Origin of the sequence: Haloferax prahovense (assembly GCF_000723845.1) — an archaeon.
Taxonomy (GTDB): Archaea; Halobacteriota; Halobacteria; order Halobacteriales; family Haloferacaceae; genus Haloferax; species Haloferax prahovense.
In genome coordinates this window covers 1-111,711 of the sequence record NZ_LK053000.1, presented here as the reverse complement: position 1 = coordinate 111,711, position 111,711 = coordinate 1, and the positions used below count along the sequence as shown (strand labels likewise).

Annotated in this window: 108 protein-coding genes, 4 tRNA genes, 3 rRNA genes and 1 other RNA gene (1 of these 116 only partly in view); 61 read left to right on the top strand and 55 right to left on the bottom strand. The window is 66.0% G+C overall.

The window, feature by feature from the left end; translation table 11 throughout:
- From BN984_RS00550 to BN984_RS00505, 10 genes are all read left to right on the top strand, one after another.
- On the top strand, positions 1-666 hold the 3' portion of the coding sequence (locus tag BN984_RS00550; RefSeq protein WP_008096559.1) for a lysylphosphatidylglycerol synthase transmembrane domain-containing protein. Its footprint begins 363 nt before the window's first position; 666 of the gene's 1,029 nt are visible here — the last part of the coding sequence; its start codon lies beyond the left edge, outside the window; its stop codon occupies positions 664-666.
- A gap of 115 nt (positions 667-781) precedes the next feature.
- The gene (locus BN984_RS00545; protein ID WP_004976418.1) at positions 782-1,237 is read left to right on the top strand and encodes a 30S ribosomal protein S19e; all 456 of its coding nucleotides are present in this window, start codon (positions 782-784) and stop codon (positions 1,235-1,237) included.
- A gap of 105 nt (positions 1,238-1,342) precedes the next feature.
- Positions 1,343-1,708: a DNA-binding protein gene (locus BN984_RS00540; RefSeq protein WP_004976420.1), complete on the top strand. Its 366-nt coding sequence runs from the start codon at positions 1,343-1,345 to the stop codon at positions 1,706-1,708.
- 3 nt (positions 1,709-1,711) lie between these two features.
- The gene (locus BN984_RS00535) at positions 1,712-2,302 is read left to right on the top strand and encodes a DUF7411 family protein (RefSeq protein ID WP_008096562.1); all 591 of its coding nucleotides are present in this window, start codon (positions 1,712-1,714) and stop codon (positions 2,300-2,302) included.
- Positions 2,303-2,377: 75 nt separating this feature from the next.
- Positions 2,378-3,283, top strand: coding sequence for an EamA family transporter (locus tag BN984_RS00530; RefSeq protein WP_008096564.1), 906 nt, complete (start codon positions 2,378-2,380; stop codon positions 3,281-3,283).
- 121 nt (positions 3,284-3,404) lie between these two features.
- Complete coding sequence (gene hisS, locus BN984_RS00525) at positions 3,405-4,700, top strand: histidine--tRNA ligase (RefSeq protein ID WP_008096565.1); 1,296 nt, start codon at positions 3,405-3,407, stop codon at positions 4,698-4,700.
- A gap of 117 nt (positions 4,701-4,817) precedes the next feature.
- Positions 4,818-5,264, top strand: coding sequence for a universal stress protein (locus BN984_RS00520; RefSeq protein WP_008096566.1), 447 nt, complete (start codon positions 4,818-4,820; stop codon positions 5,262-5,264).
- A 98-nt stretch (positions 5,265-5,362) separates the two neighbouring features.
- A complete protein-coding gene (gene truA, locus BN984_RS00515; RefSeq protein WP_049967400.1) occupies positions 5,363-6,256 on the top strand; it encodes a tRNA pseudouridine(38-40) synthase TruA in 894 nt (297 codons plus the stop codon).
- A gap of 64 nt (positions 6,257-6,320) precedes the next feature.
- Positions 6,321-6,968, top strand: a complete 648-nt coding sequence (locus BN984_RS00510; protein ID WP_008096568.1) for an HAD family hydrolase — start codon at positions 6,321-6,323, stop codon at positions 6,966-6,968.
- A gap of 81 nt (positions 6,969-7,049) precedes the next feature.
- A complete protein-coding gene (locus BN984_RS00505; RefSeq protein WP_049967399.1) occupies positions 7,050-7,373 on the top strand; it encodes a hypothetical protein in 324 nt (107 codons plus the stop codon).
- A gap of 9 nt (positions 7,374-7,382) precedes the next feature.
- Here BN984_RS00505 and BN984_RS00500 read toward each other — a convergent pair whose 3' ends face one another.
- Positions 7,383-8,720 (bottom strand): M28 family metallopeptidase, encoded by a 1,338-nt coding sequence (locus BN984_RS00500; protein ID WP_049967398.1) that lies wholly within the window; start codon positions 8,718-8,720, stop codon positions 7,383-7,385.
- 138 nt (positions 8,721-8,858) lie between these two features.
- On the opposite strand from BN984_RS00500, the gene BN984_RS19560 reads away from it, so the two are divergent.
- From BN984_RS19560 to BN984_RS19290, 3 genes are all read left to right on the top strand, one after another.
- Positions 8,859-9,014 carry a DUF7563 family protein gene (locus BN984_RS19560; RefSeq protein ID WP_013035426.1) on the top strand — a complete coding sequence of 52 codons (156 nt, stop codon included), beginning with the start codon at positions 8,859-8,861 and terminating at the stop codon, positions 9,012-9,014.
- Between the two features lie 84 nt (positions 9,015-9,098).
- Positions 9,099-10,898: an oligoendopeptidase F gene (gene pepF, locus BN984_RS00495; protein WP_008096571.1), complete on the top strand. Its 1,800-nt coding sequence runs from the start codon at positions 9,099-9,101 to the stop codon at positions 10,896-10,898.
- A 394-nt stretch (positions 10,899-11,292) separates the two neighbouring features.
- Complete coding sequence (locus BN984_RS19290; RefSeq protein ID WP_156037871.1) at positions 11,293-11,466, top strand: hypothetical protein; 174 nt, start codon at positions 11,293-11,295, stop codon at positions 11,464-11,466.
- A gap of 77 nt (positions 11,467-11,543) precedes the next feature.
- On the opposite strand, the gene BN984_RS00490 is transcribed toward BN984_RS19290, so the two are convergent.
- A tRNA-Lys gene (locus BN984_RS00490) sits at positions 11,544-11,617 on the bottom strand.
- An 86-nt stretch (positions 11,618-11,703) separates the two neighbouring features.
- Between BN984_RS00490 and BN984_RS00485 the strand changes: the two genes are divergently transcribed.
- On the top strand, positions 11,704-12,948 hold the full coding sequence (locus BN984_RS00485) for a M20/M25/M40 family metallo-hydrolase (RefSeq protein ID WP_049967397.1): 1,245 nt from the start codon (positions 11,704-11,706) through the stop codon (positions 12,946-12,948).
- Here the strand turns inward: BN984_RS00485 and BN984_RS00480 are convergent.
- Positions 12,936-13,610, bottom strand: a complete 675-nt coding sequence (locus tag BN984_RS00480) for a DUF7119 family protein (RefSeq protein WP_004976434.1) — start codon at positions 13,608-13,610, stop codon at positions 12,936-12,938. The two genes, BN984_RS00485 and BN984_RS00480, sit on opposite strands and share 13 nt — an antisense overlap.
- Positions 13,611-13,790: 180 nt before the next feature.
- Positions 13,791-13,961, bottom strand: coding sequence for a hypothetical protein (locus BN984_RS19555; protein WP_008096575.1), 171 nt, complete (start codon positions 13,959-13,961; stop codon positions 13,791-13,793).
- A 304-nt stretch (positions 13,962-14,265) separates the two neighbouring features.
- Here BN984_RS19555 and BN984_RS00475 point away from each other — a divergent pair, with 304 nt between their 5' ends.
- The 5 genes from BN984_RS00475 to BN984_RS19285 all read left to right on the top strand — a co-directional run bounded on the left by BN984_RS00475 (position 14,266) and on the right by BN984_RS19285 (position 18,722).
- Positions 14,266-14,589: a hypothetical protein gene (locus BN984_RS00475; RefSeq protein WP_008096576.1), complete on the top strand. Its 324-nt coding sequence runs from the start codon at positions 14,266-14,268 to the stop codon at positions 14,587-14,589.
- A gap of 88 nt (positions 14,590-14,677) precedes the next feature.
- Positions 14,678-16,456, top strand: a complete 1,779-nt coding sequence (locus BN984_RS00470; RefSeq protein ID WP_008096577.1) for a nitrite/sulfite reductase — start codon at positions 14,678-14,680, stop codon at positions 16,454-16,456.
- 85 nt (positions 16,457-16,541) lie between these two features.
- Positions 16,542-16,826 carry a DUF6360 family protein gene (locus tag BN984_RS00465; protein ID WP_008096578.1) on the top strand — a complete coding sequence of 95 codons (285 nt, stop codon included), beginning with the start codon at positions 16,542-16,544 and terminating at the stop codon, positions 16,824-16,826.
- Positions 16,827-17,144: 318 nt separating this feature from the next.
- Positions 17,145-18,065 carry a DMT family transporter gene (locus tag BN984_RS00460; protein ID WP_049968560.1) on the top strand — a complete coding sequence of 307 codons (921 nt, stop codon included), beginning with the start codon at positions 17,145-17,147 and terminating at the stop codon, positions 18,063-18,065.
- Between the two features lie 153 nt (positions 18,066-18,218).
- Positions 18,219-18,722 carry a hypothetical protein gene (locus tag BN984_RS19285; protein WP_152420040.1) on the top strand — a complete coding sequence of 168 codons (504 nt, stop codon included), beginning with the start codon at positions 18,219-18,221 and terminating at the stop codon, positions 18,720-18,722.
- A gap of 101 nt (positions 18,723-18,823) precedes the next feature.
- On the opposite strand, the gene BN984_RS00455 is transcribed toward BN984_RS19285, so the two are convergent.
- Positions 18,824-19,771 carry a DMT family transporter gene (locus tag BN984_RS00455; RefSeq protein WP_008096581.1) on the bottom strand — a complete coding sequence of 316 codons (948 nt, stop codon included), beginning with the start codon at positions 19,769-19,771 and terminating at the stop codon, positions 18,824-18,826.
- Between the two features lie 202 nt (positions 19,772-19,973).
- Between BN984_RS00455 and BN984_RS00450 the strand changes: the two genes are divergently transcribed.
- Complete coding sequence (locus tag BN984_RS00450; RefSeq protein ID WP_004976442.1) at positions 19,974-20,462, top strand: Lrp/AsnC family transcriptional regulator; 489 nt, start codon at positions 19,974-19,976, stop codon at positions 20,460-20,462.
- Between the two features lie 44 nt (positions 20,463-20,506).
- Positions 20,507-20,782, top strand: coding sequence for a hypothetical protein (locus tag BN984_RS00445; protein WP_049967396.1), 276 nt, complete (start codon positions 20,507-20,509; stop codon positions 20,780-20,782).
- A 16-nt stretch (positions 20,783-20,798) separates the two neighbouring features.
- On the opposite strand, the gene BN984_RS00440 is transcribed toward BN984_RS00445, so the two are convergent.
- A complete protein-coding gene (locus BN984_RS00440; protein ID WP_049967395.1) occupies positions 20,799-22,907 on the bottom strand; it encodes a PAS domain-containing protein in 2,109 nt (702 codons plus the stop codon).
- A 238-nt stretch (positions 22,908-23,145) separates the two neighbouring features.
- On the opposite strand from BN984_RS00440, the gene BN984_RS00435 reads away from it, so the two are divergent.
- Together BN984_RS00435 and BN984_RS19550 are read left to right on the top strand one after the other, a co-directional pair.
- Positions 23,146-23,529 (top strand): SHOCT domain-containing protein, encoded by a 384-nt coding sequence (locus BN984_RS00435; RefSeq protein ID WP_008096587.1) that lies wholly within the window; start codon positions 23,146-23,148, stop codon positions 23,527-23,529.
- Between the two features lie 168 nt (positions 23,530-23,697).
- Entirely contained in the window at positions 23,698-23,838 is a 141-nt protein-coding gene (locus BN984_RS19550; RefSeq protein WP_181950668.1) for a hypothetical protein, read from the top strand.
- Positions 23,839-23,888: 50 nt separating this feature from the next.
- Here BN984_RS19550 and BN984_RS00430 read toward each other — a convergent pair whose 3' ends face one another.
- The gene (locus tag BN984_RS00430) at positions 23,889-25,121 is read right to left on the bottom strand and encodes an MBL fold metallo-hydrolase (RefSeq protein WP_008096591.1); all 1,233 of its coding nucleotides are present in this window, start codon (positions 25,119-25,121) and stop codon (positions 23,889-23,891) included.
- An 85-nt stretch (positions 25,122-25,206) separates the two neighbouring features.
- On the opposite strand from BN984_RS00430, the gene BN984_RS00425 reads away from it, so the two are divergent.
- Complete coding sequence (locus BN984_RS00425; protein WP_049967394.1) at positions 25,207-25,560, top strand: hypothetical protein; 354 nt, start codon at positions 25,207-25,209, stop codon at positions 25,558-25,560.
- An 81-nt stretch (positions 25,561-25,641) separates the two neighbouring features.
- On the opposite strand, the gene BN984_RS00420 is transcribed toward BN984_RS00425, so the two are convergent.
- The 4 genes from BN984_RS00420 to rnpB all read right to left on the bottom strand — a co-directional run bounded on the left by BN984_RS00420 (position 25,642) and on the right by rnpB (position 29,217).
- Positions 25,642-26,874, bottom strand: a complete 1,233-nt coding sequence (locus BN984_RS00420; protein ID WP_008096593.1) for a digeranylgeranylglycerophospholipid reductase — start codon at positions 26,872-26,874, stop codon at positions 25,642-25,644.
- Between the two features lie 232 nt (positions 26,875-27,106).
- Positions 27,107-27,418 (bottom strand): hypothetical protein, encoded by a 312-nt coding sequence (locus tag BN984_RS00415; protein WP_004976450.1) that lies wholly within the window; start codon positions 27,416-27,418, stop codon positions 27,107-27,109.
- A gap of 108 nt (positions 27,419-27,526) precedes the next feature.
- Positions 27,527-28,660 carry a zinc metalloprotease gene (locus BN984_RS00410; RefSeq protein ID WP_049967393.1) on the bottom strand — a complete coding sequence of 378 codons (1,134 nt, stop codon included), beginning with the start codon at positions 28,658-28,660 and terminating at the stop codon, positions 27,527-27,529.
- A gap of 125 nt (positions 28,661-28,785) precedes the next feature.
- An RNA gene (gene rnpB / locus BN984_RS15150) (RNase P RNA component) lies at positions 28,786-29,217 on the bottom strand.
- Between the two features lie 150 nt (positions 29,218-29,367).
- On the opposite strand from rnpB, the gene BN984_RS00405 reads away from it, so the two are divergent.
- Positions 29,368-29,970, top strand: a complete 603-nt coding sequence (locus tag BN984_RS00405; protein WP_004976452.1) for a TIGR00296 family protein — start codon at positions 29,368-29,370, stop codon at positions 29,968-29,970.
- A gap of 88 nt (positions 29,971-30,058) precedes the next feature.
- Here the strand turns inward: BN984_RS00405 and BN984_RS00400 are convergent, their stop codons facing one another.
- From BN984_RS00400 to BN984_RS00390, 3 genes are all read right to left on the bottom strand, one after another.
- Positions 30,059-31,216: a nicotinate phosphoribosyltransferase gene (locus tag BN984_RS00400; protein ID WP_049967392.1), complete on the bottom strand. Its 1,158-nt coding sequence runs from the start codon at positions 31,214-31,216 to the stop codon at positions 30,059-30,061.
- 116 nt (positions 31,217-31,332) lie between these two features.
- Positions 31,333-32,763: an Hvo_1808 family surface protein gene (locus BN984_RS00395; RefSeq protein ID WP_008096596.1), complete on the bottom strand. Its 1,431-nt coding sequence runs from the start codon at positions 32,761-32,763 to the stop codon at positions 31,333-31,335.
- Between the two features lie 45 nt (positions 32,764-32,808).
- On the bottom strand, positions 32,809-34,254 hold the full coding sequence (locus BN984_RS00390; RefSeq protein ID WP_049913680.1) for an Hvo_1808 family surface protein: 1,446 nt from the start codon (positions 34,252-34,254) through the stop codon (positions 32,809-32,811).
- Positions 34,255-34,353: 99 nt separating this feature from the next.
- Between BN984_RS00390 and BN984_RS00385 the strand changes: the two genes are divergently transcribed.
- Positions 34,354-34,926 carry a cysteine hydrolase family protein gene (locus BN984_RS00385; RefSeq protein WP_008096598.1) on the top strand — a complete coding sequence of 191 codons (573 nt, stop codon included), beginning with the start codon at positions 34,354-34,356 and terminating at the stop codon, positions 34,924-34,926.
- Positions 34,927-34,980: 54 nt separating this feature from the next.
- Here BN984_RS00385 and BN984_RS00380 read toward each other — a convergent pair whose 3' ends face one another.
- Positions 34,981-35,466, bottom strand: a complete 486-nt coding sequence (locus tag BN984_RS00380) for a PaaI family thioesterase (RefSeq protein WP_008096600.1) — start codon at positions 35,464-35,466, stop codon at positions 34,981-34,983.
- 114 nt (positions 35,467-35,580) lie between these two features.
- On the opposite strand from BN984_RS00380, the gene BN984_RS00375 reads away from it, so the two are divergent.
- Positions 35,581-38,172: a PAS domain S-box protein gene (locus BN984_RS00375; RefSeq protein WP_008096603.1), complete on the top strand. Its 2,592-nt coding sequence runs from the start codon at positions 35,581-35,583 to the stop codon at positions 38,170-38,172.
- An 83-nt stretch (positions 38,173-38,255) separates the two neighbouring features.
- Complete coding sequence (locus tag BN984_RS00370; protein WP_008096605.1) at positions 38,256-39,383, top strand: carbohydrate kinase family protein; 1,128 nt, start codon at positions 38,256-38,258, stop codon at positions 39,381-39,383.
- 200 nt (positions 39,384-39,583) lie between these two features.
- On the opposite strand, the gene BN984_RS00365 is transcribed toward BN984_RS00370, so the two are convergent.
- Together BN984_RS00365 and BN984_RS00360 are read right to left on the bottom strand one after the other, a co-directional pair.
- Positions 39,584-40,285 (bottom strand): helix-turn-helix domain-containing protein, encoded by a 702-nt coding sequence (locus tag BN984_RS00365; RefSeq protein WP_049967391.1) that lies wholly within the window; start codon positions 40,283-40,285, stop codon positions 39,584-39,586.
- Between the two features lie 219 nt (positions 40,286-40,504).
- Positions 40,505-41,416 carry a hypothetical protein gene (locus BN984_RS00360; RefSeq protein ID WP_049967390.1) on the bottom strand — a complete coding sequence of 304 codons (912 nt, stop codon included), beginning with the start codon at positions 41,414-41,416 and terminating at the stop codon, positions 40,505-40,507.
- Positions 41,417-41,470: 54 nt separating this feature from the next.
- Between BN984_RS00360 and BN984_RS00355 the strand changes: the two genes are divergently transcribed.
- Entirely contained in the window at positions 41,471-42,157 is a 687-nt protein-coding gene (locus BN984_RS00355; RefSeq protein ID WP_008096611.1) for a lipoate--protein ligase family protein, read from the top strand.
- Positions 42,158-42,271: 114 nt separating this feature from the next.
- Entirely contained in the window at positions 42,272-43,561 is a 1,290-nt protein-coding gene (locus tag BN984_RS00350) for a dihydroorotase (RefSeq protein WP_049967389.1), read from the top strand.
- Positions 43,562-43,583: 22 nt separating this feature from the next.
- On the opposite strand, the gene BN984_RS00345 is transcribed toward BN984_RS00350, so the two are convergent.
- Positions 43,584-44,036 (bottom strand): hypothetical protein, encoded by a 453-nt coding sequence (locus BN984_RS00345; RefSeq protein WP_049967388.1) that lies wholly within the window; start codon positions 44,034-44,036, stop codon positions 43,584-43,586.
- A gap of 124 nt (positions 44,037-44,160) precedes the next feature.
- On the opposite strand from BN984_RS00345, the gene BN984_RS00340 reads away from it, so the two are divergent.
- Positions 44,161-44,682: a DUF7529 family protein gene (locus BN984_RS00340; protein WP_008096618.1), complete on the top strand. Its 522-nt coding sequence runs from the start codon at positions 44,161-44,163 to the stop codon at positions 44,680-44,682.
- Between the two features lie 49 nt (positions 44,683-44,731).
- Here BN984_RS00340 and BN984_RS00335 read toward each other — a convergent pair whose 3' ends face one another.
- Positions 44,732-45,496 carry a DUF5806 family protein gene (locus BN984_RS00335; protein ID WP_049967387.1) on the bottom strand — a complete coding sequence of 255 codons (765 nt, stop codon included), beginning with the start codon at positions 45,494-45,496 and terminating at the stop codon, positions 44,732-44,734.
- Between the two features lie 121 nt (positions 45,497-45,617).
- On the opposite strand from BN984_RS00335, the gene BN984_RS00330 reads away from it, so the two are divergent.
- Together BN984_RS00330 and BN984_RS00325 are read left to right on the top strand one after the other, a co-directional pair.
- Complete coding sequence (locus BN984_RS00330; RefSeq protein WP_004976468.1) at positions 45,618-45,986, top strand: universal stress protein; 369 nt, start codon at positions 45,618-45,620, stop codon at positions 45,984-45,986.
- Entirely contained in the window at positions 45,983-46,537 is a 555-nt protein-coding gene (locus BN984_RS00325; RefSeq protein WP_008096624.1) for a GNAT family N-acetyltransferase, read from the top strand. Before BN984_RS00330 ends, BN984_RS00325 begins: the two co-directional genes overlap by 4 nt.
- A gap of 36 nt (positions 46,538-46,573) precedes the next feature.
- On the opposite strand, the gene BN984_RS00320 is transcribed toward BN984_RS00325, so the two are convergent.
- Positions 46,574-47,029, bottom strand: coding sequence for a universal stress protein (locus BN984_RS00320; RefSeq protein ID WP_004976470.1), 456 nt, complete (start codon positions 47,027-47,029; stop codon positions 46,574-46,576).
- A 101-nt stretch (positions 47,030-47,130) separates the two neighbouring features.
- Between BN984_RS00320 and BN984_RS00315 the strand changes: the two genes are divergently transcribed.
- Positions 47,131-47,592, top strand: coding sequence for a universal stress protein (locus tag BN984_RS00315; protein ID WP_004976471.1), 462 nt, complete (start codon positions 47,131-47,133; stop codon positions 47,590-47,592).
- Positions 47,593-47,695: 103 nt separating this feature from the next.
- The gene (locus BN984_RS00310) at positions 47,696-48,955 is read left to right on the top strand and encodes a DHH family phosphoesterase (protein ID WP_049967386.1); all 1,260 of its coding nucleotides are present in this window, start codon (positions 47,696-47,698) and stop codon (positions 48,953-48,955) included.
- Positions 48,956-49,000: 45 nt separating this feature from the next.
- Here BN984_RS00310 and BN984_RS00305 read toward each other — a convergent pair whose 3' ends face one another.
- The 3 genes from BN984_RS00305 to BN984_RS00295 are packed head-to-tail and all read right to left on the bottom strand — an operon-like array spanning position 49,001 to position 50,347.
- Positions 49,001-49,429: a DUF5807 family protein gene (locus tag BN984_RS00305; protein WP_008096628.1), complete on the bottom strand. Its 429-nt coding sequence runs from the start codon at positions 49,427-49,429 to the stop codon at positions 49,001-49,003.
- Between the two features lie 54 nt (positions 49,430-49,483).
- Positions 49,484-49,921: a DUF7112 family protein gene (locus BN984_RS00300; RefSeq protein ID WP_008096630.1), complete on the bottom strand. Its 438-nt coding sequence runs from the start codon at positions 49,919-49,921 to the stop codon at positions 49,484-49,486.
- Between the two features lie 24 nt (positions 49,922-49,945).
- Positions 49,946-50,347 carry a 30S ribosomal protein S6e gene (locus tag BN984_RS00295; RefSeq protein WP_004976475.1) on the bottom strand — a complete coding sequence of 134 codons (402 nt, stop codon included), beginning with the start codon at positions 50,345-50,347 and terminating at the stop codon, positions 49,946-49,948.
- Between the two features lie 155 nt (positions 50,348-50,502).
- Between BN984_RS00295 and BN984_RS00290 the strand changes: the two genes are divergently transcribed.
- A complete protein-coding gene (locus BN984_RS00290; RefSeq protein WP_004976476.1) occupies positions 50,503-50,805 on the top strand; it encodes a rubrerythrin-like domain-containing protein in 303 nt (100 codons plus the stop codon).
- 3 nt (positions 50,806-50,808) lie between these two features.
- Here the strand turns inward: BN984_RS00290 and BN984_RS00285 are convergent, their stop codons facing one another.
- Positions 50,809-51,306 (bottom strand): high-potential iron-sulfur protein, encoded by a 498-nt coding sequence (locus BN984_RS00285; protein WP_049913682.1) that lies wholly within the window; start codon positions 51,304-51,306, stop codon positions 50,809-50,811.
- A gap of 116 nt (positions 51,307-51,422) precedes the next feature.
- Positions 51,423-52,517, bottom strand: coding sequence for an aminopeptidase (locus BN984_RS00280; protein ID WP_008096635.1), 1,095 nt, complete (start codon positions 52,515-52,517; stop codon positions 51,423-51,425).
- A gap of 141 nt (positions 52,518-52,658) precedes the next feature.
- On the opposite strand from BN984_RS00280, the gene BN984_RS00275 reads away from it, so the two are divergent.
- From BN984_RS00275 to BN984_RS19280, 10 genes are all read left to right on the top strand, one after another.
- Positions 52,659-53,531: an ATP-grasp domain-containing protein gene (locus BN984_RS00275; protein ID WP_008096637.1), complete on the top strand. Its 873-nt coding sequence runs from the start codon at positions 52,659-52,661 to the stop codon at positions 53,529-53,531.
- Positions 53,532-53,605: 74 nt separating this feature from the next.
- Positions 53,606-54,505 carry a phosphogluconate dehydrogenase (NAD(+)-dependent, decarboxylating) gene (gene gnd, locus BN984_RS00270; RefSeq protein WP_049967385.1) on the top strand — a complete coding sequence of 300 codons (900 nt, stop codon included), beginning with the start codon at positions 53,606-53,608 and terminating at the stop codon, positions 54,503-54,505.
- A gap of 161 nt (positions 54,506-54,666) precedes the next feature.
- Positions 54,667-55,248 carry a 2Fe-2S iron-sulfur cluster-binding protein gene (locus BN984_RS00265; RefSeq protein ID WP_049913683.1) on the top strand — a complete coding sequence of 194 codons (582 nt, stop codon included), beginning with the start codon at positions 54,667-54,669 and terminating at the stop codon, positions 55,246-55,248.
- A gap of 209 nt (positions 55,249-55,457) precedes the next feature.
- Positions 55,458-56,924 carry an MATE family efflux transporter gene (locus BN984_RS00260; protein WP_304999687.1) on the top strand — a complete coding sequence of 489 codons (1,467 nt, stop codon included), beginning with the start codon at positions 55,458-55,460 and terminating at the stop codon, positions 56,922-56,924.
- Between the two features lie 62 nt (positions 56,925-56,986).
- A tRNA-Arg gene (locus BN984_RS00255) sits at positions 56,987-57,059 on the top strand.
- Between the two features lie 173 nt (positions 57,060-57,232).
- The gene (locus BN984_RS19885) at positions 57,233-57,469 is read left to right on the top strand and encodes a DUF7563 family protein (protein ID WP_081909213.1); all 237 of its coding nucleotides are present in this window, start codon (positions 57,233-57,235) and stop codon (positions 57,467-57,469) included.
- Between the two features lie 88 nt (positions 57,470-57,557).
- Entirely contained in the window at positions 57,558-59,189 is a 1,632-nt protein-coding gene (locus tag BN984_RS00245; protein WP_049967384.1) for a DUF7845 domain-containing protein, read from the top strand.
- Between the two features lie 316 nt (positions 59,190-59,505).
- A complete protein-coding gene (locus BN984_RS00240; protein ID WP_049967383.1) occupies positions 59,506-59,895 on the top strand; it encodes a type II toxin-antitoxin system death-on-curing family toxin in 390 nt (129 codons plus the stop codon).
- 505 nt (positions 59,896-60,400) lie between these two features.
- Complete coding sequence (locus tag BN984_RS18860) at positions 60,401-60,628, top strand: hypothetical protein (protein ID WP_049967636.1); 228 nt, start codon at positions 60,401-60,403, stop codon at positions 60,626-60,628.
- 81 nt (positions 60,629-60,709) lie between these two features.
- A complete protein-coding gene (locus BN984_RS19280; protein WP_156037870.1) occupies positions 60,710-61,237 on the top strand; it encodes a hypothetical protein in 528 nt (175 codons plus the stop codon).
- A 413-nt stretch (positions 61,238-61,650) separates the two neighbouring features.
- On the opposite strand, the gene BN984_RS18855 is transcribed toward BN984_RS19280, so the two are convergent.
- Positions 61,651-63,669, bottom strand: coding sequence for an AAA family ATPase (locus tag BN984_RS18855; protein WP_081909145.1), 2,019 nt, complete (start codon positions 63,667-63,669; stop codon positions 61,651-61,653).
- A 1,010-nt stretch (positions 63,670-64,679) separates the two neighbouring features.
- Here BN984_RS18855 and BN984_RS00220 point away from each other — a divergent pair.
- Positions 64,680-65,699 (top strand): tyrosine-type recombinase/integrase, encoded by a 1,020-nt coding sequence (locus BN984_RS00220; protein ID WP_049967379.1) that lies wholly within the window; start codon positions 64,680-64,682, stop codon positions 65,697-65,699.
- A 520-nt stretch (positions 65,700-66,219) separates the two neighbouring features.
- The gene (locus BN984_RS00215) at positions 66,220-67,476 is read left to right on the top strand and encodes a methyl-accepting chemotaxis protein (RefSeq protein ID WP_244877434.1); all 1,257 of its coding nucleotides are present in this window, start codon (positions 66,220-66,222) and stop codon (positions 67,474-67,476) included.
- Between the two features lie 203 nt (positions 67,477-67,679).
- On the opposite strand, the gene katG is transcribed toward BN984_RS00215, so the two are convergent.
- Positions 67,680-69,836, bottom strand: coding sequence for a catalase/peroxidase HPI (gene katG, locus BN984_RS00210; RefSeq protein ID WP_049967378.1), 2,157 nt, complete (start codon positions 69,834-69,836; stop codon positions 67,680-67,682).
- Between the two features lie 351 nt (positions 69,837-70,187).
- On the opposite strand from katG, the gene BN984_RS00205 reads away from it, so the two are divergent.
- Entirely contained in the window at positions 70,188-70,514 is a 327-nt protein-coding gene (locus tag BN984_RS00205; RefSeq protein WP_049967377.1) for a hypothetical protein, read from the top strand.
- Between the two features lie 49 nt (positions 70,515-70,563).
- Here the strand turns inward: BN984_RS00205 and BN984_RS00200 are convergent, their stop codons facing one another.
- Positions 70,564-71,358, bottom strand: coding sequence for a TrmB family transcriptional regulator (locus tag BN984_RS00200; protein WP_049967376.1), 795 nt, complete (start codon positions 71,356-71,358; stop codon positions 70,564-70,566).
- A 385-nt stretch (positions 71,359-71,743) separates the two neighbouring features.
- Here BN984_RS00200 and BN984_RS00195 point away from each other — a divergent pair, with 385 nt between their 5' ends.
- Positions 71,744-72,544 (top strand): TrmB family transcriptional regulator, encoded by an 801-nt coding sequence (locus BN984_RS00195; protein ID WP_008096652.1) that lies wholly within the window; start codon positions 71,744-71,746, stop codon positions 72,542-72,544.
- 178 nt (positions 72,545-72,722) lie between these two features.
- On the opposite strand, the gene BN984_RS00190 is transcribed toward BN984_RS00195, so the two are convergent.
- From BN984_RS00190 to BN984_RS00130, 13 genes are all read right to left on the bottom strand, one after another.
- Complete coding sequence (locus tag BN984_RS00190; protein ID WP_008096653.1) at positions 72,723-73,382, bottom strand: aspartate/glutamate racemase family protein; 660 nt, start codon at positions 73,380-73,382, stop codon at positions 72,723-72,725.
- Positions 73,382-74,305, bottom strand: coding sequence for a nitroreductase family protein (locus BN984_RS00185; protein ID WP_049967375.1), 924 nt, complete (start codon positions 74,303-74,305; stop codon positions 73,382-73,384). Before BN984_RS00185 ends, BN984_RS00190 begins: the two co-directional genes overlap by 1 nt.
- A complete protein-coding gene (locus BN984_RS00180) occupies positions 74,302-75,249 on the bottom strand; it encodes an aminopeptidase (protein WP_008096655.1) in 948 nt (315 codons plus the stop codon). The genes BN984_RS00185 and BN984_RS00180 overlap by 4 nt, the downstream gene beginning before the upstream one ends.
- Position 75,250: 1 nt before the next feature.
- On the bottom strand, positions 75,251-75,910 hold the full coding sequence (locus BN984_RS00175; RefSeq protein WP_008096656.1) for an AroM family protein: 660 nt from the start codon (positions 75,908-75,910) through the stop codon (positions 75,251-75,253).
- A 1-nt stretch (position 75,911) separates the two neighbouring features.
- Entirely contained in the window at positions 75,912-76,829 is a 918-nt protein-coding gene (locus tag BN984_RS00170; RefSeq protein ID WP_049967374.1) for a DUF1177 domain-containing protein, read from the bottom strand.
- 8 nt (positions 76,830-76,837) lie between these two features.
- Positions 76,838-78,007 carry a DUF917 domain-containing protein gene (locus tag BN984_RS00165; RefSeq protein ID WP_049967373.1) on the bottom strand — a complete coding sequence of 390 codons (1,170 nt, stop codon included), beginning with the start codon at positions 78,005-78,007 and terminating at the stop codon, positions 76,838-76,840.
- Entirely contained in the window at positions 78,004-78,366 is a 363-nt protein-coding gene (locus BN984_RS00160) for a hypothetical protein (RefSeq protein WP_008096659.1), read from the bottom strand. The genes BN984_RS00165 and BN984_RS00160 overlap by 4 nt, the downstream gene beginning before the upstream one ends.
- Positions 78,363-79,427: an ABC transporter ATP-binding protein gene (locus BN984_RS00155; RefSeq protein WP_008096661.1), complete on the bottom strand. Its 1,065-nt coding sequence runs from the start codon at positions 79,425-79,427 to the stop codon at positions 78,363-78,365. Before BN984_RS00155 ends, BN984_RS00160 begins: the two co-directional genes overlap by 4 nt.
- The gene (locus tag BN984_RS00150) at positions 79,424-80,548 is read right to left on the bottom strand and encodes an ABC transporter ATP-binding protein (protein WP_049967372.1); all 1,125 of its coding nucleotides are present in this window, start codon (positions 80,546-80,548) and stop codon (positions 79,424-79,426) included. The genes BN984_RS00155 and BN984_RS00150 overlap by 4 nt, the downstream gene beginning before the upstream one ends.
- Position 80,549: 1 nt before the next feature.
- Positions 80,550-81,455 carry an ABC transporter permease gene (locus BN984_RS00145; protein ID WP_004976505.1) on the bottom strand — a complete coding sequence of 302 codons (906 nt, stop codon included), beginning with the start codon at positions 81,453-81,455 and terminating at the stop codon, positions 80,550-80,552.
- A gap of 2 nt (positions 81,456-81,457) precedes the next feature.
- A complete protein-coding gene (locus tag BN984_RS00140; protein WP_008096667.1) occupies positions 81,458-82,477 on the bottom strand; it encodes an ABC transporter permease in 1,020 nt (339 codons plus the stop codon).
- A gap of 51 nt (positions 82,478-82,528) precedes the next feature.
- Positions 82,529-84,217 carry an ABC transporter substrate-binding protein gene (locus tag BN984_RS00135; RefSeq protein ID WP_008096668.1) on the bottom strand — a complete coding sequence of 563 codons (1,689 nt, stop codon included), beginning with the start codon at positions 84,215-84,217 and terminating at the stop codon, positions 82,529-82,531.
- A gap of 303 nt (positions 84,218-84,520) precedes the next feature.
- The gene (locus BN984_RS00130; RefSeq protein ID WP_049967371.1) at positions 84,521-85,003 is read right to left on the bottom strand and encodes a DUF7529 family protein; all 483 of its coding nucleotides are present in this window, start codon (positions 85,001-85,003) and stop codon (positions 84,521-84,523) included.
- A 192-nt stretch (positions 85,004-85,195) separates the two neighbouring features.
- Between BN984_RS00130 and BN984_RS00125 the strand changes: the two genes are divergently transcribed.
- Together BN984_RS00125 and BN984_RS00120 are read left to right on the top strand one after the other, a co-directional pair.
- The gene (locus BN984_RS00125; protein ID WP_004976509.1) at positions 85,196-85,735 is read left to right on the top strand and encodes an Lrp/AsnC family transcriptional regulator; all 540 of its coding nucleotides are present in this window, start codon (positions 85,196-85,198) and stop codon (positions 85,733-85,735) included.
- A 181-nt stretch (positions 85,736-85,916) separates the two neighbouring features.
- Positions 85,917-86,876, top strand: a complete 960-nt coding sequence (locus BN984_RS00120) for a DUF7551 domain-containing protein (RefSeq protein ID WP_008096672.1) — start codon at positions 85,917-85,919, stop codon at positions 86,874-86,876.
- Between the two features lie 57 nt (positions 86,877-86,933).
- Here BN984_RS00120 and BN984_RS00115 read toward each other — a convergent pair whose 3' ends face one another.
- Positions 86,934-87,935, bottom strand: a complete 1,002-nt coding sequence (locus tag BN984_RS00115) for a lysylphosphatidylglycerol synthase transmembrane domain-containing protein (protein ID WP_049967370.1) — start codon at positions 87,933-87,935, stop codon at positions 86,934-86,936.
- A 146-nt stretch (positions 87,936-88,081) separates the two neighbouring features.
- On the opposite strand from BN984_RS00115, the gene fer reads away from it, so the two are divergent.
- The 5 genes from fer to BN984_RS00090 all read left to right on the top strand — a co-directional run bounded on the left by fer (position 88,082) and on the right by BN984_RS00090 (position 92,464).
- Entirely contained in the window at positions 88,082-88,846 is a 765-nt protein-coding gene (gene fer, locus BN984_RS00110) for a ferredoxin Fer (RefSeq protein WP_049967369.1), read from the top strand.
- A gap of 113 nt (positions 88,847-88,959) precedes the next feature.
- On the top strand, positions 88,960-89,559 hold the full coding sequence (locus BN984_RS00105; RefSeq protein ID WP_049967368.1) for a TlpA family protein disulfide reductase: 600 nt from the start codon (positions 88,960-88,962) through the stop codon (positions 89,557-89,559).
- Positions 89,553-90,380, top strand: coding sequence for a hypothetical protein (locus BN984_RS00100; RefSeq protein ID WP_008096680.1), 828 nt, complete (start codon positions 89,553-89,555; stop codon positions 90,378-90,380). The genes BN984_RS00105 and BN984_RS00100 overlap by 7 nt, the downstream gene beginning before the upstream one ends.
- A 49-nt stretch (positions 90,381-90,429) precedes the next feature.
- A complete protein-coding gene (locus BN984_RS00095; RefSeq protein ID WP_244877433.1) occupies positions 90,430-91,932 on the top strand; it encodes a hypothetical protein in 1,503 nt (500 codons plus the stop codon).
- Positions 91,933-91,990: 58 nt separating this feature from the next.
- Positions 91,991-92,464, top strand: coding sequence for an FKBP-type peptidyl-prolyl cis-trans isomerase (locus tag BN984_RS00090; RefSeq protein WP_008096684.1), 474 nt, complete (start codon positions 91,991-91,993; stop codon positions 92,462-92,464).
- 86 nt (positions 92,465-92,550) lie between these two features.
- On the opposite strand, the gene BN984_RS00085 is transcribed toward BN984_RS00090, so the two are convergent.
- The 7 genes from BN984_RS00085 to BN984_RS00055 all read right to left on the bottom strand — a co-directional run bounded on the left by BN984_RS00085 (position 92,551) and on the right by BN984_RS00055 (position 97,529).
- The gene (locus tag BN984_RS00085; RefSeq protein ID WP_394325021.1) at positions 92,551-93,399 is read right to left on the bottom strand and encodes an ABC transporter ATP-binding protein; all 849 of its coding nucleotides are present in this window, start codon (positions 93,397-93,399) and stop codon (positions 92,551-92,553) included.
- A gap of 32 nt (positions 93,400-93,431) precedes the next feature.
- Positions 93,432-94,547 carry a FecCD family ABC transporter permease gene (locus tag BN984_RS00080; protein ID WP_004976520.1) on the bottom strand — a complete coding sequence of 372 codons (1,116 nt, stop codon included), beginning with the start codon at positions 94,545-94,547 and terminating at the stop codon, positions 93,432-93,434.
- Positions 94,544-95,557 carry an FAD-dependent oxidoreductase gene (locus BN984_RS00075; RefSeq protein ID WP_049967365.1) on the bottom strand — a complete coding sequence of 338 codons (1,014 nt, stop codon included), beginning with the start codon at positions 95,555-95,557 and terminating at the stop codon, positions 94,544-94,546. Before BN984_RS00075 ends, BN984_RS00080 begins: the two co-directional genes overlap by 4 nt.
- A gap of 247 nt (positions 95,558-95,804) precedes the next feature.
- Entirely contained in the window at positions 95,805-96,341 is a 537-nt protein-coding gene (locus BN984_RS00070; protein WP_008096692.1) for a DoxX family membrane protein, read from the bottom strand.
- A gap of 225 nt (positions 96,342-96,566) precedes the next feature.
- Positions 96,567-96,926, bottom strand: coding sequence for a hypothetical protein (locus BN984_RS00065; RefSeq protein ID WP_004976525.1), 360 nt, complete (start codon positions 96,924-96,926; stop codon positions 96,567-96,569).
- Between the two features lie 110 nt (positions 96,927-97,036).
- A complete protein-coding gene (locus BN984_RS00060) occupies positions 97,037-97,219 on the bottom strand; it encodes a hypothetical protein (RefSeq protein ID WP_004976527.1) in 183 nt (60 codons plus the stop codon).
- A 112-nt stretch (positions 97,220-97,331) separates the two neighbouring features.
- Entirely contained in the window at positions 97,332-97,529 is a 198-nt protein-coding gene (locus tag BN984_RS00055) for a CopZ family metallochaperone (RefSeq protein WP_004976528.1), read from the bottom strand.
- A gap of 132 nt (positions 97,530-97,661) precedes the next feature.
- Between BN984_RS00055 and BN984_RS00050 the strand changes: the two genes are divergently transcribed.
- The 3 genes from BN984_RS00050 to BN984_RS00040 all read left to right on the top strand — a co-directional run bounded on the left by BN984_RS00050 (position 97,662) and on the right by BN984_RS00040 (position 101,262).
- Positions 97,662-98,261: an AsnC family transcriptional regulator gene (locus tag BN984_RS00050; RefSeq protein ID WP_049913686.1), complete on the top strand. Its 600-nt coding sequence runs from the start codon at positions 97,662-97,664 to the stop codon at positions 98,259-98,261.
- A gap of 141 nt (positions 98,262-98,402) precedes the next feature.
- Positions 98,403-100,985 (top strand): heavy metal translocating P-type ATPase, encoded by a 2,583-nt coding sequence (locus tag BN984_RS00045; protein ID WP_008096698.1) that lies wholly within the window; start codon positions 98,403-98,405, stop codon positions 100,983-100,985.
- Between the two features lie 49 nt (positions 100,986-101,034).
- Positions 101,035-101,262: a hypothetical protein gene (locus BN984_RS00040; RefSeq protein ID WP_049913687.1), complete on the top strand. Its 228-nt coding sequence runs from the start codon at positions 101,035-101,037 to the stop codon at positions 101,260-101,262.
- A 12-nt stretch (positions 101,263-101,274) separates the two neighbouring features.
- Here BN984_RS00040 and BN984_RS00035 read toward each other — a convergent pair whose 3' ends face one another.
- A complete protein-coding gene (locus BN984_RS00035) occupies positions 101,275-102,129 on the bottom strand; it encodes a hypothetical protein (RefSeq protein ID WP_049967364.1) in 855 nt (284 codons plus the stop codon).
- Positions 102,130-102,345: 216 nt separating this feature from the next.
- Between BN984_RS00035 and BN984_RS00030 the strand changes: the two genes are divergently transcribed.
- A complete protein-coding gene (locus tag BN984_RS00030) occupies positions 102,346-105,897 on the top strand; it encodes a tetratricopeptide repeat protein (protein ID WP_233517273.1) in 3,552 nt (1,183 codons plus the stop codon).
- A gap of 63 nt (positions 105,898-105,960) precedes the next feature.
- Here BN984_RS00030 and BN984_RS00025 read toward each other — a convergent pair.
- The 5 genes from BN984_RS00025 to BN984_RS00005 form a co-directional block, all read right to left on the bottom strand.
- Positions 105,961-106,037 (bottom strand) — tRNA-Cys (locus BN984_RS00025).
- Positions 106,038-106,215: 178 nt separating this feature from the next.
- Positions 106,216-106,337 (bottom strand): 5S ribosomal RNA (gene rrf / locus BN984_RS00020).
- A 113-nt stretch (positions 106,338-106,450) separates the two neighbouring features.
- A 23S ribosomal RNA gene (locus BN984_RS00015) occupies positions 106,451-109,363 on the bottom strand.
- A gap of 217 nt (positions 109,364-109,580) precedes the next feature.
- A tRNA-Ala gene (locus BN984_RS00010) sits at positions 109,581-109,652 on the bottom strand.
- 97 nt (positions 109,653-109,749) lie between these two features.
- Positions 109,750-111,222: ribosomal RNA gene (locus BN984_RS00005) — 16S ribosomal RNA — on the bottom strand.
- Together the 16S, 23S and 5S rRNA genes with 2 tRNA genes alongside form the textbook arrangement of a ribosomal RNA operon.
- Positions 111,223-111,711 lie beyond the last annotated feature (489 nt).

The following is a 111,711-nucleotide window of genomic DNA, read 5'->3' as shown; positions in this document are numbered from 1 at the left end:
ATCGCCAGCGTCGACACCATCAACTTCGTCCCCTCGATCACCATCGCGCTCATCGGCGCGGGCTACTACGCCACCGAAGTGACGCTCGGCCGCAACCTCGAAATCGCGCTCGTCGCCGTCATCGCCCTCGCCGTCGGCGTTCCGGCGGCCGTCTACACCGCGTGGAAGCGCCGCTACGGCCTCGAACGCCGGCTCATCGGTGCCCTGACGCCGTTCATCCGAACCATCGCGCGATACGTCCCGCGGGTGTCGGTGCCCACGAACGACGGCATCGAGCGCCGCATCAACGGCTTCTTCCGCTCTATCGAACGCGTCGGCCGGAACCCGCGGGGGCTGGCGGTCGCGCTCGGCCTGTCGGGGTTCGGCTGGTTCTGCCAGATGGTCGCGCTCTGGGTGGCGTTTCACGCCATCGGCGCGCCCATCGCCTTCTCCATCGCGCTGTTCGTCGTCCCTATTGGGGCGATAGCCGGTGTGACGCCGCTCCCCGGCGGCGCGGGCGGCATCGAGTGGACGCTCGCCATCCTCGTCGCCGCCGCGAGCTCCGCCGTCTCGTTCGACGTGGCGACCGCCGGCGTCGTCGTCTTCCGGGGGTTCGTCTACTGGGTGCCCGTCGTCCTCGGCGGCCTCGTGATGAGCACGGAGAGCGCGCGCGGGTGGCGGTCCTGACGGCGCGGACGCGGGCTGTCGGCCCGGCAGACGCCGGTCGGGGCGCAGGAGCCTCCAACCGCCCGTATCGGGCGAATACGATGCCTTTAAACGCCGCGATTATGAACCAATAGCCATGGTAACCATCTATGACGTCCCGGCGGACGCCCTCATCGAAGAGGTCGCCGGACGACTCGAGGACCGTATCGAGCAACCCGACTGGATGGCCTTCGCGAAGAGCGGCCAGACCCGCGAACTCCCGCCCCAGCAGGACAACTTCTGGTTCGTCCGCGGCGCGAGCCTGCTCCGCAAGGTCGCCATGAACGGCCCCGTCGGTGTCGACCGCCTCTCCACCGAGTACGGCGGCCTCAAGCGCGGCTCCAACCGCTACAGCGTCTCCGGTGCGCACAGCGACGCCGGCAGCAAGAACATCATCCGCACGCTCCTCCAGCAGCTCGAAGAGGAAGGCCTCGTCGAGACCGCCAAGGGCGAGGGCCGCCGCATCACCGCCGAGGGGACGAGCTTCCTCGACAACGCCGCGTCCGACGTGCTCTCCGACCTCGACCGCCCGGAACTCGAACGCTACGCGTAGAGCCGCCGACACACACCGAGAGTTCTTCTTCGACGGCGGATTCCCCGAGAGCCGTCTGTATGCGGGTCCGTAATGGTTTTCAGACATCGGACCGTGCGCTAGGGTATGAGTGGCAGTCCCGACGATGAGCGACTGGAGGAGCTTCGAAAGAAGAAGATGCAGGAACTCCAAGAACAGCGGGGCGGCGGCGGACAGGGCTCCGCCGAGCAACAACAGGCCGAGGAGGCCGCCCAACAGCGCGCCGAACAGCAGAAACAGGCGCTTCTCAAACAGCATCTGACCGACGAGGCCCGCCAGCGCCTCAACGCGGTGCAGATGTCCAAGCCGGACTTCGCAGAGCAGGTCGAGCGCCAAATCGTCGCCCTCGCCCAGAGCGGACGCATCCAGGGCCGCATCGACGACGACAAGATGAAGGCGCTCCTGAAAGAGCTGCAGCCCGAGTCGAAGAGCTTCAACATCCGACGCCGGTAACACGTGGAACTCGCGCTCCTCTACAGCGGCGGCAAGGACTCCTCGCTCGCCGCGCTGCTTCTCGATACCTTCTACGACGTGACGCTCGTGACCGCCCACTTCGGGGTCACGGAAGACTGGACGCACGCCCGCGACGCGGCGGCCGAACTCGGCTACGCCTTCGAGACGCTGGAACTCGACCGCGAGGTCGCACAAGAGGCGACCGTCCGCATGGTCGAAGACGGCTACCCCCGCGGCGGCATCCAGCGCGTCCACGAACACGCCCTCGAGGCGGTCTGCGGCCTCGACTTCGACGCCGTCGCCGACGGCACCCGCCGCGACGACCGCGTCCCGTCCATCTCCCGGGCGCAGGCCCAGAGCCTCGAAGACCGCCACGGCGTCGATTATCTCTCGCCGCTTTCGGGCTTCGGCCGCGGCGCGGTCGACCGCCTCGTGGAGTCGCATCTCGACGTGGAAACCGGTCCGTCCGAGGAGATTCCGAAGGCCGACTACGAGGGCGAACTCCGCCAACTCATCGCCGCCGAACACGGGCAGGCGGCGGTCGACGAGGTGTTCCCGGACCACATCCAGAGCTACGTCCACGGTCGACGCTGAGGACGCCGCTGTCCGGTAACCGCCGGCTCGGTCCGTACCGCGTCGTTTTTCACCCCGCCGCGCGCCGGATGAATCATGGACCCCGGCATCGCCTACTCCGTTCTCGCCGCGTTCGTCTGGGGCGTCTACATCTTCGCCCTGAAGCGGTACTTTCCGGGGTACTCCGGCGCGGTCATCACGGTCGTCGTCAACGCCTTCGCCGTCCTCCTGTACCTCCCGGTCACGGCGGTGACGTACGACCCCGCGGCCGTGCCCTCGCTGGCCGAGCTCGGTGCGATGGGAGTCCTCATCGTCGCCGGCACGGCTGTTCTGGTCGGCGTCGCGTTCATCCTGTTCGTCGACGCGCTCGCCGCCGGCGACGTGTCCTACGTCGCGCCCATCAACAAGCTCGTCCCGGTGTTCGTCCTCCCCATCGAAATCCTGTTTCTGAACCAGTTTCTGACCGGGCTACAGGTTCTCGGCGTCGCGGTCGCCACCGTCGCCGTCTACGTCGCGAACTACGAGGGCGGGGCGTTCCTCGACCCGCTTCGGCGCGCGGTCCGCTCGCGGCCCGCCCAACTCGCGCTGGCGAGCGCGGCCTGTTACGCCGCCAGCGACGTGGGAAAGCGCGTCGCCCTGCAGGAACTCGGCATCCCAACGAGCGTGTTCGTCCCGGTGCTGTTCACCGGCGCGGCGCTCGCCGTTCTGCCCGTCGCGGCCCGCAACTGGACGAGCATCCGCGGCGACGTTCCGAAGTTCGTCGCGGCGGGCGCGCTGGTCGCCGTCGGCGAGCACGTCACCTCGACCGCCTTCGGACTGGTACCGGCGAGCATCGCCTCCCCCATCGTCAACACGCAGGCCATCGTCGCCGTCGTCCTCGGCGGGGTCGTCCTCAAGGAGTCCCAGTTCGGGCTCCGCCTCGCCGCGGCCGTCCTCGCGGTCGCGGGCGTCTCGCTCATCGCCCTCGGCGACCTCTCGGCGCTCGCGGCGCTGGTCGGGTAGTCGGGCGCGGCCCGACGAACCGCGCCGCGCCGGCGACTCGACGGCGAACCGACAGCGAACAGACGACCGCCCGCCGACCCGAACAACAGGTTTCAAGCGCGACCTTCGCCAACCAACGCGCATGTACGACCGACTCAAGGGATTTCGTGACTTCTATCCCGGCGAGATGTCGGCCCGGCGCGAGGTCGTCGACACCGTCGAGACCGCCGCCGCCCGCTACGGCTTCCGCGAAATCGGGACGCCCCACCTCGAACGGACCCAGATGTACGTCGACAAGTCCGGCGAAGAAATCGTCGAGGAGCTGTACGCCTTCGAGGACAAGGGCGGCCGCGAGGTCACCCTCACGCCCGAGCTGACGCCGACGGTTGCCCGGATGGTCGTCGCCAAACAGCAGGCGCTGTCGAAGCCCATCAAGTGGGTCTCGACGCGACCCTTCTGGCGCTACGAACAGGTCCAACAGGGCCGTTTCCGCGAGTTCTACCAGACCAACGCCGACATCTTCGGCTCCTCGGAGCCGGAGGCCGACGCCGAGATTCTGGCCTTTTGCGCCGACGCGCTGACCGACCTCGGCCTCACCGCCGACGACTTCGAGTTCCGCGTCTCCCACCGCGACATCCTCGGCGGCCTGCTTCGGTCGTTCGACGCCGACGTGGACGTGGCCGACGCGGTCCGCGCCGTCGACAAGTCCGAGAAGGTCGAACGCGAAGAGTACCTCGGCCTGCTTTCGGACGCCGGGCTCTCGTACGACCAGGCCGGCGAGTTCGCCGACCTCATCGAGCGCGGCGACCTCGACGAAATCGCCGAATTCGGCGGCGACGACGTCGAAGCCGCGGTCGAGAACCTCCGGAACGTCCTCGCCGCCGCCGACGACTTCGGCGCGGGCGAGTTCTGCGAGGTGTCGCTTTCGACCGCCCGCGGGCTGGACTACTACACCGGCGTCGTCTTCGAGTGCTTCGACTCCACGGGCGACGTGTCGCGGGCGACCTTCGGCGGCGGCCGCTACGACGACCTCATCGAGTCGTTCGGCGGCCAGCCGACCCCCGCCGTCGGCGTCGGCATCGGCGGCGCGACGCTCCAACTGCTCTGCCAGCGCGCCGGCGTCTGGCCCGAGGAGGAACTGGCGACCGACTACTACCTCCTCACCGTCGGCGACACCCGCGCGGTCGCCTCCGACATCGCCCGCGACCTCCGCACCGCGGGCAACGTCGTCGAGGTCGACGTGTCCGGCCGGAGCTTCGGCGCGCAGATGTCCTACGCCGACTCCGTCAACGCCGACACGGTCGTCATCGTCGGTGAACGCGACCTCGAAAACGGCGAGGTGACGGTCAAGGACATGGCGAGCGGCGACCAGACCACCGTCCCCGTCGACGACTTCCCCGGCGACCGCGACGCGCCGACCTACGAGGACTACGAGTAGCGAACGCCGGCTCGCACCGGGAAACCCGGTCCTCGTACCGGCAGACTCCCGCCGCGTTCCCGCGCCCCGGAACCGGCGCACGCCCTTTTGTTCCCGCCCGTCGTACAGACGAGTGACATGTACGACAGGATTCTCGTCCCGCTCGACGGGAGCGCCCCCGCCGACGAGGCGCTCGACCGCGCCATCGACCTCGCCGCGACGGCGGACGCGACGGTGTACGCACTCTACGTCGTCGACGAACGCGTCCTCCATGCGACCCAACTCGACGCCGGCGGCCTCGTCCGCGCCTACGAGGAGGAAGGCGAGCGCATCGTCTCCGAAGCCGTGGAGGCGGCCGAACCGGTCGGCGTCGAGGTCGTCACGGCCGTCGAACACGGCTCGCCGCACCGGGCGATTCTCCGGTACGCCGAGGAGGTCGACGCGGACCTCATCGTGATGGGGACCCACGGCCGCCGGGGCATCGAGCGCTACCTGCTCGGGAGCGTCACGGAGCGCGTGCTCCGGATGGCCGACGTGCCGGTGCTCACCATCCGAAGCGAGGACTCCCCGGTCGAAGAGGAGTGACTCGCGGATGAGCGCGCGGCGACCGCAGGATGACCGCGGGGTCGGAGCCGTCGAACCGGGTGGAGTCGGTTAAGTAGTCCGCCGGGAAAGCAGCCGGCATGCGCGCCTTCCGCGTCGCCTACGACGGACGCCCGTACCACGGGTTCCAGCGACAGCCGGACGTGCCGACCGTCGAAGACGCCCTCTTCGACGCCTGCCGCGCGCTCGGCGTCTGCGACGACGACGAGGAGCCGACCGACTACGCCGCCGCCGGGCGGACCGACGCCGGCGTCTCCGCGCTCGCCCAGACCGTCGCATTCGAGTGTCCCGACTGGTGTACGCCGCGGGCGCTGAACTCGGAGCTACCGGGAACGGTCCGAGCGTGGGCCGACGCCGACGCCCCCGACGACTTCCACGCCCGGCACCGACCGACCCGCCGCGAGTACGTCTACGACCTCCACGCCCCGAGCGACGGATTCAACGACGACCGGGCGCGAGACGCCTTCGACGCCTGCCGCGGCGAACACGACTTCCACAACCTCACCCCCGACGCCCACGGGACGGCCCGGGCCATCGACGGCGACCTGACCCGCGACGGCGACTTCCTCGTCGTCCGCGTCGAGGCCGGCGGCTTCGCCCGCGAACTCGTCCGCAGACTCGTCTCGCTCGTCCGCGCCGTGGGGTCGGGCGCGGCCCCGCCGTCGAAGGTGGACGACGTGCTCGGTCCCAGCCACCTCGCTGGCCCCGAGGGCGTCCCGGCCGCGCCGCCGACCCCCCTGCTTCTCACGGCGGTCGACTACCCGAACGTCGAGTTCGACGTGGACTCGATGGCCGCCGAGAGTACCGCCGCGGCTTTCGGCGAACAGGCCCTCGCGGACCGCATCGGCTGGCGCGTCGGCTCGCGCATCCGCAACGGGGTCGAGCGGGCGGGCGACCTCAGCGACGGGAACGCCGACGCCGCCGGCGAAAACGGCGGCGTCGGGAGGAGCCGCGGAGACGCAAGGAGTCAATAGCTCTCCGGAGCGGTTGGGGTCGCACATAGTAACGTTATCCTGGCCCGGGTGCGAAACCCCGACCATGTGCTACGACGCTGTCATCTTCGACAACGACGGCGTGCTGACGAAGCCGACGCTCCTCGAAGTCCAACGGGAGGCGGTCAGACGGGCGTTCGCCGAGTTCGACGTCGAGCCGACGACCGAGACGGTCGACGGCGTCATCAACGGCGGACTCACGCGCCTGCGCCGCATCTGTGCGGTCCACGACGTGCCGGTCGACGACTTCTGGTCGCACCACGAGAGTCACGCCGCGGCGACCCAGCGGGCGTGTCTGGAAAACGGGACGAAGCCGCTGTACGACGACGTGGTCGCCCTCGACGACATCGACCACCCGCTGGCGGTCGTGAGCAACAACCAGCACGCGACCATCGAACACATCCTCGACGTGTTCGACATCGACGACCGCTTCGAGGTGGCCTACGGCCGCGACCCGACCGTCGAGGGCGCTCGGGTGAAGAAGCCGGACCCCCACTACATCGAGCGCGCGATGGGCGAACTCGGCGTCGGCTCGGCGCTCTACGTCGGCGACAGCAACGTCGACGTGGTCGCGGCCGACCGCGCCGGCATCGACTCGGCGTTCATCCGCCGACCCCACCGCGACGGCTACCAGTTAGCCGCCGAACCGACCTACGAACTCGACTCGCTGGACGAACTCCTCGCGGTGTGCTGACGCGCGGGAGACTGACTTCTCGCGGGTCCGCACCGCGTATCGACCAGTAGACACATCACGCGGCTCGCCGTCGGCTCAGGCATGGACCGGTCCGCCGCGTGGGACGCCACTCTCCGCATCGTCTTCGGCCTGTTTATCATCGGCGTCGGCAACGCCGTCGGCGGCCTCCTCGCCAGCACGACGGGCATCGCCGGCCTCGCGCTCTACCTCCTCGTCGCCGTCCCGACGTTCGTCTACGGGATGTACTACGTCGTCATCGGGGCCGGGATGGTCGTCGAGGCCGCGACGAAAAGCGCGCTGTCGGCCGCGGACCTGACGGTCGAAGTCGTCGACAGCGAGGCAAACGGGCGCGACGACTCGGGCGTCGACCGCGACGGAGGCTCCGACCCGTCCGCAGGCGACTGACCGCGCTTTTCACTCCCAGCCGTCGGGCCAGATGCCCGCGGCCTTCATCCCCGTCTCGAAGTCGGCGTCGCGGAACGCCGCGGCGAGTTCGTCGTCGTCGAGCCGCTGAATCTCCCCGTCGGCGGCCGCCGCCGCGAGTTCGCGGACGACGAGCGCGGTCAGCATCCCGTGTTCGCGGACGTTTCTGTCGTCGACCTTGTCACGGGTGTCGGCGTGGGTGTGGCCCCACCCGCGGCCGCGCTCGCCGCTTTCGCTCCTGAGTTGGAGCGCCGGGACGCCGGCGCGGACGAACGGCCACTGGTCGCTGAAGGGGTGCGGCTCGGGTTCGATTTCGACCGGGTGGCGCGTCTCGTTCCCGACCCGGGTGGCCACCTCGGCGGTCGCCTCGGAGGTGTGGCTGTGGGCGACGAGGTCGCGGAACCGCCCCGCACCGTCGACGTTGACGACGGCGGCGACGCGGTCGAGGTCGAGGCGGTCGGCGAGGTGTTCGGAGCCGGTCAGCCCGAGTTCTTCCGCGCCGACGCCGACGACGCGGACGCCGAGGTCGAGGTCCATCTCGGCGAGGAGCCGCGCCGCGGTGACGACGACCGCGATGCCGCAGCCGTTGTCGAGCGCGCCCTCGGCGATGTCGTGGGCGTCGAAGTGGGCGCACAAGATGAGTTCGCGGTCGGTGTCGGGGCCGACGCGACCCTCGACGTTCCGGCTCTCGCCGAGCGTCGTTTCGGCGTCGACGGCGAGGGTCGCCTCGCCGCCGCGGGCCGCGTAGTCGGTCAGCCACGACCCGGTTTCGGCGCTCACGCCGACCGCGGGGGCGGCGGCCTCCTCGTCGTAGCGGAGCGCCCCGGTCGGCGGGAGTTGCCCGGGGACGTGGTTGACGAAGACGAAGCCGACCGCACCGGCGTCGATTGCGTAGTTGAACTTCTCCATCCGGTGGACGAACCGGCCGCCGGCGGGGGTCGTCGTGCTGGCGACGGCGAGCGCGCCGTCCACGTCGGCGGCGTCGATTTCGCTGGGCGTGCCGTAGCCGACATCCACGAGCGGGCCGGAGACGGCCGCCGGCGGGGCGTACGGGAGCGCGACGGCCTCGAAGCGCCGCTCGTCGGGCGCGGTGAGGTCGAGCGTCGTGTCGCCGCGGGTCCACCGGGCCATCTCGAAGGGGTCGAACTCGACGCGCCTGACGCCCGCGTCGGTGAAAGCGTCGGCGACGAGCGTACTCGCCCGACGGTCGCCCGGCCCGCCGGCCATCCGGTCGCCGATGGCGGTCAGATCGGTGAGGAACGCCCACGGGCGGTCGTCGACCCAGGTCCGGGCGAACGCCTCGCGGACTGCGGGGGAGAGGTCGTCCATGGGGCTTCCACACACCCGCCGGTCAAAGTGGTTTGCGCCGGTGGGTCGGCCCGGGCGAGCCCCGCATCCGATGCCGGTGTCGGCTGCCGAAAATCGCCCATAACATCTAACTCAGTTGACGTGGTACGCACGACCGCCATGCCTACATGTCAGAACTGCAATTCTTTCGTCACGGAAGGCTACGTCAGGGTGTTCGCCCCGGAGGGCATGGACGCCCCCCGCGTCTGTCCGCACTGCGAGGATTTAGTCCGGGACGGCTCGCAGGTCCGAGAAGCGAGAGCGACCCGACACTAACCGCGACGCGACCGCCCTCCTCGACCCCGCTTCGCCCGTCGATTGATAAGGCTTACCACCCGCGCGTGCGTCGAATCACCCGACATGAGTTCGGTTCCCGAGCGGAGCGACATCGACGAGGAGTACAAGTGGGACCTCGACAGCATCTACGCCTCCGACGAGGAGTGGGAGGCGGCGTACGAGGACGTCGCAGAGCGCGTTCCCGAACTGGCGAGCTACGAGGGCCGCGCCACCGAGGACCCCGAGACGCTCCTCGAACTCTTCGAGACGATGGAGTCGGTGCTCCGCGAGGTGTCGATGGTCGTCTCCTACGCGAACCTCCGCAGCAGCCAAGACACCCGGAACCAGGAGTACCAGGCGCAGGCCGGTCGCGCCGAGGCGCTGGCGTCGAAGGCCCGTAGCGCGGTCAGCTACCTCGACCCCGAACTGCAGGAACTCGGCCGCGACGGCGTCGCCGAGTTCGTCGAAAAGGAGCCCGAACTCGACGCCTACGAGCACTACTTCGACGACGTGCTCCGGACGAAAGAACACACCCGCTCCGCGGAGGTCGAAGAGGTTCTCGCCGACCTCTCGGAGGTGACCGGCGCGTCCAGCGACATCTACTCCATGCTGGCCAACGCCGACCTCGAGTTCCCGACCGTCGAAAAGCCCGACGGGACGTCGGTCGAAATCACGCAGGGCAACTTCACGAAGCTCCAGAAGCACCCCGACCGCGAGTTCCGCCGGACCGTCCACGAGGAGTTCTACGACCGCTGGGCCGACGTGCGCAACGCCGTCGGCACCTCGCTGAAAAACAGCGTCAAGAAGGACGTGAAGACCGCGCGCATCCGCGATTACGAGACCGCCCGCGAGGCCGCCCTCGACGGCCCCAACGTCCCGGTCGAGGTGTACGACAACCTGCTCGACACCGTCCGCGACAACCTCGGGCACCTCCACCGCCACGCCGAGTTGAAGCGTGAGGCCATCGGCGCGGACGAACTCCGGATGTGGGACCTGTACGTGTCGCTCACCGGCGACCACGGCCCCGAGATTCCGTACGAGCAGGCGAAGGAGTACATCGTCGAGGCCGTCGAACCGCTCGGCGAGGCGTATCAAGAACGGATGGCCGAGGGCCTCGAGGACCGCTGGGTCGACGTGTACGAGAACCGCGGTAAGCGCTCCGGGGCGTACTCCGCGGGCACCTACGACACCCAGCCGTTCATCATGATGAACTACCAGGACGACGCGGCCTCGATGTTCACGCTCGCCCACGAACTGGGTCACTCGATGCACTCCGAACTCGCCAACGACGCCCAGCCGTGGCACGACGCGAGCTACGAGATTTTCACCGCCGAGGTCGCCTCCACGGTCAACGAGACGCTCCTGACCGAGTACCTCCTGGAGAACGTCGACGACGACGAGCTCCGGACGCACGTCCTCGACGAGTACCTCGAGCGGTTCCGCTCGACGCTGTTCCGCCAGACGATGTTCGCCGACTTCGAGCTCCAGATTCACGAGATAATCGAGGACGACGGCGCGCTCACGCCCGACCGCTTCGACGAGCTGTACGGCGACCTGAAGGCGGCGTACTACGAGCCCGCGGCGACCGACGACCGCATCGCCCGCGAGTGGATGCGCATTCCGCACTTCTACTACAACTACTACGTCTACCAGTACGCGACGGGTATCTCCGCGGCGGCGGCCATCGTCGAGCGCATCCGCGAGGAGGGCGAGGCCGCCGCGGCGGACTACCGCGAGGCGCTCGCGCTCGGCGGCAGCGAGTACCCACTCGACGTGCTCCGAACCGCCGGCGTCGACATGACCGAGCCAGAACCCATCGAGGACGCGATGTCGGTCTACGCGGAGTTCCTCGACGAGGCCGCGACGCTCCTCGACCTCGAATAACCGAAAAATCGCCGGGCGGGCTCAGCCGACCTGAACGAGTTTGGCCTGCCCGGACGCGCTGTCGGTGCGGGTGTCGGACTCACCGGTGCAGTTGCGAACGTCTTCGGGCGCTCGGTCGCCCCCTGCCACCCGTCGGCGGTGGCCACGGGGCGGAGGGTGTTTGCCGCTTCCGGACTGCTACCGACTGAGCCGACGACGTGAGCGCACACTGTCGCCCGCGTGGGAATGCGTCAGAAGTGTGGGCGGACTACACGTCCTATTCGCGAGTTCCGAGGATTCTCGCATGAACACGGGGCGGCGGTTACCGGCCGTGTCCGAATTTCGCACGGAACTGTGGGTCTGCCAGAACAGTTGTGTGATTGGATGAGTAACATGTTTCGGGGGGCTACCAGACGTGGCAGAAGAGTATCTAACGCTAACGTTGGACGAGGCGACGGGGGTCGACGAGGTGGTGCTCGGCTTTCGAAAAGACGGGGAGTTCTACGAGCTCATCAGTCTCGAGCCGCCGGTGGAGGCGGAAATCAGGCAGCGAGAAGACGACGCGGCCGGTGAGGACGGCGAAGCGTAGCTTACGTTCCGCGCGACTCGCCCCCAGATTCGACGACTCCAGAGCCGTTGCACTCCGCACGAAGTCCGTCGCAGAAACGGGCTGGGAGGGACTTGAACCCCCGACCGTCTGGTTAAAAGCCAGACGCTCTGCCTAACTGAGCTACCAGCCCTCGGATTTTCTTTAAGTGGGGATACTGATAAGCGTTTATTTTCGCCGCCCCCTCCTGCTTTGTACCCCGTTCACGTCCCCCATAATATGGACCTGCGCGACTTCGTGGACACGCTGCTCCGGTTCGAGAGCGTCGCCCGCGCCGAGGCCCCGGCTCAGCAGTGGGTCAAAAACCGGCTACACGACTTCGGCTTCGACACCCACGAGTGGACCGCCGACCCGGCACGCCTGGCCGAACACCCGTCGTTTCCCGACGACCCCGACGACATCGACGCGGCGAACCGCCCGAGCGTCGCCGGCGTGGTCGAGTTCGGCGACCCCGACGCGGGCCGGACGCTCGTCCTCAACGGCCACGTCGACGTGGTGCCCGCCGACAGGGAACTGTGGACCCACGACCCGTTTGTACCCGACTGGGACGACGACGCGGGCACCGTCAGCGCCCGCGGCGCGGCCGACATGAAAGCGGGACTCGCGGCGTGCGTCTTCGCCGCGCTCGACCTCCGAGACGCCGTCGAGGCGGGCCATCTCGACCTCGACGGGCGGGTGGTCGTCGAGAGCGTCGTCGGCGAGGAGGAAGGCGGCATCGGGGCCGCGGCGGCCGCGCTCGACACCCCCTATCCGTTCGAGCGAGACGCCGCGCTCGTCGCCGAACCGACGCGGGTCAAGCCGGTCGTCGCCACCGAGGGCTCGGTGATGAAGCGGCTCCGGTTGACCGGGCGGACGGCACACGCGGCCTCGCGGTGGCGCGGAGTGGACGTCATCGAGAAGTTCGAGGCGATTCGCGGAGCGTTCTTCGACCTCGAATCGGAGCGGACCGACGCGGTCACTCATCCGCTTTTCGACTACCCGATTCCGTGGCCCGTCTGCGTCGGCCGCGTCGAGGCCGGGTCGTGGGCGTCGAGCGTCGCGGGGACGCTCACCGCGGAGTGGCGACTCGGCGTCGCGCCGGGGGAGACGGTCGCAGCGGTCGAATCGGCGTTCGAAGAACGGCTGGCGCGCGTCGTCGCCGACGACGAGTGGCTCTCGGCGCACCCGCCGGTGTTCGAGCGCTTTTCGGTGCAGTTCGAGCCGGCCGAAATCGACGCCGACGAACCGGTCGTGGAGTCGTTGCGCGGGGCGCTGCGGGCGGACGGCCGCGACGACGAGCCGGTCGGCGTGACCTACGGGGCGGACTCGCGGCACTACGTCGAAGCGGGTATCCCGACGGTGCTGTTCGGACCGGGCGACATCGACCAGGCGCACTTCCCTGACGAGACCGTCGAGTGGGAAGAAGTCGGGGTCGCGCGGGACGTGATTCGGGAGACTGCGACGCGCTTTCTTCAGTCGAGGTAGTCGTCGAGGGCGTCCGCGACCACGTCGCCGGGAGCGGCGTCTTCGAGCGAGGCGCGACGGCGGAGTTCGAGATAGACGTCGGCGGGGAGCGTCACCTCGAGCGTGCCGATATCGACGCCGTGGGCCGAGAGCGCGTCCACAACGGGCGTGCCGTCGTTGACCTCGCTGGCGAGGCGACGGACCTCGCGGACGGTCAGGCCGGCGTCGAGCGTGGCCCACGCGAGGTGGAGTCTGGCGTCGCCGGAGACGCGGGCGATGTGTTTTGCGGCCGTGGGAGCGATTCTACCGCGGGCGACGTGTCGGCGGACGGACTGCGGGAGGTCGTGGACGCGGGCCCACTTGCGGATGAAGGAGACGGATACGTCGCCGCCGGCGCGCTCGGCGGCGCGCTTGTAGGAACCGACACCGCGGACGAGCGCGGCGCAGGCGGCCGCGCCGCGGAGCATGAACACGTGGTCGTCGTCGCCGGCGGTGGACTCCGAAAACGAGCGGACCGTTCTGGCGGCCTCGGCGAGGCTGTCGGGGTCGGTGGGGTCGAAGCCGACGGCCTCGCGGGCGCGGTCGCCCGTGACGGCGGGGTCGCCGCGGACGACCGGTTCACCGACCGGTTCCCGTCGGTCGGCCGGGACCTCAGTCGTTCGTCGGCGTTCGTCGTTCGTCATCTACGAATCGGTAACGCGTTCTGGCTTAAAAACGTCCCCCCGAGAGGCGAGATTCGCGCGCGGACGGTCGCTGGGCGGAATACGGGCGAGTGGCTGGAGGCCGGCAAACGAGGGACGGCCGAGGCGGGGATACGCCGACAGCGACCGATTGCGGGCGGTCAGCGGCCGGTCGGCGGACGGTTACTCCTCGCGGGACTCCGAGAGGTGCGACCAGATTTCGGTACAGCCCGCACCGTCTTCGAGGTCTTTGAGGTGAGCCGTGGGGTCTTCTTCCTCCGCCTCGGTCGACGACTCGACCTCGGCGTCGGCCTCGCGGTCGCGTTCGGGTTCGAGTTCTGCCTCGCCGGTCATGCGTCGCCCTCCCGTGACGGTTCGAACAGCTCTGGGGCGACGTCGGCGGAGGCGTGTTGTCGGACGGCGGTGCGGTGGTCACTCATCACCACCACGTACCGGGCGGACCCGCATAAGGGAATCCGCACCTGTAATGTGTACCCCCACTCCCGGCTACCGGAACGGGTTGCCCCTACCTCTGACGGCCGGTTTCGGCCACAATCGCACGACTACGGCGGAACGACCGCCGGAACGCGCGTCGCGCTCCCCCGCGGGGATTGCGGGCGCCGCCCCGCATAGGTAGCCGGAGCGCGGAGGGTGAGCCATGAGCGTCTCCCTGCGCGTCCTCGACGACGGGGCGTGGGTCTCCGTGAACGACGCCAGAGAAGTGAGCGTGAGCGAACTCTGGCGGCTCGACGACCCGTCATTCTGTGGGTGCGAGCTTCCCGACTTCGTCGTCGAGAACGTCCTCGACGTCGGCGCGGACGGCAGAACCGTCTCCGCGAAGGTGTACGGCCAGTGCATCGCCTGCGGCCACGCGGGCGTGCCCGGCTGGGTTCCGGTCGGTAGGCTCCGCGAGGGCGAATTCGTCGATATCGACCGCGAGCGGGTCGTCCTCCCGGTTCGACGCGGCGACGACAGTGAATAGGCAACATTCTCCGCTTTTGGGCAGCACCGGGAAGGGTTGACGGTACGCTCGGGGCCTTACGTGGGCACGTATATGGACATTCATACGAATGCCCACGGACGTCGAACGCTGGAAGTCGGAGGTCTACGGTAACGAGATACGAGAGCACCTGCTCGAATTCGCCGAGCAGGGCTGGGACACCATCCCGGAAGACGAGCGAGACGCCTGGTTCGAGCGCTTCAAATGGTGGGGGCTGTACCACCAGCGCAACGGCCAAGAGAGCTACTTCATGATGCGCATCGGGACGCCGAACGGCGTGCTGACGCCCGGCCAGACCGAAGTCGTCGCGGAAGTCGCCGACGAGTACGCTCGCGGCCCGGCCGAGAACCCCATCTTCGGCAACGGGTACGTCGACTGGACGACCCGCCAGTCGATTCAGCTCCACTGGATCAAACTGGAGGACATCCCGGAAATCTTCGAGAAACTCGAATCGGTCGGTCTCTCGACGCAGCAGGCCTGTGGTGACTCGTGGCGGAACATCGTCGGCTGCCCCGTCGCCGGCAAGGACAAACACGAGCACGTCGACGCGCTCCCCGTCGCGATGGAGCTCAACGAGACGTTCAAAGGCAACGACGACCACTCGAACCTCCCGCGGAAGTGGAAGGTCTCCGTCACCGGCTGCCGCGAGGGCTGCGGACAGGGCGACATCAACGACCTCGCGCTCGAACCCGCGACCAAGGAGATAGACGGCGAGGAGACGAGGGGCTTCAACATCCGCATCGGCGGCGGCCTCTCGCGGAACGAGCCGCGGCTCGCCCGCGACATCGACGTGTTCGTGACTCCCGAGCAGGCAGCCGAGGTCTCGGGAGCCATCTCCGCGCTGTTCCGCGAGAACGGCGACCGCGACAACCGCTACAACGCCCGCATCAAGTTCCTGATGGACGAGTGGGGCGCGGAGAAGTTCCGCAACGTCCTCCAGGAGGAGTTCGTCGACTTCGAACTGGAGACCGCCGGCGAAGACCTGCGTTCGGAGTACTCCTACAACTCCGGCTACGCCAACGGCGGCCACGCGGACCACGTCGGCATCCACGAGCAGGCCGACGGCAACTACTACGTCGGACTCGACGTCCTCGTCGGCCGCATGGGCGTCGACGACACGAAGGAGCTCGCCCGCGTCGCCGACGAGTACGGCTCCGGCGAGGTTCGCGTCACGCAGCGCCAGAACGTCATCATCACCGACGTTCCCGAAGAGAAGCTCGACGCGCTGCAGGACGAGGAACTCCTCGACCACTACTCGCCCGACCCGCACCCGTTCATGCGCGGCTCCATCGCCTGTACGGGCACCGAGTTCTGTTCGCTCTCCATCGTGGAGACGAAGAACCGGCAGGTCCGCTACGCCCGCTGGCTCAAGGAGAACGTCGAACTCCCCGCGGGCGTCGAGGACTTCCACATCCACCTCTCGGGCTGTACGGCCTCCTGCGCCCAGCCGCAGATTGCGGACATCAGCCTCCGCGGCATGAAGACCCGCAAGGACGGCGAGCCGGTCGAGGCGCTCGACATCGGCCTCGGCGGCGGCCTCGGCGAGAACCCCAACTTCGCCGAGTGGGTCACCCAGCGCGTCCCCGTCGACGAGGTGCCGGGTGCCATCAAGAACCTGCTCGCGAACTTCGAAGAGCGCCGCGAGGGCGACGAGACGTTCCGCGAGTTCGTCGCCCGGACGGACGAGGAGGACCTCGCCGAACTGGTCGAACCCGAAGAGACCAGCTACGAGGACCCGATGATGCACAACACGAAGCGCACGTGGTACCCCTACGCGGAAGACGACTCGATGGACGCGAGTCCCGCACCGACCCACGGTGACGGCACGCCCATCGCGAGCGACGACTGAGCGGACCTGTCTCGGGACCGATCCGCGTCGGTGACGACTCGCCGCCGCGCTACCTATTTACGACGACGCCGATACTCAATCACAGATGCCAGACCGAATCCTGAAGGTCAACGCCTACACGACGCTGGACCTCGTCGACGCGTCGGCGACGGGTCACGACTTCGAGGAGTCGGCGTTCGCGGTGTGCAACGTCACCTCGCCGCGGAAGCACCCCGACGAGATTACCCTCGAACTCGAACTCGACTGGACGCAGCTCGACGCGCTCCCGCCGCACGCCGACAAACTGACGCTGTCGCCCGAGGAGGCTCGAAGCCTCGCGGCCGACCTCGAAAAGCACGCCGACCGCGTCGAAGCCGAACAGCGCGACTGACCGCAGCCCCCCGATTTTCGACGAGCGTTCGACGCCCCGAGCGGCGCGACCGTCTGCGCGACCCCGACGGTTCGTGGCAACACCACCCATGAGAACTTCTATCCTGATTTAGTCAACGAATCGTGTGAATCTGTGTCTCGAATGCTCGAATTGTGTTGCAACAATCCCAATCGTTAGACATATGCCTTCGGAAGTCGCAGGATGTGTTGTGATACAGACGACGCCCTTACGCCGTCCACGCACCGAGCGTCGACCGCACTCCACCTCCCGCGCCCACCCGGCGAATCGAACGCCGGCCACAGCGCGGGGGGTGGTGGCGTGAGCCGTCACCGGACCCTCGTCCTCTTCGTCGCGGCCGCGGTGCTGTTCGGCACCTCCTTCGTCGGCATCAAGGCCGCCATCGGCTCGGTCCCGCCGGTGCTCTTTGCGGCCTTCCGCGTCGACGTCGCCGCCGTCGTCCTCCTGACGCTCGTCGCCGTCCGCGGCGGCTACTGGCTCCCGCGGACCCGCGCGGACGCGTTCGGCATCCTCGCCAGCGCCGCGTTCGTCCTCGGGGCGAACAACGTGTTCCTGTTCCTCGGCCAGCAGCACGCGACGACGGGCGCGGCGGCCGTCATGTACAGCATCATGCCCGTGGCTTCCCCGGTGTTCGCCGTCTTGCTCCTCGACGACGCGCGCATCTCCGCGGTCGACGCCGCCGGCATCCTGCTCGGACTCGTCGGCGTCGTCGTCATCGTCGGCCCCGAGAGCGTCCTCGGCGGCGGGAGCGTCGGGCAGGCGCTCATCGTCTGTTCGGCGCTGTCGGTCGCCTTCGGGACCGTCCTGCTCAAGCGCGTCGGGCCGTCCATCGGGACGCTCCCGCAGACCGCGTGGGCGATGGCGGTCGCCGCCGTCGGCATCCACGCCGCCAGCCTCGGTCTCGGCGAGTCGGTCGCGCAGGTCGCGTGGTCGCCGGAACTCGTCGCCGCGATTCTCTACGTGGGCATGCCCGCAACCGCCGCGGCCTACCCGGTCTACTTCGCGCTCCTCGCGGAGGCCGGCCCCGTCCGCGGCAACCTCGTCGCCTACGCGATGCCGGTCGTCGCCACCGTCACCGGGTGGGCCTTCCTCGGCGAGTCCGTCTCGTCGGCGACCGTCCTCGGCTTCGGGGTCATCCTCTCGGGGTTCATCTTGGTCCAGCGCGACAGCGTGGCCCGGGTTGTCGGCCTGCGGGGAAGCATCCCCGCGGAAGCGGAGTGAGCAAACCGGCTCTTTGAATTTCTCGGTCGCTGGGAGTTTGCTGACGGTGTGCTGAATAGAGGGCGCACCTGTATCAGTAGAGTGTCCGAGAGGAGTACAATAGTTATTTGACATTTCACCGCCACTATTGTCGAGAGCGACAATAAGTGAATAATGGCAATCACATTTGAACGAAGAGCTATCCTCGGTACACTCTGTGGAATCCTCACCGGACTTGGAGCAGGGTGTCTAAGTAACTCATCAACGGGACTGAACCAGCAGTCGACAGCCACCTCGACTCCTGTCGGGACTGTCAACGAAGCAGACCTCACCGACTGGGAGCGGTCGACTGACTGCATAACGACTGGCGAACGAGACGACCTTGACGAGATGTACGATAGTGTAATCAAAGTCGAGCAAGTCAAGAACTCACTCAGTGGTGATTATGCTCCGATCAAATTTTCAGACCTCACAGAGGGTGAGAAGCAAATTCTCCGCACGGTAACCGAGAAGGGCGGGTATGCGACGTGTGATTTCCCGGACTCGTTTGGCAAATTCGTCAACCGTGTACGAGAACACAAGGGACGTCAGGAAGGTACGATGGTCTTTCTCAAACGAGATAATACATACTATGGCCTGTATGTGGAAATGACTGATCAAGGAATATCGTACACGTAACGTACTGACCGACCCACCCTCTGTCTGTATCGTACGACTTCTTTCAGGTTCTACGCATTTCAACAGACCCAGAAAACAGAGACAGCAGAACGAAGCCGAACCTACGCGGCGACCCGTCGCCGGACCGCGACGGCGACCGACACCAACATCTCCTTTTTCATCGCGGCGAAGCCGAAGAAGATGGCTCCGAAGCCGACGAGCGCCGTCGTGTCGATGACGTGTCCGAGGAGCGCCCAGCTCATGAGCGCCGCGACCACGGGTTCGACGTAGCCGATGAGGTTGAGTTCGGTCGGCCCGAGGCGGTCTAAGAGTTCGAAGTAGAGGAGGAACGCCACCGCGCCGGAGACGAGCGTCAGGTAGAGGAACGACGCGATACCGGCGGGGGCGAACTCGATAGTCGAAAGCGACTCGCCGCGGGCGAGCGCCCAGCCGTGGAGCAGGACGCCACCGAGGAGCATCGACCACGCCTGCATCGACTGGACCGGGAGGTCGCTCCGGAGCGGGCGGGTGAGGACCGCACCGAGCGCGAACGACACCGCCGCGAGGAAGATGAGGACGATGCCGAGTCCCTGCGCCGACCCGGACGACCCCGAGAACGCCGAGACCGGGTCAGCCACGAGCACGGCACCGGCGAACCCGGCGAGCAGCCCGAGCGTCCCGGTCTTTCCCAGCGACCCCTCGGTGAGGATAACGGAGGCGAAGACCGCAGTCAGGATGGGCGAGAGGCTGATGATAATAGAGGCCACCGCGCCGGGGACGTGTTCCTGTCCGAGGTAGAGCAGGCCGTGGTAGGCGGCGATGATGAACACCGCGCCGATGGCCGTCGCGAGCAGTTCGTCTCTGGCCTCGGGTCGCCAGCGGTCGGTGGAGTAGCAGGCGTACGCCAGCATCACGAGCCCCGCGAGTTCGTAGCGGAGCGCGGCGAAAGAGAGCGTCGGGAAGAACTCCAAGCCGACCTCGATAGCGACGAACGAGGTGCCCCACATCGCCGCGAGCGCGACGAAAAGCAGGGGCGTCGTCGGAATGTTTCTCCAAGTGGTTCGCGTCATGGTCGAATCTGTTTCAGTTCTCAGAGACGCGTCTTGTTAAATCCTTCTACAAGAGATTTGTTTTGAATTGAATTTTAGAGGAAGAATTCTGGGTTTTGCTGTTCTAAAGTTTCTATAATTCGTGATAGTTCGAGAGCGCGAGAGAGGTGGCGAAAACGGCGGACAGAACAAGGACTTACGTCACCGACCGCAACGAGAGGGTATGGACGAACGCGACGTGCGCCTGTTGAAGGCCATCGCGGACCTCGGGACGGGCAGTCCCGAGAAGCTACACGAAGCGACAGACATCCCTGTGTCGACCATCCACTACCGCCTGAACAACCTGAAGGACGACGGCGTCATCGAGAACGACCTCTACGACATCGACCTAGAGGCGTTCGGACTCGGCGTCACCGTGGTCGTGGAGGTGCTGGCGGACTACAGCGGGTCGTACGAGGAAGTCGGGAACAAACTGCTGGAGATAGAGGGCGTCACGCAGCTCTACTTCACCATGGGCGAGACGGACTTCATCGTCGTCGCCCACCTCGCGGACTCCGACCGCGTGGAGCGTCTCATCAGCGACTTCGAGGCGACGCCGGAGGTCGAGCGGACGAACTCGACGTTCGTCATCTCCGCGATGCGCGACAGCCACCGGGCGCTCCAGAGCTACACGCTGGAGACGCTCCTCGACGAGCTCGGCATCGAGGACTGAGAATCGGCCGGGGACGTATCACGGTTCGTCGCGTACTATCGACCATGTCGAACGACGTGCGAACGTGGCTGGTCGAACGGACCTACTCGGACGACGAACAGAACATCATCATCCTCGTGTACGCGACCACCGACGGGACGCGCTACCACCGCAAAGAACGCTCGCTGACGAGTTTCGGGTCCGACGTGCGCGACACCTACGCCGCCGTCGACGTGCCCGAGGACGAACTGGGCCGCGTCTCCGACGAGGAGACGAAAGCGGCGTACGCGGCCGCCGCGACCGAGATGGCCGAGTCGCACGAGCCGACCGACACGGTCTGAGAGCGTTGCGCTCGGCTCAGTCCGCCGACGCGAGCGGGAGCGAGACGACGACGACCGTGCCCGCGGGTTCGTTGTCCTCGAAGTGAATCTCGCCGCCGAACGAGTCGACCAGTTGGTGGACGAGGTAGAGCCCGAGGCCGGTTCCGGTACTCTCCAGTCCCTTTTCGCCCTTACCGAAGACGACCGACTTCCGCGCGTCGGGGATACCCGAACCGTCGTCGGCGATGCGGATGACCGCCATGTCGGCGTCGTCGTCCACGGTCGCCGAGACGGTGACGACGGCGCTGCCGTCGTTGTGCTGGACGGCGTTGTTGAAGAGGTTGCCAAGCACTGACGCGATGAGCGGGTTCGCGCGCACCGCCACGTCGGGTATCTCGCCGTCGACCTCGAACGTCGCGTGCGGGAACGCCTCGCGGCGGACCGCGAGTTCGCGCTCGACGGCGTTCACGAGCGACATCGGGCGCGTCTCGACGCCGCCGCCGCTCATCGTCTCCATCAGGTCGCGGGCGACCTCGGTTATCTCGATGGTGTGGCGACCCGTCGAGAGGATGCGCGAGAGGATGTCCGCGCCCGCTCCGTCGACGTGTTCCCGGAGTAGCTCCGCCCAGCCGACGACGACGGCCATGTCGTTTCGGATGTCGTGGCGGACGATTCGGTTGAGCGCCTCCAGTTCGGCGTTCGTCCGCTCGAGTTCGCGCTCGCGGGTGCGGCGGGCGGTCACGTCCTGAATCGTCCCTCTGAGCGCCGCCACCCGGCCGTCGCGGATGACCGGTTCGCCCCGGGTACGGACCCACAGCTCCGACCCCTCTGCGGTCACCAGTCGGTACTCGTCTTCCCACGGGATGCCCTCGGACCGACAGCGGTCCAACAGCTCGCGGACCCGGTCGCGGTCCTCGGCGGCGTAGAACTCGATGGCGTCGTCGACGTTCGGCTCGTAGTCGAGCGGCACCTCGTGGATGCGCTTGGTCTGGTCGGTCCACGCCAGCGTGTCGGCCGTGAGGTCGAGTTCCCAGCCGCCGACCTTCGAGATGCGCTGGGTGCGTTCGAGGAAGTCGCGGCTCCGTTCGAGTTCGTCCTCGCGCGCCTTCTGCTCGGAGAGGCTCTGGAAGACCATGACGTTGCGGTCGCCTTCGAGGGACGTGATGGAGAACCGAACCGGGACGAGCTCGTCGTCGGGCCGGCGAATCGCCACCTCGCCTTGCCACTTGCCGTCGGCTTCGAGTGCGGGCGGAATCGTCTCTCTGAGCCGTTCGAGCTCCGACTCGTCGTGGAGGTGGCCCCAGCCCGTCCCGAGCATCGACTCGGGGTCCGAGTAGCCGCAGATGTCGGCCGCGGTCTCGTTGACGTACGTGTGCCGGTCGTTCTCGGTGATGGTGACGCCGGCGTCGACGGCGTCGACCGCGCCCTTGAACGCCTCGAGGTCGCGTTCGCGCCGGCGCTCTTCGGTCACGTCCTCGACCGTCGAGATGAGTCGGTCTCGTCCCGATATCTCGGCGACGGTGAGGCTGACGCGAATCCAGACGGTGTCACCCGACGCGTTCTCGATGGGCCACGTGAAGACGTGTTCGCCCTCCTCGCGGGCGGTCTCGACCTCGTCGAGGGCGCGTTCGGCGTCGTAACCGGGAACGTCCGCGGTGACGTGAGCGGGGGTCGTGTCGATGACCGACGCGCGGTCGATGCCGAGGATGTCCAGATAGTGTTGGTTGATGTCGGCGAGTTCGAGCGTTTCGAGGTTGCGAACCGCGAGGCCGACGTTGACGGCCTCGAAGAGCGCGCGGTGGTCGAGCGAGCCGACGGTGTTGCGGGCGGCGTCGTAGACGACGTGCCCGAGGTTGTCGAGGTCGTGCTCGTCGGGGGTCGGCCGCTCGAACGAGACGAGCGGCACACCGTCGACGCGGAGTTTCGAGACGAGCGGTCGCCCCTCCGAGTCGGTGACCTCGGTCGAGACGACGAGACAGTCGATACGACTTCGTTCGAGCACCGCGTGAACCGCGTCGAGGCTGTCGGCAGTCGAGACGCGGACGTCGGTCGTGGCGTCGCCGACCGAATCGGGAAGTTCGGTCGCGAGACGCTCGCGAACGGCGGCGTCCCCGCTGACGACGAGGACGTTCAACCGACCAGGCATACCGGCGAGAGGACAGCGAGGTTCAAGTATGAACCGACAGCTGTCGGCGAAGAATCACGACTGGCGGGGAGCGAACGCTGCGCCCACCCGCGTCGAAGATTCCAAAGTCAGGGCGACGCAAAGCGGCGGAATAGAAGCTTTGCCGACGGCGGAGCCGAAGGCTCGAAGCGACAATCGACCTAAACGTGGAGCGCGTACTGACACCTGTGGGGCGGACACCACCGCTCCGGTGAACACTATGACGACAACAAACGACTCGACGCGACTCGCGGGCATCGTCCTGCTCGCGCTGGCCGCGCTGTTCGCGCTCCCCGTCCTCTTCGGGATGGCCGGCCTCGGCGGCGGCATGCCGATGGGGTGGGGCGGCGGCTGGATGCACGACACGTGGATGCACGGCGGAACCGGCGGGACCGTCCCGTGGTGGATGTGGGGGATGGGACTGTTCGGCCAACTGCTCGTCCTCGCAGTCGTCGTCGGCGGGGGCGTCCTCCTGTTCCGCGCCCTGCGCGACGGGGGCGACGGAGGCGACGACGCGCTCGACGAACTCCGCCGGGCCTACGCCCGCGGTGACATCGACGACGAGGAGTTCGACCGCCGCCGCGAGCGACTCGAACGCGACTGACGCGTCGGAACTCGGGACGGTCGTCGCGTTGCAGGCGAAACGAAGGGGTTCCGGCCAGGTAGCGGTCGGCGAAAGGCGGTCGCGGGGAGTCGGTGCACGGCCGACTCCGTCGGAGAGAGTGCGCACGCCGACCGCAACGACTAATATTATTTAGGCCAACCTAAAAGCATGAGTTCGGATTCATCCGATGGGGCGTTCGGCTCGTTCCTCGGTCGCTTTCGGTCGCGGCGAACGCGACTTCGCGTGTCCGCGTGCGTCGCCGCGAGCCGGTCGATAGAGGTCCCGGAAACGGACGACGAGCGCGACTGAGCGCCGGAGACCGGAGACGTCGGGTCGCTACGCGCTGGCCGCCGCGCGCCTCAGACCTCGACCGTCGTTCCGATTTCTGGAGCCGCGGCCTCGTAGCCGTCGGCGCGGAGTTCCTCGGCGAACGTCGCACAGCGGTCGCCGTGGTTCACGAACACCGGCGCGCCGCGGTAGTCGTCGAGAAACGACAGGAGCCCGTGCCGGTCGGCGTGGGCGGAGAAGTCGTACATCTCGGCGCGAGCGGCCACGGGGACGACCCCGCCGTTGAGTTCGCACCGGCCGCGTTCGACCAGTTCTCTGCCCGGTGTCCCCTCGACCTGATAGCCGGTGAGACAGATTTTGTTCGTCGGGTCTCGCCGAATCTCGGGGATGTACGTCATCGCCGGGCCGCCCGAGAGCATCCCGCTCGTCGTCACGATGACCGAGTTCTGCCGGGCGATGCGCTTTCGCTGACCGTCTCGACCCGAGACGATTCGGGCGTTCGACTTCGCCCGCTTGAGCGCCGCCGCGTCGCGGACGTAGTCGGGGTGGTTCCGGAGCATCCGCAGCACGCGCGTCCCCATGCCGTCGACGTAGCAGTCGATGTCGTGGGCGTCGAGCACCATGAGAAGCTCCTGCGTCCGGCCGATGGCGAACGCGGGGACGACGACGGTGCCGCCCTCCCAGACGGTCGTCCGCACCGACTCGACGAACCGCTCTTCGACGGTCGCGCGGTCGTCGTGTTCCACGTCGGAGTAGGTGGACTCGCAGATGACCACGTCGGCGTCCGGGCGGTCGGTCGTGCCCGAGACCAACCGCTGGTCGTCGGTGTGGAAGTCGGCGGTGTATAGCAGGCGCGTCTCCCCGTCGTCGACGAGGACGTGGGCGCTGCCGGGGATGTGCCCCGCGTTGTAGAACGTGACCTCGTGGCCGGCGGCCGCGAACGTCTCGCCGTAGTCGTGATGTTCCGACTGCTGGGTCATCCGTCGGACGTGCGTCTCGGTGAACGGGCAGTTGTAGCTCCCGCCGTGGAGTTTGAGCGTGTCGCGCGCGAGGGTCCGGGCGAGTTCGTCGGTCGGCGGCGTCCAATGGACCGCCGGCCAGTCGTCGCCCGAGAGGAGCGAGGGGACCGTCCCGACGTGGTCGAGGTGGCCGTGCGAGACGACGACGGCGTCGGGCTCGACGGAGCCGACGGGGAACTGCGGGGGGTTCCCGGTCAGCATCCCGTAATCGAGCAGCAGCGACTCGTTGACGAGAATCGCGCTGCGCCCGACCTCCTCGGCCCCGCCGAGGAACTGGAGTTTCATTGCCGGCAGTACCGACCGGAGGGGCTTTTGCTCGTCGGTCCCGCCGCACTCGACGCTTTTCACGCCGGCCGCCGTCTTCGGAGGTGTGACCGGCTCCGACCCCGAATCCCACCGCGGTGGCGACGACCTCGACCGACTGGTGACGACGCTCCACGACCGACTCGCCGCGACGGCGACCCGACCCGTCCGCGAGGCGGCGAGCCGGTGGCTCGGCGAGGCGGAGGCCGTCGCGGGCGACCTCGCGGTCGGCCCGCTCCCGGACGACGACGTGGTTCGGAGGCGACTCGGCCACGTCGAACACCTGCTGTCGAACGTCGGCGAAACCGAAGACGAGGCGGCGGACGAACACGTCGCGTCGGCGCGGGCGGCACTGGCCGACGCGCTGGCGACGCTCGGCGACGGCGGCGGGGAGCGCGACGAGCGCGACGAAAGCGAGTGAGCGGCGGAGAGAAGAGAGACCGCATCGAGACGAGAGACGAGAACCGCGGGGACCGAGAGAGATGCCCGTTCCGTCCGGCGCTCAGTTCGAGAACCAGTCCCTCGCGGTCGAGGCGAGGATAGAGAGGTCTTCGAACTTGAGCATGCGGAACATGGCGAGGGGACTGCCGCCGTTGGCGGCGTCCAACTGCTCGTTGGGGAGGCGATGGAGGTCTTCGAGCAGTTTGTCGTAGCGCTCGTTGGAGGCGCGGTAGAGCATCTCCGTCATGAACAGGCGGTTTTTGACCTTCGGCGCGACGCGCTCGTGCCACAGTTGGTCGTAGATGGCGAGTTCGGACGCCGAGGTGTCGCGGTCGGAGTTCGTGAGCGCGCGGTCGGCGGTCGCGGCCGCGGCCCGGCCCGAGCGCATGCATTTGTCGATGCCCTCGCCCCACAGCGGGTCGACGGTCGGCACCGTGTCGCCGATAGCCATGAAGTTGTCCGTGCTCATGCGGCCCGGAAGCTGGATGTGCGCGGAACCGCGGTGCTGTTTGCCCGCGATGCGCTCCGCGTTCGCGAAGCGCGGGTCGGTGTCAAGCCAGTACTGGAGGTAGTCGTCGATGGTGTAGCCCGACTTGGCGTTGTGGCGGTGTCCCTCGTTTTGGATGTAGCAGACGCCGACCTTCGCGGTGTCGCCGCCGGTGTGGAATATCCACGAGTAGCCGCCGGGCGCGATGTCGTGGTCGAGCCGAAGCATCATCGCGTCGGTGAGGTCGCCGTAGCCCTCGGGCGCGAGGTCCATGCCCTCGAACTCGAACTCGATGCCGATAGCCTGCTTCTGGCGATTGAGGTCGCACACGTCGAGGGCCTTGGCGAGCGGCGCGCTCGGTCCGGTCGCGTCGATGACGATGTCGGCGTACACTTCCTTGTCGCCGTTGTACCGGACGCCGACGATTTCGCCGCCCTCCATGATCGGCTTGGAGACGCGCGCGTCGAAGTGGTACTCCGCGCCGTCGGCTTCCGCCTCGTCGACGAGCCAGTTCTTGAAGTCCGCGAACTCGAGGACCGCACCGGGCTGGTGCCGGTGGTAGTGGTGGTTCGGGGACTCCAAGACGACATCGTCGGTGAAGTTCATCACGACCTCGTCGGGGATGTTGAACGAGGCCATCGTCGACGGGAACGTCCCGGCGGTCGACTTGTTGCTTCTGGAGGGGAACTCGTCTTCGGACTCGGTTTCGAGGACGCACACGTCGTAGCCTCGGGCGGCGAGGTCTCGTGCCGCCTGTCCACCTGCAGGGCCCGCGCCTGCGATAATCACGTCGTAGTTGTCTGTCATTGTAGAGTAGGCATCACCGGTAGGGTTGGTCGTACGCGTTACACACCCTTTCTGTAACAAGCGTGTAATCTGCTTTGGTTTTGAACGGTCGGAAATACGGGGGTGTCCGGTCGGGCCGCACCCGTCCGAGACGACACTCGGACGCGACGACAGCGACGAGAAAGTGGCGTATCGCTGTCGCTAGAAGCGAAAGAACGGACATGGAGCCACGGAACGGCAGGGAAGACGACGTTCAGGCTTTCGGGATGCGGCGGACTTGGAACTCGCGGTAGCCGCCGTAGGCGGCTTCGAGCGCCCCGAGCCACCAGTTCCAGCGCGTCGCGGGGCCGCCCTCTGGCGCGTCGCGCATGTTCCGCACGATTTCGTCGCCCGTGAGCGCCGCGCCGCGGTCGGCTTCGGCCTGCCCCGAGTCGGCGAGGTCGCGGGCCTGGCGCGCGACGACCCGACGCTCCGCATCGGTGCCCCCGAACTCGGCGAGCGCGTCGCGGAACGACTCCTCGTCGAAGGCGGCGTGGGCGTCACCGTGCCTGTCGGTGGGAATCACGACTGCTCCTACGGGGGCCGTCCCAAAGAAGGACTCGGCCGATTCGACCGGACGAGCACCGCCGTTTTCGGCGCGAAACGCGCCGGCGTGGGCGACGCGGCGACGGCGCTACGTCCACCACTCGCTCCGGCGCTCGTTGTACGTCGCGTTCCGGAACGGCTCTGGCTTTTCGTCGTCGGCCTCCGCGCCGAGGTAGTGTGCGGTCCAGTAGCCGACGTGCCAGCCGACGGCCTCGGTGTCGAGGTCGACGAGGATGACCCGGTAGCTACCATACGTCTCTAACGCGCCGTCCCCGTCCGGGTCGTAGCCGCTGGCGGCGGCACAGGAGACCGCGCCCGCGGCGCACGGCGAGGAGTCCGCAAAGGAGATGCGAACCTCGGCGTCCGCCGGGTCGTCCACGTAGGAGTAGGTGAGGTTGTCGGGCATCCCCGGCTCGCCGTCGGCGAAGTAATCGAGGGCGTGACGGACCTGCTCGCGGGCCGCGTCGGGGTCCGAGGCGTTCGCGTCGTCCACGTAAACCGTGAAGTTCGGGTCGTCCCACGGGAACGCCTTCTCGGTCGCGTTCGTCCGCGGGAGCGTATAGAGGATACCCGTGGCGTTCATTAGGTCGGCCGGCTCGTCGCCGTGGGCGAGTCCGAGGGTGTGGCCGAGTTCGTGTTCGATGATTTCGACCGTCGACTCGTCGCCGAAACCGGTCCGAATGTAGACCGTTTCGGGGCGGTCTATCTGCCGAGCGCGGGTGATGTAGGGAGCGCAGCCGACCGCGTCGGCCTGTCCGCTACACTCGGGGATGGTGTCGGAAAAGCGGACCACCATGTCCGGGTCGCGGGCGTCGGCGTCGACCTCGTAGTCGACCTCGTAGCCGAGGTACCGCGCGTCGTTCGCCTCCCAGAACGTCGTCGCCTCGCTCACGAGCGCGGTGTAGTCGCGGTCGGCGGCGGCGGCCTCGACGGCGACGACGACCGGCTCGGAGCCCCACGGGCCGTAGCCGGAGGCGGGCGTGAACGTCTCTGTCGGCTCGGGCGTCGGCGATGCGGTCGGCGTTGCAGTCGCGGTCGCTGGCGGAGCAGTAGTCGAGACTGCGGTCGACGGCGTTTCGGTGGTCGTCGCGGCCGGAGCGGTCGTCGAAGTCGTCGCAGTCGTCGCAGTCGTCGCAGTCGTCGCGTCGTTTCCGGTCGACACCGGTGCGGCACAGCCGGCGAGGACGACGAGCGCCGCGACGAGGAGGGTCGAACCGCGCATACCGAGACTGCGGCGGCGAACGGTCAAGAGCGTTTCCCGACGGCCCCGGGGCGGTTCAGTCGCTCGGTTGTCGGAGCCAGACACCGCGATTCGGCCGGTAAAGCGGCCGCTCAGCGTTCGAAAGCGGCTGAGAGGAGTAAGCCCCCTTCTGTTCGTCCCAGCATTCGGCTCAGCGTCCGCGTCCTTCTCGGGGCGAGCCCCGAGGGCGCGACGGGCGAACCCGACGCGCCGTCCGAACTACCTTCGCGGCGCGGACTTGCACCGGTGAGGATTCGCCGTTCCATCCGTTCTCGACCGTCAGAGATGGCGACGCCATCTCACTCCCTCTGCGGGTTAACTCCCTTCCCTTACGGGTCGGTTCGCACGCGGACGGGAGAACCGTCCGCGCCGGCGACGGCGGAGCCGTCGCGCGCGCATCATCGGTCAAGTCGAGCGGTCTCGTTTCTGTTCCAGCGCCAGCCGTCTCCGACTCCGGGCTTGCGCCCGGTCACCCGTTCGGACGGTGGGGGGACTTTCCTCATGCCCGTCTCGGGCACGGGAACTGGGCTCTCTCTGCCGACCTACCCTAGTCCGGTCGGTCGGATAAGCGGTTCGATTAACGGGGTCATACGCGGGTTTAGTCGCCCGTTATGTGGCACCGATTCTACATAACAACCCGATAACATTCGAGGGAAGCGTTGAAGTCACCACAGAACTTGAATGATAATATGTCCGAGGCGCAGACCGTACACCTCACCTACGAGGATGGGGCGCGGGCGGTCGAACTAGCGCGGGAATCGGTCGAATCGTACGTTCTTCACGGACAGAGAGAGCAACCGGGCAGCATGCGCGACGCGTTTTACGCCCGAACCGGGGCGTTCGTCCGCATCAAGTCGACACGTGGGCGCGGTCGGCTGCGGGGCTGTGCGGGCGCATATCGGGGGAAAGACCAGCTCGGTCACGCCATCGTCGACGCGGCCATCAAGGCCGCGTCGGGCGACTCGTGCCAAACCGAAATCGAAGCACCCGAACTCCCGAATCTGAACATCTCTGTTTGTATCGTCAACAATTACACGCTGACTAACGACCCAGTCGCCGACATCGAACTCGGCACGCACGGGGTCGCCATCGACGCCGGCGGCACCCACGGCTGGATGTACCCGACCCTGCCCATCGAGCTCGGCTGGTCGAAAGAGGAGTTCCTCACGAACGCCTGCCGCAAGGCCGGCCTGTCGCCGCTGGCGTGGCAGGACGACGACACCATGATTACCCTGTTCGAAGGGCAGGTCTTCCGCGAGCGCGACGACGGCGGGAGCGTCGAAGCGCTGTAAGTCGTCGCGGCGACGACTCGACTCCTTGGGGGGAGAACCAAACTGGCGAGCGACGGCACCGAGCGTCGCCGCAAAACGAGAACGCGTCTTACTCGTCGCCGAAGCCGACCAACTCGGCGTCTTCTCTGGCCCGCGTCGCGGCCGCGTCGATGTCGAAGTCGAACTCCGAGACGACCTCGCCGTCGCGGATGAGCGGTTCGAGGAGCGCCTCGCCGTCGGTCGGGCCGGGCCGCCCGCGGAGGGCGACGTGGTGGCCGCCGTCAGCCGTGCGGTAGACCTCCTTCACGCCGGAGAGCTTGCCCCGCTTGGCCGTGGGTTCGCCGTCGACTTCGACAATGTCGAGCGCGAAGTCAACCGGGTTGGCGTTCGAGATGTAGCCGCCGACGCCGAATCCCTCGACCACGTCCCGGAGGTGCCGGAGTTCCGCCGGCCCGAGGCCGCCGCTCACGAAGATGCCCACGTCCTCGTGGCCGCGGGCGTCGAGTTCCCAGCGGACCTCCCGGACGATGTGGCGGAAGTCGCCGCGGCGCGAGGACGTGGTGTCGAGGCGGACGCTGTCGAGGTCGTCGCCGAGCGTCTCGACCGCCTGCAGCACCTCTTCGGTCTCGTCGCCGTAGGTGTCGCAGAGAGCGACTCGCGGCACGTCCTCGTCGACGGCCTCGTCGAAGGCGCGGAACGCCTCCGCCTGATTGCCGCGGCCGAAGGCGATGAGAAGCGCGTGGGGCATCGTCCCCGACGCCTCCTTCCCGAGAATCTCGCCGGCGGCGACGTGCGAGAAGCCGTCGAGGCCGGCGACGAGGGCGCTCCGCTCGACCATCGCGGCGATGGAGGGGTGGACGTGCCGCGCGCCGAACGAGAGGACGGTCGAGTCGGGGGCCGCCGCGCGGGCTTCGAGGGCGGCCGTCGCACAGCCAGACGCGTGCGAGAGGAAGCCGAGAAGCGAGGTTTCGAGCCGGGCGAAGTCGAGGTAGTCACCCTCGATTCGCATCACGGGGCCGCCGTCGAACAGCAGGCCCTCGGGCATGGCGTCGACGTCGATATCGCGGCCGGAGAGCAGTTCTGCGGCGTCTTTCACGCCGGCGAACAGCTCGAAGTCGCCGTCGGGGAACTGGTCGGCCGTCACCTCGGCGACGACGCGGGGGTTCTTGCCCGCGTGTCGGAGGGTCGCCTCGGTCCGCTCGAAGTAGGCGTCGGTCGCGACGCCGCCGCGGATGGCCTCGGGACCGACGATATCGAAGTCACTCATTGGCGCGGATTCCACCCGGCCGATGAAAAAGGTGTATAATCGGTCACGTGCGTCGAAGAGGAATTTTCTTCGACGAATCGGAGCGACAGCTCCACCACGGTTCCGGGCCACTGGGTTCACTCCCGACGGTGAACCTCGTCTAACTGCTCCACCGTCGGTGCGTTGACGATGGTGACGGTGTTCCCCTCTCTCGTCACCCGATAGGCGTCCGCGAAGGGGCCGTCGTCGACGCGGTAGGTGTCCTCGCCCGCGTACGACCCGCCGAGGCGGAGCTTCAGCGTGTAGGTCACGTAGGCCCGCTCGAACTGCTCGGCGTCCGCCTCGGTATCCCAGACCGTCTGCCAGACGTAGCCGCGCTCGTGGGGGTTCGTCTCGTAGGTCTCGTCCGACGCCGGCCGGTAGGGAACCACCGCGTCGCCGGCCCAGCCCTCGGAGGGACCGGCCGTGTAGTTGTACGGCGAGTACGCGCCGGTGTCCTGTTGAAGCCGCGCCCGGTCGATTGCGCGGTGCTTCCAGAACGTGGCGAAGATGGACGCCTCGCCGACCGTGTCGGCGACGGGGTCGGTGTCGTAGCGCGTCCACGCCGCCGACGACCGGTCTTCGACCGTCACTTCGACCGGGCGCTCGTCGGGGTACCGCTTCGGGTGGAGAATCTGTTCGGTCGAGGCCGGACGGTCGGCGTAGGCGTCGTCGACAGCGGCCCAGCCGCCGCGCTCGCGCAGGTCCGAGACGAACGTCGCACCCTCGCTGTAGGGCGCGTAGATGGTCAGGAAGACCGGGTAGTCGTACGAGCCGCTTCCCGAACCGCTCGCCGGCGGCCGGGGGACGCACTCCCACTCGGTCTCACAGCGCTCCTCGTACAGCCGGTCGACGTAGCGGGCGTCGCCTTCGACCAGCCCGTTTTCGGCGAGTTGGGCGTCCTGCGTCGACGGCGACTCGTCGAGTCCGAAGTGCTGGTCCTGCAGGGCGTGGTGGAGTTCGTGGGCGAGCGTCCGGCGGTCGATGGTCGGCTGGTCGTCGTCGCTCACGATGACGATGCGGTCCTCCGAGGGCGAGTAGTAGCCGAGCACCGCGCCGCCGTACAGCTCGTCGAACACCTCGTCGATAGTTCGGTCCTCGCCGACCAACAGGAGCGCCTCCCACACCTGGTCGTTCCAGTCGCTGTGGACCGGGTCGGCGGGCTCCTCGGACTGATTCCGGTACTCGGCGCGCGAGATGACCTCGACCGGCACGGACTCTTCGAACTCCAGTTCGCGGACGACCTCGACGCGGGCCATCGTGCGGGCGACGAACGCCTCGCGCTCCGTCGCGTTCAGGCCGTCGGACTGGTTGACCGCGATGGACTCGTTGTGCCAGTAGCCGGCTTCCCAGCCCAGTCGGTCGGTCGGCGGGTCGTCGGGCCACGACCAGTCGTCGGCCGGGTCCGCGGTCCCGTCCGCGTCGTTGGGCGCGTCTCCCGCGGCGTCCGGGTCGGCGACGGGGGCGGCACAGCCGGCGACGACGAGGAGAAGGGCTGAGAGAACTGCGGCGAGGCGGCGGCGATTCATAGCGAGTGCAGGGGCGGGAGACGAAAAAGCGTCTCGACGCGGGGGTTACGACGCGAGCCCCGGTCGAATCTCGTCCACGTCGGCGGGTGCCGGGCCGTTGACGATGACGACGCGGTCGCCGGTGCGGACGACCCGGAAGGCGTCGTTGAACGAGCCGTCCTCGATGACGTAGATGCCGTCGTCCCGCTGGCTGGCGTCGTTGGCGCTGAGGATGTTCAGGTAGGCGTCGTGGAACTCCTGTGCGTCGCCGTCGGTGTCCCACTCGGTCACCCAGACGTAGCCGTACTCGGTCTCAGCGCCGGCCTCGTTGCGGTAGGGGAACAGGCGGTCGTTCGCCCAGCCGTTCGACGGCGCGGCGTCGTAGTTGTACGTGTCGTACCGCGAGTTCGTGTCGAGGATGGACTGGACGCGGACGGTCTGCGCGCCGGACGTGCGGGCCTGATACCAGAACATCGAGAACATCGACGCCTCGCCGACCGTGTCGGAGCCCTCGACGCCTTGTTCGGGGAAGGTGGTCCAGCCGTTCGTCCCCTCGTCGGCGAAGGAGATGGGGCGGGGCGACTCGTCGGTCACGTGGATTGTCTGTTCGGTGGACGCCGGCGGGTTGCGCAGGGCGTCGTTGACGGCCTCCCAACCGCCCTGTTCGTACAGGTCGTGGACGTAGACCGGGCCGTCGGAGTACGGCTGGTAGATAGTGAGCAGAATGCCGAGGTTTGGACCGCCACCGCCCGACCCGCCGCCGGAGCCGCCCGCGGCGGGCGTGACGACGCAGTCCCACGCGCCGGCGTCGCACTGCTCGACGTACTGCCGTTCGACGTACTTGGCGTCGCCCTCGACGATGCCGTCGATGGCGAGATCACCGTCCTGCGTCTCGCCGCGGAAGCGGGCGTCGGTCAGGTCGAAGTGCTGGTCCTGCAGGGCGTGAACCAGTTCGTGGATGAGCGTGGCGTTGTCGATGGTCGGCTCGTCGGTCGAGTCGGTGACGATTTTGATTTCGTCGTCGGACGGCGAGTAGAAGCCGAGGACCGAGCTCCCGGTCGTCTCGGAGATGGCGCTCGCGCTCCCGGTCGACTCGCCGGTGATAAAGAGCGCCTCCCACACCTGGTCGTTCCAGCGGTTGAACTCGGAGTCGGCCGAGCCGGAGCCACCGGCGTTGCCGCTGCGGTAGTCGGCGCGGGAGATGACGTCCACGGGGACGCGTTCGTCGAACTCCAACTGTCGGATGTGCTCGACGCGGGCCATCCCGCGGGCGACGTACGCCTCCATCTCGGACTCGTTGAGGCCGTCGGACTGGTCGACGTCGATGGCCTCGTCGTACCAGTAGCCGTCCTCCCAGCCGAGCACGTCCCGGTCGGGGTCGGCGAATCCGTCTCTGTCCGGGTCGGGCGTCGCGGGCGGCGCGTCACCGCCGGGCGCGGCCGTGGGGGCGGCACAGCCGGCGAGAACCAAGAGTAGGGCGGCGAAAACGGCGCGGAGACCGGTCGTTCGCATATCGTACCCTTGGACTCCGGAGTGAAGTACCTTGTCGGGTTCGAGCGTCGAATCGGGGCGGCGCGTACTGTTTTGGTCGTCCCGGCGCAACCGACGCGTATGGCACTCGACCCGAACCGAACCGCGGTGGTCGTCGTCGACATGCAGAACGGCTTTTGTCACCCCGACGGGAGCCTGTTCGCGCCGGGGAGCGAATCCGCAATCGAACCCGTCACGGACCTCGTCGACGCCGCCCGCGACGCCGGCGCGCACGTCGTCTACACCCGCGACGTCCACCCGCCGGAACAGTTCGACGGCAACCACTACTACGACGAGTTCGAGCGCTGGGGCGAACACGTCGTCGAGGGGACGTGGGACGCCGACCTCCACGGCGACCTCGACGTCCGCGACGAGGACCTCGTCGTCGAGAAGCACACCTACGACGCGTTCTACCGGACGCAACTGGAGGGGTGGCTCGACAGCCACGGCGTGGACGACCTGCTCGTCTGTGGCACGCTGGCGAACGTCTGCGTCCTCCACACCGCCGGGAGCGCCGGCCTGCGGGACTACCGGCCGATTCTCGTCACCGACGCGCTCGGCTACATCGAGGCGGGGCACAAGGAGTACGCCGTCGACCACGCCGACTGGCTGTTCGGCGAGACGGCGACCCTCGCGGACGTGGCGTTCGAGTAGGTCGACGGCCCCGCTGGGCACGACTGCGGCCGCGGCTGCGACCGTAGCCGCTCCTCACTCCCGAAAGAGCCGGTACGCGCCCTGTCCGGTGGCGACGGCGTCGTTCCAGTCGCTCGACGGCGACTGCCGGGCGGCCACGTCCGAGTCCTCCTCGGGGTCGGTGCTGACGACGGTGATGGTGCTCACGCCGACCGACCCACCGGCGCGGACGACCTCGGCGACCGCGGTCAGGTCGCCCGACGCCCGCCGCAGGTAGTTCACGTTGAGGTTGATGGTGGCGACGCCGCCGGCGAGCGGGTCGTCGAGCATCGTTCGGAGGGCGATGCCGCCCGCGGTGTCGATGAGCGTCGCCGCGATGCCGCCGTGGATGGTCGGCGGCGACACGGTGTTAGTGAGCTTCTCGTCGTACGGGATGGTCATCACGATGCGGCCGCGCTCGATGGCGTCGACGCGGGTGTTGAGCCACGACAGGTAGCCGTGTTCGTCCTCGATGTGCCGCTGGACGATTGCCGCGGCCTCGGCGGGAAAGTCCTCGGTCATGTCACGAACGAGTGTGTCAAATGGCATGTAACCGACGGTCGGAGGCGGTCTCGTCGGACACTCGTCAGGTCGGTATCACGTGAGATATATACAGTTTCCCGGACTGGTACGGGTATGAGCGATTCCCGCGTCGTCCTCGTCGACGAGTGCCCCGTCGACCTCGTCGAGGCCGTCGAGCGACGCGGTTTCACGACCGAGACCTGCGCGGGACCGGACGCGGTGTTCGACGCCCTCGACGACGGGGTCGGCGGCGTCGTCCTCTGCGGCGACGTGGACACCGAGTTCGTCTCCCGCGTCCGCGACCGAGTCGGCGTCGTCCCCGTCTTTTTCCTCGTCACCCGCGGGACCGCGGCCGCCGGCGGGTCGGCCCACGGAAGCGGGGCTATCGTCGTCAGCCTGCCGAAGACGCGGAAGGCGGCCGCCGCAGTCGCCGCGCGAATCGAGCGCACCATCGAGTTCTCACGGTGGGCGTCGAGCGGGCGCGACTCGAACTCGCTGTACCGGACTGTCGTCGAGCAGAGCCACGACGCCATCTTCATCGCGCAGGACGGCGACTTCCGCTTTTGGAACCGCCGGCTGACCGAACTCACCGGCCGGAGCGACGACGAACTCGCCGAGACCGCGCTCCTGGACGTCATCCACCCCGACGACCGGGAGAAAGTCAGGCGCATCTCCGAGACGCGACGGCGGGGCGGCGACGCGCCCGTGAGCTACGAAGTCCGCCTCGTCGACGCCGCCGGCGACGTCCGCGAGTGTGCGGCGAACGTCAAGGACATCGAGTACCACGGCTCGTACGGCGTCCTCGTCTCCATGCGCGACGTGACCGAACAGCGGGCGACGGAGGCGCAGTTCCGCGGCCTCGTGGAGTTGGCGCGCGACCTCGTGACCCTCGTCGGGACCGACGGGCGAATCAAGTACCAGAGCCCCTCCGCCGCCGACGTACTGGGCTTCGACCCCGGCGAACTGGTCGGAAGACGCGTCTCAGACGTGATTCACCCCGACGACTGGGAGCGCGTCGAGGCCGTCTTCGACCACGCGCTCCAGACGGGGGCCGACGGGACCGACCCCGTCCGGTACCGCCACCGGAACGCCGAGGGGTCGTGGACGTGGCTCGAATCCGTCGGAAGCAACCAGGCGGACACCTCGGTGGGCGGGTTCGTCGTCACCTCGCGGAACGTGACCGAGCAGCGGAGCTACGAACAGCGGCTCAAACGGTACGAGACCATCGTCGAGAGCATCGGGCAGGGCGCGTACGTGGTCGACGGCGAAGGCGTCGTCCAGTTCATCAACGAGACCGCGCTGTCGCGGACGACCATCCCCATGTCGGCGTTCGTCGGCCGGCACATCTCTGCGCTCCGCGACGCCGGGTATCTGGCCGCCGACCAGTACGAACGCGCCCAGGCCGCCCTCGACGCCATCCTCGACGGCGAGAGCGACCGCGAGCGGTTCGAAATCGAGCTGTCGCTTCCGGCGAGGAACTACGTGGTCGAGTTCACCGTCTCGCCCATCGTCGGCGACGACGGCGCTGTCGAAGGCGCGGTGGGTATCTCGACGGACGTCACGGCGCGAAAGCGGTACGAACGGCGGCTCAACGCGCTCCACGCCTCGACCCGGCGGCTGACGGGCGCGACGAGCCGCGAGGAGGTCGCCGAAATCGTCCGCGAGGCCGCCACCGAGGTCCTCGACTACGCGATTAGCGGCGTCCTCCTGTACGACGAGTCGCTTGACGCGCTCGTCCCCGCGGCGTTCACCGACGAGGCGTGGGAGGTATTCGGCGACGTGCCGCCGATTCCGCGGGGGACCGGCCTGACGTGGGAGGTGTTCGAGCGCGGCGAGCACAACCTCTACCGGGACGTGGAGTCGAACCCGAAGCGGTTCATCCTCGACGCCGGGGTCAGAGAGGAGCTCATCGTTCCGATTCACGACCACGGCGTGTTCTTCGTCGCCTCCCTCGACGAGGGCTCGCTGGCCGACCAGCGCATCGCGCTGGCGAAGGTGCTGGCCGCCAACACCCGCGCGGTCTTGGACCGGGTCGAGCGCGAACAGCTCCTGCGGCGGCGCGAGCGCGAACTCGCCAGCCAGAACGAGCAGCTCGAATCGTTCGCGTCGGTCGTCTCCCACGACCTCAAGAACCCGCTGAACGCGGCGATGGGCTACCTCGAACTCGCTCGCGAGCGGGACGACGGCGACGAGTTGGACCGCGTCGCCGACGCCCACGAGCGGATGGCCGGCATCGTCGAGGACGTGCTGGCGCTCGCGCGAAACGGCCAGACGGTCGAGCAGGCCGAACGGCTGTCGCTCGGTTCCGTCGCCGAGGAAGCGTGGACGACCGCCGCGAGCGACGCGCCGGAAGCGACGCTCACCGTCGACGGCGACGTCGCGGTCGACGCCCACCGCGGGCGGCTCAGACAGCTCCTCGAAAACCTCTTTTCGAACGCCATCCGTCACGGCGGCGACGACGTGACCGTCAGCGTCGGCCCCCTCGGCGACCGCGACGGGTTCTACGTCGAAGACGACGGCCCGGGGATTCCGCCGGACGACCGCCCCCGAATCTTCGAGGCGGGCTACACCACGAGTTCGGAGGGGACCGGCTTCGGACTCAGCGTCGTCATGAGCGTCGTGAACGCCCACGGCTGGAGCGTCTGGTTCGTCGAGAGCGACGCCGGCGGCGCGCGGTTCGAAATCACGACGGAGAGCGACCGCTGACGGCCTCCGAAAACGACCGCTGACGCCGCGAGAGTGTCGCCGCCGGCGGCAACACTAATTGGGGGTCGTCCGAACGGGGCGCCATGGAAACCCCAGACGAGACGACGGTCCGCGCGGTCGAATCCTGCCGGGAGTCGCTCCCAGAGACCGTCGACGGCGGGCGGGTGCTGTTCGGGTTCGACGGCTACATCGACCGCGTTCGGGAGTTCGTCTCCGAGCGGCAGTCGGCCGACGCCTACGAGCGGGTGCCGACGCTCGAAGCGTTCGCCGACCGCGTGAACGACTCGGTCGAAGCCGAGAGTTCGCTCTCTTTCGAGTGGATTCAGTCGAACGTCCGAACCGGCGGGCACGTGAGTCACCTCGCCCGCGCGTTCGACCGACTGGAGTTCGAGCCCGGGGTCGTCGGCTGTCTCGGCGACCCGGTCGAAGAGCCGTTCGTCGAGGAGTTCGGCCACCTCCCGCTGGAGACGCTCGGGTCGCCCGGCTACACCGACGCCGTCGAGTTCGACGACGGGAAGCTGATGCTCACCGAAATCGGCGCGCTGATGACGCTCGACTGGGCCGGAATCGAGTCGCGGGTCGGCCTCGACCGACTGGCCGAGTTGGTCGACGGGACCGAACTCGTCGGGATGGGCTACTGGTCGGAGATGCCCGAGCTACCGGACGTGGCCCGCGGCCTCCGCGAGGAGTTGTGGCCGACGCTGTCGGACCCGCCGGAGACGCTGCTTTTGGACCCCGGCGACCTCAGAAAGCGGGAGCCCGAGGTGGTCGCCGCGGGCGTCGAACAGGTGTCCGCGCTGGACGACGCGGTGCGCGTCGTCGCGTCGGCGAACCGCTACGAGACGCGCTATCTCGCGCGGTTGGCGGGCGTCGAGAGCGACGACTTCGGCCGCGAGTCGCAGGCGGCGTTCGACCACCTCGGCGTCAGCCGCTTCGCGGGCCACGGCATCGAAGCGGCCCACCTCATCGACGACGAGGGGGCCGCGACCGTCGGCGTTCCCCGGACGGACGACCCGGTGTTGACGACGAGTTCCGGCGACCACTTCAACGCCGGACTCGCGCTCGCGCACGTCCTCGACCTCGGCCGCGCGGAGTCCCTCGTCGTCGGCAACGCCGTCGCGGGACACTTCGTCCGAAACGGGTCGCCGCCGACGTACGACGAGGTCCGTGCGTTCGCCTCGGAGTACCTCGATTACTTCGACGCCGCTTAAATACCGATTGTCCACACAAGGGTCAGATATATTACTAGAATCGGCGTACCGATATGCGTCGGTGGCACCCCCCACACGGGCGCACCGCCGGAGAGACCGCAGGTCGCCTCCGTCGCGGTTCACTCTCGACACCACCGTGGCAATCCGCGCCCGGTTGCCACATCCCCACCACGGTCCCGTTCTGACGCGTCGTCGGCTCTTCACTCGGACCGCGAGTCGCGGTCGATGTCGTCGATATCGTCGATATCGTCTATCGCCGAGCCGACGAGGTGTCGGAGCGCTCGCCGGAGTCGCTGTGAGAGCGCCTGTTCGCTGATGCCCAATCGGCTCGCGATGTCGTCGAGGCCAGTCTCTTTCGGCGTCTCGAAGTAACCCCGTTCGAAGGCGAGCCGAAGCGCCGCGAGTTGCTTTTCCGAGAGGTCGCTGTCGGGCGGGTGGCGCTCGTCGAGGCGGGCCGGTTCGACCCGGCGCACGTCGATATCGATGTCGCGGGAGAGACACGCGTCGTGGAACCGGGTAGTCAGCTCGTTCGACGCGAAGTACACCGACAGCGACCAGCCGTACCTCGTGCCGACCATCTGCCGGACGATGCCGTCGCACTCGCGAATCGCCGAGATGATGCCGCCCTCGTGAGTCGCCCACTCACAGCGGTAGAGCCGTCCCTCGGGGCCGTCGGAGACCGGCTCGAAACACTCGATGTTCACGTGGTCGTCGAGGAAGTCGTCGAGCTCCTCGCGGTCTCTCCCGCGGGCGACGAAGTAGGGAACCGGCTCGCCCGACACCGGGATACCGCCGACGAACGTGAGTTCGAATTCGGGGTCTTCGAGCGTCGCATCGGGAGACACGCCGGCCAGCGGGTGACCGAGTTCGACCTCGTACCCGGTGTCGCGGTCGTCGGTCATCGCGGCACGGAGACGGCGGCGTCGAAGACCGAAGCGACGGTGCACGTTCGTATATCGAGTCTCACAAACAGAGAAAAATACGGACGAGCGAAGGATATTTTTTGCGGAGGCTCGGCCTTTCATAGTAAAGGCATTTAAAAACTAACCCCAAAATGGAGGGAGTCGGTCGGTCGGCACCGGGCGGCGCGTTCGTGTTAGTATTAAATCATTTCTGTCGAATCAATCGAGGCGCACCGGGTCGTCGCTGGGGCGAATCGCGACCGACACCTCGTCGCCGACGGCGAGGTCGTGGCCGGGACAGACGACCTTGGTCCCGAAGTCGATTCGGGACGCGAATAATGACAACCCAGTCATACGAAGTCCGTCGACGAGCACGTCGAAGTCGGCCCACGGAACGTCCCGGCCGGCGGTCCGACCGACTCGCTCGCCGAGGAGCGACAGGGATTGCCCGTCCGCGACGGGGGAGAGCGTGCCACCGAACCCGTAGTGGGCGAGGCCCCCGTCGAGGACGACGCCCTCGTCGCTGGCGAGGCCGACGAACTCGTCCGGTCCGACGTCCGCATCGGCGCGCGTCGGGGCGTCGAGGACGACGAACGTCTCGGCCGTCTCGACGATGGTTCCCGTCCCGTCCCAGTCGAGCGGCGAGACGGTCACGTCGGTCGAAACCGGGAGCGACCCCCGAGCGCGGTGCTGGTTCGCGTCCGCGGGGCGGAAGCCGAGGTGGACGTGGTTCGCGACCCACGGGGCGAAGAAGCCGGAGCGGACGAGCCGTCCCAGCGAGTCGCCGACCGCGACCTCGTCGCCCGCGGCGACGTCAGGTCGGACGTGGAGGATTCGCGCCACCAGTCCGTCGCGGGGGTCGTCGCCGGCGTCGCCGAGCCAGTCCAGCCCGGTGGCCTCGGCGTCGACGTCGACGAGCACGAGGTACTCGTCGTCGTGGGCGTAGGGCTTGTCGGGCGCGCGGACGGTCCGCGTCTCGCGGACGACGCCCGCGACGGGCGAGCGGGCCACCGGGTCGTCGTCCGCGACGTAGAGGTCGACGGCACAGCCGCTGTCGTGGGCGGGGTACGGCGAGTTGTAGAGCGAGAAGCGCTCGAAGTGCGAGAGGACCGACCGCGGCAGTCGCAGCATGGTCGTCGGGACGGGACGGGTGTGCTTAGGTACGTCGGGGTGCTTCCTTCGGGCATGCGCGTCATCCGCGGCCGCGGGCCCGACCGAGACGCAGACCGGGCGGTCACCGCGGCCATGCTCCGCGAGGCGGGCGAAACGGGCGAACCGGCCTTCCGGGCGTGGACGCCGCACCGACAGCTCGCGTTCGGCAGGCGCGACACCCGCGCCCCGCGGTACGACGAGGCCGTCGCCGCCGCCGAGGAGCGCGGGTTTCCGGCAATCGAGCGCTCCGTCGGCGGCCGGGCCGTAGCCTACACGGGAACCACCGTCGCGTTCGCTCACGCGCTCCCGCTCGACGACGCCCGAAGCGGACTCGACGCGCGGTACGAGGCCGGAACGACCGCCGTCGTCCGCGCCCTGCGAACGCTCGGCGTGCCCGCACGGCGGGGCGAGCCAGCGAACTCGTACTGCCCCGGCGACCACTCGGTCCAAGCGGGCGGGAAGCTCTGCGGTATCGCCCAGCGGGTCCGAAAAGAGAGCGCGCTCGTCTCCGGCGTGGTCGTCGTCGCCGACCGCGACGAGATTGCCGACGTGCTCGCGCCCGTCTACGAGGCCATCGAGGTCCCCTTCGACCCGGGTTCGGTGGGCAGCGTCGCCGACGCCGGCGGCCCGGCGAGTTCGGACGCAGTCTGCGACGCCCTCGAAGCCGTCTTCGTCGGCGACCCGGCGACCCGAGTCGAGGACGCGGTCGACATCGCGTGAGCGACTCCGGGCGTAACCGACGACGCGCCGACGCGGCCGGCCGCGGCCGCTCTCCGAACCGCGGTCACTACCCGAACCGCCGGACTTAGCACCCGGCGCGTCGCACCCCCTCGTATGCGAATCGAGAACGCGACGCTGGCCGACGGCCGCGTGGTCGATGTCCGCGTCGAGGACGGGACCGTCGAGGCGGTCGGCGACCTCGACCCCGTCGCCGACGAAGAGACCGTCGACGCCGAAGAGAACCTGCTTCTACCGGGTGCTATCGACGTGCACGTCCACTTCCGCGAACCGGGATTCGAACACAAAGAGACGTGGGAGACGGGCGCGCGGAGCGCCGCCGCGGGGGGCGTGACGACCGTCGCCGACCAACCGAACACCGACCCGACGACGACCGACGGCGCGGGCTTCGACGCGAAGGCCGAGCGCGCCGCGAAGTCGTGTATCGACTACGGCATCAACGGCGGCGTCACCGCCGACTGGGACCCCGACAGCCTCCTCGACCGCCCGCTTTTCGCCCTCGGCGAGGTGTTCCTCGCCGACTCGACCGGCGACATGGGCATCGAGGCCGACCTGTTTTCCGAGGCCGCAGAACGCGCCGGCGAGGCGGGCGTGCCAGTCACGGTCCACGCCGAGGACGCCGACCTGTTCGACGAGTCCGCCATCGAGGGCGACCTCGGCGGGGTCGGCCGCGACGCCGACGCCGACGCGTGGAGCGCCTACCGCACCGCCGAGGCCGAAGAAGCCGCCGTCGAGCGCGCCGTCCGCGTCGGCGGCGAGACCGGCGCGCAGATTCACGTCGCCCACACGAGCACGCCCGAGGGCGTCGACGCCGCCCGCGACGGCGGCGCGACCTGCGAGGCGACGCCGCACCACCTGTTTCTGTCCCGCGACGACCTCGCCGAACTGGGCACCTACGGTCGGATGAACCCGCCGCTGCGCTCCGAGGAGCGCCGCGAGGCCATGTTCGAGCGCCTCGCCGACGGCCGCATCGACATGGTCGCCACGGACCACGCGCCCCACACTCGCGAGGAGAAAGAACAGTCGCTTCTCGACGCCCCGAGCGGCGTCCCCGGCGTCGAGACGATGGTGCCCCTGCTTCTGGGCGCGGTCGTCGAGGGCGACCTCACCGTCGAACGAGTCCGCGACGTGGTCGCCGCGAACCCCGCCGAGGTGTTCGACCTGCCGCGCAAGGGCCGCATCGAGGCGGGCGCCGACGCCGACCTCGCGCTCTACGACCTCGACGCCGCCCGCGAGATTCGCGGCGCGGACCTCCACTCGAAGTGCGACTGGACCCCGTTCGAGGGCCACACCGGCGTGTTCCCCGAGTGGACGATGCTCCGCGGCGAGTTCGTCTGGGATGGCGATGGGTTCGGCGAAGTCGCCGGCGAGAACGTCCGCGACTGAGTGCGACTGCGGCCCGAAACCCTCAGAACCGCGCAGCCGCGACCTGCGCGCCTTTCCAGCCGACGCCGACGAGCACCGCGAGCGGCGCTGTCAGGACGACGAGCGAGACGGCCGACCCGGCGAGGCCGCCGAACCCGCCGAGTGCGGACGACGCGACGACGGTTGCGAGGAAGCCACCCACGGCGAGGGCCGGCGAGACCAGCGCGTAGGCGAACAGCCAGCGCTGGTTGCGAGTGAACTCGACGCCGTAGCCCGGTCCCGGCGGGATGAGCAGGCCGCCCGCGAGGAGGACGAAGCCGACGAGCCCGAACACGAGGAGGAAAAAGCCCGCGAGCCCGTGGGCGAAGCCGTCGCTTCCGGGCGGCGGCGGAGGCATCGTGACGGCGGTCCGCCAGACGAACGCGAGGAGCGCGCCCCCGACACCGGCGACGGGGAGTTGGAGCGAGCCGAGGACCGCGCGGAGCGACCATCGCATCGGGCCGACTGTCGGCGGGGAGACAGATAGCAGTTCCGTCGCGGCCGGGGCGTCGGCCGGGAGTCGGACGACCCCGATGCAAGCGAATCCTTTTCCCGTCCGACACCCCGAGGGAGTGACACGCATGACCGACGAGCAGACGCCTCCCCGAGGTCGTGACCCGAACGCGGACGAACCGCACGCACTCACGGGACTGTTGTCGTTCTGGGAGACGGTCGTGGAGGACGCCGAGGCGACCGCGGCCGAGTACGAAGACGAGGGCTGGGAGACGCTCGTGCTCCATCCCGGCGATGTGACGGTGCTGCCGCCGGCGACCCTCCCCGAGGCGACGGAGCGCGTCGGCTTCGACGTGCTCGTCCCCGGAAGCGAGTTCGAGTCGCTGTCGACGTGGGTCGAATCGGCCGCCTTCGACCGCTACGACGTGTACCGCGCCCGCGAGGACGACACCGTGTTCGTCGTCTCAGTCGTCCAGGACGCCGCGGCGTCGAAGGCCGTCGTCGTCCCGCTGTACTACGGGCTGGACAGAGTGGACGCGATGGCGACGAAGGCGCGAGAACAGGGCGAACTGCGCCTCTACGTCCGGCCGGTCGAGGCGGACCGACGCGTCGAGTTAGTCCAGTCGGAACCGGACCCGCTTTTCCCCTGACTCCGAGTCGGTGCGGAGTCGGCTCCGAACCGACCCCGGCCGCGAGGGCTCACTCCTCGTCCGACAGCTCTTCTTGTCGCAGTTCCGTGCTCGCCTCGCGGACCTCGCGCATGACGCTGGAGATGCGCTCTTCGGCTTCGAGTTCCTCTTCGACCGAGAGGTCGACGCCCTCGACTTCGAGCAGGAACTTGGCGATTTCCGTCACCTCGTACATCATCTCGTCGAGTTCCTCGGCCGTGAAGAATCCCGACATCGCGCCGTAGAGGAACGTCGCTCCCGACTTCCGGACCTTGTCTCGGAACGCCGAGCGGGCCTGATTGACCGCCTGCGGGGTGTAGGTGTCGGTCATGAAGGGGACGAGCTCGGGGAGGTTGTTCCCGATTTTCGTCATCTCGACGCCCGTCTCGGTCCGGAAGTCGGCGCAGAGCCGCGCGATGGCCCACTCGCGGGCCGTCACGTAGGTCCGCTGGCGGAGGAAGTCGTTGACGCGGTCGTACTGCGCGCCGTCGACTTTCTTGAACCGGGCGTACTTTTGTACGTCCTCCGGAACGGCGTCTTCGGCGTCCTCAGTACCTTCAGCGTCGGAACCCGCTCCGGCGGCGTCGGCCTCGGAGTCGGTCGCGACCTCGTCGGCCTCGGAGTCGGTCGCGTCATCGTCGGCCGGAGCGCTCTCGGTCGCGGCGGCGGACTCCGCAGTTGCCGCCGCCGCGTCTGCCGCCGCTTCGTCCGCCTCCGCTCGCGTGTCCGCATCGGGGCGAGCCCCCTCCTCGGCGTCGCTCGCGCCCGTCTCGAACTCGTCGGACTCGTCTGTCATACCGCGGGCTACCGCGGCACGGCCGAAAAGGGTTCCGCGACGTGCGGTCCCCCCGCCGGCGGGGGTGTCGCCCCCCGATTCCGGGCAAGGGTTTTCTATCGCGACCGCGAGATTGGGAATCATGAAGGTACTGCTCGGAATCGGTGGCAGCGACGATTCCATCCGAGCGCTCGAAAAGACGGTCGAACGGACGGCCAACGTGGACGACGACCTCACGGTCGCCATCGTCGACAACCCGTCGGTCGAGCGCTCGCGCGAGGACATCGAAACGCGGGTGACGGAACTGCTCGACGAACGGGGCGTCGAAGCGACCGTCCGTCTGCTCGACGGCGACGCGGGGAGCGCCCTCGTGGACCTCGCCGAGAACGAGGGGTTCGACCAACTAGTGCTCGGCGGCGGCGAGACGAGTCCGATGGGGAAGATACAGATCGGTAGCATCGCGGAGTTCGTCCTGCTGAACTCCCACGTGACCGTCACCCTAGTACGATGAGCGACCGAACGTTCTCCGACGCCGTCGCCGACCCGTACGACGCGCCGCCACTGTCGTTCACCGACAGGGAAGACCGCACCATCGAGGTGCGCGCCTACGACGGCTCAGACGAGGAGATGGAGGCGCTCGTCGAGATGTACGACGCGTTCGACCCCTCGGACCGGGCGCAGGGCATCCCGCCGGGGCGTGAGGACCGCATCCGCGACTGGCTGGAGAACATCCTCGACGAGGACTGCCTGAACGTCATCGCGTGGGACGGCGGCGAGGTGGCCGGTCACGCGACGCTCGTCCCCGACGGTGACGCCTACGAACTCGCCATCTTCGTCCACCAGACGTACCAGCGCGCCGGTATCGGCACGCGGCTCATCAAGGCGCTGCTCGGCTACGGCCGGGTGTCCGGCGTCGAGAAGGTGTGGCTCACGGTCGAGCGCTGGAACCGCGCGGCGGTCGGCCTCTACCAGACCGTCGGCTTCGAAACGAGCGACGCAGAGAGCTTCGAGCTGGAGATGACCATCCGACTCGCCGAACCCCCGGACGACGAGGGAGGTTGAGGGCGACGGCGAGTCACGGCGACAACGACCTGCGGTTCAGACCGAGAGGACGGGCTGGCTGGCGTACAGGAGAACGTACTCGGCGGCCTTGGCGAGCACTTCGCCGGGGTCGCCCGAGACCGGCTCTCGGGGCACGACGATGAAGTCCGCGTTCAGCTCTTCTGCGGTGTCGAGGACGACGCTTCCGGGGTGGCGGAGCTTGCTCGTTCGCGAGAAGCCGTAGGCGACCGACGAGGTGACCGGGACGTCGGCCTCGTCGGCGAGGGCCGAGACCGTGTCGGTGACGGCCTTGCTGTCCTCGGCGACGGCGTCCTCGTCGACGACGCCCTGCTCTATGGCGCGGACGACGTCCTCGCCGAGGACGTGGACGGCGTGGACCGCGGCGTCGTACTCGGCCGCGACGGCGGCGGCGTACTCCGCCGCGCGCGTCGCCTCGTCGCTTTGGTCGACCGGCACGAGAACGAGGTCGATAGAGAGCGGGCGCGGTGACATGTCCCCACCTGCGTCGGGCGACGACAAAAAACTCACCCCACGGTCCCGACGGTCGGTCGTCCCAGACTGGTTTTATGCCGCCCCACTGTGAACCCGTAGGCATGTTCGACACCATCGTCATCGCCACCGACGGCTCGGCGAGCGTCCGCCGGGGGGTCCGCGTCGCTGTCGACCTCGCAGAGCGGTTCGACGCGTCGGTCCACGCGCTGTACGTCGTCGACGCCGGCGACGTGGAGACCGCGCCGGAGCGACTCCGCGACGAGATGCGCGACGCGCTCACCGAGCGCGGCGAGGAGGCGCTCGCCGAGGTCGAGGCCGCGACCGACCGCGACGTGACCCTCGCGGTTCGAGAGGGCCGCCCCGCCGCCGAAATCTCGAACTACGCCCGCGAGGTGGACGCCGACGCCGTCGCCATGGGCACCCGCGGCCGCCACGGCGAGAACCGCTTTCTCATCGGGAGCGTCGCCGAGCGCGTCGTCCGGACCTGTCCGGTGCCGGTGCTGACGGTCCGCCAGTTGGAAGAGGGGACGACGGACTCCTTACTGAGCGACGAGGCCGCCTGAGTGGGCTGCGGGACTCGGTTCGGTCGCGGGCCGCGAGACGCTCGATGTGGTCGCCGCCGACGGAATCGGGAGGAGTTTTCCCCGTCGCGCCCGAGTTCGGCGTATGGAAGACGAGCTCATCGACAGTTCTCAGCTCTCGCTCCCCCGCAAGTCCGTGCTCCCCGGAGCCGGATTCTTCTACCCCGACTCGTTCGACGAGGAACGCGCCGAAGAGCGCGCCAAGGAGAAACTCGAAGACGCGTCGGTCGCGGTCGTCACCGACACCGACGCCGACGGACTCGGCTGCGTCGCCCTCCTCCGGGAAGCCTACGATGCGGCCCTCGACGTGGCCGACTTCGAAGCGCGAATCGAGGAGAAACTCAGCGACGAGGACGAAGACGACGAGGAACCCGCCCTCGCCGAGGAAGACGAGGAGGAAGAAGAGCGACCGAAATCGCCGGTCGCGCTGATGGGGTCGAGCCCGTACTCGCTCGAAGACGACCTCCAGCGCGTCGCCGACTACGCCCCCGAGGGCGTCGAGGTGTACGTCTGCGACCTCTGTCCGGACAAGTTCGAGTACGTCGAGGAGGAACTGGCCGCGCTCGTCGAGACCGCCGGCGAGATTCACTGGTACGACCACCACCAGTGGAAGCCCGAGGTGGCCGAGGCGGTCCGCGATGCCGGCGTCGACCTCGTCGTCGGTGAGTCCGACGAGGAGTGTTCGACCGACGTGACGCTCCGCGAACTCGACTACGAGTTCGACGAGCGCTTTTCGGAACTCGCGGCCGTCACCCGCGACCACGACCTCTGGCTGAACGAAGACGAGCGGAGTCAGGACCTCGCGGACTACGCCTACTGGACCTCGAAAGAGGAGTACGTCGCCGTCGTCGGCGCGTACGGCGCGGACCTCCCGCCGGTCGTCGAGGAGTACATCGCCCACCGCCGCGTCGAAAAGGAGAACCTCATCCAAGCCGCCGTCGACCGCGCCGAACTGAAGACCGTCGGCGACTGGACGGTCGGCGTTACCTACGGACGATGCTCCCAGAACGAGGTCGCCGACGCCCTCCGCGAGGCGGGCGCGGACGCGGCGGTCGTCGTCAAGCCCGCCGGGAGCGCCAGCATCCGCGGCTCCGACGACTTCGAGCGCTGTCACGAGGTCGCCGACCTCGTCAACGGCGGCGGCCACCCGAAGGCCGCCGGCTGTAAGCCCGACATCTACGACGACATGCTCGACTACGCCCACCACTGGACGACGCAGGGCGCGACGACGAAGCGCGTCATCCTCCGGGCGTTCGAGCAGGTCGCCGACGCGGTCGAGAAAGCGGAAGCCGAAACCGACGACGCGGACGAGGCGGACGACGAAGGCGTCGAGACCGAGCGCTAACGTCGAAGCCGAACTCGAAACGCGGCGTGGAAAAACGGAGGTCGATTACGCGTCGTCGACGACCCAGCGGTCGGAGTACGTCGTTCCGCAGGTACACTTGGCGTAGGCGTGGACCACGTCGCCCTCCTCGTAGATGCCGCCGACCTCCTCGTTTTGCGCCTCGGCGAACGAGAAGATGAACTTCACCTCGTGGTTCTCCTCGGAGGCCGCCTCGGGGCAGGTGCCGCCGCTGAGGTCGTCGTCGATGTCGCCGTCGTTGCCCATGGCGGTCTGGGCGAACTCCATGGCGTCCATGCCCGTGCCGGCCGCGAAGGCCCGGCGGCCGTCGTCGCCGGGGACGACGAGGACGTAGCCGTTTTCGACTTCGACGCCCATGTTCGGGAGCTTGCCCTGGCTGTCGAGGTACTCGTGGGTGAGATAGAGCGCCACGTCGTCGAGGCGCTCGCCTGCGAGGTACTCCGTTACCTTGCTCATACCCCGCCTAGGGCGGTCGGCGCGTAAAAGCGGCGTGTCTCGGAGTGCGACCGGTCACTCGTCGGACAGGCCGAACTTCTCGGCGATGCTCGAAAGCGAGTCGTTCGGCCGCTCGGTGACGCGGTACACCTGCCGGACGCCCGGCACGCGGAGGCCGTACTGGTAGCCGTCGTCCAGTTCGTCGAGTTCGACGGCGTCGCCGTCGGCCCGGTCGTGTTCTCGGCACCACTCGACGAGCCGATTCTCGCCGTTGTTCGGGGTGCGCGCGAGGCGCTTGTTGTCGTACGCGCCGCGAATCACGAGCCCCGAGGCGTCGGCCGAGAGGCGGGCGTGATAGGCGGTGCCGTCGAGGTGGAGCCGAACGAAATCGCCGTCTTCGGCGGTCACGTCGTCGGGGACGCGCAGACAGGGGCGACGGGTACCGCCGCTCCGGGCGATGTTCGCGCGGAACGTCTGGACCGACGGATGGTCGGAGGGCAGTTGCTCTGGCACGGGAAAGAGAGGAGTGAGACGGCGTTATTCGTCCGCTTCTTCGTCGTCGCCCTCGCCGAAGGCGGCGGCGACGTCGCCCTCACCGGAGACGACCTTCGCGTTGATCTGGACGGTCTCGCCGGAGACCTCGCGGCCACGGACGGTGACGCGCTTGCGCTCGCCGTCGCGGGACGGCTTGTAGCCGATGCCGTCTTTGGCGAGGATTTCCTTGAGCGCGCCGCCGGGCACGTCGGGGTGCATCGGTCGGCCGGCCTTGTCCGAACCGCCCGTCAGTTCGAGCGTGAAGCCGTCGAGACCGACGGCCGCGCCGTCGACCTCGTCACCGAGGTCGCGGCCGAGGAATCGGTTTGCGTCCTGTCCTTCGACGTCGACTTGGTAGGTCGCACCGGTGTCGGGGTCGGCGACGACGACCATGAATTCTGCCATGCGCGGATGAAAACGGTCGCGGATAAAAAGTACGTCGAAAGCGCGTCTCGGGACCGTACCCGCCGAATCGGGGCGAAACGGCCGAATTCGGCGGCGTCAGGGAGGAACGACAGGTGCTGGCAAGAGTTAACATCCGACACTGCGTATATCGTCTCATGAGCAACGATATCACCACTCGTGAGCCTGCAGACCTCGTCAAAGCCAAATCCAGGGCGCTGGTCGGCCCCGAGCCGACAGACCTCGTCGAACGGCCCCCGACGGAGTTGGTCGAGCGCCGGACCGATGCGCTCGTCGAACGCCGGACGGAGATGTTAGTCGAGGCGGAGCCGACGACGCTCGTCGAGCGCTCGTGGTACGAGTGTACCGCCTGCGGCCACCGCTCGGGACACGGCGTCTACGAGCAGGTCTGTCCGCGGTGCGGCGGGTCGCTGAAGAACATCGGCGTGGCTCAGGAGTGAGCCTCACGCGACGGATGCGGTCTCGTCTCCGCCCGTCTCGCCTTCGGCTTCCTCGATAGACTCCCAGAGCGAACACCAGTCTGCGGGGTCGACGTAGCCCTCGACTTTCGCGCAGGCACCGAAGCCGTCGCCGTTCTTGTCGGGGATGTACTCGGCGCAGTTGCCGCAGTCTCGTCCGGCCTCGGTGAGGCCCGCCTCGACGGCGTCGTCCGCCTCCTGGAACTTGACCGCCTCCTTCGTGAACAGGTTCTCAGGGTCCCGCTGCTCGTTCGCCTGCGAGAGCGCCGTCCGGTAGGCCTCCGGAACCGGGCCGTGTTCGAACTCCTCCGCGGAGACGCCCTCGGGACGTTCCTCGTCGTGGTCGTCGTCCGTCTCCTCTGCTGTCGTTGTCGTCTCCGTCTCCTGTTCGCCGCCACCACCGAGGCAGCCAGCGACACCCACTACCGCACCACTCCCCACCAGTTCGAGGAACCGCCGCCTCGTTCGGCCGAATCGCGCCATAGCCGACAGCTACGTCCTCAGACGGTTTTAGTAAGCGCAAAGTTACCGTTGAACATGGTATCTTAACCGTCTCAACCCCGGCGGACGGCGGGTTCAGAATCCGTCGGTGTGACGGCTCAGAACCCGTCTTCCCAGCGGAACGTGCCGTTTCGTTGGACGACCTCGCCGTCGACCTCGATGCGCGAGTCCTCACTCATGTCGGTTATCATGTCCACGTGGACTGCGGACTGGTTGCCGTCTTCGCCCTCGGGGAGGCACGCGCCGTACGCCCGCCCGACCGCGAGGTGGATGGTGTCGCCCATCTTCTCGTCGAAGAGGATGCTGTCGGTAAAGCGGTCGATACCGCGGTTCATCCCGATGCCGAGTTCGCCGAGGCGGCGCGCGCCCTCGTCTGTGTCGAGGATGCCGGCGAGCGCGTCCTCGCCCGCGCCCGCGGAGAAGTCGACCACTTCGCCGCCCTCGAACGTCAGGTGGACGTTCTCGACGCGCTGGCCCTCCAGCGTCATCGGCACGTCGAAGAACACCTCGCCCTCGACCGCGTCCTCGACGGGTGCGGTGAACACCTCGCCCGACGGGAGGTTGTGGGAGTCGTAGGCGACGGAGGCCGCGGAGTTGACCGCGGTGCGGCCCTCGATTGACATCGTGAGGTCGGTGTCCGCCTTGACGATGCGCACCTCCGAGCCGGCGTCGAGCACGTCTTTCATGTTCGCCATCTCGTCGGCGAGTTCCGACCAGTCGCGGAGAATCGCGTCGTAGACGAAGTCGGCGTACTCCTCGAACGGCATGCCCGCCTGCTGGGCCGCCGCGCGGGTGGGGTGGACCGTCGAGACCCAGTCGGTGTCCATGCGCGCCTCTTTGACCTCGCTCGTGGCGCGGCCGTAGGCCTGCCGCGTCTCGGTCGGCACGTCGGCGGTCGCCGCCGTGTTGCGAGTGCCGCCGAGGAAGAGCACCGAGTCGGCGGTCTCGTAGAGGGCGAGTTCGTGTTCGGGGAGGTCGAAGTCGCCGTCGTGCGCGCGGAGGTACGCCCGCTGGACCTCCTCGGAGGCGTAGGTCGTGACGACGCTCGCGCCGCGCTCGCCGAGGGCGTCGGCGACGGCGACCGCGAGGTCGTGAGCTCCCTCACCGACGGAGACGACCACGTCGTCGCCGGCCTCGATTCGCGCGCTCCAGTCGACGAGCACCGCGGCGTGCTCGTGGATGCGTTCGTCCATACCCGAGCCTCGCACGGGACGGTAAAAACGTCGGCGTCTGCGGCCGCGAAGCCGCCCGACCGCGGTCCCGAAAGCGGTGATTGCGGCGAACGGACCGAGCGTTACAGAACGCTTATCGCCCGATGTCTGCCATCCACCCCCGTGACTTCCATCGCACTTGCCACCTCCGAGGACCTCCCCGGACTCGTCGACGACGACGCCTCGTTCCTCGCGGCGCTCCGGGAGCGTGACGTGGCGGCGGAGCCGGTCGTCTGGTCCGACGAGTCGGTCGACTGGGACGGCTTCGACGCCGTGGTCGTCCGGTCGATTTGGGACTACTACCGGCATCCGAGGGCCTACGCCGCGTGGGTCGACCGCCTCTCCGACGCCGACTGCGCGGTGTGGAACCCGCCGACGACGCTCGACTGGAACAGCCACAAGTTCTACCTGCGGGACCTCGCCGACGCCGGCGTCTCGACGCTGCCGACCGAGTACGTCGAGCGCGGCGGCGACGTGTCCCTCGAAGCCGTCTTCGAGACGCGAGGGTGGGACGAGCTCGTCGTCAAGCCCGCCGTGAGCGCGGGCGCGTTCGAGACGAGACAGTTGAGCCGCGCGGAGGCCGCCGACGCCCAGCCGTGGGTGGACGACCTCGTCGCCGAAAAGGACGTGTTGGTTCAGGAGTTCGCGCCGGACATCGAAGATGGCGAGTGGTCGCTCGTCTTCTTCGGCGACGAGTTCAGCCACGCGGTGGTCAAGCGCCCCGAACCCGGCGACTACCGCGTCCAAGAGAAACACGGCGGGAGCGTCCACGTCGAGGAGCCGAGCGAGACGCTGCTCGACAACGCCCGGCGCGTCGTCGACGCCGTCTCGGCCCACCTCGGGGGCGACCCGCCGCTGTACGCCCGCGTCGACGGCGTGGAGCGCGGCGACGATTTCCTCCTCCTCGAAGTCGAACTCATCGAGCCCGAACTGTTCTTCCGAACCGACGACGACGCCGGCGACCGATTGGCCGAGGCGCTGTTGGCGCGGCTCTGAGCGGTCGGTCTCGACGGCGACCGCGCACGCGCCAAACCACAACCACTACCACCCCCCGCGGACGATGCCGACGCATGCAACTAGGCGTCATCGGCCTCGGCCGGATGGGGCGCATCGTAGTCGACCGAGTGCTCGATGCCGGGCACGAGGTCGTGGCCTTCGACCTCTCGGCGGAAGCCGTCGCGGCGGCCGCCGACGCGGGTGCCGAACCCGCGGACAGCGTCGCCGACCTCGCCGACCGGCTCGGCGACAACAAGCGAATCTGGCTCATGGTCCCCGCGGGCGACGCGGTGGACGCGACCCTCGACGACCTCGACCCGCATCTCGACGGGGACGACGTAGTCGTCGACGGCGGCAACTCCCACTTCGAGGAGTCCGTGCGACGCGCCGAGGCGTGCTCGGCGGCCTACCTCGACTGCGGCACCTCCGGCGGCCCCGCCGGTGCCGAACTCGGCTTTTCGCTCATGGTCGGCGGCCCGCAGTGGGCCTACGACGAGTTGTCTCCCGTCTTCGACGCAGTGGCGACCGGCCCCGCCGGCCACGGCCACATGGGCGAGTCGGGCTCCGGCCACTACGTGAAGATGGTCCACAACGGCGTCGAGTACGCGCTGATGCAGGCGTACGGCGAGGGCTTCGAACTGCTCGCCGAGGGCCGGTACGACCTCGACCTCGAATCGGTCGCGCAGACGTGGAACAACGGCGCGGTCATCCGCTCGTGGCTCCTCGAACTCTGCGAGGAGGCGTTCCGCGAGGAGGGAAGCGACCTCGGCGACGTGGACGACCACGTCGCGGGCGGCTCGACGGGCACGTGGACGGTCCAAGAGGCGCTCGAACAGGAGGTCCCGGTCCCGCTCATCTACCAGTCGCTCGCCGAGCGGTTCGGCTCCCGCGCCGACGACCGCTTCTCCCGTCGCCTCGCCAACCGGCTCCGGTACGGCTTCGGCCGCCACGAGGTCGCGCGGAAGGACGACTGACGGGGTCTGACGCCGGCCCCCGTCGGCGCGACCGCGATACCGGGGGCGGCCTCGATATTGTAGGAATCCGCGTGAGACCCGCGTCTCGGCGGTGAAATCGACCGCCCGCGGGTGCCGCCACAATCACAATTTCCTTAACCCCTCCCTCCATATCCGCCGGTATGGCAGTCATCAGTCTGGTGGGTGTCGGGGCCGGATTGGTCCTGGTACTCCTCGCCGTCGCCCTGCACTACTCGAAGGGCACCGGCTGGGAGCCGACCGCCGACATCACACAGGAAGTCCTCGAACGCCGCGCGGCGACCGTCGCAGAGACCGACTTCCCCGAGCCGATGAACCGTTCCATCGGCGGGGGCGGCGGCGTCGCCGCGGTCGCGGGCGGCGAAGAGGGCGCCGAACTCGAAGGCGAGGAGGCGGAAGAAGAGCCGAGCCCCGCCGACATGCCCGAAGACGAAGTCGAGTACTTCGAAGTCGAGTTCGTCAAGCAGGGCGAGACCATCGAACTGGCGAGCAACGAGACGGTGCTCGACCAGGGTGAAGACGCCGGAATGGACCTCCCCTATGCGTGCCGGCAGGGTTCCTGTGTCTCCTGTGCCGCGAAGATTACCGACGGCCCGGCAGAGGAGTACATCACGCACCACACGCAGGAGACCCTCTCCGACGAGGAGATGGACAACGGCTACACGCTCACCTGCGTCGCCTACCCGAAGGCCGACTTCGCCATCGAGACCGGCGAAGCGCCGTAACGCGACGAACCGCAACCACCCACCGTTTCTCTCGACGCCACCCGTTTCGGTGAGCCGCGCCCGTCCCGTTCGGCACCGAGGGTCGCGGTTCGCGGTTCACGGTTCGCGGCTGTCGCTCCCGGTCGCTCCCGCTTGTCGGCGAGGTGAATCCGAGGGGTGAAGACGCCTATCGACGCTTTCAAACGGTCTCCGCGTGTCTCACCTGTTCAGTGTCCCTCCCCGAAGGAGGTTCCCTCACCGAAGGCGACCTCAAACGGCCGATGTTCGAACTGGCGTGGCCCATTATCGTCACCGAACTCCTCCAGGTGGCGTACAACCTCGCCGACACCGTCTGGCTCGGTCGGCTCTCGACCGACGCCGTCGCCGCCATCAGCCTCGCATTTCCCCTCATCTTCCTGCTCATCTCCGTCGGTGGCGGCTTCACCGTCGCCGGGAGCACGCTCGTCGCGCAGTACACCGGCGCGAAAAGCGAGGGCTCCGCCGGGACCGTCGCCGGGCAGACGCTCACGTTCATCACCGTCATCGCCGTCGTCGTCGGCGTCATCGGCTTTTTCGCCACCGACGCGATGCTCGGCGTCCTCCCGAGCTCGGAGGCGACCGCCGGGCAGGTCATCCCCCTCGCCGGCGACTACATGCGCGTGTTCTTCCTCGGCCTGCCGTTCCTCTTCGGCTTCTTCGTCTTCTCCGCGCTCATGCGCGGCTACGGCAACACCCGCGCCCCGATGGTCGTGATGTTCATCAGCGTCGTCATCAACATCGTCATCGACCCCGTGTTCATCTTCGGCTTCGACGCCAATCCGCTGTTTTCGATGCTCGGATTAGAGGGTCTTCAGGCGAGCCTCTTCACCGCCACGGGCTTTGATGGGTTCAAAGTCGCCGGCGCGGCGTACGCGACGGTTCTCTCGCGCGCCGTCGCCACCATCATCGGCATCTACGTCATCTTCGGGACGAGCGCCGGCCCCGACGTGCAGCTCGGCGACTTCCGCCCGCAGTTCGAGTACATCAAGAAAATCGTCGATATCGGCGTCCCGAGCGCCATCGAGCAGTCCGCCACCGCCCTCGGCTTCATCACACTCACCGCGATGGTCGTCACGTTCAACCCCGAAGTCGTCGCCGCGTTCGGCCTCGGCAACCGCCTCACGTCGCTGGTGTTCCTCCCGGCGCTCGGCCTCGGACGAGCGACGAACACCATCGTCGGCCAGAACCTCGGCGCACAGAAACCCGACCGCGCCGAGAGCGCCGTCTGGCTCGCCGCCAAGGTCGGCGCGAGCGTCATGCTCGTCACCGGCGTGCTCGCCTACGTCTTCGCCGAACCCGTCGTCGCGTTCTTCCTCCAAACCGGGACCGCGTCGGCCGCCCAGACCATCGACCTCGGCGTCGAGTACATCCGCATCCGGGCGTTCGAATTCGGGTTCATCGGCGTCCTCCAAGTCGTCCTCGGCGCGTACCGCGGCGCGGGGAACACGAAGACCGCCCTCGGCTTCTCGCTGTTCGCGCTCTGGTTGGGCCGCGTGCCAATCGTCTACCTGCTTTCGTTCCAGTTCGGGTTCGCCGAGACGGGCATCTGGCTCGGGATGGCCGTGGGACAGATTCTCGGCGCGATTGCGGCCACGGCGTGGTTCACCCGCGGCACGTGGAAACACAGCGTCGTCGACGCCGACGCGACCGGAACGTAATCGGCCGCCGGCGTGGGTTCCACAACGGTTTTACGTCGGTGCCGTGTAGCTCTCTCCGCTGAGGGCCCGTAGCTCAGTGGACAGAGTGCTTGGTTCCGGACCAAGATGTCGCGGGTTCAAATCCCGTCGGGTCCGTCCAAATTTTTGGCGTTTTCTATATGTAGAAAACGTCCGACTCACGTCTTCTACCGGCAGGTCTCATCGCGGGTATATATACTCGCGAGCAGGGGCGGAAAAAGAGTCCACCACGAAACGGAACGCAGGTCGCCGCTGTCTTGCGGTCGGGCCGCGCCAACGGGGTGGTCGGCATGATGTTGCTCGACTCGGAGAGCCGAAAGAGCAGCTGTCTCAACTGCGGGTCACACGTCACCCGCGACTTCCGCCGCGTCTACGGTGATCGCGAGGACCGCGCACACCGCTGTCACGAGTGCGATACGCTGGTTCGTCTACAGCGCGGTTCCGCGGGCGGTCTCGACGTTCCGATTCCGGACCCGTGGAACGGTGCGTCCGGTCGGCACGGTGGTAACCCGGAGCGGTGGCAATGACGGTTCGCTGTCCGTCCTGCAGCCGCGATAGCGACTGCATCTTCCGCTGTGAGTACTGCGGCCGCGATCTCGCGGAGGAGGACCGGCGGTGAGTTCCGTCGCGAGCGCGCCCCACGAGACGCGCGGTAATCTCCTCTATGGTGAGTACGGGTCATCGCCGTACTGGGCAGTCCGCCAGCTGTACAACCACATCGACGGCGGTGTCTCGAAGATCGAGATAGAAGTGCCCCGCCTCGAGGAAGACGGAACCGAGACGTGGGAGGTGTCGATGGGCTTCCACCAGTCGGGTCTGTCTCCGCGCGAGGCAGACACGGTAAACTCGCTTCTCGAGTACGACATCAACGCCTACGGCGAGGGTGAGCGGAAGCTTCCGGTCTGTGTACAGCCGCGACTCGCGTGGTCCGACGAGAACCGTCCTGACAGCGTCCCTGCGACGTTGGGACCCGCGACAAACGTCAAACTACAGAACGTGGTCAACCTCGAGTTAGACGAGATACCGCACGTGTTCAAGTGGGTGATGCGCCGAGTCTGCGAGAAAGTCGGCTTCGACTGGTCGCGCAAGTACTTCGCTGAAGAGCCACACAAGTTCTCGACGATAACCCAGCACGAGCGGTATCTGAGAATCGACCGCGATCAGGCGAAGAAACTCGTCAGGCGCGACGGCGTCTTCATGCGGTTGTTCATGCTCTCGGCCGACATCGAGGGTTCGCACGTCGTCTACGATTCGAACAACGAGGACGTGGTCGGCTACAACCACCAGCTCCGGCTCGATCGGTCGGCGATCACCGATCTGTTCCCGAACAGCCAGCACCGTCCTCGAGGGCTTCAACTGAAGCACTATCACCCGCAGTACGTCCGAGAAAGTTCGGACGGTGACCCGCTGTACCACCCGAAACTCGGCGCGCTGTACAAGAAGAATCTGAACCGCGATCAGGCGGTCGCGTGGGACGACCGGCACGATCTGGTTGGTGACCTGGAAGAGAAATTGCTGAACGTCCTTTCGTGGGCGGACATCCCGACTCGGCCGGGCATGTGGTTCATCGCTGACGACCACTTCAGCGCGGTCGCGTCCGACCGGACGATTGCGCTGTGGGATGACCCGACCCCACAGATCGAAGCGTCTCAGGACTCGGTCATCATGCGGACGCTCTCGCGGCTCACCGACGCTGACCACGACGTGCTCGAGCACTTGGCACTCACCGACGGTGGAACGAGAGTCGGTGAGTTGGAGGACGGAACCGGCTGGTCCTCCACGACGATCTACCGCGTTCTCCAACGTCTCTCGGGACTCCTCGAGAACGACGGCGGTGTCGTGAAGTGGGTTTCTTCGAAGATCGCGCAGGAAGTGCGCGAGCTGGTGAGCATCGCAGACGACGTGGTAGACTCGGTCGCCGGTCGAATCGAGAACGTGCTGAACGTCGATCCGCGCGACCTGGAGCGATCCGGTCGGGCGCTGCAGAACTGGCTGAACCGCTACGGCGCTGAGGTTGTCGCCGGGATGGATGACCGTGACGACCGCGTTCGGATTCGTATCCGGACAGTGCTCACTCAGTCGAAGAACTCCGCGGCAACCGGCGAGTACCTTCCCGACGTGCTCGAGGAAGGATACAGCGCGTGGTGTGACGCCGGGCTCGACTCACGACGGTTCCTCAACGCGATTGTGACCTATGACCGGGCGTACGGTCCCGTGCAGAACACGGTCGCTCGGAAACACCTGTAGCCGGTGGCCTCCTGAGTGGCAACACTCTCGGTCGGTTGCTTCTTTTATATACTACTCTCCGATTTTAGGCTGAACCCTGTTTTCGGGTGGAGTCTCGATTCCCCGTGAGCGGTCGTGCTCGAGGAGATCGATCGGGTGCTCTCCCGCTGGATGGGAAAGCCCCCTTAGGGAGTGTGACTAACGTCACAACTTTCAAAAAATAACCCTCCGCCCCCGCAACTCCAGTTGATCCACGCGAAGGGGGGCTCGGAACGTCGCGCCTATTCGGGCGACGCGGAGCGCCCCATTTATGTTCAATTGCTGTGGACTCGGAGTAGTGAGCGACGAACTCCCCACCGCCAAAGAGATCTTAGCGACTCACGAGCTTGTGGAAGAGCATTGGGATCTCAAGTATCGTGGGACGCGCGTCGCTGCCCCGAGGTTGAAATTCAAACGGCTACTCAGAAGAGTCTCAGAGTCCGAACCGGTGTACCCACGCGCCGCTGCACTTCTGCGCGAAATCGCAACGGAACACTACTTCGAAGACGGAAACAAGCGGACTGCATGGCTGACGATGCGCGACTACTTGGACCGCCACGGGGAGAAGCCAGCAGACACAGGAGAGACTGCGGTACAGGTGATGAAGCGAATTCGCCGTTTCGACACCGAAGAACTCGCTATCTGGCTGGAATCAGGAAATCTCGATCACGATAAACTCGAACCGTGACCACGGAAAGACTCAAGCCGATCTACTTCATTGATTTATTCAACCAATGAGTCTCTCTCACTCTGACGAGGAATCCGACGACCACGAAGAGCGGATTGCTCGGTTCATCGAAGAGGACTTCGAGCTGCTCGACGCGCTTCACGAGTAACCCCGAACGTATTTTCTCACCTGTTCTGAACGGCAGTAGAAGACTGAGCGACAGCTGTTTCCAGAACCAGTCGCGTCTCTCAGAGTGACCTTTGACCCACGTCGATCTCGAAGCTCCTCGAGCAACCCCACACCCGAAATTGAGTCACTACCGGGGACCGGCCACCACCGGAACCCGCCAAATCGGACCATACTGTAAGTAATTATACGCCGCCAAGGGGGTGTGTGGTGGTGGCCGTTCATCGAAGTGTACGCTGTCTAGTAATTTCACGTTCGACACCGACCACGGCCTGTATTCGTGATTGGTGACTTAGGAGATAGAACTAAGTAGGATTGGGTGGCCGGTGAGGTGTCAGCAATGGTATTCCGAAAGCTCCGAAACCACGACGGCACCCCGCTTGTTGCACTCGACCGTGACGATCTCGTCCTCGACGGCGTCATCGTTGCCGATGAAGACGAACGTGAAGAACAGAGCATGCACGTCCAGCGACTCGGCAAAGGCGTCTACGTCGTTCGGCCGGTGCCGGAGGACGGCCCGATCCAGCCGCTCCACGAGACTGAGCTGCTTCAGGGTCTCGTTAAGTAGTTATTACCGAGATGTGATTTTTTGACTCACCGGTATTGGTTTCTGCGAAGTTTAATATCCGATGACATATTTTCCAGAGACATGGCAGATGAGGGGCAGGAACAAACGCAGGAAGAGACAGATCAAGAACAAACTACGTCATCACGACGACCACCGTGGATGCAGAGCAGGTTTGGTATGATGCCTGGAGGATCCCAACCACTTGCAGCTGAGCAAGTTCCCGATTGGGCGTGGGAAAGTCCAGAATACTGGTACGCCCGGTACACAGAACTGGAGAAGGCGTATCGCGATATTGGCCAACAGATCCATCAACAAAATATGCAACAGGGGAATGCGGCTATGATGTTCGCGCGTGGTGGTGAAGAGAATGAGGACACACTCAACGAAATTCTTGGTTTAGCTAGTATTGCTGTGTCAATCGGAACACTTCTGTTCGCTCTTCGTGGTGTTGGTTATCATTCACTCTCGACAGGCGTTATTTTAGGTATTTCTTTTGTTGGAATGGTCATCGCACAGCGTATCGAGTTACCCCATGCTCTTTCGCGAGTGAAGTCTATACTGGCATCTTTGTATCCACAGAATGAGACGGACTCAAATGAACGCCCTTAGGCACTAAGAGGGCAATTTCACAGCCGTCCCCCCGGGGTCAGGCGTGAATGTATACGGCATCCTCGATGTATGCACCTTTGTTGACGTTGACGGCAGTCATCGTGCATAGATTCGAGTCAATTCCACCGGAAGGCCGACGCAGTCGCGGTCATAGGTCACCCGAAGTATAAGAAGGATAGACACTCGTTCACTCAAGATTCACGTAAACCGACCCCCAGTGCATACGTTGATGTATAAATGGCCAAGCGAACCAGCCTGAAGCTTACCAAAGAACGCCAGCTGTTGTTCGACATAGCTAGGAGTTCGTGGCTCAAGGTGTGTCGGACGATCAACCACGTGTCAATTTGATTGACGCATTTCTCACCCACTTGCTCAAGAGATACGAGAGCCCCAGGGTAGAGATGAAATTTAGTCTAGAACTTCGAATTAATTTGCCCCAATATCGGTGTGAAGTTCTCTACATCACTTTCTGATACGTTCGACCCTGAGTCAAGGCGTCTACTGATGACGTTTGCCACTTGCACTTTATCCAAATCACCAATTCCTCGATTGTTGAACACTTTCTGGATCTTTGAGGTTAATTTCATTCCTTTATATTCGATATCGTCTTCGATCACCCACTCACCCTCTTGTTTATCAATTTTTATGCCTTCGAAATCGTCAAAAACCTCTTTGTACTTTTCATTGACACAGTCGATGTAGAATGTTGGAGAAAACATATCTTCAATTTCTATATGATAATTTTGTTCAACATCGTCTTTATTCAACAAAAGGACTTGATCATCCCCAATCTCTGGGTGTGACGCACTAATAGTATCTCGGACATTCACTCCTTTCTTGTCGTTATCGAGTAAGATAACATATGCAAATTCTTCAGAGGTGACCCATTTTGCAGCCTGTATCATATTATTTCCGCCGTCAACCGCCATAATCGTTACATCATCACGCCTGATGATGTCCTTATCAAGGTAGTTTTTGTAATAATTCAATAGTGAGTTTAAGATAAAGTAATCTGATGCCCCCTCAACTAATATCTTCTTTTTTGATACAAACGGTGAGTCTCCTAACCCGATACCAAGTGCATTCCTAAGGGGTTCGAGCGTTGATGTGTCTGATTTTAAAAAGTCAGATGAAATCTGGGTTCCTTCATTATTTCGGTCTTCAACTAATCTGATTCGAGACGGGTACTCTTTCCTGATTAAGAATGGAGAGTGTGAGGTATATATTATCTGAGTGTCATCTGCCATCTCCTCGATTGCGTTAAGCCAATTCCGCTTTCCTTCTGGATGTAAAAATACAGCAGGGTCGTCCAATAATACAAAGTCAGCAGTTTCTTCGCCATCCCCCGTTGCTGCCGTCAAATTGATATAAAACGACAGAAACCACTGGAATCCTTTACTTCTGTCTGATGGACGTAGCAGGCTTCTCGTCACAGGGGTTCTTTCTGAGCTACCGTTGTCGTTATTTTTGCTTGATAATTCTTTGTCTTTCAAGAGAACAGTAAATTCATTTTCCGAGAAATCCAAATCGATCTCCACCGACTTTTGCTCCCAAATCTCATTGACACTCCCTTTTATCGTTGTTTCTGCTGCATCTAACTTTCTCAGTCTGTCAACTTTGTCTAAGTTATTGAACTCACTGTAGTCAATGTCCAAGATTGTTAACAGATTTTTGAAAGTTAAATTTCGCCCGTTATTCAATTCCCTTATACTTACTGAGTCAGAGATATTATCGATTTCACTATGGTATACAATTGATGGGAGTAAGTCATCTATTTCCAGGTCGTTATCTTCTGCATTTTTTATCTCCTCCCGAGTAGTTCGTATTTTCTTCAAAGCCCATTCTTTGGCTTCTCCTATCTCAGAGATCTCCTCCGGTGAGTTCTCAACTGCTTGTTCTAATTGTGATAGCCAGTTCAGGCAATTCTGTGCATTTGGATTCTCCTTGTTACGAAGATTGTTCAATAATCCCTTAATATTCTTATTGAAGTGGTTTGGAAATTGATTATTTGTCCGGTCCCTTAATTCAATAAATCTTGTATAGATATTCTCAGCTGCCGATTGTGCTGATTCGATTGCAGATGAGAGTAATAACGTCGGGTCTACATTATCTCCAGAAAACACCTTTCTCTGCCCATCTGGATATTTGTCGATCCTGATTTCATCACCTACTCCTTCGATTGAAGTAATCGACTTATCCGTGATGGTAACTTCAAGCGATACAATAGGTTCGCTTTCAGTTACCTCGGAATTGTAATTGAGTTCTTTATCCGAGTAACTTGCTTCGTCCTTGATTGACGAAATAGCCCTCAGGAAGGAAGACTTCCCGCTCTCGTTTTTTCCTATCAGTGTCGTAATATCTTCTTCGATGTTGACCCAATCACTATCGATTATTGAACGATAGTTACGAATCCGAACCCGGTTGATAATCATGACCTTTCAACGACACTGGTCCCTAATAAATTCTGGTTTGTGAAATAACAGGACGTGTGCCACTGAGATCCTTTGTGACGACCTACGACTTATGGTTTCAACTAAGTCAAAAGTAGTATTCGTCTTTTCATGGCGAATCATCGTCTCTAAGCTCTGCTCGGCGTCGGTGCATCGCATCATCAACGGCCATTCTGATAGCTTCTGTAACGTCAAGTGCCCCCGGATAGAGTTCTTCTAACTCGTCGATGGTCTCCTGTTTCAACGTCACATTGTAGGTGTCCGACTGGGGCATCTCTATATCATTAATGGAAGCGAACTGGCACCACATGAATACACCGAATATTCAATTTTTAATTCCAGCTTGACCAAATGGAGATTTGAAATTAGATTGAATTGGGATTGAAATTGTACTCATTTAGGTTTCAGTCAAGATAGATTTATATCCGTGCCCTCATTTTGGGTACCTAACGGAAGCACTTCGCAAACCTATCGCTCTCCGATAGGTTCCGCAGAAGCGGACCTCGCTGCTAGAGACAGCAGGCCCGCACGGGCTTCCGTGCCTAAACCACGAAAGCCATGTTCGATTCAAACACGCGGGATATTGAACCCCGCGCACGAGCGCACGCACAGCCCACCAAGAACCGTTTAGTTTCACTCGCAGAAACCCCCGATTTCGGGGGTACGTCCGGCCAATTCGTTCACTTTCACTTTCAGCCTGCGTACGAGCAAGCGTATTATTACAAAGCGGGTGGCCGCCCAATTGTGATGACGACTACGCAGGTCATTTGCGATGAGAACCGGACGGACCGCTGGCAGTTCACGTGTCCTCGAGGACACCGTACGTGGGAAGCGGCGCAGAACCACTTCTGGTGCCAGCGGTGCGCGTCCACCAAGGACGTTGACGGCCGGTTCCATCAACTCCGGGATAAGGTGAGCGGTGAGCGACTTTCTCGCGAGGAAGTCGTACTCCAGAGTAACTGCGACGACGGCCTCGAGCTGGAGGCCGACGCATGAGCGACGATCTGCAACCACTCTCCCCCGAGGAGGGCGTGGAGATGTACCTCGATCTCCGCGAGGGCGACGTGTCCGAAACGACGCTCATGAACCACGGCTACCGGCTGAACCCGTTCCTCGATTTCTGCGAGGAGCACGATATCGACAATCTGAACGACGTGACCGGCCGGACGCTGTACAAGTACTACAGCTACAAGAAGGGCGCAATCAAGCCGGTCACGCTGGACAACTACCTCACAACACTCCGGGTGGCCCTCGATCTGTGGGCCGATATCGACGCCGTCGAAGAGGGACTTCGCGAGAAGGTGCCGCTTCCGAACCTGAAACCGCAGGACGACGTGCGCGACCGCGTGCTCCGCGGCGACCGCGCGAAGGATATCCTGAACGGGCTGGACACGTTCAACTACGCCTCTCGGGACCACGTTATCATGCTCATCCTGTGGCACACCGGGATGCGCACCGGCTCGATCTACTCGCTCGACGTGGACGACTACGACCCCGAAGAACCGTGCCTGAAACTCCGGCACCGTCCCGAGGAGGGAACGCCGCTGAAGAACGAGGAGAACGGGGAGCGCGACGTATCTCTCAGCCCACCCGTGGCCGCGGTCATCGACGATTATCTCCTGAAGAACCACTACGACGTGACCGACGAGTACGGACGCGAGCCGCTTATCTCGTCGTCACAAGGTCGGCTCTCGAAGGGCGCGTACAGAACGAGTATCTACGCCGTGACGCGCCCGTGCGAGTGGGGGACGTGTCCGCACGCGGAAGTGGACCCGGACGACTGCAGACCTGCTGCTAGGCGCGATAAGGCGTCTCGCTGTCCTTCGACGGTCTCGCCGCACGACATTCGGCGCGGTGCGATCACCGAGTCGCTGAACGACGGCGTCCCGGTCGAGATCGTGAGCGAGCGGATGAACGTGTCCGTGGACGTGCTCGACAAGCACTACGACAAGCGCACGCACCGTGAGCGGATGGAGGTTCGTCGCCGTGTTCTTCGGGAGGTTCGGCAGTAGAATGTCTCCGGAATGTGGTATGCTGTCGGTATATGCCAATAACATCCCGTCGGGTCCGTTCGCTTCGCTCACTCCCCCGACGTAGTCACGTTCGCTGACGCTCACGTGACTCCCGTCGGGCCCAGTTTGTCGCGGTTTCGTCTGGACGAGCGGTGCATCGTCTCGTACCGAATCCCCCATCGAACCCACTCAACTTCGTTCGTTACTAACTTGCTGTCCCCTCCGGGCCGAGAGACATCCAACGACGAGACTCGTCAACCACACGAAGACCCGTCGCCAATCGAATATTCGGATGTCAAAACCCCACAAAATTCCACAATACATGGATTTTAGTGGCAACATCTCCCGTTTCGAGAACCAACCCTAATAAACGGGTGGCAATTCATTTCACAGCGAAGTCGAAAGAGGGGGTATGGGAACGTCGACAGCAGGCGGGCAGAACCGTCACCGCAGTGTGGGGCGGTGGCGGCGAAGGCTCCGAGATGGACTGAGGGACATCCCACAGGGGGACTCGAATCCGATGGGGTGGGGGCTCGTCCACGCGGTGTTCATCCTCATGCTCGCGTCGGCGTTAGTCACGAACTGGTTCTCCGTCGAGCGCTCTCGGGAGGAGACCAGACAGAAGATGCAGAGCCTCGAAGACAGCGAGGAGGCGAAGGCCGAAGTCGAGCGCCTGAACGAGCAGTTGGTGGTGCAGGCCGACGAACTCGCCGCGGCCATGGACGCGGTCTCGGAGGGGGATTTCACCGCGAACCCGCCCGAGAACACCGATATCGAGGCTATCGAAGCCATCAGCGACGCGTTCGTGGCGATGAAGCGCGACCTCTCGTCGACCATCGTCGACCTCCGGGCGTTCGCGGCGACCGTCGAGCGGACGACGCGGTCGGCCCACGACGACGCGGAGACGCTCGAACGGACGCAACGACAGCTCGCGGCCGACGTGCGGGCGTTCGCCACGGACGTGCGCGAGCAGGCGCAGAACCTCGAATCCACAACCGACGAACTGAGCAGTCTCTCGGCGACAATCGAGGAAATCGCCGCGAACGCCGACCAGGTCTCTGACGAGGCCAGTAACGCGGCGACGGCCGCCGACGAGGGCACGGGCACCGCGGCGGCGGCCATCGAGGCGATAGAGAACGTCGAACAGAGCGTCGGCGAGCTCGCGTCGCTCGTCGAGTCGCTCGACGACCGCATGGACGACGTCTCCAAGAGCACCGACCTCATCGAGTCAATCGCCGAGCAGACGAACACGCTCGCGCTCAACGCGAACATCGAGGCCGCCCGCGCCTCGGACGGCAGCGAGGGGTTCGCCGTCGTCGCGAACGAGGTGAAGTCCCTCGCCGACGAGACGCAGAACCACTCGGCGGCCATCGAGCGGACGATAACCGAGACGGTCGAGGACGTGGCGCGCGTGCAGGCGGAGATGAAACGGACGAAGACGCAACTCGAAACCGGACGGTCGACGACGACCGACGCCGCCGAGGCGTTCGCGGCGGTCTCGGAAATCGTCGAGAGCGTCGAGATGTCGGTCAACGAGGTCGCCACGGCGACCGACGACGGCGCACGGACGACCGAAGAAGTGGTCGACGCGATTATCGGCATCGCCGACCACTCGCGGGACATCGCAGAACAGAGCGACGCGCTGGCGAGCCAAGCCGAGTCCAGAGCGGCGACGATTTCGGAGATTCGAGCGCAACTCGATGACCTCAGGGGCCAGACCGGCGGCCTGCAAGAGCAGCTCGAAACGTTCGACTGCGAGGTTCCGGCCGACGACTGAACCGGGTCACGCCCGACGGCGTCCGGTCGAGTCGGGTCGAGTCGAGACCGACGAACGACCGCCGACTCGCGTCTGCAGTCGCTCGAGGACGAGTCAGAGAACGCGAGCGAAAAAGTCAGCCCGCGGCGACCGCGACCGCAGACGCCGCCGCGGAAACCGACTTCGCGCGCCTCAACCGCGACCGAAAGCGGCGGGGAGCGCGGTTATTCGAGGTCGAAGCGGTCGTGGCTCATGATCTTGTGCCACGTCTCGACGAAGTCCTCGACGAACTCTTCCTCGCCGTCGTCGCCGCCGTACACTTCCGCGATGGCGCGCAGACGGGAGTTCGAGCCGAAGACGAGGTCGAAGCGAGTGGCCTCCCACTCGACGTCACCCGTCTCGCGGTCGCGCACTTCGTACAGGTACTGGTCGTCCGAGACCGGCTCCCACTCGTAGTCCATGTCGAGCAGGTTCACGAAGAAGTCGTTCGTGAGCGTCTCGGGCTCGTCGGTGAGGACGCCGCGGTCGGAGTCCTGGTAGTTCGCGCCCAGCGCGCGCATGCCGCCGACGAGGACGGTCATCTCGTGCGCCGAGAGGTCGAGGAGGTCCGCCTTGTCGACGAGCAGGTCTTCGGGGCGCTCGTCGACGTCGTCCGCGATGTAGTTCCGGAAGCCGTCGGCGTCGGGCTTGAGCATCTCGAACGACTCGACGTCGGTCTGTTCCTGCGACGCATCGGTCCGACCGGGCTCGAACGGTACTTCGACGTCGTAGCCGGCGTCGGCCGCCGCCTGCTCGATGGCCGCAGCGCCGCCCAGCACGATGAGGTCCGCGAGCGAGACGCGGGTGTCGTCGGACTGCGCGGCGTTGAACGACTCCTGAATCCCTTCGAGGGTACCGAGCACGTCATCGAGCTGGGCGGGCTCGTTGAGGTCCCAGCTACGCTGGGGTTCGAGCCGGATGCGCGCGCCGTTCGCGCCGCCGCGCTTGTCGCTGTCGCGGTACGTGGACGCCGAGGCCCACGCCGTCTTGACCAGCTGAGAGACAGAGAGGCCCGAGTCGAGAAGCTCGGCTTTGAGTTCCTCGACGTCGTCCTCGTCGATGAGGTCGTAGTCGGCGTCGGGGATGGGGTCCTGCCACAGCATCGCTTCGTCCGGGACCTCGGGACCGTAGAGTCGGGACGGCGGGCCCATGTCGCGGTGGAGGAGCTTGTACCACGCCTTGGCGAACGACTCCTGGAACTCCGCAGGGTCCTCTCGGAACTCCTCGAGCACCGCGCGGAAGTCGGGGTCCTTCTTCAGCGCGATGTCGGTGGTGAGCATCATCGGATCGACGAACTGGTCGGGGAGGTGTGCGTCCGGAGCCGCGTCCGGAATCTTGTCTGCCGGCGACTCGTCGGCCGGCCGCCACTGCCACGCGCCGCCGGGGCCCTTGTGTGCTTCCCACTCGTAGTCGAGCAGGTTGGCGACGTAGCCCATGTCCCACTGGGTCGGCGCGCTGGTCCACGGCCCTTCGATGCCGCTGGTGATGGTGTCGGGGCCCTTTCCGGAGCCGAACTCGTTCTCCCAGCCGAGACCCTGTTCCTCGATGGGAGCCGCCTCGGGCTCGGCTTCGAGGTTGTCGCCGGAGTCCGCGCCGTGGACCTTCCCGAAGGTGTGGCCGCCGGCGATGAGCGCGACGGTCTCCTTGTCGTTCATCGCCATGCCGCTGAACGTCTGGCGGATGTTCTTCGCGGAGCCTTCGAGGTCGGGTTCGCCGTTGGGACCCTCGGGGTTGACGTAGATGAGGCCCATCACGGTGTTTCCGAGCGGCTCTTTGAGGTTACCCTCCTCGTCGAAGCGGTCGGGGGAGGTCGTCTCCCACTCCTCTTCGGGACCCCAACTGGGTGCCTTGTCGCCGACGTAGTCGTCGGCGCGGCCGCCCGCGAAGCCGAACGTCTCGAAGCCCATGGACTCCAGGGCGACGTTTCCGGCGAGGACGATGAGGTCGCCCCACGAGAGCTGGTTCCCGTACTTCTTTTTGACGGGCCAAAGGAGTCGGCGCGCCTTGTCGAGGTTCACGTTGTCCGGCCAACTGCTGATAGGAGGGAGGCGCTGGTGCCCGCCGGAGGCGCCGCCGCGGCCGTCGTGGGCGCGGTACGTGCCGGCGCTGTGCCACGCCATCCGGATGAAAAGCGGCCCGTAGTGACCGTAGTCGGCCGGCCACCAGTCCTGCGAGTCGGTCATCAGCTCTTCGAGGTCGGCTTTCACCTGCTCGTAGTCGAGCTTCTGGAACTCCTCTGCGTAGTCGAACTCCTCGCCCACCGGGTCGGTCTGTTGTGCGTTCTGGTCGAGGATTTCGAGTTTCAACTGGTTCGGCCACCAGTCATGGTCGGAGCCATTCATACACAACCGGTTACCGCTTTTGGGTGATAAAATTGACTGATTTTGAATTAAGTCTTGGTTATAGCCAAAGCAATCTTTTTACTTTATGAATAATTCTCGATGGAGGCGCTCACGAGGCGAGTATTCTATTTCGAATTCGAGTATCTAACTGGGGCCGGCGTGCGATGTATCGCTCGTCCGTGTACGTCCACTGTTAACACTACATGGATACGTCGCAAGCGGGGTCGTTCAACGTCGGACCGAACCGGCCTGTACCGAAGAGCGCCCAGAGGATCACTCAGATAATCAAAAAGATTGTAGACATGAATTTGTCTACCATTGAGGCCCGCGCCGGTTGTACTGTCGTGCACGATGAGCGACGAAGCTCCCGGCCTCTCGTTTGATTCACAGCTTTCGGCGATACAGCACGTCGAGCGACGCCAACTACTTCTCGCGCTTCTCACGGCGACTTCTAACGACGCCGCGTTCGGCAACAGCCGCGCCACACCCGAAACCGACATTCGGGAACTGAAACTGCAGATGTATCACGTACACCTCCCGAAACTCGAACGGATGGGCCTCATCGAGCCGAACGGAAACTGGTACAATATCCGCAGGGGTCCGCGCTTCAACGACATCGTACCGCTGTTGCGCGTCATCGACGACCACCGAAACGAACTGCCGGGCGACGTACTGTAGCGCCGTCGAGGGACCCGGCGTGCGAACGAACGGCAGCGTCGTTAGCGGATTAATCCGAGTCGCGGCCGAGCAATCCCTGAGACAGCAACCGACGCGAGATGACGATGAGGCCGTTCTGGAATCCACTGCCGAAAATTGCGTGTTCTTCGCCGGTGTCTGGAACGATGGTGCTGACGAGAATCGACGAGCGGTCGACGAGTAAGAGCCGGCCGATAGCGAGGTTCTCGTCGGCGCTCTCGCCGCGGAGCCATTCGAGACCGGAAACGAACGTCGTCGCGCTCGGGACGGCCGCCCGCACCTGCTGTCGCAGGGATTCGGTCGCCGCCCCGATGATCACGTCCACATCCTCGGCTCGGACGTTCAGGTCATCGGCGAACCGGTCGGTCAGAAGCGAGTCGTCGCCGAGGACGAGTACGATTTCGTCGTCCGCGTCGTCGATGAGCTTGTGCGTCCGGTTCGCGATGGCCTCGGCCCCGGACATCGCCCAGATTTCCTGAACCGAGCCCTGTTCGCCCGAGTCGATTCTGTCGGTCCGCTCCAGCGCGTTCGTGAGCCGGTCGATTCGGTTTTGATACTGCGCACGGAGCGTCTCGGTCGCCTCCGCGAGCGGAACGGCCCGGAACCGCTGCGGACTCGAGTGCTGGACTTCGACGAGCCCCTGTGCCTCCAGCACGCGAACGGCGTCGTACACGCGAGTCCGCGGTACGTCGGTAATCTCGCTGAGTTGCTTCGCCGTGCCCGTCGAGACCCGAGTGAGACCGACGAAACACTTTGCCTCGTACTCTTTGAGTCCGAGTTGCTGAAGTACGTCGATAGCGTCCTCTTGTGAATCTCCCGTGCTCATATGTCTCAACCGAACTCCGAGGCGTCCCGTCTCCTCACGAACGCTTGTATCGGCGAACGGATAACAATTGTTACTTTTCGAGTGAATACGTTTCGACAGGATTAGCCAACTGAGTTAATTCGGGGTTAAAACCGTGTTTTCACGGTGGGTCTGAACACGGTGTTGTTATGTTCTTAGTGACAGGGTAACTTTCCATAGTTTTCGTACGTTACGCGCGGATAATCGACACGTAATGAATTCACTCAGATAATCACAAACAACTATACGGCGCCGGGACGAATCGCGACTGCGGCACACAGTGGAGTACTGTGTCCCAACCACAACTGACACGTGCCGCCTCAGCCACTCGTCGTGGCTGAGTTTCGCAGACATCGAGGCACCCATTATGAGTACTGATTCGGGCGACGACTTCCGTTCTGTCGCAATCGAACAATTGAAACAACTCGGCCTCAGCACGTACGCCGCACGGACCTTCGTCGCACTCACCAGCCTCGGTACCGGCACGGCAACGGAGATTAGCAAGGTCTCCGAAGTCCCACGAACTCGGGTGTACGACGCGGTCGACGAGTTACGCGAGCGGGGACTCGTCGACATCCAACAGTCCTCACCGAAGAAGTTCTGGGTGGTATCCGCGGAGACGACGTGCCAGAAGTTCGAACAGGAGATGAGACAGCGGACCTCCCTTCTGACGACGGCGCTTCAGGAACTCGGAACTACCCAGCGCAAGCAGGAACAGCGTGGCGTCTGGACGGTTGAAGGCCAGCCTGCCGTCACGGACCGTGTCCTCGAATTTATCGGCGGCGCGGAGGACGAAATCGTCTACATGACCGTCGAGGGACTGCTTACCGAGGACATCGTCGAGGCGCTGGGGGAGGCGGCACGCCGGGGCGTCTCGATTCGGGTGGCGGGAATCTCGCCGGACGTTCAGGGGATGATTCGCGACGAAATCCCCGACGCGGAGCTGTTCGACACGCTCTGGATGTGGTCGGACACGCCCGCGGGACGCCTCATGATGGTCGACGGGAATCAAACGCTCGCGAGCGTGCTCGTCAACGGCAGGGACGCGACTCCGTCCGACCCTCGCTCGGAGACGGCGATTTGGGGTGTGGGCGAGACGAACAGCCTCGTCGCGGTGCTCCGTGCGATATTCACGTGGCGGCTCGAAAACGCTGACCCCGCCGACTGAGGCGGACGGCTCCGGAGCCGTGGGCGACTCGAAACACGGGGATAGAAGCCTTCGAAGCCTGGGACTCCTTACTGCGACCCGTTACAATCGGCCGACGACTGTCGAGAAAAACGCTCGCGCGAGTCGCCCCGAGCGCGGCGCGAGCGGCGCGGAATGCCATCGGGGCGGGTCCGGCAACCTACTGCCGTAGTGGACGCGGCGGCGCGACCGCGGTCGTCGCCACCGCGCCCATCGCCACGACAGGGTCGACGATGGGTATCGGAACGTCGGCCCGCACGTCGGGAATCGCGCCCGAAGAGGAGATGCCGGTACAGCTCGGCGCGACGACGTCGCAGCCGGCGTCGACGAGGCGGTCGACCGCCGCACGAATCGCCGCCCGACCCTCGTCGGTCGTGAGGTAGTTCGTCGTCGCCGCGCCCTCGACGACCTCCTCGGCCGCGAGCCGGTCGCCGAGCAGATGTCGGATGCTCGACCCGGCCCCGTTTTCGAGGCCGAGCGTCCCGACGCGCTCGCCGCGGGCGGACGCGACGGCGGCCACGCTCGCGCCCGCGCCGACGACCGGGACGTCGAGCGCGTCGCCGAGCGCCTCCACGCCGGGGTCGAGCGCGCAGCTGACGCAGAGCGCGTCGACCTCGGTCGCCATCTCGCGGCCGAGCGCCTCGATGTGCGGGAGGGCGTCGGCCTCGGCGGCCGCGTTCGGAATCCCGTCGGGGTGGGCGGGGATACACCGCGACAGCGTCGAGACGTGCGGGTAGTGCCGTTCGATGAGCCGTCCGTGGAGGGCGACTTCCTCGGGGTCGTCGAGCGTGAGCACGCGGAGGACGCCGAGTTCGACCATCAGGCGGTTCCTCCGGTGTTCCGGTCGGCGTCCCGGCGGGGGTCTGTATCCGCCGGTTCGTCGATACCGCGGGCCTCGAAGAACCCCTGCTGGCGGAGCGCGTCGAGCAGTTCGCCCTCGCGGCGGTTCATGAAGCCGGTCGGTCCCCAGTAGCGTTCGAGCGTCTCCTGCCACTCGCGGCGGTCGTCGCCGTAGACGCTGTCGCCGTACATCTCGTTCATCGCGTCGTAGCAGGCGTCGAGTTGGTCGTCGGTGGCGTCGCGGTAGCCGCCCTCGTGGAGGACCGCGTCGAGCGGGACCCGCGGGGCGTGCTCGGTCGCCTCGCCGTGGCGCGGGACGCCGAGACAGAGCCCGAAAATTGGCAGGACGCCCGCGGGGAGGCCGGTCGTCGCGGCGACCTCGGTGAGGTTGTTCAGGATGTTGCCGATGGGACAGACGCCGTAACCGCGGCTTTCTGCGGCCAGCATCACGCCCATCGCGGCCAGCGAGGCGTCTATCGCTCCCTCCAGCAGCCCCATCGCGGGCGCCGTCCGGAACTCGCGGTCGCGGTGCTCCAACAGCAGTCGAATCCGGCGGAGGTCGATGCAGACGAGGAGGAAGTGGCTCGCCTCCTCGACCTGCACGGTGCCGCGGCTACACAGCTCGTGAATCCGCTCGCGGCGGTCGGGGTCGCGTATCCAGACGAAGCTGTACATCTGGGTCGTTCCGCTGGTCGGGGCCTTCCGCCCGGCGTCGACCATCGCGCGGACCTCGTCGTCGGGGATTTCGGCGTCGGTGTCGAACTGGCGGACCGTCGCGCGACGCGCCAGCCACGGGGCGAGGTCCGGCACGTCGGCGACCGCCGCGGCGAGCGCGGGCCGGTCTGTGCGATTCGTGCGGTCCGTGCCGGCGCGGTCACCGCCTGCGGGCGTGCGGTCGCTCACACGAGCACCTCGCCGTCGGCGACGACGACCTCGCCGTCGAGCGAGACCGTCGGTTCGAGGATGACGCCGTCGAGGTGCGAGTCGCAGTCGATGGTCCCGCCGAAGCCGAGGTTGTCGCCGAAGGCGACGTGGCAGGTTCCGTACACCTTCTCGTCTTCGAGGACGGTCCCGATGATGCTCGCCGCCGGGTTCGTCCCGAGGCCGAGTTCGCACACTCGCCGGGCGCAGTCGTCGCCGCTCGTCGCGTCGAGGAACTCGTCGGCGGCCGCGCCCTCGACGGCCGTGATGCGCCCCTCGTCGAGTTCGACCGTCAGCGGCTCGTCGAGGACGCCGACGCCCGCGAGGCCGCCGTCGAAGACGAGCGTGCCGGTCGCCGTTCCCTCGACCGGCGCGATGTAGCTCTCGCCGGACGGGAGGTTGCCGGAGTCGCCGGGTTCGGCGATGATGCCGTCGCTCGGGATGCCGTCGCGGCCCGAAAGCGACATCGTCGCCGACGCGCCGTCGGCCTCGATGCGGGCCTCGTCGGCCGCGGTGAGCTTCTCCGTGAGCGCCGCCGTCAGGCGCTCGACCTCCTCGTAGTCGGCCGTAATCGCGCCCTCTCCGAACATCTGGTCCGTGATGCCGGGCATCGTGGCGACGCGAGCGCCGGCCTCGGTCGCGGCCTCCCGCGCCCGCGTGTGCGTCAGCGACGCGCTGGTCGGACAGACCACGATGTCGGCCGACTCCATCGCGCGGGCGACCGACCCGGGCGGCTCCATCCCGTTTCGCTCCATCGGCGGAATCTCGAACAGGCCGGACTCCAGCCCGAGTTCGACCCCCGCATCGAACAGCGCCCGCCCGATGTGGTTCGTGTCGGTGTCGGTCACGACGAGGAGCGTCTCCCCGGGATGGGCGTTCATATTCTCGGCGAGGAGTCGCTTCGCCACGGCGCGGTGGTCGGCCACGTCAGAGCACCTCCTCGGCGGTCTTCGCCAGCACCGACCGCCCGAGCAGGACGCTCGTGTCCGTAATCTCGCGGACGGTCGCTTTCATTTCGGGCGTGTAGCCCATGCAGTCCATCACGATGAGGTCGGCGTCGGTGCCGATTTCGGCGGCGGCCGCGGACACCTCGTCCTCGTCGGCGTACGGCGACCCCGCGGCGGTGACGAGGTCGTAGTCGGCCCACTTCTCGAACGTCATGGCCTCCTGTTCCTCCTTGGGCATGATGACGCCGAGGGTCCCGCCGTCGAGGATGGTCGAGACCCACGCAGAAAGCAGGTCGCTCGGCTCGAAGACGGGCACGCCGGCGTCGAACGGCGGGAAGTGGCCCGTACAGAGGACGCCGATGGCCGTGACCTCCGATTCGAGGGCGCGGATACGTTCGCGGAGGAGTTCGACGACCGACTCGCGGTCGACGGTGACGGGCGTCCCGTCGGCGAGCCGGGAGACGTACACCGGCTCTCCCTCTTGCGGGCCGACCGCCGCTTCGACCTCGGCCGCCGAGTCGAATTGGTCGAGCGCGCCGACCTCGACGATGTCCACCTCGGGCGGGAGAGCCGCCGCGATGTCGGGCGTCACGTCGCTCCGGGGTGCCTGTCCGATGGTCACGAGTCCGAGCGTCGACATCTCAGACGCCCTCGCCGAGCGTCTGGAGGCGGCCCATCGAGCCGTACAGCGACGTGAGTCGGTCGTACTCGGTCTCGTCGTAGAACGACGCGCGGCCGCGGGTGAAGTCCTTGGCCGTCTCGACGACGAACCCGGTCGCGTCGAGCAGGTCGGTGAGGTAGTTCGCGCCGGTCCCGCAGCCGGGGACGGGCGAGACGCTCGTCGTCGCCACGCCCACGACGGGCGCGTCGGTCGCCGTCGCCGGCTGGAGGATGCTGTTGATGTGGTGCACGTCGTTGCCGTAGGGGGTGATGTCCTGCATCGTGAGCGTGAGCGTGCTCGGTGGGCGGCCGGTCGACCGCTCTTGGATGTCGAGGAGGCTGTCGCTCACCTTCAGCACCCACCCCTCCTTGACGGTCGGCGTGATGGCGAAGCCGCGCTCGCAGTGGACGCGGTTGCCCTTCGTGGCGTCGACGGAGACGACGGCGTCCATCTCCTCGTCCACCTCGTGTTCGTTCATGGTGCTCGTATCGACCGGACTGCCCATGAACGGCACCGGGTCGTGGGGGGAGGTCGGCGCGTCGGGACAGACGTGCGTGGCGATGCGAACGTCACCGGCGAGCACGTCGCCGCGGGCGCGCATCTCGCCGAGGTGGAGCGCGACCGCGAGGGCCACGATGGCCCCGTCGGCGTCGGAGACCGGGCCGAGTTCGGCCGGCCGGGCGGCGACCCCGCCGAGGCGACCGATGACGCCGAGCGTCGGCGCGTCCCGGTCGGCCCCGGGGACGACCGTCTTGACGAAGTCGGTCGACCCCTCGTCGGTCGAGATGGTCGTCACTTCCGTGTCGAGACCGTACGTTTCGAGTGCGTCGCGTACCAGTTCGCCGTCCGCGTCGGGACGGCTGAGGATGTCGTAGGCTTGCTGAATCTTGTCGAACATGAGTTGGGTTAGTTGAATACGTGTGATTTGACCGCTTTTCCGACCGCCTGTTCCACCGGGTCGAAGAGCGCCGGGTCGGCCATCCCCGCGCCCAAAGAGAGGTTCGCCGCGGGCGCGACGACGACCGCAACCGACCGGCCCTCCGCGAGTTCCGCCGTCGAGACGGGCATCCCCGACTCGGCATCGAGCGTCGTGATGAGGTCCGGAAACGTCGCGAGGCGCTCGCCGTCGAGTTCGAGCGTCATGTACTCGTTCCAGAAGGTGAGTTCGCGCCCCTCGATTTCGACCTCGCCCACGTCGAAGCCGCCGGTCGTTTCGAGTGCGAACGACTCGACGGGACCGACGAGCGAGACCTCGCCGCCGACGGCGTCGGCGACGCGTTCGGCGGCGTCGCGGCCGTCGTCAGCGAGCCTGACCGCGCGACCGACCGCTTCGGCCTGGTCGTACGTGTCGAGCGCCGCGTTCGCCTCGGCGTAGCTCGCGGGAACCGGGTTGCGGGCGACCGCAACGAGGCCCCCGGCGTCTTCGGCCGCGTGCCGGACGAGCGACGCCGCCGTGCCGAGTTCGGCCTCGACGACCGTCTCCAGTCGGGCCGCGGTGCCCGGCACGCCGCCGACCGCCGCCTGCACCGACTCGGAGTCCTGCGACAGCCCGATAGAGCCCATCGGCCCGGTCGGATGCGCCCGCCCGTTGCAGGCGGCATCGACGAGCGGGAGGCCCGTCACGGCGGACTGGAGCAGCCCGTTCACCGTGGCGAACCCGCCCATCTCGTTCGTCATCAGCGCGCCGACGGTCGTCCCGTCGGCCGCGAGTCTGTCCACCAACAGTTCCACCGCGCGCACGTAGTCCGCGGGGTCGACGTGGCTGTCGGTCGCGGCGGGCGCGCCCACGCCGCTGACGGTCAACACCACGTCCGTCGGGTCGAGGTCGGCGACCGAGACGATTGTCGGCCGCCCGTACTCCACGGCGAGTTCGCCGAACTCGATACCTTTGGCCAGCGAGCCGCCGCCCCCGCCGCCGAGGACCGCGCCGCCGACCGCGACGTCTTCGACCCATTCCGCCGTTATCGTCCGCTCGCCGTCCGTCGGCGCGGGCCCGTCCGTCGGCGCGGGCTGTGCGTCGTCTCTTGGCGCGCTCTGCGTTCCGTCCGTCTGTGTCCGCGTGTCGTCTGTCGTCATTGGGGTTCCTCGGGGGCGTCTGCGTCGTCGGCCGTCACGCTGAGGAAGGCGTTCGGCCGCTGTTTGTCGGCGTTGCGAAGCGTCGCGGTCCCCCGCGCCCGGAGCCGCTTCATGCCCGCCGCGAGCAGGTGATACGTCTGGTCGCGACCCATCGATTCGAACAGCCCGTCGGACTTCGCCACCGCCGTGGCGCAGACCTCGTCGTCGCGGCACGGCCGGTCGCAGGCCGAACACGCCGGCTGGGCGGCCTTGAACGCCGCCGGGTCCGACGCGCACGATCGGAGGAGTTCATCGGTCCACGGGCGGTTCCGTCGCGCCCGCCGGAGGGCGGCGAGGCGCGCCGCGCGCTCTGCGGTCATTCCCACTCCGCGCCCTCCTCGAACCGGTCGTCGTGGAGGAAACACCGGGCGACCTGGTCCGGGCCGCGCTCGTACAGTTCGGGCTCCTCGACCGCGCAGGCGTCGAACTCGTGGGCGCAGCGCGAGCGGAAGGCACAGCCGCTCGGCTTCTCCCGCGGGTCCGGCACCTCGCCGTCGAGCGTGATTCGGTCGGGCTTCGCCAGTTCGTCCTCCTCGCTGATGGTCGAGATGGCGGAGAGGAGCGCCCGGCTGTAGGGGTGTTGCGGCGACCCGAACACCGAGTCCACGTCGCCGACCTCGACGAGCCGACCGAGGTACATGACGCCGATGCGGTCGGCGACGTTCTTCAGGAGCGAGAGGTCGTGGGTGATGAACAGGTAGGTGATGCCGAACTCCTCCTGTATCTCCTCGAGGATGTTGATGATTCGGGCCTGCACGCTCACGTCGAGGGCGCTCGTCGGCTCGTCGAGGACGACGAACTTCGGGTTGAGCGCCACGGCGCGGGCGATGCCGACGCGCTGTTTCTGGCCGCCCGAGAGCTGTCCGGGGTAGCGGTACATGAACTCCCGCGGGAGGTCCACCATGTCCAGCAGTTCCTCGACCCGTTCGAGTCGGGCCTCGGAGTCGCCGTAGTCGTGAATCTTCAGGGGGGCCTCGATAATCGACTTGACGCGGTGTCGCGGGTTGAGGCTCGACGCCGGGTCCTGGTGGACGATTTGCATGTTCCGGCGGAACCGCTTGAGCTCGCCGTCGGAGAGGTCGACGACGTTCTGGCCGTCGATTTCGACCCGCCCGCTGGTCGGCTCCGTCAGGCGGAGCATCGACCGGCCGGTCGTCGTCTTGCCGGAGCCCGATTCGCCGACGAGGCCGAACGTCTCGCCCTCCGCGATGGAGAAACTCACGCCGTCGACGGCGCGGACTTCCCCCGCCTTCTTCTGGAAGATGCCCTCGAACAGCGGGAAGTGTTTCTTGAGGTTCTCGACCGAGACCATCGGGTCGTCGAGGTCCCGGTCGGGCTGTGCCGCCGCCGTCGGTTCGGTCGTGTACGCTGAGTCGTTCATTGGTCCGTCCCCCCGTCGGCGGAGATGTCGCCGGGAGCGTCGCCGCCGGTCAGCCACGGCGCAGTGCCGATGTTGACCGGGTCGGTGGCGAGCGATTCGTGACGCTCGCGGGCCGGGAGCCCGTCGAACAGGTGACACGCGGTCGCGTGGTCGGGACCGGTCTGCCGCGGGTACGGGTACGCCTCGTGGCAGGCCGCCTCCGCGTGCGGACAGCGGTCGGCGAACCGACAGCCGGCCGGCGGGTTCGTGTAGTCGGGCAGGTGCCCCTCGATGCCGTCGCCGATGCCGGTCGAGAGCGTCGGGATGCTCTCCAACAGCCCGCGGGTGTAGGGGTGCTGGGGGTTCGCAAACAGGTCGGCGGTCGGCGCTTGCTCGACGATTTCGCCCGCGTACATCACGTTGATTCGGTCGCTGACCTCGCGGGCGACCCCGAGGTCGTGGGTGATGTAGAGGACGCTCGTGTCGCGTTCCTCGACGAGTTCGTCGAGGAGGTCGAGCACCTTCGCCTCGGTCGTCACGTCGAGGGCGGTGCCCGGTTCGTCGGCGATGAGCAGGTCCGGCTCCGACAGGAGCGCGATGGCGATGAGGACGCGCTGGCGCATCCCCCCGGAGAGTTCGACCGGGTAGCTCTCGAAGACGCGCTCGGGGGCCGAAATTTCGACCTCGCCGAGCATCTCGATGGCCCGCGTTCTGTGTTCGGCCTTCGCGCCGGTCGACAGCGTGTCGCGGACGAGCTTCGACAACGACAGGCGCGGTCGCCCCTGCCACTTCAGCACGTCCATCATCTGCTCGCCGACCGTCAAGACGGGGTTGAGACTCGTCATCGGGTCCTGCATTATCATGCTCATCTCCTTGCCGCGCCGCGAGTGGCGCTCGGCGTCGGAGAGGGAAAGCACGTCTTCGCCCTTGTAGCGAATCTCGCCTTCGGGGATGGTCGCCGAGGGGAGCAGTCCCATGATGGATTTCACGGTGACGCTCTTGCCGCAGCCCGTCTCGCCGACGAGCGCCGCGGTCTCGCCGCGGTCGATGCTGAAGTCGATGCCGTTTATCACTTCGGCCGTCCCGTCGTGGGTCTCGAAGTGGACGTGGAGGTTCTTGACCTCCAAGATGGGGTCGGCCATCTCAGTCCACCTCCACGTCGAGCACGTCGCGCAGGCCGTCGCCGATGAAGTTGAACCCGAGGACGGCGAACGAAATCGCCAGCCCGGGGAACACGGCTATCCACCAGAAGCTCGTGACGTAGTTGCGGCCCTGTGCAATCATCGCGCCCCACGTCGGCGTCGGCGGCTGCGCGCCGAGGCCGAGGAACGACAGGCCCGCGCCGACGAGGATGACGAAGCCCATGTCGAGGGTCGCCTTGACCGTGATGGGGCTGACGACGTTCGGGAGAATCTCTTTGAACGTCGTCCGCACCCACCCCGACCCGAGCGCCCGACTCGACTCGATGAACTCGTCTTCCTTTATCGAGAGCACCTCGCCCTGCACCAGGCGGGCGTACCACGACCACCACGAGAAGGCGATGGCGACCATGACGTTGAACAGCGACGCGCCGGTCGCGGCGACCACCGCCATGGCGAGGAGCGTGGGCGGAATGGCGAGGAAGATGTCCGTCACTCGCATGATGACGGTGTTCGTCGTCCCGCCGAGGTAGCCCGCGATGAGCCCGAGCGTCACGCCGATGGAGATGGCGATCGAGAGGACGATGCCGCTCATCAGGAGCGACAAGCGCGCCCCGAACAGGACGCGGCTGAAGATGTCGCGGCCGGTCGTGTCGGTGCCCATCAGGTGCGTCGCGCTCGGTGGCTCGCTCGCCTGGTCGAAGTAGACGCCCGCACCGGCGTGTTCGGGGAACGGCGCGATGTACGGCGCGAGGAGCGCCGCGACGACGAGCGTCAGAATCATCGCCAGTCCGACGAGCGAGAGCTTGTTGCCCGCGAAGGTCCGAAAGCCGCGTTTGAGCTGTCGAATCCGCTCTTTTCGGGCGGCGCTCTCGGTATCGAAAAACGGGAGCGAGGTCTTCGTAGACACGGCTATCCCTCCTCCAGCCGCACCCGCGGGTCGAGGTAGCCGTACAGCAGGTCGACCACGAAGTTGGCGGTCACGAAGCCGATACCGACCACGATGGTGACGCCGACGATGGCGTTGAAGTCCTGATAGAGGATGGCCTGGACGCCGTAGCGCGCCATCCCCGGCCACGCGAAGACGATTTCCACGAGGAACGCGTTCCCGAGGAGGAAGCCGAACGCGAGGCCGACCACCGTGAGTGAACTCGTAAAGGCGTTTTGTAGCATGTACTTGTATTCGATGAGGGCGTTCGGAAGGCCGTAGGCCCGGGCGGCGAGGACGTAGTCCTTGCGCTGCTCGTCGATCATGTCCGAGCGGATGAGCCGCATCACCTGTGCCAGCGTGGCGAGGCCGAGCGCGACGGTCGGCAACAGGAGGTGCGTGGCCGCGTCGAGGAACGTCCCGAACTGGCCGGCGATGAGGCTGTCGACCAGATACAGGTGCGTGACCGCCGGCGGGGGAGCGACGCCGTCGCTGAGCCGCCCCGAGAGGGGCAACAGTCCGAGGCTGACGACGAAGACGATTTGCAGGACGATTGCGACCCAAAACCGCGGCATCGACACGCCGAACAGGGCGGTGATACGCGAGAGGTGGTCCTGCCAGCGGTCCTTGTTGGTTCCGGCGACGACGCCGAACGGAATCGCCAGTAGCACGGCGAAAAACAGCGTGACGACGGTCAGTTCGAGCGTCGCGGGCAGGCGGGCGACGATGTCCGAAAAGACGTTGTTGTTCGTCCGAAGCGACATTCCCCAGTCGCCCTGCACGACGCCGAACAGCCAGTCAGCGTACTGCATCGGCAGCGGCTGGTCGAGGCCCATCTCGGCCCGCAGCGCCGCGACTTGCTGTTGCGTTGCTTCCGGTCCGAGCGCCAACCGAACGGGGTCGCCCGGAATCACACGGGATATCAGGAAGATGAGCACTGACAGCCCGAAGATGACGGGGACCGAGTGGATTGCGCGCCGAACGAGGTAATCTACGTATGACATTGGTGAGTTGGAAAGACGGCCCGAATCGGGGCGTCGAAAGTCGTCGGGTGACTACTTCGCCCGGCCCTCGCCGCTGCGAGTCATGGAGTGGACGTCCCAGTCGAACGACATCACGCCGCGGTACTGCCAGCCCTCGACGTTCTCGTTGATGCCGATGCGGTACGGCGGGTTGGCGATGTAGACGCTCGGCATGCCCTCGACGATGAGCGCCTGCGCCTCCTCGTATGTCTCCAGTCGCGACTGGAGGTCGGAGGTCTGGCGCGCCTCTTCGAGGGTGGCCGCGATTTCGTCGGTGGAGTACCACGACTGGGAGATGTACGACCCGAACGAGGAGGGGTGGTACATCAGGTAGGTGTGGCTGTCCGGCGACGGCATCTTCGCCGTGTGGAAGATGTTCGTCATGTGGGCGGTCGACTCGGCGCTCGTCGCGCGGTCGGTGAGGCGGGCCCACTGCAGCGGGTTGATTTCGAGGTCGATTCCGAGTTCGCTCAGCCCGGCCTGGTTGAGAAGCCCCATCTGGCGCTGGAGTTCGGTCCCGGCGACGACGACGTGTTCGAGGCCGATTTCGTTGATTTCGTCGACGGAGTAGTCCGCCTTGTCGAGGAACTCCTTGGCCTTGTCGAGGTCCTGTTCCATCGGGACGAGGTCGCCGTTGTGGCCCGCCATCTCCCGGGGGACCGGCCCGGCCGCGACGCCGCCGCCGCCGATGATGTCGTTGACGGCGCTGTCATAGTCGAACGCGTAGGCGATGGCCTTCCGGACGTTGATGTCGTCGGTCGGTGCCTTCTGGCAGTTCAGCGGGAAGTGGAACAACTGCAGCTGCGGCACCTCGGGGACGCGGACGTTGGAGTACGAGTCCATCTCGGCGTACGCCTGCGTGCCCATGTACTGGTCGGTCATGTCGCCTTCGCCCTGCTGCATCGTCGTCTTGATGGTGGACTCCTCGGTGATGACCGTCGAGCGGAACGTGTCGAAACTGTCCTCGCTCCAGCCCTTCCAGTAGTCCTCGTAGGCCGACGCCTCGATGGAGTTGCCCTGCTCCCAGTTGTCGAGGACGTACGCGCCGGAGCCGGCGGAGTTGTTCTGGAGGTAGGCGTTGCCGTAGTCGCCGTCGGTCTCGTTTTCCTGGACGACGGTACTGTTGACGATGTAGAACTGGACGAACGTCGCCAGCGCCGGGCCGTACGCCTGATTGAACTCGAAGGCGACCGTCTGCTCGTCGCGGACGGTGATGTTCGAGGGGTCGAGGTAGTCGAGCCAGAACGACGAGTACCCGCGCTGGAGCTCCAGCATCCGGGTGAGCGAGTACGCCACGTCGTCGGCGGTCAGCGGCGTGCCGTCGGAGAACGTCACGTCGTCGCGGACGGTGAACACCCACGTCTTCCCCTCGTCTTCGGTGTCCCAGCTCTCGGCGATGTGCGCCGTCGGCTGGAGCGTCTCGGCGTCGACCGTGATGAGTTCGTCGTAGAGGTTCTGCGCCGCGAGCCCCTGCGTGTAGTCGACCTGCTCTGCGGGGTCGAGCGTCCCGAAGACCTGCCCGGCGACGAAGTGGAAGTCGTTACCGCCGCTCGCGCCGCTTCCGCCGTCGCTCGTCTGTTCGGTCGTCGTCGAGTCGCCACCCGAACTGCCCTCGGTGGTCTCGGTCTGCTGGGTCCCCTGACAACCCGCGAGTGCGACGCTCGTCGCTCCCGCACCCATGAGTTTCAGGAGTTTTCTGCGTTCTATGTTGCCGGTTGGCATGGAGAGTTGTGGATACCCTATTCGTATAAAGCTTTCCTAGTGATTAAACATATCGTCGATAAAAGAAGTTGATTCATCTAATCATGACTTTGTAATAATTATAGAGAGGGCCGAGAACACACAGATATGGACGAATACGCACCATAGAAAGAAATAGAAGCTGATTCTCTTCTACTTCAGTTATCTAAGAACAGATATGCACAGTCAAAAGTGGTAGTAGTGGACAGTAGTCGGCGCGACAATCACGGGACGTCGCGGCGAGCGCGGCCGAGGACGAGACGGAATCGACGCCGCCGCGAACAGTTATTCCGGGAGAAACAAGGCGGGTTCGGTGTGTCGGAACGAGCAACGACGGGTGTCCCCCAGGTCGCTCACCGTCGTCCGAATCTCGGGTTCGGTCCGAAGCGTTTCGACGAACGAGCGGTCGGTTCCAGGGTCGTAAAACACGGGGTAGAGGACCGCTTGCATCGTTTCTTCCGATTTCACGACGACGACGAAGATTCGAACGTTCGTGTCGCGGGCGCGGTAGACCTCGAACTGGTCGAACGCCGTGTCAGGTGCTGAAACGGTCGAGGAGAGCGTTTTGAGCTCCGAATCCGGGACGAGGAGCCGAAACCCGGCGTCGGCGGCCGCCGCCGCGTCCGTCGTGGCGACGTCTCCCGGATGAAGAACGAGCGTCTCCCAGCCCGAATCTTCGAGTTCCGCCGAAACCTCGTCGATCTCGGTGAGGATATCAGCCCAATCGGCGAGGGCCTTGTTCGTTCGGTTGATTTTTCCGCGTACCATGCCGACACCCTCCGTGAACGCGGAGTAAAAGTGTTTGGGGACAGAGATCCGCGTTCCACCGACGGCCTGCGATTCCGGTCGTCGGCCGCGCCGTTGAGAGTAAACGATTCGTTCACACATTGTATCCGATTCGGAGATTTTGAAGAAACATTCATATATATGAAGCTAAGCGGTATAACCGTGAGAATAGCAATGCCCGATTCGCAGGAGTGGATAGAGGACCCGCGCGTTGTCGAACTTCTCGAAGACCGGATGGACAAGAAGGACTATCTCATCTTCCGCGAACTGAACAAGGACGGGCGAATCTCGGACACGGAGCTCGCCGACCGCGTCGGACTCTCTCGGACGGCCGCGCGGCGGCGCCGCAAGATGCTCCAAGAGGACGGCATTCTGGAAATCTTCGCGCTGTTGGTCTTTCGGGCGGCCGACTACCCCTACGCCGAGGTCCACATCTCGTACGACAAGGGCTCCACGAACGACGAAATTACGGCGTTCATCGAACGGCTCCTCGACGAGGGGCTGGTCTACGAGGTCGCGGAGTGCATCGGCGAGTACGACCTGCTGATTCGCGTCTGGCAGTCCTCTTTGAGCAGTATCAACAGCTACGTCCGCGAACTCCTGCAGGACAGCGACGTGGTCGACAGCTACACCATCGTCCCCATCACCGACTCGTACAAGATGTTCCACCGGACGTTCTACAGGCCGGGCGAAGAGGCACCCGACGCGTCGTAACCGGGTCGGGGTCGCCGCGAGCGAGCGTCGGGTCGAGCGTACAGTCGAGAGCCGCCGGTCCTCGTGGGGCCTCCGACCGGCCGAACCAACACGTTTTAGGTTAGCCTAAACAATCTGTCGAGCGAACGACGAACGGACCGCGGCGTCGGCGACGGCCCGCGAACCAACACACAGAGACACTATGGTCGGCACGACACTCACCCAGATTCGGACTCACATCGAATCGCTCGCGAGCGACGACGGGACGTACGAACTCGTCTGCGGACGGACCGGAGAGCGGCCGGTCCCGGTGGACGGGCTCCGGTTCGAGGACCGTTCGACTGCGGAGGCCGCCGCCCGCGCGGCGAGACAGTACCGCTCCGCGCTCCGGCGGTACGACCCGAACGTCCCGTACTACGACCTCATCGTCTCGGAACACGACGACGTTCCGGGCTTCGGCGGCGCGGACGCGACCGCAAAGGGATGGGCGACCGCCGGTGCGACGCCCGGTCTTCCCGAACCGCCCTGCGACCTCGGAACCGACGCGGACGGCCGACCCGAGTGCGCCGGCGTCGGGCGCTCCGAGCGGGTCGAGTTCTGCCACCGGGTCGCGGCGGCGGTGTTCGAGGCGCTCGTGGACGCCGACCATCGGACTGTCGAGACGGCGGTGATGGACGCGTACTTCGACCTCGCGGAGACGATGTCCAGCGCGGACGACCTCTGTCTGCGCCTGTTGGAGAGCATGGCGACGGCGCTCCACGTCCACCTCACGTCGACCGAGCAGGCGGACGTGCTCGAACGCGCCGCCTCGAACCTCTCGTCGCGGCCCGAGTCGGCCGGGGCGCTGGAGGCGACGCTGGCGGAGATGGAGCGACTCGACCTCGTCGGGTCGTACACCTGCTCGTCGTGGCGGCCCGGTCCTGACTCCGGGACGAGGTCCGCGGAATTGACCCTCGAACGGTACGCACTCTCGGCGCGCGAGGGACGGCTTCCGGTGTTACCGGTCGTCCTCGACCTCTACCGCCGGGCGGAGTCGTGGAAGCCGGTCTCCCTGCACGTCACGCCGGCCGATGAAGGCTGGCACGCGACGCTTTCGGTCTCCTCGAAATCGAACGCGGTCGGACTGGCGAGCGTCCCGATTCACGAGCGCGCGGCCGACTGACTCGTTTTTCGTCTCGTCCCCTCGCGCCGACGCGACGGGCGCTCTTTCGACTCCGTCTCAGGCCCGAAAGCCGCGCAGGAACCCGGTGGCGACCCCGCCGCACCCGAGCGACACGAGGAGTTCGAACGTCCGCACAACGAGCACCGCCGCGGCCGCCCCCGCGGCCGGAGCGCCCGTCGTGAGACTAAGCGCGCCAGCGAGGAGCACGTCGTACGCCCCAAGACTTCCCGGGACGGGGACGACGCTCGCCGCCTGCGGGAGCGGGATGACGGCGACAATGGGGAGGAACGCAACGCTCGTGCCGGTCCCGGCGAGCGCGGCCCAGAGCGCGAGCGACGTGAGCAGTTGCTCGAAGACGCCGCTGAGCGCGATAACGCCGAGGAGTTCCGGCGCGTCGCGGAAGTGGACGATGCGCTCCCAAAACCGCTCGACTGCGGCGGCGACGGCGTCGCGGCCGAGCGGCGTCTCACGGGTGAGTCCAGAGACAGCGCGGACGACCGGGGTCAGGACCGCGACGACGACCGCCGAGAGCGCGTCTCGCGCCCAGACGAGCGCGACACCGACGACGAACAGCGCGACGACCGCGCCGGCCAGCGTCACGAGGACGAACCGCGGGGTCGGTGCGTCGAGAAAGAGGACGCCGACGACGGCGACCGAGAGAAGGAGCTGTGCGGCGGATTTGACGTACTTGGCGACGCCGCGGACCCCGAGGGCCTCGCTGTAGCTCGTCTCGGTCGCGACGCCGAAGAACTGCGCCATGATCGGCTCCGAACTCACCGGGCCGGCGGGGCTGAGCACGTCGAAGAAGTCGCCGGCGAACGCGAACTGGACGCTCGCCCGCGGCGAGAGCCCGCCGCGAAGGGGCCGAACCGACGCCCAGACGCCGAGGCCGTCGACGGTCGCCTCGGCGAGCATCAGAACGCAGACGACGCCGACGGCCCACGGGGCGACGGCCGCGACGCGCGAACCGACCTCCTCCGGGCCGACGTACCAGAGGTACGCCGCGAGCGCTCCGATACCGAGCCCCGCGCCGACGGCGAACCGAATCCCGCGTCTCACACCCGAAGGAAGCGAAGCCCGCTACAAAACCGCCGCGACTCGCGGCCGCGTCGGTCGTCGGGGCCTTGCCTCGATTCGAGGACTAAACCACGACGAGACGGCCGGCGGCCGTGGATTTATGCTCGCGAGTTCCTACTAGCCCCGATGTGGACTCCCCGTTCGAGACGCTCGGCATCGACCCGGACGCAGACGAGGACGAACTCGTCGACGCGTACCGTCGGCGGGTGAAATCGGCCCACCCCGACCACGGCGGGTCGGCCGAGGAATTTCAGGCGGTTCGGACGGCCTACGAGGCGATTCGAGCCGGCTATGAACCCGGCGACGAACTCGAACCCGTCGAGACGGACGGCCGTCGCCCGGCCGACGAGGGGGCGAGCCGAAACGGACAGCACGACGTCGGCACCGCCCGAAACGGCGAGACGGGCGACGGGACCGGCGGCGCGGGTTCCGATACCGGGCCCGACCCGGAACCCGAACCCGAACGACGCGGGGCGCGGGTCGAGTTCCTCGACTACGACGTGCTCACCGACCGCGGCTGGTCGCTCGCCGACGATGACCTCTTCGAGAAGGCCGCCGAAAGCGGCCTCGACGGCGACGCCTACGGCGAGGTGTTCGTCGAGCCGCGGACCAACCTCCTGAAGGCCGCCGAGGACGCGGGCCACAGTTGGCCCTTCGCCTGTCGCGGCGGTGCCTGCGCGAACTGCGCGGTGGCGGTCGTCGAAGGCGACGTGAAGATGCCCTCGAACCACATCCTCTCGGAGGAGATGCTGGAACAGGGCGTCCGGCTGTCGTGTATCAGCCTCCCGGTGACCGACGACCTACAGGTCGTCTACAACATCGAACACCTCCCCGGCCTCGACGAACTTCGGCTCCCCCCGCAGCACGCCCGGAAGATGAGCGCGGGCGACTGACCGGAGACCGGCGGCTGGCCCGTCCGACGTGCGCCCCGGCGCGACCTCGGGGTTGTGCGTCACCCGCGCCCCAACGCGGCCGAATTAAGCTCCGATAGCGACCCTACAACGATATGAAAGGAACGCCGACGCGGAGAGACGTCCTTCGGCTCGCGGGCGCGGGCGCCGTGGCGGGAACGGTCGGGCTGGCTGGTTGCCTCGGCGGAAGCGGCGGCGGAACTGTCGACGCCGGGGGTGACGCGACGACGACGGGGGACGGGTCGACCGGAGCGTCGACCGACGAGGGCGCGTGGCGGACGACCGAACTCACTGACGTTCGCACCGGCGAGACGTTCACTATCGAGGGACTCCTCGACCGACCGATTCTCCTGGAGACGTTCGCGGTGTGGTGTTCGAACTGCCTGCGCCAACAGCGCGAGTTGGTCGAGTTTCACGAGGCCGTCGGCGACGACGTGCTGACGGTCGCGCTCGACATCGACCCCAACGAGGACGCCGAGAAGGTCAGGAAACACGCGGAGGACCACGGCTTCGACTGGCGCTACGCCGTCTCGCCCGAACCGGTCACGAAGACCCTCACCGCCGAGTTCGGCTCGTCGATGGCGAGCGCCCCGGTTGTGCCGATGGTCCGGCTCTGTCCCGACGGGAGCGCGACGCGGCTCAAGGACGGTCACAAGACGACCGCGTTCCTCCGCGAGCGGGTCGACGAGTGCTGACCGACCTCGCGCCACGGCTGTTCGAACTGTTCGTCCTCGGCGTCGGCACCCCGCTCACCGCGGCCTGCGCCCTCCCGCTGTATCCCGGCTTCCTCGCGTACCTCGCGCGGCAGAGTTCGCGGGCGAACGCGGAGTCGCCGTCACCAGCCGGCGGGACCGCCGACGGACGCGGTTCGAGAGGCCGCGGCGACGGGAACGGAGGCGAGGGTGAGGACGGAGACAGAGACGGAGACGGTGGCCTCCCGATAGCCGTCCTCGGCGGCCTCGTCACCGCCGGCGCGGTATCGTTCATGCTCGTCGTCGGCGTCGTGTTCTCGTTCCTCCTCGAACTGTCGCTCACGGCGGTCGTCGAGGTCGTCTCGCCGGCGGCCTTCGGCGTCCTCTTCGTCGTGAGCCTCGCGCTCCTCTTCGACGCGAAGGTGTTCGCGCGGCTCCCCACGGTCGAGCCGCCGGAGACGCGCCACCCGGCGCTGTCGGCGTTCGCCTACGGCTTTTTCTTCGGCGCAATCGTCCTGCCCTGCAACCCCGGCTTCATCGCCCTGTTCTTCGCGCGCGTCCCCGTGCTGTTCGACACCGCCGCCGAGAGCCTCCTCGGGTTCCTCGCGTTCGGCCTCGGCATCGGCGCGCCGCTTCTCGCCTTCGCCCTCGTCTCGGAGCGGTACAGCCGACGGGCGACCCGGTGGTTCGCCCGACACACCACCGCCATCAACCGCGTCACCGGCGCGGTCATGCTCGTCGTCAGCGCCTACTACCTGCTCGTCGTCTTCGACGTGCTCGGCGTCGCGCCCGTCCTCGAATCGCTCCTCGACGGGGTCGTCTGAGCCGGGAACTCGACCGGCGGAGACCGTCGCGAACCCCGGACCCGCAGAAGTGCCTATCACCGTCGGCCCCCTCTATCTAGAGAAGCACCAGATGAACGCCGACCAGCGAGCAGACCGGTACCGGACGGTCGTCGCCCGCCTCGAACGCCTCCCGACACGGGCGCGACTGGCCTTCGTTTCCGACCTCTGGGCCGCCCGCGGCTTCGAGACGCGCGTCGAGGCGGGGGTCGTCCGCGCCGAGCGCCGCGGCCGGTCGGTTCGGATTCGACCCGTCTTCGGCCGTCGGTCGAGAGCGTCGGCGGCGGCCGAGCGAGACACGGTCGGCGTGAGACACCTCGACGCCGGTGACATCGCCGAGGCACTCCTGTACGCCATCGACCGGCAGGACGCCGATGCGGTCTGTCGCCGCCAGTTCGGCGCGTCGCTCGACGACCTCCGGCCGCCGCTCCGGATGCGCGCCCGGCGGAGGGTCCGACGGCTCGGGGACCGAACCGCCGCGGTCGGCCGCGACGCCGCCCGGGGAATCACTGCGCTCTTCGTCGTCGTCGCCGTCGTGAGCGGGGCGGCTGTCGCCCTCGACCTCGTTCCCTCGCCGCTCGATGGGTCGATGCAGTCCGCCGGAGTCGGGACGGGCGGGGCCGGTGAGTCGGGACCGCCGACGGCCACGCCCGAGCGCGACGACGCGGCGGCGGAGGAACCGTCGGAAACCGCGGCGACCGAGACCGCCTCCGGGTCGGAACCGCGGAACGCCGGCGCGCCGGGACTCGGGAGCGGCCAGCGCCCCGGGCCGGTCGAACCCATCGAACCCGGCGAGTTGGAGCGCGTACCGGGTGTCGGGCCGGACGGCATCGAGAACCTGACCGCTCTCAGCGCGGCCCACGAGCGCGCGCTGGCCGACGAGTCCTACACGCTGTGGGTCGACATCTACCGACCCGAGGGCGCGGGCCCGAACTCGACGCGGAGACAGTACGACACCGACATCGCCGTCGCCGGAGAGCGGTACGTTATCGCCGAAACCGTCGAGTCGGGCCGCGAGCGGACCCGACTGGAGACGGTCTACTACGACGGGGACGCGTGGTACGTCGCCGAGACCGAAGACGGGGTCGAGCGGACCCGGCGGGTCGACGGCAACACCACCGCGCCGCCGGTGCAGTTCGAGCCACGGGGGTTGAACCGCGGGCTCGTCCGCCAGTACCTCGACACGCGGGCGACGAACGTGACCGGGAAAGTGACCGACGAGAACGTCACGTACTACCGAATCGAGGGGAGTCAACGTCCGGCCATCGGCGGCGTCGAACCGGTCCAGGACTACCAGTTCGTCGCTCACGTGGACGAGCAGGGGTTCGTCGCCGACGCGACGGCGACCTACGCGCTCGTCTCCGACGAGGGGTTCTACTGGGTGCGCTTCGAGTGGACCTACGGCCGCGTCGGCGAGACGACTGTGACGCCCCCGGCGTGGGTCGAGGGCGTCGAAAACGGGACCGTAGCTGGGATGGCGACGACAGCCGACAGCAACAGGCCGCCGGCGCTTCGGACGCACGCCTCGCAGTAAACCCCCGGCGGGATGCCTCGATGACGACTTTTATGCGCGTCCTCCGCCGAGCCCCGCTATGGCAATCGAGTCGGGAGACCGAGTCGCGCTCGCGTACGTCGGACGCTTCGAAGACGGGACCGTCTTCAACACCTCGCGGTACGAGGTCGCGGTCGAACACGGCCTGTACGAGGCCCAGGAGAAGGACCGCGACGACTACGCCCCCCAGACGTTCGTCGTCGGCGCGGGGCAGATTATTCCGGGGCTCGACGAGGCCGTCGTCGGGATGTCGGCCGGCGAGGAGGCCTCCGTGACGGTCCCGCCGGAAGACGCCTACGGCGAGTTCGATCCCGACCGGATTCGGACCTACGACCCCGAGACGTTCGAGGGGATGGTCGGCGAGACGCCCGAGGTCGGCCTGCACGTCCACGCCGAAAACGGGCTCCACGGCGACGTCACCGCCGTCCGCGACGACGCCGTCGAGGTTGACTTCAACCACGAACTCGCGGGGAAGACGCTCGTCTTCGACATCGAAATCGTCGCCGTCCAGTAGACGGTCGCGGCCGGTCGGAGCAGCTGTGACGGGGCGATAGAACGGAACGGGAACGGAAGTGAGCGTCGAGAAGGAGCGCCGAGCCGCTACAGCGAGTGCTTGGGGACGATTTCCGGGTCGGGCGTGTAGTTGACCGCGGCCTCGACGCGGAACACGTCGGCGAGGAGTTCCTCGGTGACGACCTCGCGCGGCGGGCCCCAGTCGTACAGTTCGCCGTCCTGCATGGCGACGAGGTAGTCGGCGAAGCGCGCCGCCTGCGCGATGTCGTGGAGGACGACCGCGACCGTGACGCCGCGTTCCTCGTTGAGTTGGCGGACCGTCTCCAGCACGCGGAGCTGGTGGTGCAAGTCGAGGTACGTCGTCGGCTCGTCGAGGAGGAGCACGTCGGTGTCCTGTGCGAGCACCATCGCAATCCACGCCAGTTGACTCTGTCCGCCCGAGAGGTTGCCGATTTGCTTGTCGCGGATGTGCTCGACGCCCGCGAGGTCGATGGCGCGTTCGACCGCGTCGTGGTCGTCGTCGCTGACCTGCTCGAAGAAGCTCCGGTGGGGGTACCGGCCGTGGTAGACGAGGTCCTCGACGGTGAGCGACGTGGGCGAGTCGTGTTGCTGAGAGAGCAGTCCCAGCTCGCGCGCGAACGCCTTGTCGTCGTACTCGGTGATGGACTTCCCGTCGAGATAGACGTTCCCGGTGTCGGGCGAGAGCTGTTTGGCGAGCGACTTCAGGAGCGTGCTCTTGCCGGAGCCGTTCGGTCCGACGAGCGCCGTGATTTCGCCGCGCGGGATGTCGATTCGGTCACACTCGACGACCGGCTCCTCGCTCGTCGGATACGACAGTTCGAGTGCGTCACCGGTGAGCGCGCTCTCGCGTGTCGAGCCGTCTTCGACGCTCGCGCGTCCGTCCGTGGTCGCGTCCGTTTCGCCGTGTTGTACCATCTGTTGGGAGTCTCCTGATTGCTGTTCGGACATCACACTTCACCGATGTTCTGCTGTTTGCGCATGAGGTAGAGGAAGTACGGCCCGCCGACGAGGCCCGTGACGACCCCGACCGGGAGCTGAATCGGGTTGAGCGCGAGGCGCGCGCCCACGTCGGCGGCGACCATCAGTGCCGGGCCGGCGAACAGACAGCCGACGACGAGGCGCTTGTAGTCGCTGCCGACCACGTTCCGGACCAAGTGCGGGACGACGAGTCCGACGAAGCCGACGATGCCGGCGACGGCGATGCTCGCCGCGGCCGCGAGGACCGCGACGCCCGAGAGGGCGAATCGGACCTTCTCGATGGACATCCCGAGCGAGCGGGCGGTCTGTTCGCCCAGAAGCAGGACGTTGAGCTGTCGGGAGCTCCCGAGCGCGAGGCCGATAGCGATAATCGACCACGGGAGGGCCATGCGAACCTGCTCCCAGTCGGTTCCGGTGAGCGAGCCGGTCGTCCACGCGATGGCGGACTGGACGACGCCGATGTCGTCGACGAAGAAGAACAGCCCCGTCTGGAGGCTCTGGAAGACGGTGCCGACGATGACGCCCGCGAGGACGAGCCTGACCGGCGAGGTGCCGTTCTTCCACGCGATGAGGTAGACGAGGACGAACGCGAACATCCCGCCGAGCGCCGCCAGAAGCGGGAGGTACGCCGCGAGCCCCGAGAAGACGACGAGCGTGAGGAGGATGAGCAGTCCGGCCCCCGACGAGACGCCGAGGATGAACGGGCTGGCCAGTTCGTTCCGGGTGACCGCCTGGAAAATCGCGCCCGAGATTGCGAGGTTCGCGCCGACGAGAGCGGCGACGAACACCCGCGGGAGCCGGATGTTCCAGACGATGAGCGTCCGCCGACTGAGGTCTGGGAGTTCGCCGCCGAGGAGGAACACCTGCCAGACCTGCGGGTCGAAGATGACCGCGGGGTCGAAGACGGCGCGCCACGCCTCGCCGATGGTCATCGAGAACGCGCCGAAGCTGACCTGCACGAGGCCGCCGGCCACGACGACCACGAGGCTGGCGAGACAAAGCGACACGAGCGAGCCGTCTATCCAGCCGAACAGCCGGTTCAGCACCGACCCCGAGGACTGTTCTGTCGACGTCGTCCCGCTCACTGCTCGGCACCTCCGAGTTCGCGTCCGTCGAGGGAGTCCGCGAGCGCCTCGTCAGGGAGCGCGTCGAGGACGCGTTCGGTGCCGATCGCCTCGACGAGTCGACGGATGCCGCGGGGTTCGGCGGTCTCGACCTCGTGGTCGGTCCGGCGGGTGTCGAACGCCCGGTCGATGTAGGACTCGCGGAGTTCCGCGAGGCGCTCGTCGTCGAGGTCGGCGTCGTCCGGGACCTCGCTTTCGAACCACTCGCGCCAGCGGTCGCGGTCGCCCCACTCGCCCTGGAACTCGGTGTCGGCGCGGAGCCAGTCGTAGTGGGCCGCGAGGTCGCCGGGGAAGCCGCGTTCGCGCCGGCGGTCCTCGATGAGACACCGGGCGACGTGGCCGCCCTGTCCGGCGGCGATACCGACCTGCGCGTTCCGCTCGCCCGACGGGGCGGCGACGTACAGCCCCTCGACCGGGGTCCGCCCGTCGTCGTCGGCGTAGTCGGAATCGAAGTGCTCGTGGACCTCGCCGTGGTGGTCGTGTTCCTCGAACATCGCGTCCTCGTCGTCGAGGCCGCGGAGGTAGTCGCCGTCGTACCACGCGGCGGCGACGACGTAGTCGGCTTCGACCCGGCGGCCGTCCTGCGTACGGACGACGAAGCGCCGGGCGTCGGCGTCGAACACGCTCGACTTGGTCTCGCTCGCGTCCGCGTTCTCGTCGGCGTCACTCGCGTTTCCACCCGCATCGTCGCCCGGTCGCTCGACCGAGACGACCATGTCCGCGACGTAGTCCGCGCCGACCTCCGCGACGTGTTCGTGCATGAGCGCGGTGAAGGTGTCGACGCCGATACCAGCGGGGAAGCCGAGGTAGTTTTCGAGGTACGCACACCGGCGGAAGGCGGCGTTGCCCCGGTCGAAAACGACGGTATCGAGGCCGTATCGCGCGGTGAAGACGGCCGCGGCGCACCCCGAGGGACCGCCGCCGACGACGACCACGTCCGTCGAGTCGGGTTCGGTGCCTTGGTCGGTCACGGCTCAGACCGCCCCCGTGAGAACAGCCCGTCGAAACGCGTGGTCGAAGCCGGCTCCGTCTTCGTTCATACGTTTTAGGCGTCCCTAATACAATAAACCACTTTCGGATTTTAGGGACTCCTAAATCCACCGACACGCGGAGAACGGCCCGCAAAGCGGCTGGCGCACGCGAATCAGCGGTAACGACGTCCGAGAGAAAGGCCGGCAGACTGCCGGACGAACGCGGCCCAGCGTGGCCGAAATCCCCTCAGCCGAGGAGGTACCGGAGCTTCGGTCGCTGCCGGACGAACTCTATCTCCTCGAGGTACGCGTCGAGGCCGAGGATGCGGCCCGCCGCGAGCGCGCCGACGACGAGGAACAGCACGAGCCCCAGCAGGTCGCCGTTGACCAGCCCGTGTCCCCAGTCGGCGTTGCCGAGGTAGAAGAACGTCATGAGGAACGTCCCCCCGGCGGCGGCGAGTCGGACGGCAGCCCCGGTGATGAGCGCGAACCCGATGAGCGTCTCGCCCAGCGGGACCATGAAGTTCGTGAACTCGAGCATCCACGGCGTCTGGCCGACCCACGCGAGGAACGCGTGGACCGGGCCGGGCGCGCCGGTGGTGCCGTTCACGAGCCAGCCGCCCGCGTTAAACGGCTCGGCGGCGAGGTACTTCGTCACCCCCGCGTGGAGGAACCAATACCCCGTGACCAGTCGGGCGAACACGAGGACGTAGCCGGTGACGCCCTCGGCGTAGTCGAACTCCATCCGGTTCCCCAGCATCTCGATTTCGCCGGTTGCGGCCATCGTCTGTCACCTCACATGTGAAGCGTGGGCCGCCGGGAGATTATAAACCCGGACCGATTTTCGAATCCTCGGAAACTGGGAATCGGCGGGCCGTCCACGTCGATTCGAACCGGTACCCTCGGCGGGCGCGGACGCGAAGATACGTCTCGACGCGGTGTCGTGGGTTCCACCGGTCACGCGGCCGACGGCCGCCGTCGTCGGGCGAGACTGACCCGGCCCCCCGACTCACTCGGGCGTGATGACGACCCCGTCGTCGTCGGCGTGGTCCATCGCCACCTCGTGTCGCGTGTGGCGGGCGTGGGTGCGGGCCCATCGACGGGCGCTGGCCTCGGAGAGGAACTGCTCGCCGTCGGGACACTGTCGGCAGCTAACGACCCACGGCGAGACGTCGTCCGGGAAGTGTCCGGTGTGGCGACGGTGGTCGAGCGCGAACTGCTCGACCGACTGGTTGCCGAGCTGTAGCTCGTCCAGTTCGTACGAGAGGTCCCACTCCTCGCCGCACCGCGAACACGAGACGGTCGGCGTATCGTCTATCGGGGCCGTCGGAGAGTGCGTGCGAAAGTCGTCGTCGCTCGGTGGAGACACAGGCGGGATTGGGACCGCGGCCTCTTGTAACCGCCTGCCCCCGAAGTGAAAGACAATCTGTTGATAAATTCCCGTGGAATCGGCCGGGCGAGGCTCCCGGTCGCCGACCCTCACTCCGCGTTCGACGCCCAGTCTCTGACCAGCGCGACGGCGAAAACCGTCAGAAGGGCGGCGATGCCGGCGTTCCGCGCGAAGTCGCCGGTGTCGCCGGCGGCGAGTCGGACGACGCCGAGCGCGAGGAGGAGTCCGATGACGAGCGCGAACAGGACGGCCGCCCACGACCGCGCGTGCATGGTCGGGGGTAGCGGGTCGCCGGTGAAAACCGTTCAGGTCGGCGCATCGAACCGGTACCCCCAGTCGTGACACCCAGTTCTCCCCGCCGTCCGGGTCGGGCGCGTCTCGGATTCAGGCGCTCGCGTCGTAGCCCGCCTCTTCGACGGCCGCGACGAGGGCGTCGGTGTCGGCGTCGCCCTCGACGGTCGCCCGCTCCGCCTCGCGGTCGGCGGTCGCGTCCTCGACGCCGTCGACGCCGGCGAGGGCGTCGGCGACGCGCTGTTCGCAGTGTTCGCAGGTCATCCCGGTGACGGTGAGCGTGGTCGACATGCGGTTCGAGATAGGAGCTTCCCGATTTAGTGGATTTCCCTTTCGTCGGGTCGACAAACTCCCGACGTTAACTTTCGATTCGAAAGCCAAACGCGAGGAACACCTATGACATCGTGGTACCAACTGAGTCGCATGCGCGCGCTCGACGAAACAGACCTCCACATCCTCGAACTCCTCGCCGAAGACGCCCGCCGACCCTTCAGCGACATCTCCGCCGAAGTCGGCCTCTCCGCGCCGGCGGTCTCCGACCGTATCGACCGCCTCCGCGAGGAGGGCATCATTCGCCGATTCACCGTCGACCTCGACCAGTCGACGCTCTCGGGGGGGACGCCCGTACTCGTCAGACTCACCGTCCGCCCGGAGTTCGTCGACGAGGTCCGCGACGCCCTCCGAGCGGCAGACCCGGTCCACCACCTGTTCGTCGCGGCGGACGGCGAAGTGACCGTCCACGCCCGGCTCGACGGGGACTCCGTCCGCGCCCAGTTGGACGAGCTCGTGGACCTCTCGCGGGTCCGCGACTACGAGGTGAGCCTCGTGGAATCCGCCGAGTGGACGCCGACGGTCAACGGAACCGGCTTCGCCCTCGAGTGCGCCGAGTGCGGCAACACGGTGACGAGCGAGGGCGAGAGCGCCCGCATCGGCGGGACGCTCTACCACTTCTGCTGTTCGTCCTGTCTCGGCCGGTTCGAAGACCGGTACGACCGCCTCGAAGCCGGCGCGAACGATGATTGACCGGGCGGGCGACGAGTGGGTGGCGTGAGCGGCGACTGAGCCTCGAAGCCAGCGGTTTCGAATCCAAAGTTCGGCCCCTCGATGACGCTCGGTTCTGAAGGGACAATCGAGGTAAGAGAGGGGCACGTACGTATAGATGAGATGAGTAGCCGAACGGCCCACTTAGACATCCGCGGAATGAGTTGCGCGAACTGCTCGCGCACCGTCGGCGAGGCGTTGGAGTCGCTCGACGGCGTGGCGAGCGCCAGCGTCAACTTCGCCACCGACGAGGGTTCCGTGGAGTACGACCCCGAGGAGGTATCGCTCGGCGAGATATACGACGCCGTCGAGGACGCCGGCTACGAGGCGCTCTCGGAGACCCGGACCATCGGCATCACCGGGATGAGCTGTGCGAACTGCGCCGACGCGAACCGGAAGTCGCTGGAGTCGGTTCCGGGCGTCGTCGCCGCCGAGGTCAACTTCGCCACCGACGAGGCGCACGTCACCTACAACCCCGCCGACGCGAGCCTCGACGACATGTACCGGGCGGTCGAAGCGGCCGGCTACACGCCCGTCCGCGAAGACGCCGGCGACGAGGAGGGTGCGGAAGACGCCCGCGACGCCGCCCGCAACGAGGAGATTCGCCGACAGAAGCGCCTGACGTTGTTCGGCGCGGCGCTGTCGCTGCCGCTCCTCGGGATGCTCGCGGTCGAACTGTTCGGCGGCGGCCTCCCCGAGACGATTCCCGGCACGGGCGTCCCCATGGGCTGGGTCGGCTTCGCGTTCGCCACGCCGGTGCAGGTCTACCTCGGCCGCGAGTTCTACGAGAACTCCTACACGGCGCTCGTCCGGAACCGCACCGCCAACATGGACGTGCTCATCGCCATGGGGTCTTCGACGGCGTACCTCTACTCCGTCGCCGTCCTCGTCGGCCTCCTCGCCGGCAGCCTCTACTTCGACACCGCCGCGCTCATCTTGGTGTTCATCACGCTCGGGAACTATCTCGAAGCCCGCTCGAAGGGACAGGCGTCGGAGGCGCTCCGAACGCTCCTCGAACTCGAAGCCGACACCGCGACGCTCGTCGACGACGACGGGACCGAACGCGAGGTCCCCCTCGACGAGGTCGAGGTCGGTGACCGCATGAAGGTCCGTCCCGGCGAGAAGATTCCGACCGACGGCGTCGTCGTCGACGGCGACTCCGCGGTCGACGAGTCCATGGTCACCGGCGAGTCCGTCCCCGTCTCGAAGGCCGAAGGCGACGAGGTCGTCGGCTCGACGGTGAACCAAAACGGCGTCCTCGTGGTCGAGGCGACCAAGGTCGGTTCCGAGACCGCAATCCAGCAGATCGTCTCGCTCGTCAAGGAGGCGCAGGGCCGCCAACCCGAGATTCAGAACCTCGCCGACCGCATCTCGGCGTACTTCGTGCCCGCGGTCATCGCCAACGCCCTCCTGTGGGGCGTCGTCTGGTTCCTCTTCCCCGAGGCGCTCGCGGGCTTCATCCGGTCGCTCCCGGTCTGGGGGCTCGTCGCGGGCGGCCCCGTCGCCGCGGGCGGCGCGGTCTCGACGTTCGAGTTCGCCGTCGTCGTCTTCGCGTCGGCCGTGCTCATCGCCTGCCCCTGCGCGCTCGGCCTCGCCACCCCGGCCGCGACGATGGTCGGGACGGCAATCGGCGCGCGAAACGGCGTCCTGTTCAAGGGCGGCGACGTGCTCGAACGCGTCAAAGACGTGGAGACGGTCGTCTTCGACAAGACCGGCACGCTCACCAAAGGCGAGATGACGCTGACCGACGTGGTCGCCGTCGGCCCCGCCGCCGACGGCTCCGGCGTCGTCACCGCCGACGACGAGACGCTCGACGAGGACGCGGTGCTCCGGTACGCCGCCTCGGCCGAGCGCAACAGCGAACACCCGCTGGCCCGCGCCATCGTCGCCGGCGCGGAAGGCCGCGGCCTCGACCTCGCCGACCCGGAGGACTTCGAGAACGTCCCCGGTCACGGGATTCGCGCGACCGTCGACGGGAAAACCGTCCTCGTCGGTAACCGCAAATTCCTCTCGGACGCGGGTGTCGACCCCGCCCCCGCCGAGGACGCGCTCCAGGACCTCGAACGCGAGGGGAAGACCGCGATGCTCGTCGCGGTCGACGGCGACCTCGCGGGCGTCGTCGCCGACGCGGACGAAATCAAGGAGTCGGCCGCGGAGGCCGTCGCCGCGCTCCGCGACCGTGGCGCGACCGTCCACATGATTACCGGCGACAACGAGCGGACCGCCCGCGCCGTCGCCGAACAGGTCGGCATCGACCCCGAGAACGTCAGCGCCGGCGTCCTCCCCGAGGACAAGGCCGACGCCGTCGAGTCCCTGCAGGCCGACGGAACGAGAGTCATGATGGTCGGCGACGGCGTCAACGACGCGCCCGCGCTCGCCGCCGCGTACGTCGGCACGGCGCTCGGCTCGGGAACCGACGTCGCCATCGAGGCGGCCGACGTGACGCTCATGCGCGACGACCCGCTCGACGTGGTGAAGGCCATCCGCATCTCCGCCGGGACGCTCGCGAAAATCAAACAGAACCTGTTCTGGGCGCTCGGCTACAACACCGCGATGATTCCGCTCGCGTCGCTCGGCCTCCTCCAGCCAGTGTTCGCCGCGGGCGCGATGGCGCTGTCGTCAGTGTCCGTCCTCACGAACAGTCTCCTATTCCGGGCCTACACGCCGGACCACGACTACCGCTTCCTCGACTTCCTCCGGCGGTAGTCCGTTTCGCCGTCTCGCTTTTGTCCTCGCGCGGCGATTCTCTCAGGGTATGTCCACTCGAACCCCCGCGCGGACGGAGCCGTGGCTCTTGGTCGCCGTCGGCGCGTTCCTCGTTCTCGTCGGCCTCGGAACGCTCGCGAGCGCCCCGTGGCGCTACGCGGCCGGCGGGTCGGTCGTCGCGGTCGCCGCGCTCCAGATAGTCGGGTCGCTGTCGGCGGTCGTCATCGGTGCCGGAGCCGCGTGGCTCGGGGCGGTCGGAGCGCGCGAAAAACGGTGACGGACGGGGCGTTCAGTACCGCGACGGGAGGAACGCCATGCCGATGAGGAGAATGACCGTGGTGAACGAGACGATGGCGATGCCCCAGAGGCCGTTTTCGGTCTCGTGGAAGCTGTCGATTTCGGACAGTTGTGCCTGGTAGCTGTCGTAGTTCTGCGTCAGGACGAGCGTCTCGCCGTCCGGGAAGTACGCGAGGTACTGCTGTCCCGAGAGGGTCAGATTCGCCTCGTTTTCGACGGTGACGGTGTTCTCCTCGGACGCGAACCACTCGAGGGTCACGCCGGAGGTCTCGACCGCGTCGACGGTGACGGACTGGTTGTTGTAGTCGAAGGAGTCACCTTCGGCGACGGTGCGCGTCTCGTTCGCCGGGAAGTACTCGTCGACCGAGACGAGCGTCGAATCGTTGACGACGACGTAGCGCTCGCCGTCACGGGTGACGGTCTCGTTGTCGGCGTTCGAGTCGGCTTGGAGGATTGCGGTCTCGTTGTACAGTTCGACCAGCGTCGCCTCGGTGGGGTCGGAGACGTTGGCGATTTCGACACGGTAGTCCGTGCCGTCGAGCGTGACGGTGCTCTCGTTGTCCCACGTCTCGGTGAAGCGAGCGGAGTCGTTCACGTAGGTGAGTTCACCAGAGCGGACCAGCGTGGTGCCACCACCGTGACCGCCCGACTCCTCCTCTTCGGTTATCGACGACACTGTGTACGCCTGGTCGCTATCGGGGATGGAGAACTCGTCCCCCTGTGCCAGCGAGTACTCGGGGTTCTCGAAACTGACCGACGGCGTCGATGCAGTCGCGATAAGTGAGTATGCACCGGCACCGATGACCAGGAAGAACACGACGGAGATGACCGCGGCGCGTCGTTGCATGGTTTCGGCATGGGCCACGCGGCGTATAACGATTACTTTTCCTCGGAGCGTGTCACCGCGTCGCGCGACTGCCGGCGGCGACTCCCGCCCCCAATACGACGGTGCAGACGAACAGTCGAAGCTGTGGATTGACAAGGGTTTTTGAAACTATTGGCCGAACCTCCCGCCAATGAGATACCGACCAGTCGTTCGACGGAGCCGAACCGGGAGTTGGTCGTGACGCGCGACGACGACCTCGTCACAGAACAGTTGGAACTCGCCGCCGATCGGTTCGACTTCCTCAACGCGCTGGACGGTACGCGCCTCGACAAGCGAGACTTGACCGAGGCGCTGCCGTACTCCCGCTCGACGGTCGACCGCGCGATACGCGACCTGACCGCCGCGGGGTTCGTCGTCGACGACGGCGACTACACCACGTCGCTGAAGGGCGGACAGTTCATCTCCCTGTTTCGTTCCACCCGCGACGCCGCCGCCGACGTGCTCGAACTCGACTCGTTCGTCGCCGGAGCGGCCGCCGACTACCCGCTTCCGGTCGAGGCCGTCGTCGGGGCCGACGAACTGCGGACCGACCCGCGCGTCTCACACCCGTTCGATGCGCTCGGAAACAGGCTCAAAGCGACGACCAACGGGACGTTCGTCCTCCCGTACCTGCCGAGTCAGACGTTCGTCGACCGGTGTACGACCTGGCTCGTCGACGGGCACTCCTGTCGGTTCGTCGCGCCCGACTCCGTCGTCACCGCTATCTGGCGGGCGTACCCGGCGTTTCTCGAAACCGTACAGACCGTCCCGGACTGCGAGCTTCGGGTCGGCGAGGTTCCCCCGTTCGCCATCGCGCAGACGACGCTCGACGGGACGCCCCACGCGATGGTGGTCGCCTACGACGACGACGCGCGCGCCCGCTGCGTCATCGAGAATACGAGCGAGCGCGCCGTGGCGTGGGCCCGGAGCCGCGTGCAGTCGATTTGGGAAGCCGCGAGCCCGTTCGACCTCAACGGAAACGCCGACGGCGATGCTCCCGAAACCGAAGCCGACATCGCGGACGCCAAAGCGGGCGATGCGGACGGTAAAGCGACGACGGCTGGTCCCCGGAGCGTAACTGACGACCGCGGTGGGAGTGCAGCGATTCGCGGCCCGGCGCTCTCCACGGTGCTGCGGTCGCAAGGGTTCGCCCGACTCGCTCCGGCGTACTTCGACCGCGTCGGCGTCTCGCCGCCGCTGGCGTGTTGGCGCGCCGGTTTCGACCTCGGCGAGGTCCGCGCCGGTTACGCGCTCGACCGCGAACGCCCGACCGAAGACGGACGCGAGAACGTGACTGACGACCTGTTCTCCCGTCTCCGCTCGGGTACCGACCACGTCGTGACGGGTCCGCCCGGCGCGGGAAAGAGCACGGTCTGTATGTCCGTCGCGTGCCGGTGGTACGACCACGAGCAGGGTACCGTCCTCTACCGGAAGTCCGGCCAGCACGACCCGTTTACCTCCGCGGCGCACCTCGGGTCGTACCTCGCCGAAGCCAGCGGGCACGTCCTCGTCGTCGTCGAGGACGCGACCCGGACCGAGGCGAACAGCATCTTCGAACTCGTCCGCGAGTTCGACGACGACGACCGCGTGACGTTCCTCCTCGACAGTCGGGAAAGCGAGTGGCGCGACGACTCGCTCCGCGGCACCGCTCGCCTCGAATTCCACCGGAGACAATCGATAGACGTGGTCCCCGTTCCCGTCGTCGACGCCCGCGAGCGGGCCAGACTTGTCGAGCACTTCGAGGCGACCGTCGGAACGAACGTCGATATCGACCCCGAGGAACTCACCCCGAACGAGGGCGGAGACCTCGAACCAGGAGAGATGTATCTCTTTTTGCATCGACTCGCCCGGCACGCCGAGCCGGCAGCCGGAGGGAACGCCGCCCCGACGAGCCTCCTCGACGACATCGATTCCGTCTACGCCGACCTCGAACGCGTCGACGAGCGACTCGGCATCGACGTCGGCGTTCTCGTGAATCTCCTGAACGCCTCGGGCATCGGCGTCTCGCCGCCGCTCGCGTACGCGCTCACCGAGTCGAAGCGCGACGAATCGGTCGTCGAAGAAGCGCTCGACGCGCTCGAACGGACCGTCCTCTACTCCGCGTTCGGCGACGACGAGTCCGACGGCGAGCGGGTTCGCGCGGTCCACGAGACGTGGTCCGCTCGTTTCCTCCAGCGGCTGCTCGACCTCGAATCCGAGCGTCGCGCCCGCCGCCGGTTCGAGCGATGTCTCGACGCGCTCTGCTCGCTCGTCGACGACGGCGACGCGCGCCGGACCGTCCAATCGGTGTTCGGCGGCACCGCCGATATCGTTCGCACTATCGAGAGCGACCCCGCGACGTGGGGAGAACGACTCGTCCGTAGCGTGTTCGAACTCGGCGTCAACACGCCGACGCTCTCCGAGCTGTACGCCGAGACCGACTACTCTGACGTCGACGTGCCGCGGGCCTGCGACGGCACGCTCCGACTCGACGTTCGTCGGTGGCGCGCCCGCATGTTCGTCAACGGGGGCGAACTTGAACGCGCCAAACGAGAGTTCGAGTCGCTCGCGTCGCTCGACGACGAGCGCCTCGACGAGACGGCACTGGTCCGCGCGCGCGCCGACGGCTTTGCCGGACTCTCCGAGGTCGGACGCTACCGCGGTTCGTTCGAGCCCGCCCGCGAATACGCACAGGAGGCCCTCGAACGATTCAGTCGAATCGACGACGAGGTGGGCCGCAGCGACGTGTTGAACGCACTAGGTGGTATCGAGGCACAGACCGACAATCCGGAGGCCGCGAAAGTCTACTACCAGCGAGCGCTCGGACTCCGCCGCGACCTCGAAGACGATACGAAAGTTGCGAGCACGCTCGCGAACCTCGGACTCGTCGAGATAACGCTCCGAGAGTTCGAGTCAGCCGCAGCGCACGCCCGTACGAGTCTCCAGATTCGCCGCGAGATTCAGTATCCGTGGGGGGAAGCGCTGAGCCTCGCCGTTCTCAGCCGTATCGAACTCGAAAACGGGACGCTCGACGAAGCGGAGCGATACGCCCGACTCGCGCTCGACATCCGCGTCGAAATCGGCGACTCCATCGGCATCGCGTCGACATCGAACAACCTCGGAAAGATAGCGTTCGACCGCGGCGCGCTCGAGGACGCGCGCGAGCGCTACGAATCGCTTCTCGACGACGTCGAGGACCCGGAGTTCGATTGGATTCGAAGGGACGTGTACTACGGTCTCGCCCAAACGCTCTCTGAACTCGGTGAACCGGAGACCGCCATCGAATACGCCGAACGCGCCATCGACCTCCTCGAAGAAAACGAGTCGAAGCGGACCGAACTCCAGACAGTCCGCGCTCGAACCCTCCTGGACAGCGGCGATCTCGACGACGCGCGAACGGTCGCAGAACGCGCCCACGAACGAGCGTCCGGACTCGGCGACGAGCCGAGGACGCTCGCGAGCGTGACGCTCGGAGAGGTGTACGTGCGGTCGGGAGAGACTGACGACGGGATTTCCCTGCTCAGAACTGCAATCGAATCCGCCCCGACGGCAGCCCTCGAAGGCCGGTGTCGCCGACAGTACGCTACGGCGCTCTGTGAGACCGGAGACGTTTCCGATTCACTCGCCGAATTACGACGCGCTGCAGCGTGCTTTTCCTCTGTCGAAGCCGGGGTTCGAGCGCGGAAGACTGCACTTGACGCCCTCGAACTCGCACACGAACTGGGCGACGCCGACGCGGTCAGCGCGCTCGAACAGCGGCTCGTACGATAGCGTCGTCAGTCGCTGCTTCGATACCGAGACGCGTCGCTCGCGAGAGTTGCGTTCGAAGAGAAAAGCCAAGGGCCGGATTTGAACCGGCGGGGGTTCCGCTCTGCAGGCGGATGCGTTGGGCCGAACTCTGCCACCTTGGCGCAGTTACTGGTATCCCTGTCTTGTGCTTAAGCCTGACGGTGTGCGACCTGAGTCGGGCGTTTTCGCTGTCTCGACCGAGAGAGCAGTCGCTGTCTGTGCGGTGTGCGAGCGAGCGATTGCCGCTCGCTATAAATGAAAAAAGCCCACTGGACCGAAGTCCAGTGGGCTCTGTATGAGTGGGGGCGGCGAACTGGATTTCCCAGAGGATCGCTCACTCCAGTACTGACCAGAACGCAGGTGAGCTTAACTGCCGTGTTCGGGATGGGTACGGGTGGAACCTCACCGCTCTGGCCGCCTTAATGCCGACCAACGGAATCGAACCGTTGTCATACCAATATCGGACGGGCCGTCTTACCAATGTGTTCGTGCAATCCAGTTTGCGCCTGGACCCGTTCTCGGGTCTCAGTGCGTATGAATGTGGCTTGGTCTGTTAGTGCTCGCGGGCTTAACAACTCGTTGCCTCGTTGCGTACACCCCGAGTCTATCGAACTCGTCTTCTACGAGTGACCTCAGTGGAACTTCTTTTCCGTGTAGGTTTCGAGCTTAGATGCGTTCAGCTCTTACCCCGTGGTGCGTAGCTGCCCGGCATCTGCCCTCTCGGACAACCGGTACACCAGTGGCACCCATTCGTAGTTCCTCTCGTACTATACGAACGTTCACGTCAAGTTCCTTAACACCCCCAATAGATAGCAGCCGACCTGTCTCACGACGGTCTAAACCCAGCTCACGACCTCCTTTAATAGGCGAACAACCTCACCCTTGCCTGCTTCTGCACAGGCAGGATGGAGGGAACCGACATCGAGGTAGCAAGCCACCCGGTCGATATGTGCTCTTGCGGGTGACGACTCTGTTATCCCTAAGGTAGCTTTTCTGTCATCTACGGGTCCCATGAATGAACCTCGTAGGTTCGCTAGACCACGCTTTCGCGTCAGCGACACTCGTTGGGAATGTCACTGTCAGACTTCCGTTTGCTCTTGCGCTCTTCCACGAGTTTCCGACTCGCGTGAGGAAATCTTTGGGCGCGCTCGATATCTTTTCGAGCGCGTACCGCCCCAGTCAAACTGCCCGGCTACCGGTGTCCTCCGCCAGGAGTGAGAGTCGCAGTCACTAACGGGTAGTATTTCAATGTTGCCTCGGTGGCCCGCTGGCGCGGGTACCTGTGTAACGGCTCCTACCTATGCTGCACATTAGCGACCACGTCTCAGCGACAGCCTGCAGTAAAGCTCTATAGGGTCTTCGCTTCCCCTTGGGGGTCTCCAGACTCCGCACTGGAACGTACTGTTCACCGGGCCCAACGTTGGGACAGTGACGCTCTCGTTGATCCATTCATGCAAGCCGCTACTGAAGCGGCAAGGTACTACGCTACCTTAAGAGGGTCATAGTTACCCCCGCCGTTGACGGGTCCTTCGTCCTATTGTACTAGGTGTTCAGATACCCGCACTGGGCAGGATTCAGTGACCGTACGAGTCCTTGCGGATTTGCGGTCACCTATGTTGTTACTAGACAGTCGGAGCGTCCGAGTCACTGCGACCTGCTCGGTCAAGAGCAGGCATCCCTTATCGCGAACTTACGGGACTAACTTGCCGAATTCCCTAACGTCGGTTGATCCCGACAGGCCTTGGCTTGCTCTGCCAGCGCACCTGTGTCGGATCTCGGTACGAGCTTCTTGCTTGTCTTTTCACGGGCTCTAGGTACCGCCGAATTTCTCTATCTCACCATTCGTTCGCTTCGTGCCGTTACGGCTTCCACGAATTTCGGTGATTCGACGGGGCGAAGGCCCCGCTCGGTGTTTCCTAAAGCGTCGACGTTTGTTGCAAGAAGGTACTGGAATATTAACCAGTTTCCCTTTCATCTAATTCGAATTACGGTTAGACTTAGGATCGACTAACCCTCGGCTGATTGACAGTGCCGAGGAACCCTTGCGCGTAAGGCCGTCGGGGTTCACACCCGACTCTCGCTGCTACTGAGACCATGATTTTCGTTGCTGCACGGTCCACACGAGTTCTCACCCGTGCTTCCACCCATGCAGTATGCCAACCTACGGAATCGTGTCATAAGACACGCCGCCAGGTCTCGGAGGTGGATTTGAGTCCCGATCATTTTCGACGCCTCGAACCTCGGCCGGTAAGCTGTTACGCTATTCTTAGAGGGTAGCTGCTTCTAAGCTCACCTCCCGGCTGTTTAGGGCTCGAGACAATCTTCAATCACACTTAATCCACACTTTGGGTCCTTAACCTGGCTCTGGGTTGTCTCCCTCACGGTGCACAAGCTTACCCCGCACACCGGACTCCCTGAGTCTACGACGTTCGTAAGTTCGGAGTTTGACAGGGAAGCGAACTCCTCTCGGAGTCCGGATTCCCAATCGGTCGCTCTACCTCACGAACTATCTCATCAGAGGTCATGCTTCGACATGTTTCGGTTGGAACCAGCTGTTGCCAAGTTCGATGGGCCTTTCACCCCTACACCAGAGTCACGAGAGGGTATTGTAGGACACCAACTCTAACGGGCCTCCACGCAGCTTTCGCCACGCTTCGCCCTGCTCCGGCGTAGATCACTTGGTTTCGGGTCGCATCCGGTTGGCTCCCCGCCCTTGAAGACGGTGGCCCTGGTCAAAGACTGCGGCCGTATCGGTTTCCCTATGCCTCCGGGGGTTCACCCCTTAGACTCGCCAGTCAGATGCACTCCATGGTTCGTTTTTCAAAACGCACGACGTAACATCGGCTTCACTCAAGTCATACTACGGGATCGCTCCCAGTTCTTTCGTCGAGTGACCTTGTATGCCACGTCGCTCTATCGCCAACTGATTTCAAGCCCTATTGCACCGCCCTTTTCGGGGTGCTTTTCAGCGTTCGCTCACGCTACTTGTTCGCTATCGGTCTCGAGGAGTGTTTAGTCTTCGCAGTTGATGCCTGCGAAATTCACGAGGGATATCCAACCCCCGCTATTCTGGAACAACCCCGGGATCTGGTTCTTATGTTACGGGGTTTTCACCCTGTATCACGCTCCGTTCCAGGAGACTTCACATAAGATCCAGGTCCGTTATGGGTAGTCCGTACACCACATTGCCCGAAGGCTTCGGTTTGGACTGTATCGCGTTTACTCGCCGTTACTAACGACATCGCGGATTGCTTTCTTTTCCTGTTCCTACTAAGATGTTTCAATTCGGAACGTTCCCCATTGCGCAAGGCAATTGCGTGGGGATTCCCATTCGGAGATCCTCAGTTCTTTCCCTCCATGCGGGTCCCTGAGGCTTATCGCAGCTTGGCACGTCCGTCATCGGCTCTCGAGCCGAGCTATCCACCAGCTGGCACAGTAGCCAGTTGATATAGTCACTGTGACCCGGAGAACGGGTCCAGTGGACGCCTGGATTGCACGTACACACGGTTTCATCAAATCCCCTCGGTGACGACCCGAGGCGAATTTTCGACCCTTCCCAACCTCGCTTGCGCGGGATGGTGCATCTGTCGTCAGTATCCATTCATTCGAAACGTCTTGCCACACTTAAGGGGCACGATCGTTTCGGAGTGGAGTACTGCTTACCATGGACCCACAGGGATTCGAACCCTGGGCATCCTCCTTGCAAAGGAGGCACTCTACCACTGAGCTATGGGCCCGTGTTAGCCCTAGTAGTTCTAAGGTGTCCGAACGGGTGTCATTAGTGAACTCGGAAGATCGCGTGTGAGCCACCCCGTCGGGGTGGTCTCGGTCGTTAGGAGGTGATCCAGCCGCAGATTCCCCTACGGCTACCTTGTTACGACTTAAGCCCCCTTGCGAAGCCCAGATTCGACCACCGTGTGGTGGCCTCATCCGGACCTCACTCGGGTGCTTTGACGGGCGGTGTGTGCAAGGAGCAGGGACGTATTCACCGCACTCTATTGAAATGCGATTACTACCGAATCCAGCTTCATGAGGGCGAGTTTCAGCCCTCAATCCGAACTACGATCGAGTTTAGGAGATTAGCGTTCTCTTTCGAGATAGCAACCCATTGTCTCGACCATTGTAGCCCGCGTGTAGCCCAGCTCATTCGGGGCATACTGACCTACCGTTGCCCGTTCCTTCCTCCGCTTTAGCAGCGGCAGTCCTTCTAATGTACCCAGCCAGTCGAAACTGCTGCTGGCAATTAGAAGTGCGGGTCTCGCTCGTTGCCTGACTTAACAGGACGCCTCACGGTACGAGCTGACGGCGGCCATGCACCTCCTCTCTATAGCGTCGTGATAAGGTCATCAACCTGATCGTCATCACTATAGTCGGAGCTGGTGAGATGTCCGGCGTTGAGTCCAATTAAACCGCAGGCTCCTCCGGTTGTAGTGCTCCCCCGCCAATTCCTTTAAGTTTCATCCTTGCGGACGTACTTCCCAGGCGGCTCGCTTCTCGGCTTCCCTACGGCACAACACAGGCTCGTAGCCTGTGTCACACCTAGCGAGCATCGTTTACAGCTAGGACTACCCGGGTATCTAATCCGGTTCGAGACCCTAGCTTTCGTCCCTCACCGTCGGATCCGTCTTCTCGAGGTGCTTTCGCCATCGGTGGTCCGTCCAGGATTACGGGATTTCACTCCTACCCCGGACGTACCCCTCGAGCCTTCCGGTCCCAAGCCACGTGGTTTTCACCGGACGCCCGCCAGTTGAGCTGGCGGATTTCCCGATGAACCTTCGTGGCCGGCTACGGACGCTTTAGGCCCAATAATATCGGTCATCACTTGAGCTGCCGGTATTACCGCGGCGGCTGGCACCGGTCTTGCCCAGCTCTTATTCCTCGACCGCCTTACAGTCGAGAAAAGCGAGGACTATATGCCCTCGCACTTGGGGTCCCCTTATCGCACTTGCGTGCAGTGTAAAGGTTTCGCGCCTGCTGCGCCCCGTAGGGCCCGGAATCTTGTCTCAGATTCCGTCTCCGGGCTCTTGCTCTCACAACCCGTACCGATTATCGGCACGGTGGGCCGTTACCCCACCGTCTACCTAATCGGCCGCAGCCACATCCTACAGCGCCTGAGCGTTTCGGGGAGTCGGCATTCCAGCATGACTCCCGTATGAACTATTAGCCTCAGTTTCCCGAGGTTATCGTTCTCTGTAGGGTAGTTTGGCCACGTGTTACTGAGCTTTTCGCCACGAGTATGAACTCGTGCAACTAGCATGGCTAAATCGGACCCCAATAGCAATGACCTCCGGCAGGATCAACCGGAATGGGTCGCGACCATTTAAACCTGGTCGCGGGGTTTTGGCGGGTGAATGGCAGCGATATGCTGTCAAATCACCGTTCAAAGGTCCGAGTTCGTATGACATCCGTTCGGATGTCACCGAACTACTAGGGCTAACATCAGATACCGTCTTGCGGCGTACCGCAGGGGCGGAATCCTCATTTCCTTCGGACCTGAACCGAGGCGATTCGTGGGTATAAACCCTTCGAACCTCCGTGGGTTCTGGTCCGGTGAGGCAGGACGCGTTGAATCGCCCTGCAATCGCGGTGTGTCGTTCGCATTCATCCGAAATGCCTTGGACCACTTAAGGCCGTCGTATCGTGGCGGCCCCCGGGAAGGTGTGTCATCCCGGTGAGCGCCTGACGACCTTGGGGTCGGGGCGTTCGGTGGAAGCTTTCGGGGGGAGTACCCCCGTGCGCTTCTTCGCATTAATCCGAATGCCGGGGATACATTTAACCCCGTTGATTTAGTGGCTC

What these genes read in the sequence shown, in the direction of transcription:
- BN984_RS00545 (WP_004976418.1), top strand. Translation starts at nt 782, where the DNA reads ATGGTAACCATCTATGACGTCCCGGCGGACGCCCTCATCGAAGAGGTC.
- BN984_RS00540 (WP_004976420.1), top strand. Translation starts at nt 1,343, where the DNA reads ATGAGTGGCAGTCCCGACGATGAGCGACTGGAGGAGCTTCGAAAGAAG.
- BN984_RS00530 (WP_008096564.1), top strand. Translation starts at nt 2,378, where the DNA reads ATGGACCCCGGCATCGCCTACTCCGTTCTCGCCGCGTTCGTCTGGGGC.
- hisS (WP_008096565.1), top strand. Translation starts at nt 3,405, where the DNA reads ATGTACGACCGACTCAAGGGATTTCGTGACTTCTATCCCGGCGAGATG.
- BN984_RS00520 (WP_008096566.1), top strand. Translation starts at nt 4,818, where the DNA reads ATGTACGACAGGATTCTCGTCCCGCTCGACGGGAGCGCCCCCGCCGAC.
- truA (WP_049967400.1), top strand. Translation starts at nt 5,363, where the DNA reads ATGCGCGCCTTCCGCGTCGCCTACGACGGACGCCCGTACCACGGGTTC.
- BN984_RS00510 (WP_008096568.1), top strand. Translation starts at nt 6,321, where the DNA reads ATGTGCTACGACGCTGTCATCTTCGACAACGACGGCGTGCTGACGAAG.
- BN984_RS00505 (WP_049967399.1), top strand. Translation starts at nt 7,050, where the DNA reads ATGGACCGGTCCGCCGCGTGGGACGCCACTCTCCGCATCGTCTTCGGC.
- BN984_RS00500 (WP_049967398.1), bottom strand. Translation starts at nt 8,720, where the DNA reads ATGGACGACCTCTCCCCCGCAGTCCGCGAGGCGTTCGCCCGGACCTGG.
- BN984_RS19560 (WP_013035426.1), top strand. Translation starts at nt 8,859, where the DNA reads ATGCCTACATGTCAGAACTGCAATTCTTTCGTCACGGAAGGCTACGTC.
- pepF (WP_008096571.1), top strand. Translation starts at nt 9,099, where the DNA reads ATGAGTTCGGTTCCCGAGCGGAGCGACATCGACGAGGAGTACAAGTGG.
- BN984_RS00485 (WP_049967397.1), top strand. Translation starts at nt 11,704, where the DNA reads ATGGACCTGCGCGACTTCGTGGACACGCTGCTCCGGTTCGAGAGCGTC.
- BN984_RS00480 (WP_004976434.1), bottom strand. Translation starts at nt 13,610, where the DNA reads ATGACGAACGACGAACGCCGACGAACGACTGAGGTCCCGGCCGACCGA.
- BN984_RS19555 (WP_008096575.1), bottom strand. Translation starts at nt 13,961, where the DNA reads ATGACCGGCGAGGCAGAACTCGAACCCGAACGCGACCGCGAGGCCGAC.
- BN984_RS00475 (WP_008096576.1), top strand. Translation starts at nt 14,266, where the DNA reads ATGAGCGTCTCCCTGCGCGTCCTCGACGACGGGGCGTGGGTCTCCGTG.
- BN984_RS00470 (WP_008096577.1), top strand. Translation starts at nt 14,678, where the DNA reads ATGCCCACGGACGTCGAACGCTGGAAGTCGGAGGTCTACGGTAACGAG.
- BN984_RS00465 (WP_008096578.1), top strand. Translation starts at nt 16,542, where the DNA reads ATGCCAGACCGAATCCTGAAGGTCAACGCCTACACGACGCTGGACCTC.
- BN984_RS19285 (WP_152420040.1), top strand. Translation starts at nt 18,219, where the DNA reads ATGGCAATCACATTTGAACGAAGAGCTATCCTCGGTACACTCTGTGGA.
- BN984_RS00455 (WP_008096581.1), bottom strand. Translation starts at nt 19,771, where the DNA reads ATGACGCGAACCACTTGGAGAAACATTCCGACGACGCCCCTGCTTTTC.
- BN984_RS00450 (WP_004976442.1), top strand. Translation starts at nt 19,974, where the DNA reads ATGGACGAACGCGACGTGCGCCTGTTGAAGGCCATCGCGGACCTCGGG.
- BN984_RS00445 (WP_049967396.1), top strand. Translation starts at nt 20,507, where the DNA reads ATGTCGAACGACGTGCGAACGTGGCTGGTCGAACGGACCTACTCGGAC.
- BN984_RS00440 (WP_049967395.1), bottom strand. Translation starts at nt 22,907, where the DNA reads ATGCCTGGTCGGTTGAACGTCCTCGTCGTCAGCGGGGACGCCGCCGTT.
- BN984_RS00435 (WP_008096587.1), top strand. Translation starts at nt 23,146, where the DNA reads ATGACGACAACAAACGACTCGACGCGACTCGCGGGCATCGTCCTGCTC.
- BN984_RS19550 (WP_181950668.1), top strand. Translation starts at nt 23,698, where the DNA reads ATGAGTTCGGATTCATCCGATGGGGCGTTCGGCTCGTTCCTCGGTCGC.
- BN984_RS00430 (WP_008096591.1), bottom strand. Translation starts at nt 25,121, where the DNA reads ATGAAACTCCAGTTCCTCGGCGGGGCCGAGGAGGTCGGGCGCAGCGCG.
- BN984_RS00420 (WP_008096593.1), bottom strand. Translation starts at nt 26,874, where the DNA reads ATGACAGACAACTACGACGTGATTATCGCAGGCGCGGGCCCTGCAGGT.
- BN984_RS00410 (WP_049967393.1), bottom strand. Translation starts at nt 28,660, where the DNA reads ATGCGCGGTTCGACCCTCCTCGTCGCGGCGCTCGTCGTCCTCGCCGGC.
- BN984_RS00405 (WP_004976452.1), top strand. Translation starts at nt 29,368, where the DNA reads ATGTCCGAGGCGCAGACCGTACACCTCACCTACGAGGATGGGGCGCGG.
- BN984_RS00400 (WP_049967392.1), bottom strand. Translation starts at nt 31,216, where the DNA reads ATGAGTGACTTCGATATCGTCGGTCCCGAGGCCATCCGCGGCGGCGTC.
- BN984_RS00395 (WP_008096596.1), bottom strand. Translation starts at nt 32,763, where the DNA reads ATGAATCGCCGCCGCCTCGCCGCAGTTCTCTCAGCCCTTCTCCTCGTC.
- BN984_RS00390 (WP_049913680.1), bottom strand. Translation starts at nt 34,254, where the DNA reads ATGCGAACGACCGGTCTCCGCGCCGTTTTCGCCGCCCTACTCTTGGTT.
- BN984_RS00385 (WP_008096598.1), top strand. Translation starts at nt 34,354, where the DNA reads ATGGCACTCGACCCGAACCGAACCGCGGTGGTCGTCGTCGACATGCAG.
- BN984_RS00380 (WP_008096600.1), bottom strand. Translation starts at nt 35,466, where the DNA reads ATGACCGAGGACTTTCCCGCCGAGGCCGCGGCAATCGTCCAGCGGCAC.
- BN984_RS00375 (WP_008096603.1), top strand. Translation starts at nt 35,581, where the DNA reads ATGAGCGATTCCCGCGTCGTCCTCGTCGACGAGTGCCCCGTCGACCTC.
- BN984_RS00370 (WP_008096605.1), top strand. Translation starts at nt 38,256, where the DNA reads ATGGAAACCCCAGACGAGACGACGGTCCGCGCGGTCGAATCCTGCCGG.
- BN984_RS00365 (WP_049967391.1), bottom strand. Translation starts at nt 40,285, where the DNA reads ATGACCGACGACCGCGACACCGGGTACGAGGTCGAACTCGGTCACCCG.
- BN984_RS00360 (WP_049967390.1), bottom strand. Translation starts at nt 41,416, where the DNA reads ATGCTGCGACTGCCGCGGTCGGTCCTCTCGCACTTCGAGCGCTTCTCG.
- BN984_RS00355 (WP_008096611.1), top strand. Translation starts at nt 41,471, where the DNA reads ATGCGCGTCATCCGCGGCCGCGGGCCCGACCGAGACGCAGACCGGGCG.
- BN984_RS00350 (WP_049967389.1), top strand. Translation starts at nt 42,272, where the DNA reads ATGCGAATCGAGAACGCGACGCTGGCCGACGGCCGCGTGGTCGATGTC.
- BN984_RS00345 (WP_049967388.1), bottom strand. Translation starts at nt 44,036, where the DNA reads ATGCGATGGTCGCTCCGCGCGGTCCTCGGCTCGCTCCAACTCCCCGTC.
- BN984_RS00340 (WP_008096618.1), top strand. Translation starts at nt 44,161, where the DNA reads ATGACCGACGAGCAGACGCCTCCCCGAGGTCGTGACCCGAACGCGGAC.
- BN984_RS00335 (WP_049967387.1), bottom strand. Translation starts at nt 45,496, where the DNA reads ATGACAGACGAGTCCGACGAGTTCGAGACGGGCGCGAGCGACGCCGAG.
- BN984_RS00330 (WP_004976468.1), top strand. Translation starts at nt 45,618, where the DNA reads ATGAAGGTACTGCTCGGAATCGGTGGCAGCGACGATTCCATCCGAGCG.
- BN984_RS00325 (WP_008096624.1), top strand. Translation starts at nt 45,983, where the DNA reads ATGAGCGACCGAACGTTCTCCGACGCCGTCGCCGACCCGTACGACGCG.
- BN984_RS00320 (WP_004976470.1), bottom strand. Translation starts at nt 47,029, where the DNA reads ATGTCACCGCGCCCGCTCTCTATCGACCTCGTTCTCGTGCCGGTCGAC.
- BN984_RS00315 (WP_004976471.1), top strand. Translation starts at nt 47,131, where the DNA reads ATGTTCGACACCATCGTCATCGCCACCGACGGCTCGGCGAGCGTCCGC.
- BN984_RS00310 (WP_049967386.1), top strand. Translation starts at nt 47,696, where the DNA reads ATGGAAGACGAGCTCATCGACAGTTCTCAGCTCTCGCTCCCCCGCAAG.
- BN984_RS00305 (WP_008096628.1), bottom strand. Translation starts at nt 49,429, where the DNA reads ATGAGCAAGGTAACGGAGTACCTCGCAGGCGAGCGCCTCGACGACGTG.
- BN984_RS00295 (WP_004976475.1), bottom strand. Translation starts at nt 50,347, where the DNA reads ATGGCAGAATTCATGGTCGTCGTCGCCGACCCCGACACCGGTGCGACC.
- BN984_RS00290 (WP_004976476.1), top strand. Translation starts at nt 50,503, where the DNA reads ATGAGCAACGATATCACCACTCGTGAGCCTGCAGACCTCGTCAAAGCC.
- BN984_RS00285 (WP_049913682.1), bottom strand. Translation starts at nt 51,306, where the DNA reads ATGGCGCGATTCGGCCGAACGAGGCGGCGGTTCCTCGAACTGGTGGGG.
- BN984_RS00280 (WP_008096635.1), bottom strand. Translation starts at nt 52,517, where the DNA reads ATGGACGAACGCATCCACGAGCACGCCGCGGTGCTCGTCGACTGGAGC.
- gnd (WP_049967385.1), top strand. Translation starts at nt 53,606, where the DNA reads ATGCAACTAGGCGTCATCGGCCTCGGCCGGATGGGGCGCATCGTAGTC.
- BN984_RS00265 (WP_049913683.1), top strand. Translation starts at nt 54,667, where the DNA reads ATGGCAGTCATCAGTCTGGTGGGTGTCGGGGCCGGATTGGTCCTGGTA.
- BN984_RS19885 (WP_081909213.1), top strand. Translation starts at nt 57,233, where the DNA reads ATGATGTTGCTCGACTCGGAGAGCCGAAAGAGCAGCTGTCTCAACTGC.
- BN984_RS18860 (WP_049967636.1), top strand. Translation starts at nt 60,401, where the DNA reads ATGGTATTCCGAAAGCTCCGAAACCACGACGGCACCCCGCTTGTTGCA.
- BN984_RS19280 (WP_156037870.1), top strand. Translation starts at nt 60,710, where the DNA reads ATGGCAGATGAGGGGCAGGAACAAACGCAGGAAGAGACAGATCAAGAA.
- BN984_RS18855 (WP_081909145.1), bottom strand. Translation starts at nt 63,669, where the DNA reads ATGATTATCAACCGGGTTCGGATTCGTAACTATCGTTCAATAATCGAT.
- BN984_RS00220 (WP_049967379.1), top strand. Translation starts at nt 64,680, where the DNA reads ATGAGCGACGATCTGCAACCACTCTCCCCCGAGGAGGGCGTGGAGATG.
- BN984_RS00215 (WP_244877434.1), top strand. Translation starts at nt 66,220, where the DNA reads ATGGGGTGGGGGCTCGTCCACGCGGTGTTCATCCTCATGCTCGCGTCG.
- katG (WP_049967378.1), bottom strand. Translation starts at nt 69,836, where the DNA reads ATGAATGGCTCCGACCATGACTGGTGGCCGAACCAGTTGAAACTCGAA.
- BN984_RS00205 (WP_049967377.1), top strand. Translation starts at nt 70,188, where the DNA reads ATGAGCGACGAAGCTCCCGGCCTCTCGTTTGATTCACAGCTTTCGGCG.
- BN984_RS00200 (WP_049967376.1), bottom strand. Translation starts at nt 71,358, where the DNA reads ATGAGCACGGGAGATTCACAAGAGGACGCTATCGACGTACTTCAGCAA.
- BN984_RS00195 (WP_008096652.1), top strand. Translation starts at nt 71,744, where the DNA reads ATGAGTACTGATTCGGGCGACGACTTCCGTTCTGTCGCAATCGAACAA.
- BN984_RS00190 (WP_008096653.1), bottom strand. Translation starts at nt 73,382, where the DNA reads ATGGTCGAACTCGGCGTCCTCCGCGTGCTCACGCTCGACGACCCCGAG.
- BN984_RS00175 (WP_008096656.1), bottom strand. Translation starts at nt 75,910, where the DNA reads ATGTCGACGCTCGGACTCGTGACCATCGGACAGGCACCCCGGAGCGAC.
- BN984_RS00170 (WP_049967374.1), bottom strand. Translation starts at nt 76,829, where the DNA reads ATGTTCGACAAGATTCAGCAAGCCTACGACATCCTCAGCCGTCCCGAC.
- BN984_RS00165 (WP_049967373.1), bottom strand. Translation starts at nt 78,007, where the DNA reads ATGACGACAGACGACACGCGGACACAGACGGACGGAACGCAGAGCGCG.
- BN984_RS00160 (WP_008096659.1), bottom strand. Translation starts at nt 78,366, where the DNA reads ATGACCGCAGAGCGCGCGGCGCGCCTCGCCGCCCTCCGGCGGGCGCGA.
- BN984_RS00155 (WP_008096661.1), bottom strand. Translation starts at nt 79,427, where the DNA reads ATGAACGACTCAGCGTACACGACCGAACCGACGGCGGCGGCACAGCCC.
- BN984_RS00150 (WP_049967372.1), bottom strand. Translation starts at nt 80,548, where the DNA reads ATGGCCGACCCCATCTTGGAGGTCAAGAACCTCCACGTCCACTTCGAG.
- BN984_RS00140 (WP_008096667.1), bottom strand. Translation starts at nt 82,477, where the DNA reads ATGTCATACGTAGATTACCTCGTTCGGCGCGCAATCCACTCGGTCCCC.
- BN984_RS00135 (WP_008096668.1), bottom strand. Translation starts at nt 84,217, where the DNA reads ATGCCAACCGGCAACATAGAACGCAGAAAACTCCTGAAACTCATGGGT.
- BN984_RS00130 (WP_049967371.1), bottom strand. Translation starts at nt 85,003, where the DNA reads ATGGTACGCGGAAAAATCAACCGAACGAACAAGGCCCTCGCCGATTGG.
- BN984_RS00125 (WP_004976509.1), top strand. Translation starts at nt 85,196, where the DNA reads ATGCCCGATTCGCAGGAGTGGATAGAGGACCCGCGCGTTGTCGAACTT.
- BN984_RS00120 (WP_008096672.1), top strand. Translation starts at nt 85,917, where the DNA reads ATGGTCGGCACGACACTCACCCAGATTCGGACTCACATCGAATCGCTC.
- BN984_RS00105 (WP_049967368.1), top strand. Translation starts at nt 88,960, where the DNA reads ATGAAAGGAACGCCGACGCGGAGAGACGTCCTTCGGCTCGCGGGCGCG.
- BN984_RS00090 (WP_008096684.1), top strand. Translation starts at nt 91,991, where the DNA reads ATGGCAATCGAGTCGGGAGACCGAGTCGCGCTCGCGTACGTCGGACGC.
- BN984_RS00085 (WP_394325021.1), bottom strand. Translation starts at nt 93,399, where the DNA reads ATGGTACAACACGGCGAAACGGACGCGACCACGGACGGACGCGCGAGC.
- BN984_RS00070 (WP_008096692.1), bottom strand. Translation starts at nt 96,341, where the DNA reads ATGGCCGCAACCGGCGAAATCGAGATGCTGGGGAACCGGATGGAGTTC.
- BN984_RS00060 (WP_004976527.1), bottom strand. Translation starts at nt 97,219, where the DNA reads ATGCACGCGCGGTCGTGGGCGGCCGTCCTGTTCGCGCTCGTCATCGGA.
- BN984_RS00055 (WP_004976528.1), bottom strand. Translation starts at nt 97,529, where the DNA reads ATGTCGACCACGCTCACCGTCACCGGGATGACCTGCGAACACTGCGAA.
- BN984_RS00050 (WP_049913686.1), top strand. Translation starts at nt 97,662, where the DNA reads ATGCGCGCGCTCGACGAAACAGACCTCCACATCCTCGAACTCCTCGCC.
- BN984_RS00045 (WP_008096698.1), top strand. Translation starts at nt 98,403, where the DNA reads ATGAGTAGCCGAACGGCCCACTTAGACATCCGCGGAATGAGTTGCGCG.
- BN984_RS00040 (WP_049913687.1), top strand. Translation starts at nt 101,035, where the DNA reads ATGTCCACTCGAACCCCCGCGCGGACGGAGCCGTGGCTCTTGGTCGCC.
- BN984_RS00035 (WP_049967364.1), bottom strand. Translation starts at nt 102,129, where the DNA reads ATGCAACGACGCGCCGCGGTCATCTCCGTCGTGTTCTTCCTGGTCATC.